105 protein-coding genes and 3 tRNA genes (2 of these 108 running past the window's edge) are annotated in these 113,498 nt (G+C 65.8%); 66 read left to right on the top strand and 42 right to left on the bottom strand.

The window, feature by feature from the left end; genetic code table 11:
• On the bottom strand, positions 1-821 hold the 5' portion of the coding sequence (locus C0V74_RS11155) for a DUF418 domain-containing protein (protein ID WP_246844858.1). Its footprint begins 433 nt before the window's first position; 821 of the gene's 1,254 nt are visible here — the first part of the coding sequence; its start codon is at positions 819-821; its stop codon lies beyond the left edge, outside the window.
• Between the two features lie 31 nt (positions 822-852).
• Positions 853-1,974 (bottom strand): SPOR domain-containing protein, encoded by a 1,122-nt coding sequence (locus tag C0V74_RS11150; protein WP_143251809.1) that lies wholly within the window; start codon positions 1,972-1,974, stop codon positions 853-855.
• A gap of 222 nt (positions 1,975-2,196) precedes the next feature.
• On the opposite strand from C0V74_RS11150, the gene C0V74_RS11145 reads away from it, so the two are divergent.
• Genes C0V74_RS11145 through C0V74_RS11135 form a run of 3 tightly spaced genes read left to right on the top strand, consistent with a single transcriptional unit; the run spans position 2,197 to position 4,905 of the window.
• Entirely contained in the window at positions 2,197-2,913 is a 717-nt protein-coding gene (locus C0V74_RS11145; RefSeq protein ID WP_131621892.1) for a ParA family protein, read from the top strand.
• A 31-nt stretch (positions 2,914-2,944) separates the two neighbouring features.
• Positions 2,945-3,490: a hypothetical protein gene (locus C0V74_RS11140; RefSeq protein WP_143251808.1), complete on the top strand. Its 546-nt coding sequence runs from the start codon at positions 2,945-2,947 to the stop codon at positions 3,488-3,490.
• A 23-nt stretch (positions 3,491-3,513) separates the two neighbouring features.
• On the top strand, positions 3,514-4,905 hold the full coding sequence (locus tag C0V74_RS11135; RefSeq protein WP_143251807.1) for an SPOR domain-containing protein: 1,392 nt from the start codon (positions 3,514-3,516) through the stop codon (positions 4,903-4,905).
• Between the two features lie 59 nt (positions 4,906-4,964).
• On the opposite strand, the gene C0V74_RS11130 is transcribed toward C0V74_RS11135, so the two are convergent.
• Entirely contained in the window at positions 4,965-6,185 is a 1,221-nt protein-coding gene (locus tag C0V74_RS11130) for a dihydroorotase (protein ID WP_143251806.1), read from the bottom strand.
• A complete protein-coding gene (locus tag C0V74_RS11125) occupies positions 6,182-7,219 on the bottom strand; it encodes an aspartate carbamoyltransferase catalytic subunit (RefSeq protein ID WP_210413480.1) in 1,038 nt (345 codons plus the stop codon). Before C0V74_RS11125 ends, C0V74_RS11130 begins: the two co-directional genes overlap by 4 nt.
• Positions 7,220-7,321: 102 nt before the next feature.
• On the opposite strand from C0V74_RS11125, the gene sppA reads away from it, so the two are divergent.
• From sppA to C0V74_RS11105, 4 genes are all read left to right on the top strand, one after another.
• Entirely contained in the window at positions 7,322-9,199 is a 1,878-nt protein-coding gene (gene sppA / locus C0V74_RS11120) for a signal peptide peptidase SppA (protein ID WP_143251805.1), read from the top strand.
• A gap of 78 nt (positions 9,200-9,277) precedes the next feature.
• Positions 9,278-9,352: transfer RNA gene (locus C0V74_RS11115), tRNA-Val, on the top strand.
• 127 nt (positions 9,353-9,479) lie between these two features.
• Positions 9,480-10,397 carry a methyltransferase gene (locus tag C0V74_RS11110; RefSeq protein WP_143251804.1) on the top strand — a complete coding sequence of 306 codons (918 nt, stop codon included), beginning with the start codon at positions 9,480-9,482 and terminating at the stop codon, positions 10,395-10,397.
• A gap of 42 nt (positions 10,398-10,439) precedes the next feature.
• On the top strand, positions 10,440-11,348 hold the full coding sequence (locus tag C0V74_RS11105; RefSeq protein ID WP_143251803.1) for an arginine deiminase family protein: 909 nt from the start codon (positions 10,440-10,442) through the stop codon (positions 11,346-11,348).
• Here the strand turns inward: C0V74_RS11105 and C0V74_RS11100 are convergent.
• Positions 11,345-12,649 carry a sulfotransferase gene (locus C0V74_RS11100; RefSeq protein WP_246844855.1) on the bottom strand — a complete coding sequence of 435 codons (1,305 nt, stop codon included), beginning with the start codon at positions 12,647-12,649 and terminating at the stop codon, positions 11,345-11,347. The genes C0V74_RS11105 and C0V74_RS11100 overlap by 4 nt on opposite strands.
• A gap of 101 nt (positions 12,650-12,750) precedes the next feature.
• Between C0V74_RS11100 and serS the strand changes: the two genes are divergently transcribed.
• The 3 genes from serS to C0V74_RS11085 are packed head-to-tail and all read left to right on the top strand — an operon-like array spanning position 12,751 to position 15,837.
• On the top strand, positions 12,751-14,025 hold the full coding sequence (gene serS, locus C0V74_RS11095) for a serine--tRNA ligase (RefSeq protein ID WP_143251801.1): 1,275 nt from the start codon (positions 12,751-12,753) through the stop codon (positions 14,023-14,025).
• Positions 14,022-14,783 carry a 5'/3'-nucleotidase SurE gene (gene surE, locus C0V74_RS11090; RefSeq protein ID WP_131621967.1) on the top strand — a complete coding sequence of 254 codons (762 nt, stop codon included), beginning with the start codon at positions 14,022-14,024 and terminating at the stop codon, positions 14,781-14,783. The genes serS and surE overlap by 4 nt, the downstream gene beginning before the upstream one ends.
• 13 nt (positions 14,784-14,796) lie before the next feature.
• Positions 14,797-15,837 carry a potassium channel family protein gene (locus tag C0V74_RS11085; RefSeq protein ID WP_143252281.1) on the top strand — a complete coding sequence of 347 codons (1,041 nt, stop codon included), beginning with the start codon at positions 14,797-14,799 and terminating at the stop codon, positions 15,835-15,837.
• Here the strand turns inward: C0V74_RS11085 and C0V74_RS11080 are convergent.
• The gene (locus C0V74_RS11080) at positions 15,822-16,220 is read right to left on the bottom strand and encodes a DUF1761 domain-containing protein (protein WP_210413412.1); all 399 of its coding nucleotides are present in this window, start codon (positions 16,218-16,220) and stop codon (positions 15,822-15,824) included. The two genes, C0V74_RS11085 and C0V74_RS11080, sit on opposite strands and share 16 nt — an antisense overlap.
• 75 nt (positions 16,221-16,295) lie before the next feature.
• Between C0V74_RS11080 and rimO the strand changes: the two genes are divergently transcribed.
• Positions 16,296-17,684 (top strand): 30S ribosomal protein S12 methylthiotransferase RimO, encoded by a 1,389-nt coding sequence (rimO, locus tag C0V74_RS11075; protein ID WP_143251800.1) that lies wholly within the window; start codon positions 16,296-16,298, stop codon positions 17,682-17,684.
• Here the strand turns inward: rimO and C0V74_RS11070 are convergent.
• A complete protein-coding gene (locus C0V74_RS11070; protein ID WP_143251799.1) occupies positions 17,681-18,256 on the bottom strand; it encodes an alpha-ketoglutarate-dependent dioxygenase AlkB in 576 nt (191 codons plus the stop codon). The genes rimO and C0V74_RS11070 overlap by 4 nt on opposite strands.
• Before the next feature lie 38 nt (positions 18,257-18,294).
• Positions 18,295-19,494, bottom strand: a complete 1,200-nt coding sequence (locus C0V74_RS11065; RefSeq protein ID WP_131621871.1) for an LL-diaminopimelate aminotransferase — start codon at positions 19,492-19,494, stop codon at positions 18,295-18,297.
• Positions 19,495-19,589: 95 nt separating this feature from the next.
• Here C0V74_RS11065 and phaC point away from each other — a divergent pair, with 95 nt between their 5' ends.
• From phaC to C0V74_RS11035, 6 genes are all read left to right on the top strand, one after another.
• Positions 19,590-21,443: a class I poly(R)-hydroxyalkanoic acid synthase gene (gene phaC / locus C0V74_RS11060; protein WP_143251798.1), complete on the top strand. Its 1,854-nt coding sequence runs from the start codon at positions 19,590-19,592 to the stop codon at positions 21,441-21,443.
• Positions 21,444-21,550: 107 nt separating this feature from the next.
• A complete protein-coding gene (locus C0V74_RS11055) occupies positions 21,551-22,315 on the top strand; it encodes a phasin family protein (protein ID WP_143251797.1) in 765 nt (254 codons plus the stop codon).
• 140 nt (positions 22,316-22,455) lie between these two features.
• On the top strand, positions 22,456-22,821 hold the full coding sequence (clpS, locus tag C0V74_RS11050) for an ATP-dependent Clp protease adapter ClpS (RefSeq protein ID WP_246844853.1): 366 nt from the start codon (positions 22,456-22,458) through the stop codon (positions 22,819-22,821).
• Between the two features lie 110 nt (positions 22,822-22,931).
• Positions 22,932-24,164 carry an LptF/LptG family permease gene (locus C0V74_RS11045; protein ID WP_246844851.1) on the top strand — a complete coding sequence of 411 codons (1,233 nt, stop codon included), beginning with the start codon at positions 22,932-22,934 and terminating at the stop codon, positions 24,162-24,164.
• Positions 24,165-24,170: 6 nt separating this feature from the next.
• A complete protein-coding gene (lptG, locus tag C0V74_RS11040; RefSeq protein WP_143251795.1) occupies positions 24,171-25,268 on the top strand; it encodes an LPS export ABC transporter permease LptG in 1,098 nt (365 codons plus the stop codon).
• Positions 25,269-25,334: 66 nt separating this feature from the next.
• On the top strand, positions 25,335-25,622 hold the full coding sequence (locus tag C0V74_RS11035) for a hypothetical protein (RefSeq protein ID WP_207912154.1): 288 nt from the start codon (positions 25,335-25,337) through the stop codon (positions 25,620-25,622).
• A gap of 118 nt (positions 25,623-25,740) precedes the next feature.
• On the opposite strand, the gene C0V74_RS11030 is transcribed toward C0V74_RS11035, so the two are convergent.
• Entirely contained in the window at positions 25,741-26,865 is a 1,125-nt protein-coding gene (locus C0V74_RS11030) for a fatty acid desaturase (protein ID WP_143251794.1), read from the bottom strand.
• A gap of 108 nt (positions 26,866-26,973) precedes the next feature.
• Here C0V74_RS11030 and C0V74_RS11025 point away from each other — a divergent pair, with 108 nt between their 5' ends.
• The 3 genes from C0V74_RS11025 (at position 26,974) to C0V74_RS11015 (ending at position 29,917) form a co-directional block, all read left to right on the top strand.
• On the top strand, positions 26,974-28,128 hold the full coding sequence (locus C0V74_RS11025; protein WP_143251793.1) for a GNAT family N-acetyltransferase: 1,155 nt from the start codon (positions 26,974-26,976) through the stop codon (positions 28,126-28,128).
• 141 nt (positions 28,129-28,269) lie between these two features.
• Entirely contained in the window at positions 28,270-28,701 is a 432-nt protein-coding gene (locus tag C0V74_RS11020; RefSeq protein ID WP_207912153.1) for a response regulator, read from the top strand.
• 418 nt (positions 28,702-29,119) lie between these two features.
• Positions 29,120-29,917 (top strand): response regulator, encoded by a 798-nt coding sequence (locus C0V74_RS11015; protein WP_143251792.1) that lies wholly within the window; start codon positions 29,120-29,122, stop codon positions 29,915-29,917.
• An 82-nt stretch (positions 29,918-29,999) separates the two neighbouring features.
• Here C0V74_RS11015 and C0V74_RS11010 read toward each other — a convergent pair whose 3' ends face one another.
• On the bottom strand, positions 30,000-31,679 hold the full coding sequence (locus C0V74_RS11010; RefSeq protein WP_246844848.1) for a CHASE domain-containing protein: 1,680 nt from the start codon (positions 31,677-31,679) through the stop codon (positions 30,000-30,002).
• A gap of 119 nt (positions 31,680-31,798) precedes the next feature.
• On the opposite strand from C0V74_RS11010, the gene C0V74_RS11005 reads away from it, so the two are divergent.
• The 3 genes from C0V74_RS11005 (at position 31,799) to C0V74_RS10995 (ending at position 33,962) form a co-directional block, all read left to right on the top strand.
• Positions 31,799-32,056, top strand: a complete 258-nt coding sequence (locus C0V74_RS11005; RefSeq protein WP_143251791.1) for a NepR family anti-sigma factor — start codon at positions 31,799-31,801, stop codon at positions 32,054-32,056.
• Positions 32,056-32,667: a sigma-70 family RNA polymerase sigma factor gene (locus tag C0V74_RS11000; RefSeq protein ID WP_131621851.1), complete on the top strand. Its 612-nt coding sequence runs from the start codon at positions 32,056-32,058 to the stop codon at positions 32,665-32,667. Before C0V74_RS11005 ends, C0V74_RS11000 begins: the two co-directional genes overlap by 1 nt.
• Positions 32,668-32,735: 68 nt before the next feature.
• On the top strand, positions 32,736-33,962 hold the full coding sequence (locus C0V74_RS10995) for an AI-2E family transporter (protein ID WP_246844846.1): 1,227 nt from the start codon (positions 32,736-32,738) through the stop codon (positions 33,960-33,962).
• Between the two features lie 59 nt (positions 33,963-34,021).
• Here C0V74_RS10995 and C0V74_RS10990 read toward each other — a convergent pair whose 3' ends face one another.
• Both C0V74_RS10990 and C0V74_RS10985 read right to left on the bottom strand, forming a co-directional pair.
• Positions 34,022-34,633 carry a superoxide dismutase gene (locus C0V74_RS10990; RefSeq protein ID WP_143251790.1) on the bottom strand — a complete coding sequence of 204 codons (612 nt, stop codon included), beginning with the start codon at positions 34,631-34,633 and terminating at the stop codon, positions 34,022-34,024.
• Positions 34,634-34,699: 66 nt separating this feature from the next.
• A complete protein-coding gene (locus C0V74_RS10985) occupies positions 34,700-35,992 on the bottom strand; it encodes a cation:dicarboxylase symporter family transporter (protein WP_143251789.1) in 1,293 nt (430 codons plus the stop codon).
• Between the two features lie 102 nt (positions 35,993-36,094).
• On the opposite strand from C0V74_RS10985, the gene glmM reads away from it, so the two are divergent.
• From glmM to thiD, 3 genes are read left to right on the top strand one after another with little or no spacing between them, the layout of a single operon-like run.
• Positions 36,095-37,432 carry a phosphoglucosamine mutase gene (gene glmM, locus C0V74_RS10980; RefSeq protein ID WP_143251788.1) on the top strand — a complete coding sequence of 446 codons (1,338 nt, stop codon included), beginning with the start codon at positions 36,095-36,097 and terminating at the stop codon, positions 37,430-37,432.
• Complete coding sequence (locus tag C0V74_RS10975; RefSeq protein WP_143251787.1) at positions 37,432-37,656, top strand: DUF1272 domain-containing protein; 225 nt, start codon at positions 37,432-37,434, stop codon at positions 37,654-37,656. Before glmM ends, C0V74_RS10975 begins: the two co-directional genes overlap by 1 nt.
• Positions 37,653-38,450: a bifunctional hydroxymethylpyrimidine kinase/phosphomethylpyrimidine kinase gene (gene thiD / locus C0V74_RS10970; RefSeq protein WP_143251786.1), complete on the top strand. Its 798-nt coding sequence runs from the start codon at positions 37,653-37,655 to the stop codon at positions 38,448-38,450. Before C0V74_RS10975 ends, thiD begins: the two co-directional genes overlap by 4 nt.
• Before the next feature lie 20 nt (positions 38,451-38,470).
• On the opposite strand, the gene C0V74_RS10965 is transcribed toward thiD, so the two are convergent.
• The 3 genes from C0V74_RS10965 to C0V74_RS10955 form a co-directional block, all read right to left on the bottom strand.
• Positions 38,471-39,343, bottom strand: coding sequence for an LOG family protein (locus tag C0V74_RS10965; protein WP_131621839.1), 873 nt, complete (start codon positions 39,341-39,343; stop codon positions 38,471-38,473).
• A gap of 43 nt (positions 39,344-39,386) precedes the next feature.
• Positions 39,387-39,926 (bottom strand): pseudouridine synthase, encoded by a 540-nt coding sequence (locus tag C0V74_RS10960; protein WP_143251785.1) that lies wholly within the window; start codon positions 39,924-39,926, stop codon positions 39,387-39,389.
• A gap of 65 nt (positions 39,927-39,991) precedes the next feature.
• Positions 39,992-40,065 (bottom strand) — tRNA-Gln (locus tag C0V74_RS10955).
• Between the two features lie 191 nt (positions 40,066-40,256).
• Between C0V74_RS10955 and C0V74_RS10950 the strand changes: the two genes are divergently transcribed.
• Genes C0V74_RS10950 through C0V74_RS10940 form a run of 3 tightly spaced genes read left to right on the top strand, consistent with a single transcriptional unit; the run spans position 40,257 to position 42,379 of the window.
• Positions 40,257-41,414 (top strand): Ppx/GppA phosphatase family protein, encoded by a 1,158-nt coding sequence (locus C0V74_RS10950; RefSeq protein ID WP_143251784.1) that lies wholly within the window; start codon positions 40,257-40,259, stop codon positions 41,412-41,414.
• Entirely contained in the window at positions 41,411-42,082 is a 672-nt protein-coding gene (locus C0V74_RS10945; RefSeq protein ID WP_143251783.1) for an RlmE family RNA methyltransferase, read from the top strand. The genes C0V74_RS10950 and C0V74_RS10945 overlap by 4 nt, the downstream gene beginning before the upstream one ends.
• Before the next feature lie 30 nt (positions 42,083-42,112).
• Entirely contained in the window at positions 42,113-42,379 is a 267-nt protein-coding gene (locus tag C0V74_RS10940; RefSeq protein ID WP_282595947.1) for a DUF6479 family protein, read from the top strand.
• A gap of 31 nt (positions 42,380-42,410) precedes the next feature.
• On the opposite strand, the gene C0V74_RS10935 is transcribed toward C0V74_RS10940, so the two are convergent.
• Entirely contained in the window at positions 42,411-43,106 is a 696-nt protein-coding gene (locus C0V74_RS10935) for a c-type cytochrome (RefSeq protein ID WP_131621831.1), read from the bottom strand.
• Between the two features lie 140 nt (positions 43,107-43,246).
• Between C0V74_RS10935 and C0V74_RS10930 the strand changes: the two genes are divergently transcribed.
• The 7 genes from C0V74_RS10930 to C0V74_RS10900 are packed head-to-tail and all read left to right on the top strand — an operon-like array spanning position 43,247 to position 50,338.
• The gene (locus C0V74_RS10930; RefSeq protein WP_131621957.1) at positions 43,247-44,164 is read left to right on the top strand and encodes a prephenate dehydratase; all 918 of its coding nucleotides are present in this window, start codon (positions 43,247-43,249) and stop codon (positions 44,162-44,164) included.
• A 35-nt stretch (positions 44,165-44,199) separates the two neighbouring features.
• The gene (locus C0V74_RS10925; RefSeq protein ID WP_246844845.1) at positions 44,200-44,862 is read left to right on the top strand and encodes a hypothetical protein; all 663 of its coding nucleotides are present in this window, start codon (positions 44,200-44,202) and stop codon (positions 44,860-44,862) included.
• Complete coding sequence (locus C0V74_RS10920; RefSeq protein ID WP_143251781.1) at positions 44,859-46,127, top strand: DUF4350 domain-containing protein; 1,269 nt, start codon at positions 44,859-44,861, stop codon at positions 46,125-46,127. Before C0V74_RS10925 ends, C0V74_RS10920 begins: the two co-directional genes overlap by 4 nt.
• On the top strand, positions 46,124-47,086 hold the full coding sequence (locus C0V74_RS10915; RefSeq protein ID WP_246844843.1) for a MoxR family ATPase: 963 nt from the start codon (positions 46,124-46,126) through the stop codon (positions 47,084-47,086). The genes C0V74_RS10920 and C0V74_RS10915 overlap by 4 nt, the downstream gene beginning before the upstream one ends.
• Before the next feature lie 2 nt (positions 47,087-47,088).
• Positions 47,089-48,399, top strand: a complete 1,311-nt coding sequence (locus tag C0V74_RS10910) for a DUF58 domain-containing protein (RefSeq protein WP_143251780.1) — start codon at positions 47,089-47,091, stop codon at positions 48,397-48,399.
• Positions 48,396-49,424: a stage II sporulation protein M gene (locus tag C0V74_RS10905; protein WP_143251779.1), complete on the top strand. Its 1,029-nt coding sequence runs from the start codon at positions 48,396-48,398 to the stop codon at positions 49,422-49,424. Before C0V74_RS10910 ends, C0V74_RS10905 begins: the two co-directional genes overlap by 4 nt.
• Positions 49,421-50,338, top strand: coding sequence for an RDD family protein (locus tag C0V74_RS10900; RefSeq protein WP_143251778.1), 918 nt, complete (start codon positions 49,421-49,423; stop codon positions 50,336-50,338). Before C0V74_RS10905 ends, C0V74_RS10900 begins: the two co-directional genes overlap by 4 nt.
• Positions 50,339-50,368: 30 nt before the next feature.
• On the opposite strand, the gene C0V74_RS10895 is transcribed toward C0V74_RS10900, so the two are convergent.
• Positions 50,369-50,818 carry a hypothetical protein gene (locus C0V74_RS10895; RefSeq protein ID WP_143251777.1) on the bottom strand — a complete coding sequence of 150 codons (450 nt, stop codon included), beginning with the start codon at positions 50,816-50,818 and terminating at the stop codon, positions 50,369-50,371.
• Positions 50,819-51,055: 237 nt separating this feature from the next.
• Here C0V74_RS10895 and C0V74_RS10890 point away from each other — a divergent pair, with 237 nt between their 5' ends.
• A complete protein-coding gene (locus C0V74_RS10890; RefSeq protein ID WP_143251776.1) occupies positions 51,056-51,565 on the top strand; it encodes a GNAT family N-acetyltransferase in 510 nt (169 codons plus the stop codon).
• Positions 51,566-51,596: 31 nt separating this feature from the next.
• Here the strand turns inward: C0V74_RS10890 and C0V74_RS10885 are convergent, their stop codons facing one another.
• Positions 51,597-52,682, bottom strand: coding sequence for a zinc transporter ZntB (locus tag C0V74_RS10885; RefSeq protein WP_349236009.1), 1,086 nt, complete (start codon positions 52,680-52,682; stop codon positions 51,597-51,599).
• Between the two features lie 52 nt (positions 52,683-52,734).
• On the opposite strand from C0V74_RS10885, the gene ispG reads away from it, so the two are divergent.
• Positions 52,735-53,868, top strand: coding sequence for a flavodoxin-dependent (E)-4-hydroxy-3-methylbut-2-enyl-diphosphate synthase (gene ispG, locus C0V74_RS10880; protein WP_143251775.1), 1,134 nt, complete (start codon positions 52,735-52,737; stop codon positions 53,866-53,868).
• Between the two features lie 36 nt (positions 53,869-53,904).
• A complete protein-coding gene (locus C0V74_RS10875; protein ID WP_349236008.1) occupies positions 53,905-54,624 on the top strand; it encodes a murein L,D-transpeptidase catalytic domain-containing protein in 720 nt (239 codons plus the stop codon).
• 112 nt (positions 54,625-54,736) lie between these two features.
• On the opposite strand, the gene C0V74_RS10870 is transcribed toward C0V74_RS10875, so the two are convergent.
• Complete coding sequence (locus tag C0V74_RS10870) at positions 54,737-55,966, bottom strand: L,D-transpeptidase family protein (RefSeq protein WP_246845009.1); 1,230 nt, start codon at positions 55,964-55,966, stop codon at positions 54,737-54,739.
• A 338-nt stretch (positions 55,967-56,304) separates the two neighbouring features.
• On the opposite strand from C0V74_RS10870, the gene C0V74_RS10865 reads away from it, so the two are divergent.
• From C0V74_RS10865 to C0V74_RS13035, 3 genes are all read left to right on the top strand, one after another.
• Entirely contained in the window at positions 56,305-57,198 is an 894-nt protein-coding gene (locus tag C0V74_RS10865) for a DMT family transporter (protein ID WP_143251774.1), read from the top strand.
• 121 nt (positions 57,199-57,319) lie between these two features.
• On the top strand, positions 57,320-59,995 hold the full coding sequence (gene acnA / locus C0V74_RS10860; protein WP_143251773.1) for an aconitate hydratase AcnA: 2,676 nt from the start codon (positions 57,320-57,322) through the stop codon (positions 59,993-59,995).
• Between the two features lie 102 nt (positions 59,996-60,097).
• A complete protein-coding gene (locus C0V74_RS13035) occupies positions 60,098-60,769 on the top strand; it encodes a hypothetical protein (RefSeq protein WP_210413410.1) in 672 nt (223 codons plus the stop codon).
• Between the two features lie 522 nt (positions 60,770-61,291).
• On the opposite strand, the gene ruvB is transcribed toward C0V74_RS13035, so the two are convergent.
• Genes ruvB through ruvA form a run of 3 tightly spaced genes read right to left on the bottom strand, consistent with a single transcriptional unit; the run spans position 61,292 to position 63,344 of the window.
• Positions 61,292-62,338 carry a Holliday junction branch migration DNA helicase RuvB gene (ruvB, locus tag C0V74_RS10850; protein ID WP_143251772.1) on the bottom strand — a complete coding sequence of 349 codons (1,047 nt, stop codon included), beginning with the start codon at positions 62,336-62,338 and terminating at the stop codon, positions 61,292-61,294.
• The gene (locus C0V74_RS10845) at positions 62,335-62,751 is read right to left on the bottom strand and encodes a DoxX family protein (protein ID WP_143251771.1); all 417 of its coding nucleotides are present in this window, start codon (positions 62,749-62,751) and stop codon (positions 62,335-62,337) included. Before C0V74_RS10845 ends, ruvB begins: the two co-directional genes overlap by 4 nt.
• Positions 62,748-63,344 (bottom strand): Holliday junction branch migration protein RuvA, encoded by a 597-nt coding sequence (ruvA, locus tag C0V74_RS10840; protein ID WP_143251770.1) that lies wholly within the window; start codon positions 63,342-63,344, stop codon positions 62,748-62,750. Before ruvA ends, C0V74_RS10845 begins: the two co-directional genes overlap by 4 nt.
• A gap of 271 nt (positions 63,345-63,615) precedes the next feature.
• Between ruvA and aroC the strand changes: the two genes are divergently transcribed.
• Complete coding sequence (gene aroC / locus C0V74_RS10835) at positions 63,616-64,683, top strand: chorismate synthase (protein WP_143251769.1); 1,068 nt, start codon at positions 63,616-63,618, stop codon at positions 64,681-64,683.
• A 27-nt stretch (positions 64,684-64,710) separates the two neighbouring features.
• On the opposite strand, the gene C0V74_RS10830 is transcribed toward aroC, so the two are convergent.
• Positions 64,711-65,130, bottom strand: a complete 420-nt coding sequence (locus tag C0V74_RS10830; protein WP_143251768.1) for a PilZ domain-containing protein — start codon at positions 65,128-65,130, stop codon at positions 64,711-64,713.
• 53 nt (positions 65,131-65,183) lie between these two features.
• Positions 65,184-65,519 carry a PilZ domain-containing protein gene (locus tag C0V74_RS10825; protein ID WP_168194203.1) on the bottom strand — a complete coding sequence of 112 codons (336 nt, stop codon included), beginning with the start codon at positions 65,517-65,519 and terminating at the stop codon, positions 65,184-65,186.
• Positions 65,520-65,766: 247 nt separating this feature from the next.
• On the opposite strand from C0V74_RS10825, the gene ahpC reads away from it, so the two are divergent.
• The 3 genes from ahpC to katG all read left to right on the top strand — a co-directional run bounded on the left by ahpC (position 65,767) and on the right by katG (position 70,404).
• Positions 65,767-66,333 (top strand): alkyl hydroperoxide reductase subunit C, encoded by a 567-nt coding sequence (gene ahpC, locus C0V74_RS10820; RefSeq protein WP_131621803.1) that lies wholly within the window; start codon positions 65,767-65,769, stop codon positions 66,331-66,333.
• A gap of 153 nt (positions 66,334-66,486) precedes the next feature.
• Positions 66,487-68,067, top strand: a complete 1,581-nt coding sequence (gene ahpF / locus C0V74_RS10815; RefSeq protein WP_143251767.1) for an alkyl hydroperoxide reductase subunit F — start codon at positions 66,487-66,489, stop codon at positions 68,065-68,067.
• Positions 68,068-68,187: 120 nt separating this feature from the next.
• Positions 68,188-70,404 carry a catalase/peroxidase HPI gene (katG, locus tag C0V74_RS10810; RefSeq protein WP_143251766.1) on the top strand — a complete coding sequence of 739 codons (2,217 nt, stop codon included), beginning with the start codon at positions 68,188-68,190 and terminating at the stop codon, positions 70,402-70,404.
• 83 nt (positions 70,405-70,487) lie between these two features.
• On the opposite strand, the gene C0V74_RS10805 is transcribed toward katG, so the two are convergent.
• The 3 genes from C0V74_RS10805 to C0V74_RS10795 are packed head-to-tail and all read right to left on the bottom strand — an operon-like array spanning position 70,488 to position 72,891.
• Complete coding sequence (locus C0V74_RS10805) at positions 70,488-71,042, bottom strand: Smr/MutS family protein (RefSeq protein ID WP_143251765.1); 555 nt, start codon at positions 71,040-71,042, stop codon at positions 70,488-70,490.
• Positions 71,039-72,214 carry a murein transglycosylase A gene (locus C0V74_RS10800; protein ID WP_143251764.1) on the bottom strand — a complete coding sequence of 392 codons (1,176 nt, stop codon included), beginning with the start codon at positions 72,212-72,214 and terminating at the stop codon, positions 71,039-71,041. The genes C0V74_RS10805 and C0V74_RS10800 overlap by 4 nt, the downstream gene beginning before the upstream one ends.
• Before the next feature lie 23 nt (positions 72,215-72,237).
• Complete coding sequence (locus C0V74_RS10795; RefSeq protein ID WP_143251763.1) at positions 72,238-72,891, bottom strand: Tim44/TimA family putative adaptor protein; 654 nt, start codon at positions 72,889-72,891, stop codon at positions 72,238-72,240.
• Between the two features lie 215 nt (positions 72,892-73,106).
• Here C0V74_RS10795 and secB point away from each other — a divergent pair, with 215 nt between their 5' ends.
• The 4 genes from secB to C0V74_RS10775 all read left to right on the top strand — a co-directional run bounded on the left by secB (position 73,107) and on the right by C0V74_RS10775 (position 77,148).
• Positions 73,107-73,643 (top strand): protein-export chaperone SecB, encoded by a 537-nt coding sequence (gene secB, locus C0V74_RS10790; RefSeq protein ID WP_143251762.1) that lies wholly within the window; start codon positions 73,107-73,109, stop codon positions 73,641-73,643.
• A gap of 47 nt (positions 73,644-73,690) precedes the next feature.
• Positions 73,691-75,286 carry a murein biosynthesis integral membrane protein MurJ gene (gene murJ, locus C0V74_RS10785; RefSeq protein ID WP_143251761.1) on the top strand — a complete coding sequence of 532 codons (1,596 nt, stop codon included), beginning with the start codon at positions 73,691-73,693 and terminating at the stop codon, positions 75,284-75,286.
• Positions 75,287-75,289: 3 nt separating this feature from the next.
• Positions 75,290-76,291 carry a tryptophan--tRNA ligase gene (gene trpS, locus C0V74_RS10780; protein ID WP_143251760.1) on the top strand — a complete coding sequence of 334 codons (1,002 nt, stop codon included), beginning with the start codon at positions 75,290-75,292 and terminating at the stop codon, positions 76,289-76,291.
• A 155-nt stretch (positions 76,292-76,446) separates the two neighbouring features.
• Positions 76,447-77,148 carry a DUF4136 domain-containing protein gene (locus C0V74_RS10775; protein WP_143251759.1) on the top strand — a complete coding sequence of 234 codons (702 nt, stop codon included), beginning with the start codon at positions 76,447-76,449 and terminating at the stop codon, positions 77,146-77,148.
• A 73-nt stretch (positions 77,149-77,221) separates the two neighbouring features.
• On the opposite strand, the gene C0V74_RS10770 is transcribed toward C0V74_RS10775, so the two are convergent.
• From C0V74_RS10770 to C0V74_RS10760, 3 genes are all read right to left on the bottom strand, one after another.
• Positions 77,222-77,776: a GNAT family N-acetyltransferase gene (locus tag C0V74_RS10770; RefSeq protein WP_143251758.1), complete on the bottom strand. Its 555-nt coding sequence runs from the start codon at positions 77,774-77,776 to the stop codon at positions 77,222-77,224.
• Entirely contained in the window at positions 77,763-78,941 is a 1,179-nt protein-coding gene (locus C0V74_RS10765) for an aromatic amino acid transaminase (protein ID WP_143251757.1), read from the bottom strand. The genes C0V74_RS10770 and C0V74_RS10765 overlap by 14 nt, the downstream gene beginning before the upstream one ends.
• Positions 78,942-79,030: 89 nt before the next feature.
• Complete coding sequence (locus tag C0V74_RS10760) at positions 79,031-79,843, bottom strand: DUF1134 domain-containing protein (protein ID WP_143251756.1); 813 nt, start codon at positions 79,841-79,843, stop codon at positions 79,031-79,033.
• A gap of 184 nt (positions 79,844-80,027) precedes the next feature.
• Here C0V74_RS10760 and C0V74_RS10755 point away from each other — a divergent pair.
• The 3 genes from C0V74_RS10755 (at position 80,028) to C0V74_RS10745 (ending at position 82,139) form a co-directional block, all read left to right on the top strand.
• Positions 80,028-80,120, top strand: a tRNA-Ser gene (locus C0V74_RS10755).
• 816 nt (positions 80,121-80,936) lie between these two features.
• Positions 80,937-81,170, top strand: coding sequence for a hypothetical protein (locus C0V74_RS10750; RefSeq protein WP_143251755.1), 234 nt, complete (start codon positions 80,937-80,939; stop codon positions 81,168-81,170).
• A gap of 303 nt (positions 81,171-81,473) precedes the next feature.
• The gene (locus C0V74_RS10745; RefSeq protein WP_143251754.1) at positions 81,474-82,139 is read left to right on the top strand and encodes a hypothetical protein; all 666 of its coding nucleotides are present in this window, start codon (positions 81,474-81,476) and stop codon (positions 82,137-82,139) included.
• Between the two features lie 98 nt (positions 82,140-82,237).
• On the opposite strand, the gene C0V74_RS10740 is transcribed toward C0V74_RS10745, so the two are convergent.
• The 7 genes from C0V74_RS10740 to C0V74_RS10710 all read right to left on the bottom strand — a co-directional run bounded on the left by C0V74_RS10740 (position 82,238) and on the right by C0V74_RS10710 (position 90,028).
• Positions 82,238-83,551, bottom strand: a complete 1,314-nt coding sequence (locus tag C0V74_RS10740) for a DNA-processing protein DprA (protein ID WP_246844842.1) — start codon at positions 83,549-83,551, stop codon at positions 82,238-82,240.
• Positions 83,551-85,629, bottom strand: a complete 2,079-nt coding sequence (locus C0V74_RS10735; protein ID WP_143251752.1) for a RecQ family ATP-dependent DNA helicase — start codon at positions 85,627-85,629, stop codon at positions 83,551-83,553. Before C0V74_RS10735 ends, C0V74_RS10740 begins: the two co-directional genes overlap by 1 nt.
• A 165-nt stretch (positions 85,630-85,794) precedes the next feature.
• Positions 85,795-86,283, bottom strand: a complete 489-nt coding sequence (locus C0V74_RS10730; protein WP_143251751.1) for a hypothetical protein — start codon at positions 86,281-86,283, stop codon at positions 85,795-85,797.
• A gap of 99 nt (positions 86,284-86,382) precedes the next feature.
• Positions 86,383-86,841 carry a hypothetical protein gene (locus C0V74_RS10725; RefSeq protein WP_143251750.1) on the bottom strand — a complete coding sequence of 153 codons (459 nt, stop codon included), beginning with the start codon at positions 86,839-86,841 and terminating at the stop codon, positions 86,383-86,385.
• Between the two features lie 131 nt (positions 86,842-86,972).
• Complete coding sequence (locus tag C0V74_RS10720; protein WP_143251749.1) at positions 86,973-87,644, bottom strand: hypothetical protein; 672 nt, start codon at positions 87,642-87,644, stop codon at positions 86,973-86,975.
• A 217-nt stretch (positions 87,645-87,861) separates the two neighbouring features.
• Positions 87,862-88,509 carry a hypothetical protein gene (locus C0V74_RS10715; protein ID WP_210413407.1) on the bottom strand — a complete coding sequence of 216 codons (648 nt, stop codon included), beginning with the start codon at positions 88,507-88,509 and terminating at the stop codon, positions 87,862-87,864.
• Between the two features lie 262 nt (positions 88,510-88,771).
• Complete coding sequence (locus C0V74_RS10710; protein WP_143252273.1) at positions 88,772-90,028, bottom strand: site-specific integrase; 1,257 nt, start codon at positions 90,026-90,028, stop codon at positions 88,772-88,774.
• A gap of 399 nt (positions 90,029-90,427) precedes the next feature.
• Here C0V74_RS10710 and C0V74_RS10705 point away from each other — a divergent pair, with 399 nt between their 5' ends.
• Complete coding sequence (locus C0V74_RS10705; protein ID WP_143251748.1) at positions 90,428-91,525, top strand: acyl-CoA dehydrogenase family protein; 1,098 nt, start codon at positions 90,428-90,430, stop codon at positions 91,523-91,525.
• 10 nt (positions 91,526-91,535) lie between these two features.
• On the top strand, positions 91,536-92,741 hold the full coding sequence (locus tag C0V74_RS10700; protein ID WP_143251747.1) for an acyl-CoA dehydrogenase family protein: 1,206 nt from the start codon (positions 91,536-91,538) through the stop codon (positions 92,739-92,741).
• A gap of 39 nt (positions 92,742-92,780) precedes the next feature.
• Here C0V74_RS10700 and C0V74_RS10695 read toward each other — a convergent pair whose 3' ends face one another.
• Both C0V74_RS10695 and C0V74_RS10690 read right to left on the bottom strand, forming a co-directional pair.
• Positions 92,781-94,343: an MDR family MFS transporter gene (locus C0V74_RS10695; protein ID WP_143251746.1), complete on the bottom strand. Its 1,563-nt coding sequence runs from the start codon at positions 94,341-94,343 to the stop codon at positions 92,781-92,783.
• Between the two features lie 101 nt (positions 94,344-94,444).
• On the bottom strand, positions 94,445-96,217 hold the full coding sequence (locus C0V74_RS10690; RefSeq protein ID WP_131621775.1) for a DEAD/DEAH box helicase: 1,773 nt from the start codon (positions 96,215-96,217) through the stop codon (positions 94,445-94,447).
• A gap of 170 nt (positions 96,218-96,387) precedes the next feature.
• On the opposite strand from C0V74_RS10690, the gene cysD reads away from it, so the two are divergent.
• The 5 genes from cysD (at position 96,388) to C0V74_RS10665 (ending at position 103,934) form a co-directional block, all read left to right on the top strand.
• Positions 96,388-97,293 carry a sulfate adenylyltransferase subunit CysD gene (cysD, locus tag C0V74_RS10685; RefSeq protein ID WP_143251745.1) on the top strand — a complete coding sequence of 302 codons (906 nt, stop codon included), beginning with the start codon at positions 96,388-96,390 and terminating at the stop codon, positions 97,291-97,293.
• A gap of 2 nt (positions 97,294-97,295) precedes the next feature.
• Complete coding sequence (gene cysN / locus C0V74_RS10680; RefSeq protein WP_143251744.1) at positions 97,296-99,206, top strand: sulfate adenylyltransferase subunit CysN; 1,911 nt, start codon at positions 97,296-97,298, stop codon at positions 99,204-99,206.
• Positions 99,203-99,934 (top strand): 3'(2'),5'-bisphosphate nucleotidase CysQ, encoded by a 732-nt coding sequence (locus tag C0V74_RS10675; RefSeq protein ID WP_143251743.1) that lies wholly within the window; start codon positions 99,203-99,205, stop codon positions 99,932-99,934. Before cysN ends, C0V74_RS10675 begins: the two co-directional genes overlap by 4 nt.
• A gap of 47 nt (positions 99,935-99,981) precedes the next feature.
• On the top strand, positions 99,982-102,015 hold the full coding sequence (locus C0V74_RS10670) for a TonB-dependent receptor (RefSeq protein WP_143251742.1): 2,034 nt from the start codon (positions 99,982-99,984) through the stop codon (positions 102,013-102,015).
• A gap of 134 nt (positions 102,016-102,149) precedes the next feature.
• On the top strand, positions 102,150-103,934 hold the full coding sequence (locus C0V74_RS10665) for an alpha/beta hydrolase (RefSeq protein WP_143251741.1): 1,785 nt from the start codon (positions 102,150-102,152) through the stop codon (positions 103,932-103,934).
• A gap of 172 nt (positions 103,935-104,106) precedes the next feature.
• On the opposite strand, the gene C0V74_RS10660 is transcribed toward C0V74_RS10665, so the two are convergent.
• Complete coding sequence (locus C0V74_RS10660) at positions 104,107-104,973, bottom strand: TIR domain-containing protein (protein WP_143251740.1); 867 nt, start codon at positions 104,971-104,973, stop codon at positions 104,107-104,109.
• Entirely contained in the window at positions 104,970-105,425 is a 456-nt protein-coding gene (locus tag C0V74_RS12940; RefSeq protein ID WP_168194202.1) for a hypothetical protein, read from the bottom strand. The genes C0V74_RS10660 and C0V74_RS12940 overlap by 4 nt, the downstream gene beginning before the upstream one ends.
• Positions 105,426-105,554: 129 nt before the next feature.
• On the opposite strand from C0V74_RS12940, the gene C0V74_RS10655 reads away from it, so the two are divergent.
• Entirely contained in the window at positions 105,555-106,757 is a 1,203-nt protein-coding gene (locus C0V74_RS10655; protein ID WP_168194201.1) for a toll/interleukin-1 receptor domain-containing protein, read from the top strand.
• Between the two features lie 51 nt (positions 106,758-106,808).
• Positions 106,809-107,540, top strand: a complete 732-nt coding sequence (locus C0V74_RS10650; protein WP_143251738.1) for a hypothetical protein — start codon at positions 106,809-106,811, stop codon at positions 107,538-107,540.
• A 76-nt stretch (positions 107,541-107,616) separates the two neighbouring features.
• On the opposite strand, the gene C0V74_RS10645 is transcribed toward C0V74_RS10650, so the two are convergent.
• Positions 107,617-108,294, bottom strand: coding sequence for a recombinase family protein (locus tag C0V74_RS10645; RefSeq protein WP_143251737.1), 678 nt, complete (start codon positions 108,292-108,294; stop codon positions 107,617-107,619).
• A 186-nt stretch (positions 108,295-108,480) separates the two neighbouring features.
• Here C0V74_RS10645 and C0V74_RS10640 point away from each other — a divergent pair, with 186 nt between their 5' ends.
• From C0V74_RS10640 to C0V74_RS10625, 4 genes are all read left to right on the top strand, one after another.
• Positions 108,481-108,999: a hypothetical protein gene (locus C0V74_RS10640; protein ID WP_143251736.1), complete on the top strand. Its 519-nt coding sequence runs from the start codon at positions 108,481-108,483 to the stop codon at positions 108,997-108,999.
• Between the two features lie 201 nt (positions 109,000-109,200).
• On the top strand, positions 109,201-111,279 hold the full coding sequence (locus C0V74_RS10635) for a DEAD/DEAH box helicase family protein (protein ID WP_210413406.1): 2,079 nt from the start codon (positions 109,201-109,203) through the stop codon (positions 111,277-111,279).
• Positions 111,280-111,299: 20 nt separating this feature from the next.
• Positions 111,300-112,922: an N-6 DNA methylase gene (locus C0V74_RS10630; RefSeq protein ID WP_143251734.1), complete on the top strand. Its 1,623-nt coding sequence runs from the start codon at positions 111,300-111,302 to the stop codon at positions 112,920-112,922.
• Positions 112,919-113,498, top strand: partial view of a restriction endonuclease subunit S gene (locus tag C0V74_RS10625; protein WP_143251733.1) — the 5' end (the start) only. The gene runs 605 nt beyond the window's last position; only the first 580 of its 1,185 coding nucleotides appear in the window; its start codon is at positions 112,919-112,921; its stop codon lies off the right edge, out of view. The genes C0V74_RS10630 and C0V74_RS10625 overlap by 4 nt, the downstream gene beginning before the upstream one ends.

The following is a 113,498-nucleotide window of genomic DNA, read 5'->3' as shown; positions in this document are numbered from 1 at the left end:
AGCCCCCACCAGCCCCACCGGGCCTGGGTGCGCCGGTCGATCCTCCCGTCAAACAGCCCGGTCCGATAAAGAGACATGCCGACCAGCATCAATGGCACCGTTTCGAGCGCGGTGTGCGTGAACTGGTCGATCCAGTTCCACCGGTGATCGCCCCACGCGTGGGCGACGTAGTCGGCATACGAGCCGCGGGTGTTGATCGCGATCTCGCGCAAGGCGTCGGCGCGTTCACCGTCGAGCATGGCGGCCGCATCGCGCGCCAGCGGCGCATACTGCGGGTTCGCACCCAACGACTTCTCGCTGGCAGCCCACATCAGCCCATATTGCAGCGAGTTCAGCACCGCGCCGAACAAGTACATGGTCAGGCCCGCCGCTAGTTGGTGGACCGCTGGCAAGCGTAAGACGAGCAGCGCGATCAACCCGCATAGAGCATAAAGGGTCAGGATGTCGCCGCGCCACAGCAGGTAATAATGCGCCAGCCCGAAGACCAGCAGCCAGCCGAGCCGCCGCACCTGCACCCAGGACGAGCCCGTACGCACCGTCACCCGGTCGGCGAACAGCACCAGCCCCGCCCCGAACAATAGCGTGAACAATCCGCGCATCTTGCCGTCGACGAAGACGAACTGAGCAACCCATAGCCAATCGGACACCGGGCCGTGCGCGGTCACAAAACCGCCGGGCCACATGTAGGCCATGTAAGGTTGCCCAAAGGCGACGATGTTGGCGGCCAGGATGCCCATGACCGCGATGCCGCGAATGAAATCGAGGCTTACCAGTCGCTCGCCGGTCGCCGTCGGCAGGGCGGAAGGATCGGCGGCGCTCACCGCGCGCCCGTAGGCTGGTCGCGGCCCCGGCTCAACGGGTGACGATGCAGCCCTGCCCCGCCGCCTTGAGCGCGTTGCACGCACCTTGCGCGTCGCCCTGCGTCGCCCACCCGGCTGCAAGAAGCCGGGTCAACCGTCCGGATCGCATAGTGACCTTGCTCTTGCCGGAAAGCACCGACCTGCCCGTCAACTGCGACCACAGCCGGTCGGCGTTGCCGGCCACTGCAAAGGCACCGAGCTGAACCTTCCACGGTCCGCTCGTGTCAGGCGCTTCGGCGCGAGCGGGCGAAGCGGCGCGCGCCGCTTGCACCTGCGCGCGCTCGCGCACCGGCGGCGCAGCGGCAACCTGGGCCCGCGCCGGCCTGGCAAAGTCCGCTCCGGCATCAGCCGGACTTTCGGTGCCGGTCGCGCGCATGGCTTCGGCCACCGCGGCTTCGGCAGAAGCCACGGACAGCGGAGCCGGCGCGCCAGCAATCGGCTGAGATCCCTGCACCGCGGCGGTGCGCACCGGCGTCTGCACTACGCCATCGAAGCCCTGCCCCAGATCCGCCGCGGACAACTGCGCAGTGCGGATGGCATCTGCCTGCGCGCGCATCTGCGCCGCCAGCGACTGCGCTTGCTGGCGCTGCGCCAACGGCACGAATTCGTCCATCTGCTGGATCGCGGGCCGCGCTTGCGGCAGGTCAGCCGCGTTCGCCAGCGTTAGCAGCGCGTAAGCCCGCACCCAGTCTCGCACTACCAGGTCGCCGTTGAAATAGGCGATCCCCAGCAGGTACTGCGCACGCGGATCGCCGCGTTCGGCAGCGGCGGTGACATACGGCAAAGCCTGCTCGCGGCGGCCGTCCTGGAACAGCAGCAGGCCATAGTTGTCGGCCGCCTTGAGATGCCCTTTCGCCGCCGCGCGTGCATACAGGCTCTCGGCTTCGGCAATGTTTTCGGGCACCCCGCGCCCAAGCCGATACGCCTGGGCGAGGTTGAATAACGCATCCGCATCGCCCTTGGCGGCGGGTCCCTTCCATTCCGCGATCGCGCGCGCGAAGTCTCCCGAAGCCCACGCGTCCACGCCCGCCTTCACGTCCGCGTGCGCCGGGATCGAGGCTAACGCGAGCCCCGCCGCGAGCATCGTGATGGCGATGGAGTGCGTCAGGCGCATGGTGATCGAGCTCTTCCCCTGTCGCCCGATGAACGGGCTGATGACCAGCGTGACATAGTGAACCAGCCGTTAGCAAAGGGTTTCTGTGGAGGGCACTTTCGGGCGCCCAGCAGTGGCACCGCCGACGGGAGGATTAACGTTAAATTAGGGGTATGCTGCGATCTCCTCTGGCGAAGGGTGCATGGGTGCACTTTGGCAACGGGTTTTTCAGGGGGACCAGCCTTGCGGGTACTGGCATTGGCTTCGCAGAAGGGTGGATCGGGCAAGACAACCTTGTCCGGGCACATGGCCGTACAGGCGCAGCGCGCCGGCGCCGGGCCGGTGGTGCTGATCGACATCGATCCGCAAGGATCGCTGGCCGACTGGTGGAACGAGCGGGAGGCCGAATATCCGGCTTTCGCCCAGACGACAGTGGCGCGACTCGCCAGCGATCTCCAGGTGCTGCGCCAGCAGGGCTTCAAACTGGCGGTGATCGATACTCCGCCGGCGATCACGATGGCGATCCAGTCGGTCATCGGTGTGGCCGAACTGATCGTCGTTCCCACCCGCCCCAGCCCGCACGATCTGCGCGCCGTCGGCGCCACGGTCGATTTGTGCGAACGGGCCGGCAAGCCGCTGATCTTCGTAGTCAACGCCGCGACGCCCAAGGCCAAGATCACGTCCGAAGCCGCCGTCGCGCTAAGCCAGCACGGAACCGTCGCGCCGATCACGCTGCACCACCGCACTGACTTCGCCGCCTCGATGATCGACGGCCGCACGGTGATGGAAGTCGACCCCGAAGGCCGCTCGGCCGCCGAGGTCGCCGCGCTTTGGAACTATGTATCCGACCGGCTGGAGAAGAACTTCCGCCGCACTGTGTTCGCCGCGCCCAACGCGGTGTCCGCCGCGCCCAGCGCATATCGTCCCCAGGGTGGCTTCGGCCGCCGGGTGGCGCAGTAAGCGCAGGCACGAGAGAAAGGCCGAATCGCAGATGGCCGAAGTCACCTTCGCCTCGCTCAGCCCGTCGCTGCTCGCTCGCAAGGGCGGCGCGAAGCCGGCCATGCGTCCGCAGCATGCGGCGCTCGCCGCGATGACGGCAGCCGAACCCATGACGGCACCTGCGCCCGACCAGCTCGAGGATCTCGGCTGGAACGACATGGGCGAGCACGAGCCTGCCGTCGCGACCGGCGCGGAGGTGTATCAGCTCACCCCGATGCCGCGCATGGTCGAAGAAACGGACACCGAGGCTCCGCTGCCGGCCGTGGTTCGCCAGCAGGAACAGCTCGCCGAGCGTCTCGATGCACCGGCACCGGACATGGCCCCCGCGCCGGCACCGACCAAACGGCGTTCGGTGCAACAGCGGACCGGCCGGGCCGCGTTTACGCTGCGTCTCGATCCGCACCGCCATCTGAAGCTGCGGCTTGCCACCACCATCAAGGGCGTGAGCGCACAGGCGCTGGTGACCGACGCGCTCGACGCGCTGCTCGCTGACATGCCCGAACTCGATACGCTCGCCGCGCAAGTTCAGCGGCGCTGAACGCGACCACAGGGGAAGATACCATGATCACCCGCACGAACCGCACCTCTCGCATGCTGGCGCTGGCCGCCGGTACAGCGCTCGCTTCCACCGCGCTGGCAGGCTGCGCCACCAATGTCGCGCCGCGTGCCGACTTGTCGGCGAGCAAGGCAGAGGTCGCCATGACGCGGGGCGACAGCGGCTCGGCGATCACTAATGCGGAAGCCGCCGTGCTGGCCGACCCGCGCAACGCAAGCTATCGCACGATGCTGGGCGCGGCGTACATGGATGCGGGCCGCTTCCTGGCCGCGCGCACCAGCTTCGACGACGCGATGACGCTGGGTGATACCAGCCCGCGCACAGTGTTGGGCTTCGCGCTGGCGTCGGTGGCGGCGGGCGACCGGGCAGCCGCGTTGCGCGTCCTCAGCGATTATGGCGACGATATCGCCGCGGCGGACCTGGGCCTGGCGCTCGCCCTCGCCGGTGAACCGCAGCAGGGTGCGTTCGTGCTGTCGAATGCCCTGCGCAGCGGAGACAACACGCCCAAGGTGCGCCAGAACCTGGCCTATGCGCTCGCCCTGGGCGGCGATTGGGCCGGCGCCCGGATCATGGCGGCAGAAGATGTGCCCGCCGACCAACTCGGCGCGCGACTTACCCAGTGGGCGGCGCTTTCGACGCCCGACCAGTCGACCAACCGCGTGGCGGCCCTGCTGGGCACGCGGGCGGTGGCTGACGCCGGCCAGCCGGTGCAACTGGCGCTCGCCAATCACCCGAGCCACGGCCAGCTGGTGGCCGAGGCAGCAGCCGTCGCCGCCCCGGTGACCGAACCCGCGCCAGCGCAGGAAGTCGCCTTTGCCGGTGGCGAATTGCCGCCAGTCGGCAGCTATGCACCAGCCGCCCAGCCTGCCCCGGTGGCGATGCAGGTGGCAGTGGCTGCTCCTGCGCCCGCGCCTACACCCGTGCCCTCGGCAGACTTCGACACCGCGTTCGCCGCGCAAGCGCCCAGTGGCGCGACACCTGCACAGATGATCGCTTCCGCTGCGGAATTTGTCGCCCAGCCGGTGATCCAGCAGGCTCCGACCCGCGTCGCTTCGGCCAAGCCGGTCCGCAAAGCCGCGAACCGGACCGTCGCCGCCAGTCAGTCCGGCGACCATCTCGTGCAGCTCGGCTCCTTCTCTTCCGAAGCCAGTGCCCAGCGCGCATGGGCCATTTACGCCAAGCGGTTCCCGCAGCTCTCCGCCTTCGACATGGTGATCACTAAGGCGGTGGTGCGCGGTAAGACCTACTACCGGGTCAGCGCCGGCGGCCTCCAGCGGGCTCAGGCAAGCTCTGTCTGCTCGACGGTGCGCGGCAAGGGCGAACAGTGCATCGCCTGGGCCGAGGGCCGGCCGCTGCCGGGCGCGGTCAATACCGGGGTGCGCATGGCGCGCCGCTAACCCGTTTCACAAGCCACCGAGCGAAGGCCTCTCCCGCACCCGCGGGAGGGGCCTTTTCTTTAGAGAGCCAAGCCACCCTTGTAGAGCGCCACCACCCGCCCCTGGGTCGGTTGGCGATCGAATGGGGTATTGCCAGCGGTCGCTGCCATTTCGCGGCTGTCGATCACCCATGGCCGTTCGGGATCGATCAGCGCCACGTCCGCCTCGAATCCTTCGCGCAGTTCGCCTGCCTCGACGCCCAACAGGCGAGCCGGGGCGCCCGCGAGAAGATCGAACGCGCGGGCCAAGTCGATGACTCCGTCCCTCACCAGCGTAAGCGTCATGGCGAGCAGCGTTTCGGCCCCTGCCATGCCAGGAGCGGCATCGGCGAAGGGTAGACGTTTGTCTTCCGGGCCGCGTGGATCGTGCCCGCTGGCAATCACGTCGATCGTGCCGTCCGCCAGGGCTTCGCGTACCGCCAGGCGATCATCCTCGTTCCGCAGCGGCGGCGACAGCCGCGCGAATGTGCGGAAGTTCATCGTCGCCAGGTCGGACAGCACGAAGTGCGCCGAGGTGATCCCCGCGGTCACTGCAACGCCCCGCGCCTTGGCTGAGCGCACCAGCGCCAGCGCCGCGCGGGTCGTCACCTGGCGGAAGTGCACCCGCGCTCCGCTGAGTTCCGCCAGCGCGATATCGCGGGCGACGGCGAGCGCCTCCGCCTCGGCAGGCGCGCCGGGCAGGCCAAGACGGGTCGCCATCTCGCCCGCGGTGGCCGCCGCATCCCCCGCAAGGCCCGCATCCTCTGCATGGACCACCACCACCAGGTCCAGCATGGCGGCGTACTGCAGCAACCGCAGCATCACGCCTGAATCGCCGATCCACTTGCGACCCGTGGCGACCGCGCGCGCGCCGGCTTCCCGCATCAGCGCGATCTCGGCCAGTTCGTGCCCGGCCAGACCCACCGTCGCGGCTGCCAGCGGGTGGACCCACAGATCGGGCTTCCCGCTCTTGGCGATAAAGTTGACCCGCGCCGGATAGTCGAGCGGCGGGTGCTGGTCGGGCATCAACCCGGCGCGGGTGATCCCGCCGAAGCGGAAGGCGGGCTTGTCGACCGCGAACACCCCCAGATCAACCAGTCCCGGTGCGATGAGCAGCCCCTTTGCGTCGATCACTTCGTCGCCGTCACACGGCTCGTCGAACCCGGCGATGCGCCCGCTTGCGAGCCGCAGCGCGCCCTCGCGAATACCGTCGGGCAGCACCAGCCGGCCGCCAACGATCGCCAGAGGGCCCGCCTGCCTCATTCCCAGCCCGCCACTTCGCGGCGGCGCCGGGTCAGCACCTCCAGGCAAGCCATGCGGATCGCCACGCCCATTTCGACCTGCGCGGTGATGAGGGACCTGTCGAGCAAATCGGCCACCTCGCTGTCGATCTCCACCCCGCGGTTCATCGGCCCGGGGTGCATGACCAGCGCATTCGGCGCGGCGCGCGCGAGCCGCTGGTGCGTCAAGCCGTAAAGGTGGTGGTACTCGCGCGCCGAGGGGACGAACTGCCCGCTCATCCGCTCGGTCTGCAAGCGCAGCATCATCGCCACGTCCGCGCCTTCCAGTGCGCGGTCGAAGTCGGTGAAGGCAGTGACGCCCATCGCCTCGATCTGGCTCGGCAACAGGGATGGCGGCGCGCACACCCGGACGCTGGCGCCCATCGCCTGCAGGCACAAGATGTTGGACCGCGCGACACGGCTGTGAAGCAGGTCGCCGCAGATCGTGACCGTCATGCCAGTGAAGTCGTCGGCCGTTTCACCCCGCGCCCGCAAGGCATGGCGCAGCGCCAGCGCATCCAGCAAGGCTTGCGTCGGATGCTCGTGCTGCCCGTCGCCGGCGTTGAGCACCGGGCAATCGACCTTGTCGGCGATCAGCGCCGTCGCGCCGCTGCTGCCGTGGCGGATGACGATCGCATCGGGCCGCATCGCGTTCAGCGTGATCGCGGTGTCGATCAGCGTTTCGCCCTTCTTCACGCTCGATTGCGCGGCGTGCATGTTGACCACGTCGGCGCCCAGCCGCTTGCCGGCGATCTCGAAGCTCAACAGTGTGCGGGTGGAGTTCTCGAAAAAAGCGTTGATCACCGTCAGGCCGGCCAGCAAATCGCTGCGCTTGGCCGCGCTGCGATTGAGCTGCACCCACTGCTCCGCCTCATCGAGCAGATAGAGGATCTCGTGCCGCTCAAGCTGGGCGATCGCCAGCAGGTCGCGGTGCGGGAATGCACGTGCGCCCGCCGGATAGCGTCCGGGCGATGCGCCCGCTCCACCTGAAAATGCCGCCGATGTCATTGAAGCCATGCCCTTGGTCGAGCGCCATAGGCCGGTCAAGTGCATTCGGGTGGCGCTCGCCGGTGCAAGCCCCTAGATCGCCGGCAACGCTTTAACGGGAACTCCCCTTACATGTCCTTTGCCCGCAAGGTCTGGCACCTGATCGTCGCCGTCAAGGATGGCCTCAGCTTGCTGTTCCTGCTGCTGTTCTTCTTCGCGCTCTATGCGGTGCTCACTGCCCGCCCCAGCCCCGCGGCGGTGCGCGACGGGGCGCTGCTGATCGATCTCGATGGCATTATCGTGGAAGAAAAGAGCCAGCCCGACCTCGTCAGCACGCTGCTCTCGGGCCAGGTGCCCGCCGGCGAGTACGATGTGCAGGACCTGGTACACGCGCTCGACGCCGCCGCCACCGATGACCGGATCAAGGCGGTCGTGCTCGACCTGTCGCGTTTTGTCGGCGGGGGCCAGGTGCATATCGAGGACGTGGGCGCTGCGCTCGACCGGGTGCGCGCGGCGAGGAAGCCGGTGCTGACCTGGGCCGTCGCCTATACCGACAGCGGGGTCATGCTGGCGAGCCACGCCAGCGAGGTCTGGGTCGACCCGCTCGGCGGAGCGGTGATTACCGGGCCGGGCGGCAACCGCCTGTATTACGGTGAGCTGCTCCGCAACCTCGATGTCAACGCCCGGATCTACAAGGTGGGTACCTACAAGAGCGCGGTCGAACCCTACTACCTGAATGAAATGTCCGAGCCGGCGCGCGAGAATTACGCCCAGCTTTACGGGGCATTGTGGAGCGAATGGCAGGCAAACGTCGCCAAGGCGCGGCCCAAGGCGCAGGTTGCAGCGATCACCGCTGATCCGGTGGGCTGGCTGCAGTCGGCGGGATTCGATCCGGCGACCGCGGCGAAAAAGGCCGGTCTGGTGGATCAACTGGGCGACAAGGTCGCGTTCGGCCAGCGCGTCGCCCGGATCGTGGGCGAAGACAAGTGGGACGACAGCCCCGGCGCTTACGCCAGGACCGAACTCGATCCATGGCTGGCGGACAACCCGCTAGAAAAAGCGGGCGGCGCAATCGGGGTCGTCACGATCGCGGGCAACATCGTCGATGGCGAAGCGGGCCCCGGGACCGCGGGCGGCGACCGAATCGCCCAGGTGCTCGACGACGCGCTCGACGATGACCTTAAGGGCCTGGTGGTGCGGGTCGATTCCCCCGGCGGCTCGGTTATGGCGAGCGAGGCAATCCGGCGCGCCATCATGCGGCACAAGGCGAAGGGGATTCCCGTCGCCGTGTCGATGGCCAACGTCGCAGCCAGTGGCGGCTACTGGGTGTCGACCCCGGCGCAGCGCATCTTCGCCGAGCCGAGTACGATCACCGGTTCGATCGGGATTTTCGCGGTGGTGCCAACGTTCGAACGGGCCGCCGCGCGCTGGGGTCTCAACGCCGATGGAGTGAAGACGACGCCGTTGTCGGGCCAGCCCGATCTGGTGTCAGGCTTCACGCCAGAGGTCGACGCCCTACTCCAGGGCTATATCGAGAACGGTTATGGCGACTTCATCACCCGGGTTGCGCAATCGCGCAAGATGACCCGCGAACGGGTTGATGCCGTTGGCCAGGGCCGCGTGTGGGACGGCGGCACCGCGCGCCAGATCGGCCTCGTCGATCAGCACGGCGGCTTGCAGGACGCGCTGGCGTGGGTGGCCGGGCAGGCCAAGCTGGGCGATGGCGACTGGCACGCCGAATACCTGGGTGAACAGCGAGGCGTCGGCGACACGCTGCTGCGCCAGCTGTTGATCGGGGAAAGCGAGCGAAGCGCCGGCGCGAGCGACGTGTTCGGCGTCCTCACCGCGCGCCGCCAGTCGGTGCTGGCACAACTGGCCGGGGACGCCGATCGGCTGACCAGGGTACAGGGAATGCAGGCGTATTGCCTGGAGTGCGCCGGAACCGTGCAGCGGGCAGATGAGGCGGCGCTGTCTGGCTGGGTCGCCCGGTTGATCGCGCTGGTGGCTTAGGCGCTTGCCAAGCAGCCAACCGGGTGGCAAAGGCGCGCCCCTGTCCGCATCCCGACCAGGTTGGGAGTTCGCCAGGACGGGCGCGTAGCTCAGCGGTAGAGCACACCCTTCACACGGGTGGGGTCACAGGTTCAATCCCTGTCGCGCCCACCATTACGGTCGGCGGCGCCTGACCAGCGCTCGGAACCGGCGTTAAGCCAGGCGCGTTCGCTGCAGCGTGCCCTTCGATATCCATCAGACCGATCCTTCATCTCCTCGCCGGACGCAGGGAGACAAGCCGATGCTGGCGTTGCTCGAAGCGCTCAAACAGCGCGGTTACGCCTTCGTCAGCCCCACCCCGGCAACGCACCAGCGGGTGATCGCGCGGCCGCACAAGGCGCTGGCGGGCGATCTGCGCGACGTGTTCGGGTGGAGCCTGCCCTTCCGGCCCGACCTGCTTGAGCCAGAGCTCTGCCGCATCGTCATCGACGGCGGGCTGGCGGAGGTTGGCGCCAACGACCTGCTGAAGGCCACCGTTCGCGTCTCGAGCCTGGGCGACAATCTGATCGTCCATTCAGCCTATCCCACCGTGCATGAAGACGCCGTGTTCTTCGGTCCCGACAGCTACCGGTTCGCCAACCTGATCGAACAGGAACTCGGCAGATTGGACAGCCAGCGCGTCACGACGGCGCTCGACATCGGGACCGGCGCCGGCGTGGGCGCGATCGTCATCCGCCAGGGGTGCCCGTCCGCGCGCGTGCTCGCCACCGACGTGAATCCCAAGGCGCTGCGGTTTGCCGCGGTGAACGCCCAGGCCGCCGGAGCGCAAATCGAGTTCATCGAAACGAGCGGCATTCCGCACCCCGACCTTCCGATCGATCTCGCGGTCGCCAACCCACCCTATATCATCGACGGTGCGAGCCGCGCCTATCGTGACGGTGGGGATTTGCACGGAGCGCAAGTGGCGATGGACATGGTTGCCGATACGCTACCCCGGCTGTCGGCGCGCGGGACCATGATCCTCTATACCGGCTCGGCGATCATCGACGGGGCTGACGGCCTCAAGACCCAGCTGCAGGGACTGGCCGCTGCTCACCAGCGAGCGCTCAATTACCGCACCCTCGATCCGGACGTGTTTGGGGAGGAACTGGCAAACCCATCTTACCGCGATGTCGAGCGCATCGAACTGGTGGCGGCGGTTTTTCTTGGCGCGAACTGACGGGCCGGCGGAACGAAAATCCGTTTAAAAGGCTGTCGTTGCATGAAATTGGAATTGGAAGCCGGCCGCCTGTTCGCGCGCCGCACGCACGAAAACCCCTCCCTTGAAGTGTCCGGTGAAACCGACGCGTTGCAACGCGTTCTGGTGTGCGCGCCCAATCACCTGAAGCCGGTGCCGTGCTGTTCGGTGACCAAGGAGAGCATCCGCGACGGTTTTGAATCCGACACGCATGTTGCGCTTGCCCAGCATCGCGGCTTGCGCGAGATTCTGGCAGCCAATGGCGCCGCCGTGGACCTGCTTCCCCCGCGCCCGGGGATGCCGGACCTGTGCTTCACGCGGGATGTAGGCGTGAGCACTCCCTGGGGTCTGGTGGCGCTTAACCCTGCGCTGAAGCATCGCGCGGTCGAAGTGGCTCACTTCAAGGCGTGGGCCGAAACCTACACCCAGTCGCGTGTCGAGCAGGTCACCGTCGGTTCGATCGAAGGGGGCGATGTCTGTGTCGCGCGTCCGGGACTTCTGATCGTCGGGGTATCGGGCAACCGGACCGATGACGAGGGCGCGGAAGCCTTCGCCGCGCGTTTCCGGCACGAGGGGTGGGAAGTCCTGCTCTACCGGTTCGACGAGCATTTCCTCCACCTCGATACGATCTTTTCGATGCTGAATCCCACGACGGCGCTCGGCTGCACCGAGGTGCTGGACGACGCATTTCTCGAAACCGTCGCCCGGCGCGGCATCAAGGTCCTGCCGGTCACGTACAAGGAATCGCGGCTGCTCGGTTGCAATGTCGTGTCGATCGACGGGCAGCGGATCATCGCCGGAGCCGGCACTCCGCGGGTGAGCGCGATGATGCGCGACGCCGGGTTCACGGTGACGGAGACCAATCTCGACCAGTTCACCGCCTGCGGCGGCGGGGTCCACTGTCTGACGATGCCGCTGCTGCGGGGATCCTAGCGTCCGAACAGCCGGCGCGGCGGAGGGACGGCGCCTTCCATCGGAACATCTAACCGCCGCACGTAGTCCTCCAACCGTTCGAGCACTTCGTTCTCGCCGAGGCCGAATTGCGACAGGCTGTATCGATGAGGGCGGCGCTTCAGCGCGCGGCTGCGTTCGACGTAGCGCTCCATCCCCGTCACCGCGCTGTCCATTTCCAGCCCGAGAAAGCGATAGACCCGCGCCATGGCTCCGCGCCAATCGCGGTCCATCTCGTCGTACTGGACATCGATCATCCGCTCGGCCGGGATCGCCCGGCGCGCTTCCATCATGCGGTCGACCATCAGCCCGGTCTTGCGCAACCATTCGCGGCCGACGGTGCGCGGATCTGCGTGATCGGAATAGATAATCGTCTGGTTCCACGCGAGCGACGCCGCGCTGCCGACGACCGCGCGCGGATCGCGATGGGTGAAGATCAGTCGAGCGTCCGGGAACACCTTCAGCAGTGCCGGCAAGTCGAGCATGTGCTGGGGGGTCTTGAGGATCCAGGGGCGCAGGCTGCTTTCCTGCTGTGACCAGCCGACGAGGCGGAGCAGATTGGCGAGGTGGCGATAGGCTGGCGTCGCGTCCTCGCCCTCGCACCAGCGTCCATAGCTCGGCACGGTCCACTGCGCTTCATGCTTCATCCCGTACATGCTGGCGACCAGCAGGCCGAGCTCCTCTTCCGGTTCGAAGGGTCCGGTCGGGTGAATCGACAGCGTGCGCGGATTGGCAAGGCGCGCGACTTTCATGATCCGGCTGGCGAGCTTAGGGCGGAAGTCCGCCTTGCGCCCCGCCATCACCTCTTCGAACCCTAAACGCGGGACCGGGCTGATCGTCTCGAAGCTGCGCAGATGGGCGAACCGGCGGTCGGCGGCGAGCAAGCGGTGGAGGCGGGTGGTGCCTGACCGCATAGGGCCGACGATCACCACCGGGTGCGGGATTGGGCGGGCGAGTATTTCCGGATGCCGCTCGAACCACGTTTGCGCCAGCAGGCGATCGCGCAGCACGTGGTGAAACTGCTGGCGGGCGGCCCAGTCCCCAGCGGCGTTGAGGCGCGCTTCCCCATGAATCGAGTCCAGCAAGGCATCCAGCGGCCGTTCGAACCACGGATCGCCGAAATCTTCGTGGCCGACGTCCTCGACAGCGCGCGCCAGCATCTCGCTCTTGTTCAGACCGGCCGGCGCAACCAGTCCCGCGCGGCGTCCGGCGCGCAGGGTGCCGTCGAGTATGTCGATGAACTTCGTCCGCCGCGGCGGCTGGACGGTCTTTTGCTGGCTCAAGTCAGGTCCCTGTCGCCACCCTGGCGTGGCTGTTCTACCGCCGCGAAGGCCGCTGGTTCCCGCATTGCGCGGGGTCCGGCGCTGGGGCATAGGCCGCGCCCATGCATGATATCCGCCTGATCCGCGAGGACCCGCAAGCATTCGATGACGCACTCGCGCGGCGCGGTTTCACGGCTTCGGCGCAAGAGGTTCTCGCGTTCGACGAGCGGCGGCGCGCGGCCGCGACGAAGGCGCAGGATCTGCTCGCAAGGCGCAATGAAGCGTCGAAGGCGATCGGGGCCGCGATGGGCCGCGGCGACAACGATGGGGCCGAAGCCCTCAAGGCCGAAGTCGCGGCGATCAAGACCGAGCTCCCTGCGCTGGAGGACGAGGAACGGGCCGCCGGCACTGCGCAGGACAACCTGCTGGCCAGCATTCCCAACCTGCCCGCCGAGGACGTGCCGGAAGGGGAAGACGAGGCGGGCAACGTCGAGGTCGCTTGCTGGGGCAGCCCGCGCAATTTCGCGTTTCAGCCACAGGAACATGCCGATTTCGGCCCGGCTCTGGGTCTCGATTTCGAAACCGGCGCGGCCATCGCGGGCGCGCGCTTCACGTTCCTCAAGGGCCAGATGGCGCGGCTGCAACGGGCGCTCGCGCAGTTCATGCTCGACGCACAAACGATGCAACATGGCTTTATCGAGTGCGCCACGCCGCTGCTGGTGCGCGAAGAGGCGATGTTCGGCACCGGCCAGCTGCCCAAATTTGCCGAGGACTCGTTCGCCACAACCGATGGCCGCTGGCTGATCCCGACCAGCGAGGTCAGCCTGACCAATTCGGTGCGCGAGCAAATCATCGACCTGCCTCAGCCGCTGCGACTCACCGCGCTGACCCCCTGCTTCCGTTCCGAGGCGGGATCGGCGGGGCGCGACACCCGGGGCTACATCCGCCAGCACCAGTTCGACAAGGTGGAGCTGGTCTCGATCTGCCGGCCGGATGATGCCGAGGGCGAACACCAGCACATGCTGCGGTCGGCGCAGACGATCCTGGAACGGCTCGAGCTGCCGTACCGCACGATGCTGTTGTGCGCCGGGGACATGGGTTTCGGAGCGAAAAGGACCTACGACCTCGAAGTGTGGCTGCCGGGCCAAAGCGCCTACCGCGAGATCAGCTCGATCAGCTGGTGCGGCGATTTCCAGGCGCGGCGGATGAACGCGCGCTATCGGGCGGAGAACGGCAAGCCGGCATTCGTCCACACGCTCAACGGCAGCGGTCTCGCGGTTGGGCGCACGCTGGTGGCGGTGCTGGAAAACTACCAGCAGGAGGACGGATCGGTGATCGTGCCCGAAGCGCTGAAGCCATGGGCCGGCGGGCTCGAGCGGCTGGTGCCGACGGCATGAAAATCCTCCTCACCAACGACGACGGCATCTACGCCCCCGGTCTGGCGGTGCTGGAGGAAATCGCGCGCCAGTTCACCGACGACATCTGGATCTGCGCCCCGGCCGAGGAGCAATCGGGCGCGGGCCACTCCCTCACCCTCAGCCGCCCGGTCCGGATGCGCCAGCACGAGGAGCGGCGCTTCTCGGTCAGCGGCACCCCGACCGACGCCGTAACGATGGGCCTGCGCAAGGTGATGGACGGCGTCCCGGACGTGATCCTGTCAGGCGTCAATCGCGGCGCCAACCTGGCCGACGACATTACCTATTCGGGGACCGTTTCCGCAGCCATCGAAGGTGCGCTGGCGGGTATCCGCTCGATCGCGCTCAGCCAGGTCTATGCCGGCGAAGGCATGGGCGATGCGGTGCCGTTCGATGCGGCGCTGGCGTGGGGTGCCAAGGTGCTGGGGCCGCTGCTCGACGTGCCCCTGCCCCGGCGCACGCTGGTCAACGTCAACTTCCCCGCCCTCCCCGCCGACGAGATCAAGGGCATTCGGGCGGTCCGGCAGGGCTTCCACGACTATTCGCGCGGCACGGTGGTCGAAAGCCGCGATCCGCGCGGATATCCCTATTACTGGTTCGGTCTGGAAGCGATCGAGCACACATTGGATCACGGCACCGATCTGGAGGCGATCTCCGACGGGTATGTGTCGGTGACCCCGCTTCAGCTCGACCTGACGCACCACGCCTCGCTGGGCGATCTGGGTGAGCGGTTCGCTTGATGGGGCCGCCGCCATGGTAAGGCCCAAGCGGGTTCAGCCCGGGTTCCATCCGCTGCGCCGCAAGGTGGGGCTGCCCATCTGGGCCGACGCGTTCATCCGCCTGGCGCTGGCGATCGGGCTGATCGCGCTGGTGGTCGCGATCCACTGGTTCGACCGCGATGGGCTGATCGACCACCATGACGGGCACATCAGCCTGCTCGACGTGGTCTATTTCACGATGATCTCGATCACCACCACCGGGTTCGGCGACATCGCCCCGGTGAGCGACAAGGCGCGGCTGATCGAGGCGGTGATTGTCACCCCGATCCGGATCGCGGTGCTGTTCATCTTCGTGGGCGCCGCCTACGATTTCGTCATCAAGCGCGGTTGGGAGAAGTGGCGCATGAAGCGCATTCAGGAACGTCTGACCGATCACGTAGTGGTTATCGGCTTCGGCATCTCGGGTTCGGAAGCCGTGCGCGAACTGATCGAGCGGGGCACCGATCCCAGCTGCATCGTGGTCCTCGATTCCAGCGAGGAGCGGCTGCACGAGGCGGAAGAGCTTGGCTGCAACGTCATGGCGGCCGATGCGTCGCGCGACGAAAACCTGATGGCGGTGCGGGTGGCCGAGGCGCGCACCGTGCTGGTGTCCGCCGGGCGCGACGACAGCTCGATCCTGATCGTGCTCACCGTGCGTCACCTTGCCCCCAAGGTGCCGATCAGCGTGGTTGTCCGGGCGGAAGACAACGAACTGCTGGCCCGGCAGGCGGGCGCGGACAACGTGATCAATCCGGTGCGCTTTACCGGGCTGTTGCTGGCCGGCAGCGCGCAAGGGAGCCACGTCGCCGATTACATGGCCGACCTCGCCTCGGTCGGCGGCCGCGTCCAGCTGGTCGAGCGTCCGGTGAAGCCGGAGGAGATCGGCCGCAGCCTCGACGACCTGACGAACGGTGCGCGGGGTCTGCGTATCTATCGCGGAGAGCAGGAACTGGGCTTTTGGGAGGCGTGCACGCTGCAGGCCGGCGACGTCATCGTCGAGATCCGGCCCACGATCAGCGCTCAGCCCAGCAAGTAGAACACCAACCCCATCGCGAGGTAGGCCGCCAGCCAATAGCCGGCGTGAATGATCGTCACGCGAACGGGCACCCGGGTCAGGCCGAAACTGGTCAGTAGCGCGGGGATAACGAAGGCGAGCGCCAGTCCGCCGCTCATCATGAAATACAGCCATGGCTTGGCGGCGAGCGTGTCGGCGCCAACCCGCGCGAACATATGGCCCAGCATCGCCGCGGTGATGACGAGCAGTAGATCGGTGAACAGCATGGCTTTTACAGCCAGGGGCTTAGGCGCCAGGGATCGGCGGGCGCCGCCACGCCCGAACAGCGGACCGAACCAGACCAGCGCGAGGCCGCCTGCGACCAGCACGGCCACCACCACAGCGATCCAGTTGACGGGGCCCACGCGCGATCCTCTTATATTTGTTAGTTCCGCAAGCTGTAGCGTAAAGCCGCCAACAGGTGTAGGGGCGCGCCCGTCATGGCATCTTCCGCAACCGCGATCCCCGACCAGAAGAAGGTCGGGATGGTCAGCCTCGGCTGTCCCAAGAACCTCGTCGACAGCGAGCGTATCCTGACGACCCTGCGTGCTGATGGCTATGCCATGAGCGCTGATTATGCGGGGGCCGACGTGGTGCTGGTGAACACCTGCGGGTTCCTCGATTCGGCCAAGGAGGAAAGCCTGGAGGCAATCGGCGAAGCGATCGCGGAAAACGGCCGCGTGATCGTTACCGGTTGCATGGGCGAGGAGGCGGAGGCGATCCGCGCGCGGTTCCCCCAGGTGCTCGCGGTCACTGGCGCGCATCAGTACGAAACGGTCATCGACGCGGTGCGCGAGGCGGCGCCGGCGAGCCAGGGCCCATACGTGGACCTGATCCCGCAGGCGTTCGCCGACGACGGCGGGATCAAGCTGACCCCGCGCCACTACAGCTACCTGAAGATTTCCGAAGGCTGCAATCACTCCTGCGCGTTCTGCATCATTCCCTCGCTGCGCGGAAAACTCGCCAGCCGGCGGATCGACGCGGTGCTGCGCGAGGCGGAGAAGCTGGTCGCCGCCGGCACCCGCGAACTGCTGGTGATCAGCCAGGACACCTCGGCGTACGGAGTCGACACCCGCCACGAAACCCGCACCTGGAAGGGGCGCGAGGTACGCGCGCACATGACCGACCTCGCGCGGGAACTGGGGCAGTTGCGCACACCGGAAGGCGCCACGCCGTGGGTGCGGCTGCATTACGTGTACCCCTACCCCCACGTCGACCAGGTCATTCCGCCGATGGCGGAAGGGTTGCTGACGCCCTACCTCGACATCCCGTTCCAGCACGCCGCGCCCAAGGTGCTGCGTGCGATGAAGCGCCCGGCGAACGAGGCGCGCGTGCTCGAGCGGATCAAGTCATGGCGCGCGATCGCGCCCGACCTCACCATCCGCTCGAGCTTCGTGGTCGGCTTTCCCGGCGAGACCGAGGAAGACTTCCGCTACCTGCTCGACTGGCTCGAGGAAGCACAACTTGACCGGGTGGGCGGTTTCCGGTTCGAACCCGTCGCCGGGGCGCAGGCGAACGCCCTGCCCGATCACGTGCCCGACGAGGTGAAGGAAGAACGCTACGCCCGGCTGATGGAAGTCACCGAGCGGATCAGCGCCGCCAAGCTCGCCGCCAAGGTCGGCCGCACGCTGCCGGTGATCATCGACGAGGTCGGCGAGCCGGACGAGGACGGCGATATCGGTGCCACCGCCCGCAGCCAGGCCGACGCGCCGGAGATCGACGGGCAGGTGTTCCTGCGCAACGTCTCGCCGAACCTCAAACCCGGCGACTTCGCCGACGCCAGGATCGAGGATGCCGACGCGCACGACCTGTACGGCGTGGCGTTCTAGCGCATCGTCCGGAGGGTTACGCTGCGGCGGGTGGCATCAGTCGGCGCGATCGAGTGCTCCCACTGCTCGCGCACCGCGCCGCTCAACAGATAGAGCGAGCGCGGAGGAAGCGGCACACCGACCCGTTCGAACCCGCCGCCCGGCAATCGCCGGCGCAGGCGCAGCGTGACCGGCGCCCCCAGCGAAAGTCCGATCACCTCGCCATACTGCGGACGGTCGCGGTGCCAGCCGATCCCGGCGCCAGGGTCGTAGCGAATGAGAAGTCCCTGCACGAACTGCCGGGGATCGCGCGCGACCTGCGGCGCGAGCTCGTCGCGCAGCGCCACCAGCCAGTCCGGCAGCGGCGGCGCGTCGCTTGGACGGGCGCGCTGGTAATCGTAGGCCGAGCCGTAATTCACCGTCAGGCGCTTCCCCTCCCACTGGCCGAACTGGAACGGGGCCAGGGGCGCAGCGTCGATCAGCGCGGAGATTTCAGCTTCGCGTGGGGGCGTGATCGCGTCGTGCACCTGCACCAGCCCCGGCACGGCGGGGGGCGCTGGCGCATCGCTGAACAAGGCAAGCTGATCGGTCACGCTCCCGATGTGGGGAGCGCCCCGCCCGTGCCAAGCCGTCAGGCGGCGCTGGCGTTCACCCCCATCGACTGGAACCAGCGGCGCACGTTGCGCGCGGCCTGACGCAGGCGCTGCTCGTTCTCGACCAGCGCGATGCGCACGAACCCCTCGCCGTCCTCGCCGTAGCCCACGCCGGGCGCGACCGCGACTTGCGCCTGGGTGAGCATCTGCTTCGAAAACTCCAGGCTGCCCATGTGCGCCAGTGCCGGTGGCAGCGGTGCCCAGGCGAACATGCTGGCGGCGGGCGGCGGGATGTCCCATCCGGCGCGCCCGAACACCTCGACCAGCACGTCGCGCCGCTTGTGATACAGCGCGCGGTTCTTCTCGACTATGTCCTGCGGGCCGTTGAGCGCCGCGCAGGCGGCCGCCTGGATCGGGGTGAACGCGCCGTAATCGAGGTAGCTTTTCACCCGCGTCATCGCCGCGATCAGCTGCTGGTTGCCGACCGCGAAGCCGATCCGCCAGCCGGCCATCGAATACGTCTTGCTGAGCGAGGTGAACTCGACCGCGATGTCCTTCGCGCCCGGCACCTGCAGGATCGAGACGGTCGGCTTGCCGTCATAATAAAGCTCGGAATAGGCGAGGTCGGAGATGACCCACACCCGGTTCTCCTTCGCCCACGCCACCAGCCGCTCATAGAACGCCAGGTCCACCGTCTCGGCCGTGGGGTTGGAGGGATAGTTCACCACCAGGATGCTTGGCCGCGGCACAGTGAAGGCCATCGCCTTTTCCAGGCTGCGAAAATAATCCTCGTCCGGCGTAGTCGGCACGCTGCGGATGGTGGCCCCGGCGATGATGAACCCGAAGGTGTGGATCGGGTAGCTGGGATTGGGCGCCAGCACGACATCGCCCGGCGCGGTGATCGCGGTGGCGAGGCTGGCGAGCCCCTCCTTCGAACCCATCGTGACGACGACCTCGGTTTCCGGATCGAGGTCCACCCCGAAACGGCGGCCATAATAGTTCGCCTGCGCACGGCGCAGACCGGGGATGCCCTTGGATTGCGAATAGCCGTGGGCATCGGGCTTTTGCGCGACCTCAACCAGCTTTTCGATGACGTGCGGCGGGGGCGGCAGATCGGGGTTCCCCATGCCCAGGTCGATGATGTCCTTGCCGCTCGCGCGGGCGGCCGCGCGCATCCCATTGACTTCGGCGATCACGTAGGGCGGCAGGCGCTTCATGCGGTAGAATTCGTCGGTCATCGGTCCCAATCGCTGGAGCGGGGTGCGCACCCGCGCGTTTGGCTGTAAGCGAATATCGACGCTGGTGAAACAACTAGCGCACCCGGAGAGCATCAATGGCCGACGACGACCGCAGCCCCGATCCGTTCACCGCGCTGTGGAACAGCCAGGGCGACGCGATGCGCCAGGTGTGGGGTGGGCTCATGCCCGGTGGTACGCCGCAGGTGATGACCGACTGGGCCGAGATCGGCGCGTGGTCGGATACTGCGCGCAAGCTGCAGGCGATGTGGCTGGAGTTCGTGTCCGCCAAAGCCAGCGCGGCGGGCGATCCGGCCCATGCGTTCGACCCGATGCAGTTCATGGTGATGAGCCAGGGGTGGCAAGCCGCTGCGCAGCAGGGCCTGGCCGCCACGCAGAGCATGGCCGAAGAAGGCATGAAGCTGTGGCAGACCGTCGCCGCCGGTGCGATGAGCGCCGGCGCGGCCGAGCCTGAACTGCCGCGCGCTGACAAGCGCTTTGCCGATCCGGCGTGGCGCAACCATCCCGCGTTCGCGCTGCTTCATCAGACCTACCTGATGGTCGCCGAGACCATGACCAAGGCGGCCGAGCAGGCGCCGGGCATCGACGCCGAAAAGAAGGAGCAGTTGACCTTCGCCACCAAGGCGCTCGTCGAGGCGATGAGCCCGGACAACTTCCTCGCCACCAACCCCGTCGTCCTCCAGCGCACGATCGAGAGCAAGGGCGAGAACCTGGTAAAGGGGATGCGGCACCTGATCCAGGATCTGGAGCGTGGCCAGCTCACGCATACCGATCCCGATGCGTTCAAGCTGGGCGAGAATATCGCCGTCACTCCGGGGAAGGTGGTGCACGAGGGGTCGTTGTATCAGCTGATCCAGTACTCCCCATCGACCGATCAGGTGCTCGAAACCCCGCTGGTGATCTTCCCGCCGTGGATCAACCGGTTCTACATCCTCGATCTGACGCCGAAGAAAAGCTTCATCAAGTGGGCGGTAGATCAGGGACTGAGCGTATTCATCGTCAGCTGGAAGTCGGCCGACGCGAGCATGAAGGACGTCGTGTGGGACGACTACATCCGCGCCCAGATGGAGGCGATCGACATTGTCCGTGAACGGCTGGCCGTGCCCGCCATCCATGCCATCGGGTACTGCGTATCAGGGACCACGCTCGCGGCGGTGCTCGCGATCCAGGCGCGGCGGGGCGAGGCCGGAAAGGTCGCATCGGCCACCTTCTTCACCGCGCAGGTCGATTTCGAGAAGGCGGGCGAGCTCAAGCATTTCATCGACGATGGCCAGCTCGAGATGATCGGCAACATCGCCAAGGACGGCTATCTCGACGGGCGATACATGGCCGCGACATTCAACCTGCTGCGCGGGCGCGACCTGATCTGGAACTACGTGGTCAACAACTACCTGCTGGGCGAGGATTACCCGGCGTTCGACCTGCTGCACTGGAACGGCGACGTCACCAACCTGCCCGCCAAATGGCACGGTGATTATCTGCGCGACCTCTATCGCGGCAACAAGCTGGTGGTGCCCGATGCGCTGGAAGCAGATGGCACCCCGATCGATCTGACCCGGATCGAAACCCCGATCTATATTCAGGCGGGGCGCGAGGACCACATCGCTCCGGCTGAAAGCGTCTGGCGGATGACCCGCCATGTGCGCGGCGACACCACGTTCGTGCTGGCCGGGTCCGGCCACATCGCGGGCGTCGTCAACCATCCTGACGCGGGCAAGTACCAGTACTGGACCGGCGACAGCGCTGCCGCCTCGCTGGATGATTTCGTCGCGGGCGCGACGGAGCACAAGGGCAGCTGGTGGCCGCACTGGCGCGCCTGGATCGAAAACCGCGGCGGCACGATGGTGCCCGCCGAGGGCAAGCGCGTACCCGGCGCGGCGGGAGACACGGTGGTCGAGGATGCCCCCGGTCGCTATGTGATGACCCGATAACCAGCTGACCGACTCCGGCAGCAGACGCAAATGCTGCACCGCACAAAAATCCTTGACTTCGCTCTTCTACTGCTTATTTGTGCAGTGCAACATAGGAGCGAAATCCGATGGCCGATGCCGCCGATGACCAGGGTCAGAACGTCAAAGCCGTAGCTGCGGAAGCGCCGAAGCCTGACGCGAAAATCGACGTCTCCCCGACTGACACGTCCAAGATCGCCCTCGCGGTTGCGGGCATGAAGACTTCGCCGGCCAAGGCTACCGGAAAGTCAGGGCGCAAGTTCAGCGCCGCGAAGGCCGCTCGCAAGAGCGACGCCCCCGTCACTTCCACGCCCGACCGTGCCGAACAGGCCGCGCCGGCCGGGCAAGACACTATCGCCGCTCCCCAGCGTGCGATCCCCACCATCTCGCAATTGAAGGACAAGATCATGGAAACCACCACCACCCAGACGACAGAGTTCACCCAGGGCATCAAGAACACCGCCGCCCAGGCGCAGGAGCGTGCCAAGGCCGCTTACGACCGGCTGCAGACCTATGCCGGCGAGATGACCGAGTTCACCAAGGGCAACGTCGAAGCGCTCGTGGAATCGGGCAAGATCGTGGGCACCGGCGTGCAGGACATGGCGCGCGATGAGATCGAAGCCGCCAAGGGCGCTTTCGAAACCCTGACCGCCGACCTCAAGGCGATGGCCGCGGTCAAGAGCCCGACCGAGCTGTTCAAGCTGCAGGGCGAGATCGCCCGCCGCAACTTCGACGCCGCGGTCGCGCGCGCTTCCAGGAACGCCGAAGTTTCGGTCAAGCTGGTCAACGACGCGTTCGCGCCGATCTCGACCCGCATGAGCGTGGCCGCCGAGCGGATGAACGTGGCCGCGTAAGCATTGCTTCAGGCGAACAATCAGCGGGCCGGACGGTGAGAGCCGTCCGGCCCGTTTTTCGTGTCCGCGGTCGCTTGCGCAGCCCTAACTCGCGCTCGCCATCTTGCAGCCAGCCCGTTCGATACGATATTGCGCGCCTGATGACCGATCGCTTCCCCCCCTGCGCCAGCCCTACCCGCTCCGCCGGGCGGGACGAGGACGAGGGCACAGACGACCAGATCGGTATCGCCACCAAGACCCGTGCCAAGCCCAAGAAGCCCAGCCAGTACAAAGTGCTGATGCTCAATGACGACTACACTCCGATGGAGTTCGTGGTGATCGTGCTGAAGCGGTTTTTCCGGATGGACATGGAACAGGCTACCCGGGTGATGCTGCATGTCCACCAGCGGGGCGTCGGCGTGTGCGGCGTGTTTCCCTATGAAGTCGCCGAAACGAAGGTGAACCAGGTGATGGACTTCGCGCGCCAGAACCAGCATCCCCTCCAATGCACGCTGGAGAAAGCCTGAAACTGACATCCTGCGCGCGGTGCAGGCGCGTTGACACACCCTGACGGGGCATGACCGGCGGCGGATTTGCCGCTAACACGCGCCACCAGCCAAGAAGACCGCACCCGCCCTTGTTCAATTTCCTGCCCGCTCTTGACCGCTACATCCTACGGCTGACGATCATCCCGATGCTGGGCGTGTTCGCGCTCGCCGCGTCGCTGCTGGTGCTCGACAAGATGCTGCGTTTGCTCGATTTCGTGGCCGTCCAGGGTGGCCCGGTCGACGTCGTGTTCAAGATGCTGGCGACGATGATGCCCGAATACGCATCGCTGGCGATCCCGCTGGGCCTGCTGCTGGGAATCCTGTTCGCGTTCCGCAAGCTCGCCATCTCCAGCGAACTGGACATCATGCGCGCGGTCGGGCTTGGCTATACCCGGCTGCTGCGCGTGCCCTACGCCATCGCCGCAGTGCTGATCGCGGTGAACATCGCGCTGGTGTTCTATGTCCAGCCGGTCAGCCGGTACTGGTACGAACGGCTCGACTACGAATTGCGCTCGGGCGCGCTGGGCGCGTCGATCAAGGTGGGAGAATTCACCACCCTGAAGGACCGCATGGCGCTCAGGATCGAGCGGAGCGAGGACGACGGGCGCCGGCTGATCGGCATCTTCGCGCGCGTTTCCAGCACCAAGGGCGACGTACTGTCGATCTCCGCCAAGGAAGGCTCTTTCCTCGCCACAATCGACAGTCCCGACACGATCATCCTGCGTCTGACAGATGGGGTGATCGTGCAGGACATGGGCGGCCGGTCGACCCCGCGGGTGCTCAGCTTCACCCGGCACGACCTGCCGATCGACCTGCCCACAGTGGCCAAGTTCCGCAGCCGCGGCGATGCCGAGCGCGAGTATATCCTGCCCGAATTGCTGCGGATCGGCTGGGGAGAACGGCAGACCACCGAAGAACAGCGTGACGGCAGCCGGGCGAGCTTCAACTTCCGCCTGGTGGAAGTGGTGATGATGCTGCTGATGCCGCTGCTGGCGGTGGCGCTGGCGGTCCCGCCCAAGCGATCGAGCAGCGCGCTGGGGGTGTTCGTGGCGATCGTGATGGTCGTCTCCTATCACAAGATCAATCAGTACGCAGAGGACGTGGCCACGCTGGGCCGGTTCGATCCCACGCTGGCGCTGTGGTTGCCCTTTGCCCTGTTCGCAGCCTTGATCCTGTGGATGTACTGGCGGGTCGCCTATGTCCCGGGCGGGCAGGCGATCGGCGCCCTGGAGGCTGCGTTCTCCAAGCTCGGCAAACGATTGCGCGCGCTGTTCCGCCGCCGCGGGCGAACGCTGCCGCTGGTCGCGGCGCCGGCCGAGTAGATCCCGATGCAGCTCGATTTCTTTCCCTCGCGCACGTTGACGCTTTACCTCGCAAAGCTGTTTGTGGTGCGCATCCTGGCGGTGCTGGTGATGCTGGTGCTGGTGCTGCTGATGCTCGACCTGCTGTCGAGCACCGGCAAGATCCTGGCCGTGCCGGGCAACGGGCAAGCGGAAATCTGGACCTACGCCACCTTGCGCGCGCCGCAGTTGGTGGCGCGGTTCCTGCCGTATTCGGTTCTGCTGGCGACCATCATCACCCTGGTGGGCCTCAACCAGAACAGCGAAGTCATCTCGATGAAGGCCGCGGGGCTGTCGGCGCACCAGATCCTCGCGCCGCTGTTGCTCACCGCACTGATCGTGGGCGTCGGCAGCTTCGCGTTCAACGAACGCGTGGTGACCCGCGCCAACGCGACCCTGAAGGCATGGGATGCCAACGAGTTTCGCAAAGTGCCGCTGGATTCGGGCACCAGAACCAATCTCTACCTCACCGACGGGACCAATATCCTGACGGCCGCCAGCGTCAGTGGCACGGGCGCCGGCACCGAATTGACCGGAGTCACCTGGTATCGCCGTTCTCCAACCGGGGCGATCGCCGATCAGGTGCGTGCCGCGCGGGCGGTGTACGCCAACCCCGGGTGGCGACTGGAGAACGCGGAGCGCTTCGATGTCGCGGGCGCGCGCAGCGAAGCGGTCTCAAGCGAGGTCGTCGCTTCGCAGATCACGCCGGAGCAGGTCGCGCTCGGTAGTGTCGATGCCGACGCGCAGTCGTTCTGGCAGCTCCGCCAGTCGATCGCCGACTACGAAGCCGCCGGCCGCCGCACGGCCGAACTGAAGGCCAAGTGGTGGCACAAGCTTGCCGGCCCCCTGTCATCGGTCCTGATGCCGCTGCTTGGCGCGGTGGCCGCGTTCGGGCTGGCCCGGTCGGGTCAGGTACTGGTCCGGGCAGCGATCGGGATGGCGTTGGGCTTTGCGTACTTCGTGGTGGACAACGCCGCGCTCGCGATGGGCAATTTCGGCGGGTATCCCCCCTTGCTCGCGGCGTGGGCGCCTTTCGTCCTGTTCGCGCTGATCGGCGAGACCGTTCTGATCCGGACTGAAGAATAGCAATTGCGGCGGAACTTTGGCGGCGCTATCCGGTTGACCGGGAACTATCCCGAGGAGTCCGACCCCATGAAGAAGTTTGCATTTCCCCTGATCGCCGCTCTCGCCCTGACCGCCTGCGGCGGCGACGCTGAAACCGACACCGTCGCAACCGATGCCGCCGCCGACACCACGATGACGGAGCCGATGGCTGCCGACACCGCGATGGCGACCGACCCGATGGCGACCGACACCGCCATGGCGACCGACCCGATGGCAACCGACACGACTGCCGCTCCGGCTGCTGGCGCTTCGGTTGACGCTGGTGCGACGATGGGTGCCGGCGCAACGCCGACCGCAACCGCGACCGCGCAGTAATCGCTTAAGCGATCGTCACGCCCGACCCTTTGTGGCCGGCGTACAAAAGGGGCCGTCTCTCAGGAGGCGGCCCCTTTCTTGTATCCGTCTCAGGTCGAGTGTGTGTCCGGGGGCGCGCTCAGCTTGCCTGGACGGTGTCACCTGCCGGCTCGGCCTGCTGCGGGCGGCCACGCATGGTGCTCGATGCGATCCGCCCGATCAGCGGCGCCATGCCACGATAGTGCGCCTTGCCATAAGTAACGCTGGCCGCTTCGTGCGCGGTCAATCTCCGGTGCGCTTCGCCAAGCGAGTGGTACGGCAACGACGGCAGCAAGTGGTGCAGAGCGTGGAACCGCAAACCCACCGGCGCCCACAAGGCAGCGATCCATCCCGGCGGGGGAACGTTCGCGGTGTCGAGGTACTGAGCAGTCACACTCATCGCCTCACCCTCGTTTTCCCACAAGTGCGCCACCAAGGTCCGCAACTGGTTGAGCACCGCCACGGCTGAGAAGATGGCCAGCGCCACCACCAGGGGTTGCCAGCCGATCACAAAGACGCTGGCGATCAGCGCCATGCCCCATAGCGCGGCACCCGCTTCCAGCCATGCGAACCGGCGACGATTCTGCGGGTCGGCCGGGCGGCGGCGGAATTCGGGGTTGATGGCCAAAGTGGAAAAGCGCGCCCAGTTCGCCCGCCGCAGGGCGGGAATGAACAGGCCAAGCGGCGCGAGCACGCCGAAGCGCAGCACCAGTCCGATGGGCGCGAGCAACGCGATCAGCACGAACAGAGGCAGGCTCCACGGCTTCATCAGCGCCAGCGGCAGGTATTCCGGGTCATCGCGGGTGCCATAGCGCTTGCGCGAATGATGGATCGTGTGCCCGTCCTCGTACATGAACGACGGGGTGAGCATCGGGATGCCGACCAGCAGGTTCCAGGTCGTCCGAAATCCGGGCAGCGCATTGCGATGCAAGTGAGTGAGTTCATGGATGAACAGCAACGCGCGGTACAACGCCAGCGTCGAGATCACGCCCAGCGCGATGGTCTGCCATAATGCGGGGGCCAGGATCGCGCCGGCCAGCGCGGCGTACCCCACAGCGGCTGAAAGCAGCATGTCGGACCAGTAGATGTGCGGCTTGGCGGTGCTGATGTCGCGGGTCAGTTCGGCTGCCGCGCGCAGCAGCGCCTTGTCGTCTTCCGTGCGCGCACCGGAGTAAGCCGGGGGACCAGCGGATTGAACAGGTGAGGAAGCAGTCGAGGCGGTCATTTCTGGCTTTTCCGATCAAGTCCCGCAGCCTATCCGGCGCGGCCGACCCACGCGGGGTCCATAACCGCTTCGCGCGTTATGCGAAATGAACGAGGTCGGGAGGATCCCATGCGCAAGATAGAGTTCACCCCCGTCGCCAGCAAGCGCGACCGGCGCGAATTCGTCGATCTCAGTTATCGCCTGAACGGCTCCGACCCCAACTGGGTTGCGCCGCTGCGGATGGAAGCGATCGAGCTTGTCACCCCGGGCAAGAACCCGTTCTTCGAACATGCGACGGTCCACCAGGTCATCGCCCGCGACGGCGGCCGGGTTGTGGGACGGATTTCCGCGCACATCGATCACCTCGCGGTGGCGCAGCCGCCGGAACAGGGCATGGGGCCCGGCACCGGCAACTGGGGCCTGCTTGAAGCCGAGGACGAGGACGTTGCCCACGCGCTGATCCGTCATGCCGAAGACTGGTTGCGCGATCAGGGCATGACCCGCGTGCTCGCCCCCCTGAGCATGTCGGTCTGGGAGGAGCCGGGCCAGCTGGTGCGCGGCCATGACCATCCTCCCACCGTGATGATGGGACACCAGCCGGCCCGCTATGCCCAGTGGATCGAAAGCAGCGGTGGCTATTCCCCGACCAAGCGCCTGCTCACCTATGAAATCGACATCACCAACGACTTTCCCCCGCTGATCCAGCGGATCGTAGCGGCGGGCGAGAAGAATACACGCATCCGCATCCGCAAGGTGGACAAGTCGCGGTTCGACGAGGAAGCGCGGCTGATCCTGGAAATCCTCAACGATGCGTGGTCGGATAACTGGGGTTTCGTGCCCTTTACCGAGGCGGAGATCGCCTACGCGGGCAAGAAATTCCGGCCGATCGTGTTTGAGGACCTGATCATGATCGCCGAGTACGATGGCGAGCCGGTCGCTTTCATGATGACCTTGCCCGACCTCAACGAAGCGCTCGCCCCCCTGAAGGGTCGCCTGTTCCCGTTCGGCTGGGCCAAGCTGTTGCTCTGGCTGCGAAAACCGCGGATGCGCACGATGCGGGTTCCGCTGATGGGCGTTCGCAAGCGCCTGCAAGCGTCGCGCACGGCCAGCCAGCTGGCCTTCATGATGATCGAGACTATCCGGCATGAGGCCATCCGGCGGTACGGCGCCACCCGGGGCGAATTCGGCTGGATCCTGGAAGACAACCAGGGAATGGTCGCGATCGCCGATGCCATCAACGGCCACGAAAACCGTGCGTACGTGATCTACGAGAAAGCACTCTGACGCCGGGCGTGGCAAACGCGACACGGTGCGGCGCAATCGGGGCACAGTGAAGCGCGAACGGGGAACGGCCGCGCGTTCCTTGCCGTTTGGCTTTACGGATGGTCGGGCCGCCGCGCCCGGTCCGAGCGTGAGGGATTTGAAGTGGCCAGACGTCCGGCACGAACGAGCAAGAACCTCCCGCTGGGCGTTGTCCTGCTGGTGGAAGACGATCCATTGATCGCGATGGCGATCGAACAGGCCCTGCTCGATGGCGGCGCTACCGAGGTCAAGATGTGCAGCACGACAGCGGAGGCGCTGGCGGTTCTGCGCGATACGCGGCCCGATGGGATGGTGCTCGATGTCCATCTCGCTGACCGGGACGATGGCTGGGCGTTGGCCGAACTGGTCAACTCGGTCGGTCCCAAGCCGCCACGGATCGTCTTTTCGACCGGCGCACCGCAGGACATCCCGCCCGAGATCGCAGAACTGGGCCCGGTGCTTGCCAAGCCGTACGATCACAACGACCTGATCGCGGCGCTCCGCCAACCGCCTCGCCCCGGCCTGCTGGGCCGGCTCAAGCAAGCGCTCGCTTAGCGGACGGCGCGCGCGCGGAAATCCTTTCGGTGCATGGCAGCCGAGCCATTTCGTGCGCAGAAAATCTTAAAAAAAAGGCCTTCGCTCTCTTGGAGAGCGAAGGCCCTTCGGGATCGTATCACCAGCCGCTTGGACGGGAGGGGGGGTCTCGGCGGTGACAAGGATAAAATGATCCACCCGTTTGGGCGTTCCCAAGGACCCGAAAAAAATCGTCGACCGCTGATTTTTTATCACATGCGTTTGAAATGCTTGATTAATATGCCCGGCTGACGGGGATATGTGGGTCAGAACGACCGCCGCAATTGAGTCCGCATGGAGACTCTCCCACCGGCACCGGCGACTTCGCTTGCCAAACTTTCAGCGGAACAATAGCAGCGCCGTTCCGTTTACGCGCGAGACTTTTACGGGAAGGGAATGCATGTCGCTCGGGGATCAAGTCGCCGCCAATCTGCCGTATCTGCGCCGTTACGCGCGGGCTCTAACTGGTTCACAACATACCGGCGACGCATTCGTGCGCGCCACGCTTGAGGCTGCGCTGGCCGACGACGCGCTGAAAAATTCGCTCTCGGGTGGCCGCGTGCCGCTCTACAAGGCGTTCAACAAGGTCTGGTCCAGCGCTTACCTGGAAGTAGGCAGCGACGATGAAGCCGCGAGCTCAAACCATGAGCATGCGGCGCAGGACCGCTTGCGCACGATCACGCCGCTCAATCGCCAGGCACTGCTGCTGACGACGCTGGAGGATTTCTCGATTCCCGAAGCGGCCGAAGTGATGGACATGAGCGCCGCCGACGTGGAATCGATGGTCAAGGAAGCGGTCCAGGAAATCGATCGCGAGTCCTCGACCAGCGTCCTGATCATCGAGGACGAGCCGCTGATCTCGATGCAGCTCGAAGACCTCGTCCGGTCACTCGGACACGAGATCTGCGGCACCGCGGCGACCCGCACCCAAGCGCAGGAAGTCGTGGCAGAGCGCACTCCGGGCCTCGTGCTCGCCGATATCCAGCTGGCGGATGGATCCTCCGGCCTGGACGCGGTGGACGACATCCTGGCGATCGACAGCGTCCCGGTGATTTTCATCACGGCATATCCTGAGCGGCTGCTGACCGGCGACCGGCCGGAACCGACGTACCTGGTGACCAAGCCGTTCCAGGAATCGACGGTACGCGCGGCCATCAGCCAGGCGTTGTTCTTCGGATCGAGCCGCCCGTTCGGCTGAGCTACCACTTCCAGAAGAAACATGATGAGCGGCCGGGCGACTGGCCGCTCATTTCGTATCGGCCGCTCACCTCGCTCAGCGCTTACTTCGCCTTGGCGGCAGCTTCCGATCGGCGGCGGGCGCGGATCTCGAACTCGCTGCGTACCCGGACAGGTACGTACAGGGTGCACGACACGCCGCCGGGGTTGAAGGACAGCTCCACCGGGTGCCGCAGTTCATGCGCCACGATCTTCTCGATCAGGTCGGTGCCGAAGCCGCGCGGACGATCCTGCGGCACGGGCGGACCCCCGGTTTCGACCCACCGCACGCTGACGAGGTCAGGACGGTCGAGCGCCCAGGTGATCCGCACGTTGCCAGCGGCGGTCGACAGCGCGCCGTACTTGGCCGCGTTGGTGGCCAACTCGTGCACCGCGAGCCCGAGCGAGAGCGCGTCGTTCGGCGCCAGTTCCACATGGGGGCCGCCGATCTCCAGCGACCCTTCCGCCCGGGCATAGGGGGTCAGCTCGGCTTCGATGACCGACCCGATGGGAGTTGTCCCCCAGTCCGATTGCGTCAGCAGGTCGTGGGTGGCTGACAGCGCGCGGATGCGCCCGTCCAGCCCTTCGGCAAATTCATCCAGGCTATGCGCGCGCCGCCGTGTCAGGCTGACGATCGACAGCACGTTAGCGAGCGTGTTCTTCACCCGATGGTTGAGTTCGCGCGTCAGCGTGTCGCGGATCGAGTTTTGCTCCGCCAGCCATTCAAGCGAGGCCTGGTCCTCGACCGCTTGCTGGGTGAGCAGACGCGCGACGACCATCAACAAGCTGGCGACCAGCAGGCCGAACAGCAGGGTCAGCATCGACAGCATCGACAGCGATGCGCCGCGGGTCGATTCGATCGCCAAGGTCATCGGCCGGTTTGCGACCATGACCCGCTCCGTCATCGTGCGACCGGTGCGTTCGTCGGGCGCGATCTCGGCCAGCAGGTTCCCCGGATCGGCGTCGCCATCATAGAGCCGGATGCCCATGTCATTGCGCGTCTCGAGCTGCAGCGCAGAGGTCAGGAAATCGCGCGCATTGAACGGACTGTACAGAAAGCCCTTGAGCCGCCGCGCTTCCGATACCTGATCGAACACGGGCATGTATATCAGGAAGCCGGTCGAACGGCGGCCGTCCTCTTCCTGCACCAGCACCACCGGCCCGCTGGCAGTAGGCCGCACTGCTCGCTCGGCCTCCTCCATCGCCGCACGGCGGATTGGATCGGAATACATGTCGAAGCCCAGCGCCCGCCGGTTTCGCTCGGTATCCGGGAGCAGATATGTGATCGGCGTCATCTGCCCGAGCCGCCCGTCCGGGCGCGGATACACCGGTCGGGCGCCGGGCCTCTCCGTCTCCATCCGCGCCTGGTACGTAGCAAGCTGCGCCGGCGAGATCGCTTCCGCCCAGCCGATGCCTTCGGCGCCGCGATAATCCGCGTCGAGCCGCAGTTCGCTGACAAACCGCCGGAACAGGCTGGGCGGCACGGTCTTGACCGTGCCGAATAATGCAGCGCCCGCGCGGAGATAAGCCGAGGACGTGTTGCCGCGCCGTTCGATCGCCGAGGCGATCGCCTTGGCAGTCTCGCTCAGCCGGGCTTCCTCGCGCCGGTACTCACCGCGCTCGATGGCAAACACGCTCAACGCCGTGATCGCCGCGATCAGCAGGAAGATCGCCAGCGGGGTCGCGCGCGGATAGGAAACCAGCCAGCGCCGGGTGCGCCGGGAATGGATATCGGACTCTTCCAAAAAGCTTACCCGGCCCCCAACTAACACACCTGTGAATACTGGCTGCACCGCGGCCATCGTGGAGGGAACCAAGCCACGCAAGCTTCGTTCCCTGCCCATGGGTCCGAAACTCGGTGTGTGTGAACGCGCGCGCCGTGATTTCGTGTTGGTCGAATGGGATGGGGCTGGAATTGGACAATAAAGCGAAAAGCGACGCGCGCCGGGCGAGCGGCAACCCCGCGAGCAAGGATGGCAAGACCGTGAAGCAGCAAACACCAGGCAAGACCGACAAGCCGGGTTGGGCCTCGGGCCTCCGCCAACTGTATGATTCGGTTGTCGATGAACCCTTGCCCGACCAGTTCAGCGAACTGCTGGCCCAGCTGGACCGCAAGAACTGATGTCCGACGAGCAGCGGACGGTCTCGCAAAAGGCCGACTTCAAGCGCGAACTGACCGGCGTCGTGCCGCACCTGCGGGCGTTCGCTCGCGGCTTGTGCGGCCGTCCTGACATGGCAGATGACCTGGTGCAGGAAACCCTGCTCAAGGCCTGGGCCGCGCAGGAACGCTTCGAACCCGGCACCTCCATGCGCGCCTGGACATTCGTGATCCTGCGCAACGCGTACCTGACCGACATGCGCCGGAACCGGTTCAGGGGCGACTATGATGAAACGGTGGCCGAACGGATCCTGACGGCCCCGGCCGGGCAGGAGGAGCCGATCCACCTGTCGGACATGCGCCGGGCGCTGCTTACCCTGCCGCCTGAACGGCGCGAGGCGCTGCTGCTGGTCGGCGCGGGCGGCTTTTCCTACGAGGAAGCGGCGCAAATCTGCGGCTGCGCCGTCGGCACGATCAAGAGCCGCGTGGGTCGCGCCCGGGCCGCGCTGACCGCGATGCTGGACGAGGGAGACATTCCCCAGCGTGCGATCGCCGACGTCAACGCGCACCGCGCCATCCTCGAGGAACTCGACGAGGTCGCCGCCGGCAACGGCGTGAGCGAGCCGACGCGCTGATGTCCGCTTGATCGCCGCTGATCGCAGGGGCAGGATCGCGGACACCATTCGCAGCAGATGAGGCGGGCATGACCAAGGCACCGACTCCTCCCGTGGCCGGCGGGGGCGAAGATGCGCCCTCGTCCGAGCACGTCGAGGTCTCACCGGCCGTGCGCGCAATGCGTACCGCGCGAATGACCTTTGCGGCGCAGGAATTGCGGCTGATTTCCGCGCTGGTGCTGATCCTTGGATTGGGACTGTTTCTCGCGCTTCCGTTCGTGCTGTCGATCGGGTCGGTGGTCTTCCTGCCGCTGGTCACGGCGTTGATCCTGACCATCGTGCTGGCACCGCTGGCTGACAAGCTGGCGGAATGGGGCCTGCCCAATGTTCTGGCCTCGCTCACCGCGCTGCTCGTGCTGCTGGCGGGGATAGTCCTTGCCGGCCTGCTGATCCTGCAGCCCGCACTGGCACTGTTCGACACCCTGCCCAAGATTATCGACCAGATCGGCCAGCGGTTCAGCGAACTGCGCGCTCAGTTCTCATGGCTTGCCGCCGCCAACGACCGGCTGGCCGAATTGACAGGCCAATCGGGCAACGAAGTGGTGGTCGCCACGCCGTCGGTGCTGGAACAGTTCGCTTATGCGACTCCCAGCGTGGTGCTGGAAACGCTGCTCACCTTGTTGATGACCTTTTTCCTGGTGGAGGCGCGGGTGCGGATGCGGCGCCGGCTGATGCTGGAGCGCGCCGATCTGGGCGCCAGCCTGAAAGCCGCGCGGATCGTGCGCGACGTGCAAGACCGGGTCGCGGCCTACATCCTGACCGTCACCTGGATCAACGGCTGCGTCGGCGTGATCGTGGGCCTTGGCGCCTGGGCATTCGGCCTCGACGCGCCGGTCATGTGGGGCGGCCTCGCGGCGCTACTTAACTTCCTGCCATACATCGGCCCTCTCATGATGACCGCGCTTCTCGCCCTGTACGGGGTGGGCACCGCAGACACGGCATGGGTGGGGGTCATCCCGGCGGCGGCATATCTGTCGCTTCATGCGGTGGAATCGAACGCCTTCACCCCGTCGATCCTGGGCGCGCGGTTCACCATGAACCCCGTACTGATCCTGATCGCGCTCAGCTATTTCTCGTGGATCTGGGGCGTGTTCGGGGCGCTGCTCTCGGTGCCGATCCTGCTGACGCTGACCGCCTTTTTTGACCATGTCGGCCGGCCGAACCTGGTCGGCTTCATCTTTGGCGAGCCGCTGTTCATCGAGCGCGATCCGGAAGCCGAGCCCAGGGCAGAAGGATCGCCTGCCGTCGCTGAATAGCAAAACGGCCCGCTGCGCCGAACGCAGCGAGCCGCTCTCATTGCGTCAGCGTTGTCAGCCTAGCAGGGATACTTCCAGGTGGTGCCACGGTTGAGGTTCTCGGCCGCGAACGCCCAGTTCAGCTTACCGCCGACGACTTCTTCCAGATACTTCGGCCGCAGGTTCTGGTGGTCGAGGTAATAGGCGTGTTCCCACAGGTCGATGACCAGCAGTGGGTTGGCGTCCTGATCGGCAAACGTGTCGCCATCGTGCGTTTCGCCGATCTCCAGCTTGCCGCCACGCTCGATCAGCCACACCCAGCCGTTGGAGAAGTGGCCGACGCCGCGCTCCTTCAACTGCGTTTCCAGCGCTTCGGTCGAGCCGAAGGCGCTGTCGATCATGCTCTGCAGTTCCTCCGAGGGCTGACCGGACGAAGGCGTCAGCGAGTGCCAGTAGAACCCGTGATTCCAGCTCTGCGCGGAATTGTTGAACAGACCCTGGTTCTGGCCCCGCGCGCTCTTGATCACATTCTCGAGCGCGGCGTTCTCCAGATCGGTCCCGGCGATCGCGGCGTTGGTCTTGTCGATGTACGCCTTGTGATGTTTGCCGTGGTGGAAGCTCAGCGTTTCGGCGCTGATCGCGGGGTCGAGCGCGGTGGGTTCATAAGGCAGCGGGGTGACTTCAAAGGCCATGGATGTCTCCTGTGGAGGGCTGGCGTGAATGACAAGGGGGTTCGTTACACCAATGCGCGGCGCGCGCTAGGGTTGCAACGCGTCTGAGGGATCGGCTGCCGGCTGGTGCCGATCGACCGCCGTGGTGACCGCCACGTCCATTGTCACGTTGGCGATGGTGCGCATGATGTCCGGCATCATTTCTACCGCCACCAGCAACGCGAGCGGCCCGATCGGAACCCCCATCGCCAAGGCGATCGGGCCGATGGAGATGACGAAGCTGATCGTGCCCGGCAGGCTGACCGATCCGATCGCGATCACGATCGCCACGGCGACACCGGCAATCATCGCCATCGGGGTCAGGTCCACGCCGGCAAGGTGCGCCACGTACATCGCCACCGCGATGTTCATCGCCGGGCTGGTGGCGCGCAGGATCGCGACGCTCAGCGGCAGAACGAATTCGGCGGTCTCCTCGCGCACCTTCAGCCGTTCGGCGCTGTCGAGCATCGCCGGCAGACTGGCGAGCGAACTCTGGGTCGACAGCGCGACCGCCTGCGCGGGGATCATCGCGCGGCCGAACCGCAGCGGCGAAATACCTCCGGCCAGCCACGCCAGCAAGTAGCCGCCAACCAGCAGTGTCGTGCCGACCGCCGTGACCACTAGGATATAGTGCGCCAGGGTCGCGAATGCCGCGCCGCCGCTGGCCGCGCCGACCCCCAGCGCAAGGGCGAACACACCCACAGGGGCAACCCACAGCACCGCGCCGATGATCAGCAGCATCGTGTTGGCGAGCGCGCGGAATACCCCCAGCAACAACTCGCGTTGTTCGTCCGGCAAGCGCACCACGGCGAGCGCGAAGGCGACGAAGAACAGGGTAAGCGGCAACATCGCAGTTTCCGCCGCAGCGGCGACGATGTTCGGCGCGACCAGCGATTCGATGAATGCGCCGATCCCCGGCACTTCCTGCGCCTCGCCCCCTGCGGACAGCACCCCGGCGGCGGCGGCGGGCGGCGGAAACAGGCGCAGCAGCACCGGCGTCAGCAGCACGCCTATGACGCCGGAGGTCACCAGCACCGCGATCACCCAGCCAAGCATCCGCCGCGCGGCCGCTCCCGCCCGGGCGGCCTGGGCCATTTGCGCGATGCCGATCACCAGCAGCGCGGCGACCAGCGGCACGATCGTCACCTGCAACGCACGCAGCCAGAGCGATCCGACCGGACCGGCGAACGCCAGCACCGGCTCCGCCACCTCGGTTCGCGCCAGCAGCACGCCGGCCCCAAGTCCCGCGATCAACCCTGCCAGCGTCCACCCGGCGGGGATGCTCACGGTAATCAACTGGCGGCGCGTGGCGGCGGGTTGTGCGGTGTTGGTCCGATCCATCGCGGCGGACAGTAGCGCCTTCGCCCGCACAGGCTAGTGACATCGCGCGCGGTGGGCGGCAAAGCGGCGGACTGCAGATCAAAGCCAGAGCAAGGGACGCATATGGCACGCAAATTTTTCGGCACCGACGGCATTCGCGGGCGCACCAATGCAGGTGTGATCACCGCTGCCGTCGCGATGAAGGTGGGCCAGGCCGCCGGCCACCATTTCCTGCGTGGCGACCACCGCCACCGGGTGGTGATTGGCAAAGACACCCGCCTGTCGGGCTACATGATGGAAAGCGCGCTGGTCGCCGGCTTCACAAGCGTGGGCATGGACGTGATCATGACCGGCCCCCTGCCCACCCCCGCGATCGCCTTGCTAACGCGCGAGATGCGCGCCGATCTGGGCGTCATGATCAGCGCCAGCCACAATCCGTTCGAGGATAACGGCATCAAGCTGTTCGGACCCGATGGTTTCAAGTTGTCCGATGCCGACGAGCTGGCGATCGAGGCGCTGCTGGAGGCAGAGCCGGTGCTGGCCGAAGCCGAGCTGATCGGCCGCGCCCGCCGGATTGAGGATGCGCGTGGCCGCTACATTCACGCGGTCAAGCAATCAGTCGCCAGCGACTTGCGGTTCGACGGCCTCAAGGTCGTGGTCGATTGCGCCCACGGCGCGGCCTACCAGGTGGCGCCGAGCGCGATCTGGGAACTGGGCGCGGAGGTCGTGACGATCGGCGTCGCTCCTAACGGCACGAACATCAACCGCGACGTCGGCTCCACCTCTCTCGCGGCCCTGCAGGCCAGGGTGGTCGAAGAAGGCGCGGACATCGGCATCGCCCTCGACGGCGACGCTGACCGGCTGATCGTCGTCGATGAAAAGGGGCAGGCGGTCGACGGTGACCAGCTGATGGCCGTGATTGCCCTCAGGATGCGCGAAAAGGACGCGCTACGCGGCGGCGGCGTAGTGGCGACAGTGATGTCGAACCTGGGACTGGAGCGGTTTCTTGCGGGAGAGGGTCTGACACTGGAGCGCACCCAAGTGGGCGACCGTCATGTGCTGGAGCGGATGCGCGCGGGCGGATTCAACGTTGGCGGCGAGCAGTCGGGACACATGATCCTGCTCGATTATGCGACCACCGGCGACGGCACCGTCGCCGCGCTGCGGGTGCTCGCCAGCCTCGTGCGATCGGGTAAGCGGGCGAGCGAGCTGCTGCATCAATTCGAGCCGGTGCCCCAGCTGCTCAAGAACGTCCGCTATTCCGGCGGCAAACCGCTGGACGATGCGCGGGTCAAGGCGGTGATCGCCGACGCAAACGGCGAACTGACCGGCAAGGGCCGACTGGTGATCCGTCCCTCCGGCACCGAGCCGCTGATCCGGGTCATGGCCGAAGGCGACGACGCCGCGCAGGTCGAGCGGGTGGTCGATGCGATCTGCGATGCGGTGCGCGAGGCCGCCTGATGCTGGAGATGCGGCCCGACTGCGAACGCTGCGGCGCGGATCTTCCGGCTGAACATCCCGGCGCGTTCATCTGCAGCTTCGAATGTACTTTCTGCGCGGAATGCGCCGAGGCGCTGGACGATCGTTGTCCCAACTGCAGCGGCGAACTGATGGACCGCCCCGCCCGGGCCAAGGCGCTCCACGCGAAGTTTCCGCCGAGCAGCGAGCGGAAATTCCAGTCGTGAGCGCCCCGCCCCGGGTGCTGGCGATCGCCGGGTCCGACAGCTCAGGGGGCGCGGGCATCCAGGCCGACCTCAAGACGATCGCCATGCTCGGCGGCTATGGCATGACTGCAATCACCGCGATCACCGCGCAGAACACCCGCGGGGTGCAAGCCGTGGTGCCCCTGTCGGCGGAACTGGTCGAAGCGCAGATCGAATCCTGCCTGTCCGACATCGGCGCCGATGCGATCAAGATCGGAATGCTCGGTTCGCCGGCCATCGCCCACGTGGTCGCCCGGCTGCTGAAGAGCTTCAGCGGCAGTATCGTGTTCGATCCGGTGATGGTCGCCACCAGCGGCGGGGTGCTGGCCGACGACGACACGATCGCCGCATTCGCCCCGCTGATGGACATCGCCACGCTGGTTACGCCCAACCTGCCGGAACTGACCGCGCTAACCGGAATGCCCGTTGGCACCCACGAGTCGGTTGCCGCCGCGGCCCATATGCTGGTCGAACAGCACAGCTGCGCCGTGCTGGCGAAGGGCGGGCACGCCGAAGGCGACCGGGTGCTCGATATGCTGGTGCTGGCGGACGGGGACTTCGCCAACTTCGATGATCCCCGCATCGAAACGCGCCACACGCACGGCACCGGCTGCACCCTGTCGTCCGCGGTGGCGACGCTGCTCGCGCACGGGCAGCCGCTGACCAACGCGGTGCGACTGGCGCGCCGGTTTGTACGTGCGGCAATCGAGCACGCGCCCGGCTTCGGCGACGGCTCAGGTCCGCTTGGTCACCAGGCCGTGCGCACCCCTACCTGAGGCGCGCACCAGCCGGGCGCTCAATCCTTGATGTCGTAGAACGCTGCGATGTGGCCCCAGGCCTCGTCGGCGGTTTCACACCAGCGAAACAGATCGAGGTCGGCGCGGGAGATCGTCCCTTCCTCGGCGAACGCGTCCCAGTCGATCACCCGGGTCCAGAAATCCTTGCCGAACAACAGGATCGGCATCGGCTTCATCTTGCCGGTCTGGATCAGGGTCAGCAGCTCGAAGAACTCGTCGAACGTGCCGAACCCGCCGGGGAACACCGCCACCGCCCGCGCGCGGAGCAGGAAGTGCATCTTGCGCAGCGCGAAATAGTGAAACTGGAACGACAGGTGCGGGGTGACATATTCGTTGGGCGCCTGCTCGTGCGGCAGGACGATATTGAGCCCGATCGATTCGGCACCGGCATCGTTCGCGCCCTTGTTGGCAGCTTCCATGATCGAGGGGCCGCCGCCAGAGCAGATGACGAACTGGCGCTCGCCATTCTCGACGATCGCTCGCTCGCTAACCATCCGTGCAAGCTTGTACGCCTCGTCATAGTACTTGGCCTTGGCCGCCAGCCGCTCGGCCACCACGCGGTTTTCGGGCGAGGCGTTCTCGACCAGCATAGCGGCGTGATCGGGTGATGGAATGCGGGCGGAGCCGTACATCACGAGGGTCGATCCAACCCCCGCCTCGTCGAGCAGCATTTCGGGCTTCAGCAACTCCAGTTGGAAGCGCACCGGACGCAGTTCCTCGCGCAGCAGGAATTCGACATCGCGAAATGCCAGCCGGTATGCGGGGTCACGGGTCTGTGGTGTGTCGGGGCTGGCCTTGTCGGAGAAGGCAGCTTCCTGCTCGGCGGGGTAAAACTTGCGTTCGGTGAGATCGCGTTCTTCTTTTTCGGTCATTGGCGCGCCGATAGGCGGCAAGCCGGCGCGCGGCAATAACCGCTTACACCAATCGCCATTCGCCGGGTGCGAGACCGGCGAGGTCCCACTCGCCGATCCGCCAGCGCACCAGCCTCAAGGTCGGCAGACCGACCGCAGCGGTCATCCGCCGTACCTGGCGATTGCGTCCCTCGCTGATGGAAAGGCGCAGCCACGCGTCAGGTACGCTCTTGCGAAACCGGACCGGCGGATCGCGCGGCCACAGGGCGGGCGGCTCGATCAACTCGGCGCGCGCAGGACGGGTCGGCCCATCGGTGAGCACTACGCCGCGCCGCAGTTGGCCCAGCGCCGCGTCGTCCGGCGTGCCTTCCACCTGCACCAGATAAGTCTTTTCCAGCTTGAACCGCGGATCGGCAATGCGCGCTTGCAACCGGCCGTCGTCGGTCAGCAACAGCAGCCCCTCGCTGTCGCGGTCGAGCCGGCCGGCTGGATAGACTCCGGGCGGATCGATGAAGTCCGACAGCGTGGCGCGCGTGGTTTCGCTGCCGCGGTCGGTGAACTGCGACAGGACATTCATCGGCTTGTTGAATGCAATCAGCGACATCGACAAAGTGCTGGCAAAGCAAGGGAGGAGCCGCGGGCTTGCATGATCAGCCGAACCTGAAAAGCTGGATGCCCCGCAAGGATTCGAACCTTGATTGACGGAGTCAGAGTCCGCTCTCTTACCATTAGAGGACGGGGCACCGGCGCGGGTGGCGGCCAGGGGCCGGTCCGCGAGGAGGCGCACTTAGGTTCGTCCGCGACCAAGGTCAAGCGCGCTGGAGCGACTGTGTCCCGGCGAGCTTGCCGACTGGCACGCAGCCCGCTAGCATTGTCGCCAGGTCCCCGCGCGGCGCGCCCGATGCGTCTGGCGGGAGGAACAGAAAGCATTGAAATGGCGGATGTCTCTCCGCCGGACAAAGTCAGGAGCGCCAGGAACAGGACGCGCAGCAACGGGGGCAAACCGTCCGGCAAAGTAGCCGATTTCCGCTACAAGCGCCCCTCGCCGTCCGATCCCAGCGCACATCGCGGCACCGCCTTGCGCACCGGCGCGCCGGCCACCGGCGAACCCCGTCGGCAGGCCTATGCCGCGCTCGATCTGGGCACCAACAACTGCCGGCTGCTGATTGCGCGCCCTTCCGGCGAAAACTTCACGGTGATCGACGCGTTCAGCCGAGTCGTGCGGCTGGGCGAGGGACTCGCGCACAGCGGCCGCCTGAGCGACGAGGCGATGGACCGGGCGCTCGCGGCGCTCCACGTCTGCGCCGACAAGTTGCGGCGCCGCAACGTGTCGCTGGCCCGCTCGGTTGCCACCGAAGCCTGCCGGCGCGCCGCCAATGGGGCGGACTTCATTGATCGCGTGCGCGAGGAAACCGGCATCGCGCTCGACATCATCTCGGCGCAGGAGGAAGCCCGACTCGCGGTCCTGGGCTGTCATATCCTGCTGGAACAGGGCCACGGGCCGGCGGTGATCTTCGACATCGGCGGCGGGTCAACCGAACTGGTGCTGATCGAGCCGGGCGAACGCGTGCCGCGGATCATAGACTGGGCCAGCGTGCCGTGGGGCGTGGTCTCGCTGACCGACACCGTCGGCCGCGCAGAAGACGACGCCGCCACCCGGCTCGGCCGCTATCGGCAGATGCGGATGCTGGTGTCGGATAGCTTTGCACCGTTCGCCGAGCGCATCGCCGACGCTTCGCGGGCGGAGGATATCCGCCTGCTGGGCACCAGCGGAACCGTAACGACACTCGCCAGCCTGCATCTCGAGCTGCCGCAGTACGATCGCCGCGCGGTCGACGGGCTGATCGTGCCGGCGCAAGCGATGCGCGCCATCAGCGAGCGGCTGTCGGTGATGGATCTTGATGAGCGGCAGACCCTCCCGTGCATCGGGCCGGACCGCGCGGACCTGGTCGTCGCGGGCTGCGCGATCCTGGAATCGATCCTCGACATCTGGCCGGCAGAACGGCTGGGCGTGGCCGATCGGGGGATTCGCGAAGGCATCCTGCGCAGCCTGATGGCCGGCACCCCCGCCCCGCCCAGGCCTGCGGCATGACCCGCGGCGGCGGCGATACGACCAAGCGGGTCAAGACCGCGCGCGGACGCACCGCGTCGTCCAATCGCTGGCTGTCGCGCCAGCTCAACGACCCGTACGTCCAGCAGGCCAAGGCCGAGGGGTATCGCAGCCGCGCGGCATACAAGCTGATCGAACTCGACGAGAAATTCGGCGTATTGAAGGGCGTTCACCGGGTGATCGACCTCGGCATCGCGCCGGGCGGGTGGAGCCAGGTGGTGCGCAAGCTGCGTCCCAAGGCAAGCGTGGTCGGCATCGATCTGCTGGAGACCGACCCGATCGAGGGCGTCACGCTGCTGCAGATGGACTTCATGTCCGACGATGCGCCCGCGAAGCTGGCCGAAGCGCTTGGCGGCAAGGCAGATCTCGTGCTGTCCGACATGGCCGCCAACACGGTCGGTCACAAGCAAACCGATCACCTGCGGACGATGGGCCTGGTCGAAGCGGCCGCGTGGTTCGCCGTGGAACACCTCGAACCCGGCGGTGCGTTCGTCGCGAAGGTGTTCGCCGGCGGGACCGACGCGGAGATCCTGGCGCTGCTGAAAAAGCATTTCCGCACGGTCAAGCACGCCAAGCCGCCCGCCAGCCGGAAGGGGTCGAGCGAGTGGTACGTGATCGCACAGGGCTTCAAGGGCGATCCGCTTACCTGACGGTGCGCCCAACGCCCGAGTTCGCCCAAACTGGACTATTCGCGTCAATCGGCGCACGCACACGCCTTCGATGTATGCCGCTGCGCCCTTCTCGTGACGACGCACGTCATCCTGGTCATCGCAGTGACCGCGTTGCTGATTGCGGCGCTTATCTGGATCGAGAGCATGCGCCGCCACACCAGCGCGACCAAGGCCGCCGAGCGCAAGCGGCGCCGGGCGAACGAGCGGCGGCAGCGGCAGGACGCGCGCGAATCGGAGGAACACCCCCCGCATCCGGGCCGCAAGCATAGGCGCTAGTCAGGTTGCGCTGACCGGCGGGAATACCGGCTTAGTTCTCGCCCTTGTTCGTGTTCAGCGGCCCGTCGGTCACCGGGGCCGCGACCGCGCCGGCTGCATCCATGCCAGGCTTTTCGGCCGGCCCGGCAGTGGCGGAAGGATCGCCGGCGGCGGCAGCTTCTGCCGCATCGCCGGCAGGCGCTGCCGCTTCCGGAGTCGGCAAAGCGGGTCCGCCACCCTGCTGCTTCAGATAAAGGATGATGTTCGCTCGGTCCTGCCCGTTCGACAGGCCAGCAAAGCTCATCTTGGTGCCAGGCGCGAACGCCTTCGGGCTGGCGAGCCACGCGTCCATGTTCTCGTACGACCATTCGCCGCCGTGACCCGACAACGCGCTAGAATACGCATACCCCGCTGCGTGCTTGCCGATCGGCGTGCCCATGACCCCGTAGAGGTTAGGTCCCTGCTTCACGGCGCCGCCCTGATCGAAGGTATGGCAAGTGCCGCAGCGGCCCTGCGCCGCCTTCTCACCCGCAGCGACATCGCCTGAAGCGAGCAGCACCGCCAGACCCGGCCCTGCGTCCGCGCCGCCTTCACCTTCCTCGACCACGCCCTCGATGGGATAGCCCATCTGTTCGGGGCGGTGCGGCTTGTCGGCGGTGAAGTATTTCGCGCTGACGCTCGACAGACCAAGCGCGACGATGCCTGAAAACAGGACCCAGCCGGCGGCGGTATTGAAGCGGTCTTGCATGGGGTGCGTGATCCGGAAGAAAGGCGGAAGGAAAATGGTTGCGCCGCGCTCTAGTCAGGGCGCCGCGCGCGCGCAAGTGCCCGCGCATCTGGTCGTGCGGCTTGCCCGGCGATTGCCGCGCCGTTAGGCGCAAGCGCCAGATGGACAGCTTTCAATCCTCGTTCCCCGCACCCGCCCGATCGCTGGTGAAGGCGATGCAGTCCGCCGCCGCCGCGGACCCGGCGCGCGCGGTCGCTTTTGCCGGGGCACCGGGGGCCAATTCGCATCGCGCCGCCACCGAGATGGCACCCGGCTGCCTGCCGTTGCCGTGCTTCAGCTTCGAAGACGCGATCGACGCGGTAAAAGCCGGACGCGCCGGCAGCGCAGCCATCCCGGTCGAGAACAGCCAGCATGGGCGGGTAGCCGACATCCACTTTCTGCTCCCGGAAAGCGGCCTGCACATCGTGGCTGAGCACTTCCTGCGCATCAACCACGCGCTGATGGCGCTGGCCGGCGCGGACGGGACCATGGGCCCGTTCGAGGCGGCCTACAGCCATCCTCAAGCGCTCGGCCAGTCGCGCCGGTTCCTGCGCGAGCGGGGCATCGTGCCGTTGAGCTATGCCGACACCGCCGGCGCCGCGGCGCATGTGTCGGAGCGGGGGGAGCCGGGCCTCGCGGCGATCGCTCCGCCGCTCGCCGCCGAGCTCTACGGCCTGCAAATTGCGGAACATGATGTCGAGGACGCGGCCGACAACACCACCCGCTTCCTGATGCTGGCACGGCAGCCGCTCGCTGCTGCGACGGTCAGGGGGCCGGCGATCACCACGTTCGTGTTCGAGGTAAAGAACGTGCCGGCGGCGTTGTACAAGGCGATGGGCGGGTTCGCGACCAACGGCGTGAACATGACGAAACTGGAAAGTTACCAGGCCGGCGCGAGCTTTTCCGCGACGATGTTCTATGCCGACATCATCGGCGCGCCGGGCGAACCGGCGGTCGACCGGGCGCTCGACGAGCTCGCCTTTCATTGCAAGGAACTGCGCATCCTCGGGACCTATCGCCAGGAACGCGTGCGCGGTTAGTTGCGCCTGCGGGTGCGCCGTGTCACCACCGGTCGGTGACGACTGGCAGCATCGGGGGAACGGGGCAGATCGGCGATCCTGCCAAGGCATGGGACGCGGTGCGCGCCGACGATTCGATCCAGTTCGCGCCGGTACAGATTCCCCAGGAAGCTCCGCCCGAACCGGGCTGGCTCGATGCGCTGTTCGGATGGTTGGGAGACGTGCTGGCGCCCGTCGGCCGTGCGCTGGGCTTAAGCTGGCCGATATTCAAATGGGTGCTTCTTGCCATCGCGATCGCCGCACTTGCCCTGTTGCTGTGGCGGATGCTGTCTCCCGCGCTTCACTGGCGCCCCAGACAGCAACAGGCGTCGGAGGACGGCGGCTGGATTCCCGCGGCAGGCGATGCGCTCGCGCTACTGGAGGATGCCGACGCGCTCGCCGCGCAAGGCCGCTTCGATGAGGCGACGCACCTACTGCTGAAGCGCAGCGTCGGCCAGATCGCCGCTGCCCGTCCCGACCTCGTCGAACCCGCGACCACCGCACGCGAGCTGGCCGCCCTGCCCGCGTTACCTGACGGCGCGCGCACCGCGTTCGGCACGATCGCCGGGCGGGTGGAGCGCAGCCTGTTTGCCTTGCGCGCGCTCGGGGCCGAAGATTGGCACGCGGCCCGCGCCGCGTATGCCGAGTTCGCTCTTGCCCGGCTGCCGGCGCGCGCATGAGCGGGTCGTTCAGCCCGCGCGCAGTGCTGGGCGCGGTGCTGTTCGGCACGGCGACTTTCATCGCGCTGCTGTACTTCATCGGACAGGGCGATACCGGACCGGGCGGGGGAAGTGGCAGCGGCCACGCGCGGAGCCAGGGACTCGATGGCTATGCCGGGCTTGCCGCAATGCTGCAGAAGCAGGGCTATGACGTCACCCTGTCGCGCAGTCCGGGCAAGCTCACCGGCGAATCGCTGCTGGTGCTTACTCCCACCCAGTGGAGCGATCCCGACGACATTGCCGAGATCATCGAGCGGCGGCGCTATTCGGGCTCGACTCTGCTGATTCTGCCGAAGTGGAACAGCGTCACCGTCCCCGCCTCGCTGACGAATACCAAGCAGGGGTGGGTCCAAATGCTCGGCGCAGGCCGGCCGCGCTGGACCGATGAACTGACTGACCCGCAACAAATGACCGTCAGACTTGCCCGGCTGCCCGGCGGCACTGACTGGCAGGGCATGGACCTTGCCGGCCAATTGCCCGATCGCGATCAGGTGTTGGGGCTGGAGGAAGGCGCCTGGACCAGCCTGGTGCGCGACTCGGGTGGCCGCGATTTAGTGGCCTATGCCGACGACCACGGCTGCTATCCGGTGCTCGACGCCGCGGCCCGCGCCCCGGCTCCGGATGCGGAGTGCGATAGCGATAAGTGGAGCCTGGTGGTCGCGTTCGAGCCGGACCTGTTCAACAACTATGGGCTGGCTGATCGCAACCGCGCCTTGCTAGCGGCCAAGGTGATCGAGGCGGCGCGCGAGGGGCAGGACGTTCCGGTGGTGTTCGATCTCACGCTTAACGGGTTCGGGGCGAACAAGAACCTGCTCACGCTCGCCTTCCAACCGCCTTTTCTTGCCGCGACGCTGTCCCTGTTGCTGGCATTGCTGGTGGTGGGATGGCGCGCGTTCGGCCGCTTCGGCGCGCCGGTGGCGGAGGATCGGGCGATCGCTTTCGGCAAGACGCGCCTCGCCGCCAACGCCGCAGGCTTCATCCGCCGCAGCGGACGGCTGCATCTGCTGGGCGCACCGTTCGCCGATCTCGTCGCCCGCAGGCTCGCCGCGTCGTTTGGCCTGCGTAGCGCCGACCCGGCCGCAATCGACGCCGCCCTGGCACGCCGCGCGCCGGACGGTCCCAGCTTCAGCGAGCTGGCCGACCGCTTGCGCGCCGCGCGCGGACCATCGCAGACGCTGCGCGCGGCGCACGCCCTCAAGTCGCTCGAAAGGATCAACGCCCGATGACCATGACCCTCGACGAGATGCGCGACCTGGCCGCCGCCATCCGCGGCGAAGTCGCCAAGGCCGTGGTCGGGCAGGAACAGATCGTCGAGCATTTGCTGGTCGCGCTGCTCGCGGAAGGCCACGTCCTGCTGGAGGGTCCGCCGGGCACCGCCAAGACGTTCCTCGCCCAGTGCTTTGCCGCCGCGCTGGGCCTGGATTTCGGGCGCATCCAGTTTACCCCCGACCTGCTGCCGGGCGATATCCTCGGCTCCAACCTGTTCAACTTCCAGACCAGCCAGTTCACCCTGACCCGCGGGCCCATCTTCTGCGACCTGCTGCTGGCGGACGAAATCAACCGCACCCCGCCCAAGACCCAGGCCGCGCTGCTCGAAGCGATGCAGGAGCGGCGGGTGACGCTCGACGGCGAGACTCACGCCCTGCCAGAGCGATTCATGGTGATCGCAACGCAGAATCCGATTGAGAGCCAGGGCGTCTATCCCTTGCCCGAGGCGCAGCTCGATCGCTTCCTGTTCAAGCTGCTGGTGGCTTATCCCGCTCCGCAAGAGGAAGCTGCGATCGTCAGCCGCTTCGCCCAGCGGCTCGGCCCGCCGCGTCCGGCCGAGTTCGGGGTCGGTCCGGTGACCGACGCCGCCCGGCTCACCGGTGCCTCCGCCGCCCTCGATCAGGTGACAGTCGCCGGGGATATCGTCGATTATGTGGTGCGGCTGGTGCGCGCGACGCGTGAAACGAGCGATCTCGCCACCGGCGCTTCACCGCGCGCTGCGGTTCAGCTCGCCAAGGCAGCTCGCGCCCGCGCGGCGCTGGAAGGGCGCGACTATGTGCTTCCCGACGACGTCAAGGCACTCGCCGCTTCGGTCCTGCGGCACCGCTTGACACTCAGTCCCGCCGCCGAGATCGAAGGCCGACAGGTCGAGCAGCTCGTCGGAGAACTGGTCGAGCAGACCGAGGCGCCGCGCTAGCGATGATCGTCCCCGCCCCCCGTGCCGCGCTGTTCGCCATGCTGGCCGCGCCGGTCGCGCTGGTGATCGCCGCTTCCGCGCCCGGCGCGTGGGTCGTGGCACCTTTGGCGGGGGTGATGCTGGTCGCGCTGGTACTGATCGATGCAATGCTCGCGGGCGGGTTGGCGGAGTGGCGGGTCACGGTGCCCGAAGATGCCGAGATCGGGGAGCCGGTGACGCTGACGGTGATGGCCGACATCGGCGATGGCCGCGCGCGCGGAGTGGATGCGGCGCTTGCAGTCGATCCCCGACTCGCGCGATCGGGTCAGGCCAATGTCGCGCTGACGCCGCGCGACGGCGCGTGGCAGGGGGAAGCGGTGCTCGTCCCCAACCGCCGGGGCACCGCCGCCCTCTCTCATCTCTGGCTGCGCTGGAGCGGCCCGCTGGGCCTCGGCGCCCGGCAGTTTTCCGTGCCGCTCGAGCGCCAGTTGCGGATCTGGCCCGACCTGTCGCCAATCCGCAGCCCCACCCTGCAGCACTTCCTCCGCAATACGGAGGTCGGCCTCATCGCGCGGCGCATCCGCGGAGAGGGCACCCAGTTCGAAGCGCTCTCGGAATATCAACCCGGCATGGACCGGCGGCGGATCGACTGGAAGACCAGCAGCCGCCACACCCGCCTGTTCGCCCGCGAGAACGAGGCCGAGCGCAACAACCAGATCGTGTTCGCGTTCGATTGCGGCCAGTCGATGTGCGAGCCGGTCGATGGCCTGCCGCGGATCGACCGGGCGGTGACCGCTGCGCTGAGCGCGGCCTATGTGGCGCTCAAGGGCGGCGACCGGGTGGCGCTGTTCGGCTTTGCCCGCCGGCCGCTGGTGCTTACGCCGTTCCACGGCGACACCCGCGCGTTTCACTACCTGAAAAGCGCGGCCGCCGGGCTGGACTATCATGCGGAGGAACCGAATTTTACCCTGGCGCTGGCCACTCTGTCCCAGCGGCTCCAGCGGCGCAGCTTGGTGGTGCTGTTCTCCGACTTCACCGATCCCACCAGTGCCGAACTGATGATCGAAAGTCTCGGGCGGCTGGTGGAGCGACACTTGGTCCTGTTTGTCACCATCGAGGACAGCGAACTGGCCGAGCTGCAGGCGGCGGAGCCCGACAGCCTGGATGCGCTGGCCACCGCCGTTACGGCCGACACCCTGGCCCGCCAGCGCGCGCTGGTTCTGCAGCGGCTGCGCCAGCGCGGGATCGACGTCATCGAAGCGCCGTGGAACGCGATCGGCTACCGGTTGATCGACCGTTACCTGGACGTCAAACGCGAGGGAGCCATCGGATGAGCGACCTTGCCCCCGATGCGATCGAAGCCGCGATCCTGCGTTCCGACCGGTTCCGCCTGAGCCGCGAGGACGACTGGCGGCGGCTGGAGCAGATTGTCCGGCGGATGGAAACGGGCCGCCTGCGCAAGCTCAGCGACGAAGACGTGCTCGCCTTGCCCGCGCTCTACCGTACGGCGGCATCCAGCCTGGCGGTGGCGCGCGAGACGTCGCTCGATGCCGCGACCATCGCCTGGCTCGAAAGCCTCGTCCGCCGGGCGTGGTTCCAGGTCTATGGCCCGCGTCAGGGCTTCGCACGGTGGCTCGCCGGGTTCCTTGGCGGCGGACTCAGCCGGGCGGTGCGTGCGATCTGGCCCGATATCCTGATCGCGCTGGCGGTGATGATCGCCGGGGCCGTCGCCGGCTGGCTGCTCGTCGCGCAGGATCAGGAATGGTACTGGAGCCTCGTCCCCAGCCAGTTCACCGACACCCGCGTGCCGGGCGCCAGCCGAGAGGTGCTGCTGCAGGCTTTGGGCACCGAGAGCAGCGCAGCGGGCCTGTCCGGTTTTGCCGCTTACCTGTTCCAGAACAACGCCAGCGTTTCGATCCTGGCCTTCGCGCTGGGCTTTGCGTTCGGCATTCCCACCTTGCTGATCCTGCTGAAGGAGATGGCCACCCTTGGCGCGATGCTGTGGCTGTTTGCCGGGCAAGGCTTGACGCTCGAATTCGCCGCGTGGCTGTCGGTCCACGGCTCGACCGAACTGTTCGCCATCCTCCTGGCTGGCGCGGCCGGCATCCACGTCGGCCGGTCGATGGCCTTCCCCGGGAAGCGCGCGCTGCTGCCTGCGACCGCCGCCGCCGGCCGGCGGGCAGCGACAGTGATGGCGGGCGTGGTGCTGATGCTGGTGGTAGCGGCGGTGCTGGAAGCATTCGCCCGCGAGTTGGTCGGGCAGACGTGGGACCGGCTGCTGATCGGCGGCGCGATGCTGCTGTTCTGGCTCGCCTACTTCTTCGCCTTTGGCCGATCGGCCAGCGCAGCTGACGCATGACCGGCGCCGTCATTCCGTACGACACGAAGCGCCGGCGCGAGGTGATCACCCCGGAAGGCATCGCCCTGACGTTCGTGGTCGCCAGCCGTGCCGCCCGATTTGGCGCATTCATTCTCGATTACCTGATCCTCACGTTCGGCGCGGTCGCGCTCACGTTCCTGATCGCGTGGGTCGCGGGCGGGCTCCGCGCGCTGGATGGCGCGGCGACCAGCGGAGCGGGCGAATTCCTGGGCGTTTCGTGGACACTCGCGTGGTTCCTTGCGTGGAACGGCTACTTCATCGCCTTCGAGCTTGGCCCCCGCGGCGCTACGCCGGGCAAGCGCGCCGCCGGCATCCGCGTGGCCGCCCGCGCTGCGCCCGGTGAAGGTGCGGCGCGGCTGACCGCCGAGGCGGTGATCGCGCGCAATCTGCTGCGCGACATCGAGTTCTTCATGCCGGTGATCCTGTTGATGTCTGCGCCGACCGGCCAGACGGGCGCAGCCGGCGTCGCTGGAGCGCTGTGGTTCCTCGGCTTCATGCTGTTCCCGTTCTTCAACCGGGATGCGCTGCGCGCCGGTGACGTCGTGGCAGGGACCTGGGTGGTCGAAGCACCGCGCCCAAAGCTGCCTCAGGCGCTCTCGACCGCGGTGGGAGCAAGGGGGACCAGCGAGGTCACCGGCGCGCGCTATCGTTTCGGCGACGACGATCTGGCGGTCTATGGAGAGCACGAACTGCAGACGCTGGAACGGGTCTTGCGCGACGGCAACCCGGCCGCGCTGGCTTCGGTTCACGCGGCGATCTGCCGCAAGATCGGCTGGCACCCCGGTGCCGGGGACGAGCGCGCCTTTCTGGAAGCCTACTACGCCCAGCTTCGCTCCCGGCTGGAAGGCGGGATGCGCTTTGGCCGGCGCAAGGCGGACAAGTTCAGCAACTGACCCTGTCCGCCCCGCGCGCGGTCAAGGGGGTCAGCGGTTCCACTTCATCTGGCGGAACAGCATCGATCCCATCTGTTTGCGATACGTTGCGCGTTTGCCCGATTCGGCCTGCATCTGCGCCTCGGTGCTCTTCATGTGTTCAAGGAACAGCTTGTTGCGGCGCATGCCTTCGGCGGCATCGGCAAAGGCGGGAAACCACGTGACGAGGTAGATGTCGGCTTCGCCATCCCGGGCATTGCTGTTCGCCCAGATCTGGTAGTCGCTGATCCACCCTTGTTGCTTGGCGTAGTCCTGCGACTTGCGCCAACTTTGCGCCAGGTAATTGGCGTATTCGAGATCGTGACCGTCATCGATCTTGATCATGCCCATTTCGACGTAATCGGCAGGATCGACCGGGTAAGCCGACTGGGCAACGGCGGCGTGCGGTACCGCCAGCGCAAGCGCCAGCGCGCTCAGCGCGGTCATGGAAAACTTGGTCATATGCTCGAGACTCCCAATGCGCGGCCGGCGCACGATTGCGCCTCCGCCATTGCTCTGGAGTCGGGCGACCTCATTCCCCCTGTGGGCCGGCCCCTCGGCAGGTGGAAGCTACGCTTCTGACGCCGCTTGTCGAGTCCCGTGGCACCGGGCCAACCGGGTCCGGGCGACCGTGCGGAAACGCTCGCAAGCATTCGTGGCGGCTGGCGGGATTCGTGCGCACGCCCTAGGTGACCAGCGATGCGTCTACGATCCGCAACCGCCGCCGACGTCGATGAGCTCGTGGCGTTCTCGCGCCAGTCCTTCACCCGGGCCTTTGGTCACCTGTACGCGGCCGAGGACCTGGCGGCGTTTCTCGATGAATATCGTTCTCCCGACCGCTTCTCGGCGATCATCGCCGATCCCGACAAGGTGCTCACTGTCGCTGATCAGGACCAGCGCATCGCCGGCTATTCGACGGTGGAGTTCGGCGCGCGGTTCGATGCGCGGCCCGATCCCCACCCGCGCAGCCCGTGCATCCTTGGCCAGCTCTATTGCGAACCCGGCCACGGCATTGGCAGCGCGCTGCTGCACCGCGCGATCGACCAGGCCCGGCAACGACATTGCGACGCGATGCAGTTGTCGGTCTACAGCGAGAACTTCGGCGCGCAGCGGTTCTACCAACGGTTCGGGTTCCGGCACGTGGCCGACATCGACTTCTGGGTCGGCCAGCACCGCGACGACGAGTTCCTCTACGAACTGCCTCTCTAGCAACCCGGTATCCTGCTTCGGCGAACTGCCGTTACAGCCACCTCCAGCGCCGGAACAGCCATATGGTCACGACGGCGAACACCAGGCACAGTCCGGTAACGAACCAGAAACCGCGCGGATGGCCCGGTATCTCGGCCCACGGCATCCCGCCGACGTTGATCCCGAACAGGCCGACCAGAAAGCTGAGCGGCAGGAACACCGTGGCGACCAGAGTGAGCCGCCGGTTGGTCTTTTCGGAGCGGGCGAGGGCCCGGCTCCTGAGCTCGTCCATCAGCACTACCGCGCTTTCCTTGCTGACGTCGATATCGTCAAGGAAGCGGCGCAGCAGCGCGATCGTCTCGCCGATCTCGCGCCGGTCGTGCTCTTCGAACCAGGCGGGCGCATCGTGGCGGATCGCCTCCAGCGCCACGTGCTGTGGCCCCATGTGGCGTTGCAGAGCGAGGCAGTTTCGGCGGATGACAGCGATCTTGCGCAGGCGTGCCTCGCTGTCGCTGTCGTCGTCGCCGTGTTCTTCCAGCCGGTCGATCTCGTCGTTCATGTCGACGATTGCGCGATTCATCCGATGGACCAGGTTTTCGGTGAGCGCGGTCACCAGCCCGCCGGCATCCAGCGGCCCCTTGCCGGCATCGACGTCCGCCAGAACGTCGCGTGGGGTCTGCGATGGATTGCGCCGCAGGGTGATTACCCGCCGGCCGTCGCTCCACATCTGGAGCGAAACCATGTCTTCGGGGTCCGCGCCGGGATTGAAATTGATGCCTCGCAACGTAGCGACGAGCGCGTCCCCCTCGCGGAATGCCCGCGGCCGGGTGTCGTCGCTGGTCAGCAGTTCGGCGATCGGCTCGGCAATGAGCAACTCACTTTGCAGCCAGTCGCCCATCCCCTCGCTCACGCGGTCGAGGTGCAGCCACAGCACTTCGCCCGGCACGGAGGACTGCCACCCCTGCGCCTCGTCCCACCGGATCGGCCGACCGCTGCCTTGCCCATCGAGCACCCGGCCGAACAGCAGGGGTCCGCTCTCATCGCTGTGGTCAGTCGGATCGCGGGTCGTCTTCACCATGCGGATGCCATGCCGCAACTGCATTCGATTGTCATCGAAGGTGTCATGGGGCGCTGTCATTGCTCCTTCATCGAGCGGCCTCTATATGCACGGCGGCAAGGAGCACCAGATTTTGTCCTCGATCCGTCCATGGCGCGACATCGTCCGCCGTCAGTCCCGCCAGATCATGGTCGGCAACGTTCCGGTCGGCGGCGATGCGCCGATCAGCGTGCAGACGATGACCAACACGCCCACGGAGGATGTCGGGGCGACGATCGACCAAATCCGCCGGTGTGAGGATGCGGGCGCGGACATCATCCGCGTGTCCTGCCCGACGCCTGATAGCACCGCGAACTTCGATCAGATCACCCGTGCGGCCAAGGTGCCGATCGTCGCCGACATTCACTTTCACTACAAGCGCGCGCTGGAAGCGGCCGACAAAGGCGCGGCGTGCCTCAGGATCAATCCCGGCAACATTGGCTCCAGCGAGCGGGTTGCCGAAGTGGTCCGCGCCGCCAAGGCGAACGGCTGTGCGATCCGGATCGGGGTCAACGCCGGATCGCTCGAGCCGGACCTGCTGGAAAAATACGGCGAGCCTTGCCCCGAAGCGCTGGTGGAAAGCGCGCTCGACCATATCAAGCTGTTGCAGGACCACGACTTTCACGAATTCAAGGTGGCGGTTAAGGCAAGCGACGTTTTTCTTGCCGTGTCAGCCTACATGGGGCTGGCCGAAGCAGTCGATTGCCCGCTGCACCTCGGCATCACCGAAGCAGGCGGGCTGATCGGCGGCACCGTCAAGTCCAGCATCGGCATCGGCAACCTGCTGTGGGCGGGCATCGGCGACACGATCCGCGTCAGCCTGTCCGCTGAACCGGAACAGGAAGTGCGGGTCGGCTTCGAAATTCTCAAGAGCCTGGGCCTGCGCACCAGGGGCGTGCGGATCGTGTCGTGCCCATCGTGTTCGCGGCAGGGCTTCGACGTCATCCGCACGGTCGAAGCGCTGGAGAAGCGGCTTGAGCACATCAAGACGCCGATGAGCCTGTCAGTGCTCGGCTGCGTGGTCAACGGACCCGGGGAAGCGCGCGAAACCGACATCGGCATCACCGGCGGCGGCGCGGGCAAGCATATGGTGTACCTGTCGGGCGTCACCGATCACCACGTGCAGTCCGAGACAATGATCGAACACATCGTCAGTTTGGTGGAAGCGAAGGCGGCCGAGATCGAGGCGGAGATGAGCGACGCGGGAATGGCGGAGGCTGCCGAGTGAGGTTCAGCGCTCCGTTAGAATTGCTGCGCTAGTCCTTTGCCCATGAATCGGCGCGACCTCCTCAAGGGAACTCTAGCCGCTGGTGCGGCGCTCACGGCATTGCCGGTGCGCGCGCAGGTGCCCGCCGTGCCCACCTCGTTGGGCCCGCGTGACCGCCGCCTGTTTGCCATTGCACAAGAGCAACTCGCTAAGCACGGCGCCGGCCTGTGGGCTCGCGATGTGGTCGGAGTGGCCGATTTCGGGCTACGCTCGTCCGACCCGCGCTTCCACTTCGTCGATCTGGAGCGCGGCGTGGTCGACAGTTACCACGTGGCACATGGCATGGGTTCCGATCCGGAGCATGACGGCTGGCTCGACTATTTCTCCAACGTCCACGAATCGTGGTGCACCAGCCGCGGCGCGTACATGACCTTCGGGTGGTACACCGGGAAGTACGGCACCTCGATCCGGCTGGAAGGACGCGATCCGACCAATTCCAACGCGCTTGACCGCGCGATCGTGATGCACCGGGCAAGCTATGCGGAGCCGTCGCACCTGGCGCAGTATGGCAAGCTTGGCCGGTCGAACGGCTGCTTCGCCATGAGCGATGCCAATTTCAAACTGGCCCTGCTGCGGTTGGGCGGCGGGCGGCTGCTCTACGCCGACAAGCTGGGGCTTGGCCCGGGCGGCGAGACCGTCACCCAACCGCCCCGGGACCTGCAACTGCTGGTCCCCGAAGGCACCCCTCAGCCGCCGTTGGTGCCGGGCGGGTTCTAAGGTTCCAGCTCCGGCCCCGCCGCCCTGGACCTGATCCCGGTCCGCGCGCTCATCTCCCACCCGACCGGATGCCGTCGCCCGGCTCATCACCGAACGACGGCACTGCCAGTGTTCAGGTCGTCTGCAGATCGTCCACGATCTCGACCGCTTCCTCGCTCGTCGCGCGGGCGCGGTTCGCCTGGCGGGGCGCGTCGAGGCTCGCGAGGACCGGGGCGTCACGGCCGTAGATGTCGTTGAATTGACGCAGCTTGCCGGTAATGTCGCGGCCCATCGTGAAATAGGTGATGTAGACCGGCATCGTCTTCTGCACCGGCACCCGGGTGTACTTGCCGCTGGTGCTGATCGCCACCGCCTCGTCCGCCGCCGCCTTGCGGGTTTCGGGCGTGGTGGCGAGATTGCCCAGGATAGCCAGCGTGATCGCCAGTTCCTGCGCCCGCTCGGTGCGGATGCAGCCGTGGCTCAATGCGCGGTTCTCCTGGTTGAACAGGTTGCGGTTGGGCGTGTCGTGCAGGAAGATCGCGTGCGGGTTCGGCATGTCGACCTTCATCAGGCCGAGCGAATTGTTCGCGCCCGGCTGCTGGACGACAGTGACGAACCCGGTCTTGGGGTCGCGTGTGCCCTTGTAGCCGGCGGCTTTCGCCCAGCCCGGATTGCCGAGCACCTTCGCGCCCAGCCCCTCGCCCTTCACGATCGACTGCGGGACGGTCCAGGTCGGGTTGAAGATCACCCCTTCGACCGTCTCGGCGAGCTGCGGCGTGGCGGTGCGGCCCGGCTTGCCGACGATCGTACGGTAGGTGCTGATGATCTTGTCGTTCACCGTCAGGCGCAACTGATATTCGGGCACGTTGGTGATCAGGTACTGACTACCCAAATCCTTCGCCAACCACCGCCAGCGGTCCATGTTGGCCCGGATCAGCTTGCGTTGCGCAGGCGCGGCGGTCGCGAGTTCAGCCTTCAGCGCGGCATAATCGGGGTGCTCGGGATTGAGCGAAGCCAGCGTCGCCGCGACGGAATGGCTCCGCAGCGCCTGCGCCATCACATCAGCGGTGCGGTAGCGATCGGGATCGGGATCGACCACGAACCACTGCTTGCGCGCCTCCATCGGCGTGCGTCCGTCGCGCAGATCCTCGACCAACCAGGCAAAGCTACGGCTGGCCGCCTGATCGAGCGCCCCGCCCGGTCCGCGGGCGATCGCCGCCTGCAATTCGGCAAGCTGATAGTCCTTGGGATCGAGCCCTTCAGCACCGATGCCCGCGATCACCGCGGCAAGCGCCTGCGCATCGGCCACGTTCCAAGGCTGCACGTCCGGCGCAACCGATTGCACGGTCTCGAACGCCTTCATGCGCGAAGAAGTCACTTCGTCCGAACCGGCCGGGACCTGTGCGGCGGTTACGGTCGGCGGTTCGGGCGGAAGGATGTTCTCCGGTGCCTTGGGCCCGGGTTGGCCGGGGGCCGCAATGGCGGCTGCCGGGATTGCCGCCAGCGCCGCGCCGATCATCCACTTGCCCATCGAACCCTTGCTCACTCGTATGCCCCTTGATCTGGTGCGCAACTCCACCGAGCCGCCATGTCGCGCTGCCGCTTTAGCGCAGCCGCCCCGCCTCCTTCAACGCGCGCGGCTGAAGCTCGGCTGAATCCCGCTTGACCGGTGGCACGATTGCCACGAGGCGCACTCGCGCCATGCCACGCGCCGATCACCCCTTGCTGCCCGTGCTGGTGGTGTTCGCCGCAATCGGGCTCTTGAGCTGGATGGACGCGTGGATGAAAAGCGCCAGCCTGGCGGTCGGAGCCTATAGCGCGCTGCTGCTGCGGGCGCCGATCGGTTTCGCGATCGCCGCGCCGGCGTGGCTGGCGAGTGGGGGCCGCTGGCCCGCGCGGACGATCCTCAAGATCCACCTGATCCGCGGGGCCGTGGTTGCAGCGATGGCGTTTCTGTTTTTCTTCGCCCTCACCGTCCTGCCCCTGGCGCAGACGATCGCCATCAGCTTCATCGCCCCGCTGATCGCCCTGTTCCTGGCAAGCTGGCTGCTGGGCGAGACGGTCGGGCGCCGGGCCATCATCGGGGCGCTGCTGGGATTGGTCGGGGTGATGGTCATCCTCGCTGGCAAGTTGTGGCGCGAGGCCATGGGAGACGGGGCACCGCTGGGGATCGCCGCGGTCCTCGCATCGGCTGTGCTCTACGCATGGAACCTGGTCCTCCAGCGGCAGCAGGCGCTGGTGGCGAAACCGCTGGAGGTCGCCGCGTTCCAGAACGGGGTGACGTTCCTGGTGCTGATCGGCTTTGCCCCGTTCTTTCTCCGGTTGCCGGAGCAAGCGGCGTGGATCGACATCGGCGTGAGCGCGGTGTTGTCGGTGTCAGGCGCGCTGCTGTTCACCTGGGGCTATGCCCGCGCCGAAACCCAGCGCCTCGCGCCGCTTGAATACAGCGGTTTCCTGTGGGCGGCGTTGTTCGGCTGGCTGTTCTTCCGTGAACCGGTGTCGGGGGCGACCTTTGCCGGTGCGCTGCTGATCGTCGCTGGATGCTGGGTCGCCACGCGCGGCGCATCGTCCAAGCCTGAGCAGGTGGTGGTTTAGCCGCCGGGCCTGCTTGCGCCGACCCAAGCATTTTCCTGCCCGCCCCCACCTTGACCTCCAGCCGTCATGCGCGCAGGTGCGCGCGCATCCACCAAGCCCAGATCAAGGACTGTTTCGCACGATGACTCAGGTCGGCAAGGACTCGCTCTCCACCCGCAGCACGCTGACCGTCGGCGGCAAGGACTATGCGTTCTACTCGCTCAAGAAGGCGAGCGAGACGATCGGCGATGTCAGCCGGCTGCCGTTCAGCATGAAGGTGCTGCTGGAAAACCTGCTCCGCTTCGAGGATGCCGGTTTCACCGTGTCGATCGGCCATATCCAGGCGCTGGCCGACTGGCTCAAGCTGCCGCAGACCGGGGGCGAAATCCAGTATCGCCCTGCGCGCGTGCTGCTGCAGGATTTTACCGGCGTGCCGTGCGTGGTCGATCTCGCCGCAATGCGCGATGCGATCGCCAAGCTTGGCGGTGACACCAAGAAGATCAACCCACTGGTCCCGGTCCATCTGGTGATCGACCACTCGGTGATGGTCGACGAATTCGGCACGCCCAAGGCGTTCGAAAAGAACATGGAGCTTGAATACGCCCGCAACGCGGAACGCTACGACTTCCTCAAGTGGGGTGCCAAGAGCCTCGACAACTTCAAGGCCGTCCCTCCGGGCACGGGCATCTGTCATCAGGTAAACCTGGAGAACATCGCCCAGTGCGTGTGGACTTCGGAAGACCAGAATGGGCAGATGGTCGCCTATCCCGACACCTGCGTCGGCACCGACAGCCACACGACGATGGTCAACGGCCTGGGCGTGTTGGGCTGGGGCGTCGGCGGTATCGAGGCCGAGGCGGCGATGCTGGGCCAGCCGGTCTCGATGCTGATCCCCGAGGTAGTCGGCTTCCGCATGACGGGTCAGCTGGCCGAGGGCGTGACCGCGACGGACCTGGTGCTCACCTGCACGCAGATGTTGCGCGCCAAGGGCGTGGTCGGCCGGTTCGTCGAATACTTCGGGTCGGGCCTATCGTCGCTCAGCCTCGCCGACCGCGCGACGCTGGCCAACATGGCGCCCGAATACGGCGCCACCTGCGGCTTCTTCGGGATCGACGACAAGACGCTCGACTACCTGCGCCTGACCGGCCGCGCCGAGGAGCAGATCGCGCTGGTCGAAGCGTATGCCCGCGAGCAGGGGTTGTGGATCGATCCGACGGCCGAGGAGCCGATCTTCACCGACACGCTGGAGCTTGACCTCGGCACGGTGGTGCCCAGCCTCGCCGGGCCCAAGCGTCCGCAAGACAAGGTCGCGCTGCCCGATGTCGACGATCTGTTCAATGAACAGCTCAAGGACATCTACGGAAAGTCCAGGCCCAATCGGTGCGCGGTCGATGGCGCCGGACACGACGTGGGCGATGGCGATGTGGTCATCGCCGCGATCACCAGTTGCACCAACACCTCCAATCCCGACGTGCTGATCGCGGCCGGCCTGGTCGCGAAGAAGGCCAACGAGCGCGGCCTGAAGCCCAAGCCGTGGGTCAAGACCAGCCTCGCCCCGGGCAGCCAGGTGGTCACTGACTACCTCATCAAGGCGGGCCTGCAGGATCACCTCAATGCGCTCGGCTTTGACCTGGTCGGCTATGGTTGCACCACCTGCATCGGCAACTCTGGTCCGTTGGCCGAGCCGATCAGCAATGCGATCAACAAGAACGATCTCGTCGCCGCCAGCGTCCTGTCGGGCAACCGCAACTTCGAAGGCCGCGTGTCGCCCGATGTGCGCGCCAACTTCCTCGCCTCGCCGCCGCTGGTGGTCGCCTATGCGCTCAAGGGAACGGTGACCGAGGACATGATCGACTCCCCGATCGGCCAGGGCAGCGACGGCGTCGACGTGTTCCTCAAGGATATCTGGCCAAGCAACGCCGAAATCGCCGAACTGCGCGCCGGCGCGATCGATCGCGGCATGTTCGAAGCGCGCTATGCCGACGTCTACAAGGGCGATGCGCACTGGCAGGCGATCGACGTAACCGGATCGGATACCTACGCGTGGCGCGCTGGCTCGACCTATGTTGCCAACCCGCCGTACTTCGAAGGCATGGAGATGACCCCGGCGCCGGTGATGGATGTCATCGAGGCGAAACCGCTGGCGATCCTGGGCGATTCGGTCACCACCGATCACATCTCGCCCGCCGGATCGATCAAGGCCGACAGCCCGGCGGGATCGTATCTGCAGGAGCATCAGGTCGCAAAGGCGGACTTCAACTCCTACGGTAGCCGCCGCGGAAACCACGAAGTGATGATGCGCGGCACCTTTGCCAACATCCGCATCAAGAACGAGATGGTCCCGGGCGTCGAGGGCGGCATGACCCGCTATGGCGGCGAGACGATGGCGATCTACGACGCCGCGATGAAGCACAAGGCGGACGGCACTCCTCTGGTGGTGATCGCGGGCAAGGAATACGGCACCGGGTCGAGCCGCGACTGGGCTGCCAAGGGCACCAACCTGCTCGGCGTGCGGGCGGTGATCGTCGAAAGCTTCGAACGCATCCACCGCTCCAACCTGGTCGGAATGGGCGTGCTTCCGCTGCAGTTCAAGGATGGCGCAACCCGCCAGAGCCTGGGGCTGACCGGAGACGACCGCTTCACCATTCGCGGGCTGGCCGAGATCAAGCCCCAGCAGGATGTCGAGGTCGAGGTGACCAGGGCGGACGGTACGAAGATGACCTTCACCGCCAAGTGCCGGATCGATACCGCCAACGAGCTCGAGTATTTCAATAACGGCGGCATCCTGCACTACGTGCTGCGCAAGCTCGCCGCCTGACCGCCCAGCGCGCGCTAAGCAAAAGGGGCGGCTCCCTCGCGGGGGCCGCCCCTTCTCGTTAGGGCGGAGCGCTTCGAGGCTCAGTCCGCCTTGGGAGCTTTCTTGCGGCGGGCCAGGACGGCGGCCGCGGCGGCGCCAAACAGCACCATCATCGGCGGCGCGGGCACCGGCGTACCGCTCGTCCCCGAGCTGGACGATGAGGTCGAGCTGGAGGTGGACGACGAGGTGGAGGAACTGGTCGAACTGCTGGTCGAGCTGGATGTCGACGACGAGCTCGAAGTGCTGCTGGTGATGTTGCCCGAGCTCGACGTGCTGGTCGACACGTTCCCCGAGGAGCTGGAGGTCGAGGTCACGTTTCCTGAACTCGAGGTCGAGGTCACATTGCCTGAGCTGGAGGTCGAGGTCACGTTCCCCGAACTGGTCGACGTGGTGCTCGTGATCCCCCCGGTCGAAGTCGAAGTGGAGCTGCCGCCGCTGGATGTCGAGGTGGAGCTGCCGCCGGTGGAGGTCGAGGTCGAACCGCCGTTGTTCGAATTGTCGATGTCGATGACGATACCGCCCGACGAGCTCGAGCTGCCCGAGGTCGAACCGGTCGTGGTGGAGCTGACGACCACGCTGCCGCCGCTCGATCCGCCGCCGCCAAAGAACCCGCCGAAGAAGCCGCCCCCGCCGCCGAAGCCACCGCTGCCGCCGACCACGGTCACTCCGCCGCTGCCGCCGCTGACCGGCGGCATCGGTGCAGGCAGAGGCACCGCCGCCAGGGCAATCTGGTAAGCGGGCGCGCAGTCGGCGCCAGCGATCGGCGCGGCCGGCATCGGGGTATAGCCTCCCGCGATCGGCCCGGCGGGTACGCACTCGACAACCTCGCGCCGGACGATGTGGCGCTGGCGAGTGACCGGGCGCGGCGTGTTCCGCTTGGCGACGTGGCGCGGCTTGGCGTGACGCACGGCCTTGTGCTTGATCTGCTTGGTCTGCTTGACGCTGGTCGGATGAGCCTTCGGCTTCTCCGCCATGTGGACCGCTCCGCCTGCCAGTAGCACGGTGCCCGCCGCGGTCGCGGACAGTTTCGCCAGGGCCATCTTTACCGACATGAGCTTGTCTCTCGTTTACCTCAGCGGGCCGGTCCGGGTCGGCGTGTCCGACGGGGATGCGTCCCTGTGTCATGAGCAAACGTCACGCGCCCGGAACGGACAATTGCGTTAATCATCATAATGGCCCGACTAACGCGCTTTTCGGGTGCCGCAGGGTGCGCACGGCGGCTTCCGTCCCAAAGTGACACCGCTTGGGGTGGCGCGCTTAACCTTTTGGCGTTGCGGCGCCTTCGTCGAACAGCCCGGTCTGGGAGCCGGCAGGCGGCCGCAGGTCGAGATGCGTCCAGCCGGCATCGTTGAGGCAGCGGCCCCGTGCGGTGCGCGCGACCAGCCCCAGCTGGATCAGATAGGGCTCCACCACCTCTTCCACGGTGTCGCGCGGCTCGGCGAGCCCGGCGGCCAGCGTTTCGACCCCCACCGGCCCCCCTTTGTAGATGTCCGCGATCATGCGAAGATAGCGCCGGTCCATCGCATCCAGGCCGAGCCGATCGATCTCCAGCCGGGTCAGCGCCTGGTCCGCGATCGCCGCCGTCACCGTTACGTCCCCTGCCACGTGCGCGAAATCCCGCACCCGTCGCAGCAGCCGTCCGGACACCCGCGGCGTGCCCCGGCTGCGGCGGGCGATCTCGCGCGCACCGCCGGGATCGAGCGCCAGCCCCAGGAGCCGCGCGCCCCGCGTCACGACCCGTTCCAGTTCCTCCACCGTGTAGAAATTCAATCGCACCGGGATACCGAACCGGTCGCGCAGCGGCGTCGTCAGCAGTCCCTGCCGCGTGGTGGCGCCGATCAGCGTGAACGGCGGCAGATCGATCCGGACCGACCGCGCCGACGGACCTTCGCCAATGATCAGGTCGAGTGCGCGGTCCTCCATCGCCGGGTAGAGCACTTCTTCCACCACCGGATTGAGGCGGTGGATTTCGTCGATGAACAGGACGTCGTTCGCTTCGAGATTGGTCAGCAGCGCTGCCAGATCGCCGGCCTTGCCGATGACCGGGCCGCTGGTGGCGCGAAACCCCACGCCCAGTTCCTTGGCGACGATCTGCGCCAGCGTCGTCTTGCCGAGGCCCGGGGGGCCGAAGAACAGCACATGATCAAGCGCCTCGCCCCGCCCGCGCGCGGCATCGACGAACACGCGCAGGTTCTCCCGCGCCGCTTCTTGCCCGACGAATTCGCCAAGCGACTTCGGGCGCAGCGCGGCGTCGGGGTCGTCGGGCAACCGGGCAGGTGCGGTGAGGCGCTCTTCGTCGGTCAACGGCGCTTCCCGAACAAGCCATCGAGCCCGAACCTGCCGGAGCCTGCCGCAGCGAAATGCAGCCCCAGGAACACCAGCACGATCGCCGGCCACCATCCGCGAAACGCCTCGTCCCAGTGCACCGTCAGCACCGCAACCACGAAGTTGGCGGCGATCAGCAGGCCCGCCACACGGGTCAGCAACCCCGCGACCAGCAGGATGCCGCATCCGAACTGGATCGCGACCGACAACGGCGCCAGCAGCGCCGGGGCCGGAAACCCGAACTGGCCGAGGAACTCGACGAATTCGGTCATCCGCGCGGCGCTGCTTACGTTGTCCCACGTTTCGTGAATCAGGAACGCCCCCGTCAGCGCGCGCAAAGCGAACAGCGTCAGGTCGCTGTACCGGGCCAGGTTGTTGAGCTTCAGGTTCATCCCGCGGCCTTTCGCAATGCCACGCGGATTAGGTCACCTTCGCCCGCCCCGTCGCCCAGCTCGTCGATCGCGCGCGCCACGGCGGCAGCGGCGACGGCGGGCTTGAAGCCGAGGTTCTGCAACGCGCTGACCGCGTCCGCACTCGCCCCGCCCTTGGGCAGCGTGGCGACGCTGCCGGGCGCGGTGGGGAGCGCGCCTGCCTTGTCGGCCAGTTCGTTGACGATGCGGCTGGCGAGCTTGGGACCGACGCCCTGCGCCCGCGCGATGGTAGCGGCGTCTCCCGCCGAGCAGGCGCGTTGCACGTCCTCCGTGCTCAATGCCGAGAGGATCGCCAGCGCCACCTTGCTGCCAACCCCTTGCACCTGGGTCAGCAGGCGGAACCAGTCGCGCTCCCCCGCGGTGGCGAAGCCGAGCAGGCGCATATCGTTCTCGCTTACCTGCAGATCGGTGAACAGCGTGCAGCCCTCCCCCGGCTCGCCCAGCGCGGCGAGCGTCTTGCTGGAACAGTGGACCAGGTAGCCCACGCCCGCGACGTCGATCACCGCCCAGTCGGCGCCGGTTTCATCAAGCAGGCCCTTAAGCTTGGCAATCATGCTTTGTTCTTGGCCGACGCGCGGCCGTTTGACCAGCGCCGCGCGCGTATCGTCCACCGCGCCCGTCGGCGATCTGTCACACGTGTCACACTGTTCAGGCGAAGAAAATCCGGATCGGGCGAAGCCATGAACTGCCGGACAGGTGCGGCATTGCGTAAGGCCATGGCCACGTTCTGGCAGATCGCGCGGATGTAGGAAAATGTGGGCAGGCCCTAGCAAAGCGCGTCCCGCCCGCGCTCGACACCGGCGGCAGGTGGGTTATGCAGCGGTCATGAGCTGGAACACTTTCGGGCGCGTGCTGCGGATGACGACCTGGGGGGAGAGCCACGGGCCGGCGCTGGGCGCGCTCCTCGATGGCTGTCCGCCCGGCCTGTCGCTGAGCGAGGACGACATCCAGCCGTTCCTCGATGCGCGCCGGCCGGGGCAAAACAAGTTCACCACGCAGCGGCAGGAGCCGGACGCGGTGCGCATCCTGTCGGGCACCTTCGAGGGCCGGACCACCGGCACTCCGATCAGCCTGATGATCGAGAACGTCGACCAGCGGTCGAAGGATTATTCGGACGTCGCCAATGCCTATCGTCCGGGCCACGCCGACTACGCCTATGACGCCAAGTACGGCTTGCGCGACTATCGCGGCGGCGGGCGCTCCTCGGCGCGCGAGACCGCCGCGCGGGTCGCGGCGGGCGCGATCGCGCGGCTGGTCATCCCCGAAGTGCGGATCGAAGCCTATGTGGTCGAGATCGGCGGCGACCCGATCGATCGCGGCGCCTTCGACGCGGCGCAGATCGGCGCCAACCCGTTCTGGTCGCCCGACGCCGCCGCAGCCGAGCGGTGGGCCGGGCTAGTCGACCGGGCCCGCCTCGCCGGATCGTCGCTGGGCGCAGTGGTCGAATGTGTCGCGTACGGTCTCCCCGCCGGCTGGGGCGCTCCGATCTATGCCAAGCTGGACGCCGATCTGGCCGCCGCGATGATGGGCATCAACGCGGTCAAGGCAGTCGAGATCGGCGACGGGTTCGCCGCTGCGCGACTGACGGGCGAGCAAAATGCGGACCCGATGCGGCCGAGCGAGAACGGCCCCCAGTTCGCGGCCAACCACGCGGGCGGCATCGCCGGCGGCATCTCCACCGGCCAGCCGGTGGTCGTGCGGGTCGCATTCAAGCCGACCAGCTCGATCCTGACCCCGGTAGAGACGATCGACCGGGACGGAAACGCAGCCGAAATCGCGACCCGCGGCCGGCACGATCCATGCGTGGGTATCCGCGGCACCCCGGTGGTGGCGGCGATGATGGCACTCGTTCTGGCTGACCACAAGTTGCTGCACCGCGCCCAGTGCGGCTGATCGGCGGCCTTGCGCCGGTCGTGGGGGTTATTTTGCGGCCGGGGGCTGGTCGCCAGGCGGTCCCGCATGGGTCGATTTCCAGCCCATGACCCGGCGCACCCAGTGGTGCAACCCTCCGCCGGGGGCGCTGTACACGGTGTCAGTCTTCTCTTCAGGGGTCGGCGGACCGTCCATGATACCCAGGTCGATCGCTTGCCGGTCCGACAGCCGGCGGTGGAACCGAACGCCAACTTCGGCGCCGTGCGACCAGGTCACCGTGCCGCTGATCTGCAGCGCGTTGGTCAACGTGACGTGCACCGTCGATCCGAGCAGCACATGCCCTTGCGACAGGGCGAGGCGGCAACCGGACTGCGACACGTCGAGGATCCGGGCGGAATGCGGCGAGGCGGGCACGCGGCAGACCACCGACAGGTTGACCGTGCGGCGCGGACTGGCTCGGCGCTCCATAGGTTCAGCGCCCCTCCAAGGTATCAGGCACGGAAGACTCGTCCGCGCGCGGATCAGGCATGGTCCGGTTCCTCTTCGACCGGGGGATGCAAACGCACCAGATGGTCGGCGACCGCCGGATGCAACGCGTGTTGAAACTCCAGCCCCGCGCTCTGCCCGTTGGCCCAGGCGGCCACCGAGCCCAGCGTTTCCAGGCCGTTGATCTTGAGTCCGTACGAAACGCCCGGCGCCAGCGGGTGGCCGCTGGCGGTCAGCGCGCATCCCCCTTCGGACAGATCGTAGAGGACGACCGCGTGGCGGGCGCCCTGGCTCGTCCGGATCACGGCCTTGATGGTGGTGTCATAGCGGAGCGCACGGCGGCGATCGGCAAGGGAGGTCGTGTTGGGCATCATGGCTCACTGTGGCTGCCGGGATGCGACCCCTTTTTTTCTTTCGTGGTCCGGTTTGATTAACATCAGGTTGCGAAATGCGACGTATTTACAGGTTACCCGCGGGGCTCATCGTTTGACGGCAGTCCGTATCGGGTGATCGAGTTTCCCGATCTTCGCAATCGCAACAATCGCCTTGGTTGCACTGCAACACACCTTATCTCCCGTCGTGGAATTTCAAGCACATCCAAGCAGGAGACAACACGTAATGGGTATCGTCGGCAGCCAACTTCAGCCGTTTACCGCAACCGCGTTCAAGGCGGGCCAGGAATTTTACCAGGTCACCGACGGCGACGTCGCCGGCAAGTGGGCGGTGTTCTTCTTCTATCCCGCGGACTTCACGTTCGTCTGCCCGACCGAGCTGGAAGACCTGGGCGAGCATTACGCGATGCTCCAGAAGCTCGGCGTCGAAGTGTTCGCCGTCAGCACCGACACGCACTTCAGCCACAAGGCCTGGCACGACAGCAGCGACAAGATCGGCAAGCTGACCTTCCCGTTCCTGGGCGACCAGAACCACGTCCTGTCGAACAACTTCGGCGTGCTGCGTGAAGGCCAGGGTTTGGCTGACCGCGCGACGTTCGTGGTCGACCCCGATGGTGTGATCCAGCTGGTCGAGATCACCAGCGAAGGCGTCGGCCGCAACGCCAACGAGCTGGTCCGCAAGATCCGCGCCGCCCAGTATGTCCGCAACAACCCCGGCCAGGTGTGCCCGGCCGCGTGGGAAGAGGGTGAAGCGACCCTCGCCCCCAGCCTAGACCTTGTCGGCAAGCTGTAACGACACCCCTTCCCGCGGGCGCGCTTCCTCCCCCTTTCGGAGCGCTGCCTGCGGTTCAAGAGCCCGAGTCCAAGCTCGGGCCGCTGGAAGGCCCGGGGCAACCCTCGAAGCACGCCCCGGGCCTTTTGCCCTCTTCCAGATACAGGACCATTCATGCTCGACACCGCGATGCAGACCCAGCTCAAGACTTACCTCGCCAACCTGCGCGAGCCGATCGAGCTCGTCGCCTCGCTGGATGACGGGCCCAAGTCCGCCCAGACCCGCGAACTGCTGACCGAGATCGCCGCGCTGCACGACGATGTCAGCGCCAGTTTCGACGGTGACGACGCGCGCCGGCCCAGCTTCCTTATTCGCCGGGCGAGCGATCCGGCGAAGTGGGTCCGCTTTGCCGGGCTGCCGATGGGGCACGAATTCACCTCGCTGGTGCTCGCGCTGCTGTGGGCAGGCGGGCATCCGCCCAAGGTCGCGCCAGAGCTGCTGGAACAGGTGCGCAACCTGGAGGGCGATTTCGCCTTCGAGATGTATTTCTCGCTGTCGTGCCACAACTGCCCCGACGTGGTGCAGGCGCTGACGCTGATGGCGTTCGAGAACCCGCGCGTGACCGCCACGCTGATCGAAGGCGGCGCGTATCAGGCCGAGGTCGAGGAGCGGGGCGTGCTCGCCGTCCCGGCGACCTTCCTGAACGGCGAGCCGTTCTGGAACGGCAAGCTGGAACTGGCCGAGATCGTTGCCCGGCTCGATACCGGCGCGGCCGCTGCGGCGGCGGAAAAGCTGTCCGCCAGGCCCCCGTTCGAGGTGCTCGTGATCGGCGGCGGCCCCGCCGGGGTCGCATCCGCGATCTATACGGCGCGCAAGGGCTTCTCCACCGGCATCGCCGCGGAGCGGTTCGGCGGCCAGCTCAATGACACGCTCGGGATCGAGAACCTGCCCGGCACGGCTTACACCGAAGGGCCCAGGCTCGCCGGTGAGCTCAAGGCGCAGGTCGATGCGAATGCGGTGGAGCTGATCAACCTGTCGGAGGCCGAGCGGCTTGAGCCGGCGGCGGACAGCGGCGGCTTGCACACCGTGCACTTCGCAGGCGGCGGCCGGCTGCAGGCGCGCAGCCTGATCCTGGCCACCGGCGCCCGCTGGCGCAATCTCGGCGTCCCGGGCGAGGCGGAGTACCGCAACAAGGGTGTCGCCTATTGCCCGCACTGCGATGGCCCGCTGTTCAAGGGCAAGCGGATCGCGGTGATCGGTGGCGGCAATTCGGGCGTGGAGGCGGCGATCGACCTCGCCAAGATCGTCGGGCACGTCACGCTGATCGAATTCGACAGCCAGCTGCGCGCCGACGCGGTCTTGCAGGCCAAGCTGCAGAGCATGGGCAACGTCGATATCCTGACCAGCGCGCAGACCACCGAGGTGCTGGGCGATGGCACCCGGGTGTCGGGTCTGAAGTGGAAGAACCGTTCCACCGGCGAAGAACAGCAGATCGCGCTCGAAGGCGTGTTCGTGCAGATCGGTCTGGTCCCCAACACCGAGTGGCTGAAGGACAGCGGCCTGAAGCTTTCGCAGCACGGGGAGATCGTCACCGACGAGGAAGGCCGCACCTCCCTCCCTGGGATTTTCGCCGCTGGCGACGCGACCACCGTGCCGTACAAGCAGATCGTGGTGGCGATGGGCGAAGGCTCCAAGGCCGCGCTGTCAGCGTTCGATTACCTGATCCGGAACGAGCCGCTCGCCCAGGCGGCCTAGGCCGTCGGTTTATCGGGTGTATCACTCAATAAGTCCCAATTAATCGATTGGACGGTTGATCCCGTCCACGGCATCCTCTTCTTCTAACGTGCGCGAAGCACCACGAGAGGAGAGACCAACATGGACGCCAAGACCGGATCGATCGAGGGCGGCTGCCCGATGGGACAGGGCGATGGCGGGGTGCGCGCCCTGCTCGGGCGCACCAACAAGGATTGGTGGCCGGAAATGCTGGCGACCGAGATCCTCAATCCCAACGGGCCATCGAACCCGATGGGCGAGGACTTCGATTATGCCGAGGCGTTCAACGCGCTCGACTATGACGCGCTGAAGGCGGACCTTACCGCGCTGATGACCGACAGTCAGCCGTGGTGGCCGGCGGATTACGGGCATTACGGCCCGTTCTTCATCCGCATGGCGTGGCATGCGGCGGGCACGTACCGCACCGCTGACGGGCGCGGCGGCGCGAACAGCGGACAGCAGCGCTTCGCTCCGCTCGATTCCTGGCCCGACAACGGCAACCTCGACAAGGCGCGCCGCCTGCTTTGGCCGATCAAGCAGAAGTACGGCAAGCACATCAGCTGGGCCGACCTGTTCATCCTGGCCGGCAATGTCGCCATCGAGAGCATGGGCGGGCCGACCTTCGGCTTCGGCGGCGGGCGGGCTGACGTGTTCGAGCCCGAACGCGACATCTACTGGGGCAGCGAAGACAAGTGGGTCAATGAAGGCGTCCAGACCCGCATCAGTCCCGAACACGGGATGCACGAGCTGGAAGGCCCGCTCGCCGCGATCCAGATGGGCCTGATCTACGTCAATCCCGAAGGACCGGGCGGCAATCCCGATCCGCTGCAGTCCGCGCGCGACATCAAGGAAACCTTCGGCCGGATGGCGATGAACCACGAGGAGACCGTGGCGCTGACCGCCGGCGGGCACACCTTCGGCAAGGCGCACGGCAACGGCGATCCCTCGACGCTGGGCCACGCCCCCGCGGGCGGCGACCTTGTCGCGCAAGGGTTCGGCTGGGTTTCGGGCGAGGAGCACGGCGGCATCGGTGAGCACACCGTGACCAGCGGCATCGAGGGATCGTGGGTCAACACCCCCACCGAATGGAGCGAGAATTACTTCCGCCTCCTGCTGGATTACGAATACGAACTGGTGCGCTCGCCCGCGGGCGCGCAGCAATGGCAGCCCATGAACCAGCGTGAAGAGGACATGGCGCCGGCCGCGTGGGACCCGAACATCAAGGTTCCCACCATGATGACCACTGCCGACATGGCGCTCCGCGAAGACCCGGAGCTGCGCGCCATTAGCGAGAAGTTCAGGGCCGATCACGCGGCCTTCAAGGACGCCTGGGCGCGCGCGTGGTTCAAACTGACTCACCGCGACATGGGACCCAAGATTCGTTACCTCGGGCCCGAAGTACCGTCCGAGGACCTGATCTGGCAGGACCCCGTCCCCGCCGGCACCGTTCCGTCCGATGCCGACGTTCAGGCGGTGAAGGCGAAAATCCGCGACAGCGGGTTGACCGTCAGCCAGCTGATCAAGACCGCCTGGGCCTCCGCCTCCACCTATCGCAAGTCCGATCACCGTGGCGGTGCCAACGGGGCGCGCATCCGCTTCGCCCCGCAAAAGGACTGGGATGTCAACGAACCCGAGATGCTCACCAAGGTGCTGGGCACGCTCGACGGGTTGCGCGGCTCGATGTCGCTGGCAGACGCGATCGTGCTTGGCGGCGTGGTGGCGCTCGAAATGGCGATGGAGGGGACCGGCGTCAGCGTGCCGGTGCCGTTCACCGGCGGCCGCGGCGACGCCACGGAAGAGCAAACCGATGGCGACAGCTTCGCGGTGATGGAGCCTGAGGCCGACGCCTTCCGCAACTACGTCGGCAAGAAGAAGCTGAGCGTGAAGACCGAGGAGATGATGCTCGACCGCGCATCGCTGCTCGGCCTGTCGGTGCCCGAAATGGTGGTGCTGATCGGCGGCCTGCGCGTGCTCGGCGCGAACCACGGCGAACGCGGCCACGGCCACTTCACCAAGCGTTCGGGCAAGCTCACCAACGATTTCTTCGTCAACCTCTACGACATGACCAATGTGTGGAGCGAACACGAAGGATCGAACGGCGAGGAATACGTCGCCACCGATCGCAAGGAAGGCGGCGAGAAGTGGCATGCCACCCGCGCCGACCTGATCTTCGGCTCGAACTCCGAACTGCGCGCGGTTGGCGAAGTCTACGCGGAAAACGGGCACGAGGAGAAGTTCGTGCGCGATTTCGTAAAGGCCTGGACCAAGGTGATGGACGCCGACCGGTTCGACATCCGGTGCGCGAAATACCACCGCTGATCGGCGGCTAAACGTACTAGTGAGCCCCCGGCAGCGATGCCGGGGGCTTTTTTCGTATCAGGCGACCGACCCGCGCCGGGAGCTCATCGCCCTTTCTTGAGCACCAGGTACAGCGCGCCCTCGCCCCCGTGACGGATATGCGCGCCGCGGATCGATGCGATCGCGGGCGCGTGCGAACTGGCGGCAAGCCAATCGAGCACCTTGGCGCGAATGGCGCCGCGACGAACGCCCCGGTCCGCTGCTTCGACCGGGCGCGGCTTGCCGGTGATCAGCAGCACCACCCGGGCGCCCATGGCGCGGGCCTGTGCCACCCCGTCGATCAAGCGTCCATGCGCGGAATCGAGCGTGTGCCCATGAAGATCGAGCGTGTAGTCGGGACTGAGTGTGCCGCGGGCCAGCTTGCGATCCCAGGTCGCGTCCAGATGGCCCGATGGCGCCGGCGGCGCAGGCGGCGGGACGGGCGCGGGCGGGCGTGACGCCGGTCTGGCAGCGGGAGGCGAGGCCGCCGGCGCTGCGGCGGCCACCGCCGTTGCGGCATCCCCGCTAACCGGCTTGCGGGGAGCGAGGGGCTTCACGGTCGAGGCGACCTGCGCCCACGCAGCGGCCTCCTCCGCCGTGAGGCCGCGCGGGGGTTTCACCGCGACGTAAGCCGGGCGACCGTCCCCTTGGGCAGCAGGATCAGCGCCCTGCCGCGCGCGCTCATCCCGCCGGCGATTGTGCGCGCGTCGCCGCCTGCGCCCCAGAACGTGTCGAACCGGTTGGCGCCCTTGATCGCGCCGCCGGTGTCCTGCGCGATCCACAGGCCGTTCGCCTCGGGCCGATCCATCTGTAGCCAGACCGGCGCGCCGAGCGGCACATAGGCGGGATCGGCGGCGACCGAGCTTTCACGCCGCACCGGCACCCCGAGCGCGCCCAGCGGGCCATCGCCCTTCAGTTCCTGGAAGAAGATCCAGCTCTTGTTCTCGTTCATCAGCGCCGCCCCTTCGGCGGGGTGTGCGCGCAAATAACTCATGATGCCCTGCATCGAGGTCGCGTACGGCGTGCCGGGGCCGATCAGCCCCCGCTCGCGCATCACCGCGCCGAGGCCGACATACTCTCGGCCGTTCTGCCCGGCATAACCGATGCGCATGACCGATCCGTCGGGCGCCACCAGCCGGCCCGACCCCTGGATCTGCAGGAAGAAGAATTCGATCGGATCACGCGCCCAGGCGATCTCCAGCCCGCGATTGGCGAGCGCGCCCGCGACGATCTCCGCGCGCTCGTAATAGGGCACGAACTTGCCCGAGGCGTCCATCCGTCCCAGCGGCGCGCGGCCGGTCCGTTCGCTCGGCGCAATGTCGTCCGGCCAGCCGCGCACCAGTTCGGGCGGCATGGCGTAGACGGGCACGTCATAGCCCGGCAGGCGCACGCGGCTGCCGGCGATGTCAGGTTCGTAATAGCCGGTGGCGAACGCCTCGCCCGCGCCCACCTGCGCGGTTTCGAAATACCGTTCGAAGAATGCGCCGGCGTCCCCCTGCCCCCAGCCGCTGACGGCGGTGCAAGCCGGTTCCCACTGCGATCCGGTGGTGAGGCCGCTGGCATCGGTGCGCGCCAGCAGCTTGGGGCAGCTTTCGCGGAAGCTGGCGAGCGCGCCCGCTGCGTCGGCCGACCGCATACCCAGCGATGCGATGGACGGACCGGCGCGCAGCCCCGCGCTGATCGCGCTGCTGGGCGCTGGCAAAGGCGGAGTGTCGACCGGAGGCGGCACCATGCGGCAGCCGGCCACCGCAATCGTCAGCAGCGCGGCGACTGCCGCCAGCTTTCCGCGCATGCCCGCTCCTTCGTTAAAAGCTCTCAGCCCTCGTCGGTCTCGTCGACCAACCAGTGCGGATCGGCTTCCCTGACGTCGCGCTTGAACGTCCACAGGTCGCGCGTCTCGATCGCGTCGTCGAGCGAACCGGCAACCACTTGCCCGTCCTTGTCGCGGGTCACGGCGGCGATGTCAGCGACGAAGCGGACGGTTACCCGCGCGGTCTTGCCGACCAGTTCAGCCATATCGATCTTGGCATCTTCGATTCGGACCAGCCGGTTGTCCAGCGTCTCACCGGCAGCCTCCCGGGCGGTGATCGCCGCGTCGAAACCGTCATAGACGTCGTCGTCGCACAGCTGCTTCAGCGTGTCGCGGTCACCCTGCCAGAATGCTTCCAGCACCATGCCGTATGCACCCTTCGCCCCGTCGAGAAACGTGCCAAGGTCGAATGTCCGGTCGGCCGCAGCGATGTCGCGCACCCCGGCCTCGACCGCCGGCAGCGCGCCTTCGATCGCGGCCGGACGGAACGGCTGGGCCGAACGCAGCTGCGGCGCGGTGGGGCGCGCCTGCGTATCGACGGCATCGAAGCGGGTGGGCACGGGCTCTTCCTCGTGCTCAGCGCGTCGCCCCAGCACCGAATAGAGGCGCAAACCAAGGAACGCGGCAATCATCGCTAGGATGACGATCTGGATTATCACGGACGAACTCGTCTTTCGCTTGCTCGGGCAGGACGCCAACACCCGTCTGCCGCGTGGGATCTGAACGTGCCCTAGATAGGACGCGATGGCAAACGAACAACGCATGAAGTCGCCAATCGGGTGCGCCGTTGCGATGCTCTGCCGCCGGTGCTAGGCGCGCCAGAGATCGAGCCGGGGCAGGTCCCGCGCTCACCGCTGCAGGATACCCGCATATCATGGCCGACGAAGGCGACGTGCTGACCGATCTCAACCTCGACAACGATGCCGCCGGCAACGGCGCGGACACCCAGCCGGTGGCGGGCGTCATCTCGCAGTACGTCAAGGATTTGTCGGTCGAAAACCCCAACGCGCCAGCGTGTTTCCAGTGGCAGGGCGCGCCCGCCATCGACCTGCAGTTCAATATCGGTGCCGAACGGGTGAACGATGAAGTTCACGAGGTCGAACTGAAGATCAAGGTTACCGCCAAGACCGACGAAGGCGATCTGTACCTGATCGAACTCGCCTATTGCGGCCTCATCGGGCTGCGCAACCTGCCCGAGGACCACGCCCACGCGTTTCTCTATGCCGAGGCGCCGCGCATCCTGTTCCCGTTCGCCCGCCGGGTGATCGCCGACGCGACCCGCGACCTGGGCTTCCAGCCGCTGATGGTCGATCCGGTCGATTTCAACGGCCTTTACATGCAGCAACTCCAGCGCCGGGCTGAGGAAGAAGCGGCCGCAGGGGGCATTCAGCCGCCCGTCGGCCAGGCCTGACCCGAATCGCCCGCCCCGGCGGCTGAACCTCAGTTGACCGGACCCGCATGACCAGCCTCGTCCGCAGCGTCGGCACGATCGGCGGCCTGACCGCGATCAGCCGCGTGTTCGGCTTCGTGCGCGACATGCTGCTCGCTCGCGTGCTGGGCGCCGGGCTGGCGGCGGATGCGTGGCAGCTGGCCTTCACCCTGCCCAACACCTTCCGGCGGCTGTTCGCGGAAGGCGCGTTCAGCGTGGCGTTCGTGCCGATGTATTCGCGCACGCTGCACGGGGACGGCGGGGAAGAAGGCGCGGACCGGTTCGCTGGTGACGTGCTGAGCGTGTTCGTCTGGGTGCTGCTGGCGTTCTCCGCCGTCTGCATGATCGTGATGCCGGGGATCGTCTGGCTGCTCGCCCGCGAATACGGCGAGGTGCCGGGCAAGTTCGAGCTGTCGGTCGAACTCAGCCGGATGACCTTTCCCTACCTGGCGCTGGTCAGCCTGGTCGCGATGCTGTCGGGCGTGCTCAATGCGCGCAGCCGCTTCGGTCCGGGTGCCTTTGCGCCGGTGTTCCTCAACATCGTGATGATCGGCGGTATCCTGGTCGGCTGGTACCTGCGCGGCGATGACGGCAGCGACTCCGTGGTTGCCTGGGCGCTGGCGATCTCGCTGTCGCTGTCGGGCGTGGTCCAGCTCGCTTACATGAGCTGGTCGGCCAGGCGCGCGGGGGTGCGGCTGGCGATCCGGCGCCCGCGCTTCACGCCGGAAGTCAAGCGGCTGGGGATGCTGATCCTGCCGGCCACCTTTGGCGCGGGCATCTACCAGATCAGCCAGCTGGTCGACACGTTCTTCGCCACTTCGCTGCCGCAGGGTTCACTGACGCTGCTGAAGCTGGCCGACCGGCTGAACCAGATGCCGCTGGGCATCTTCGGCATCGCGCTCGGCACCGCGATCCTGCCGATGCTGGCGCGGCACATCCAGCAGGACAACAAGGCGGAAGCGCAACGCCTGCAGGGGAATGCGGTGGAGATCGGGACGCTGCTGACCCTGCCCGCCGCGGTCGCGCTGGCGATCTGCGCCCCGGCGTTCGTCACCGCGTTCTTCGTCGGCGGCAAGATGACCCTGGCCGACGGCGCGGTGATGGCCAATATCGTGGTGGCGCTGGTCTGCGGTTTGCCCGCCTATGTGCTGGTCAAGGTGTTCCAGCCGGCGTTCTTCAGCCGCGAAGATACCCGCACCCCGGTGCTGGTCGCCGCGGGGGCGCTGACGGTGAACATCGCGCTCAATTTCTATGTCGTGCCGCGTTACGGCATCGTCGGCCTCGCCGCTGCGACGGCGGTGACCGCCACGCTCAACGTGCTGACGCTGTACGCCGTGCTGCAGATGCGCGGGTGGTTCCGATTGACGGGCAAGCTGGCAGGCAAGATCGCGCGCCAGCTGCTGGCGACGGCGGTCATGGCTGCGTTTCTGTGGTGGCTAATGCCGCTGCTTGGCGATCGCTACGGCGGCAGCGTGGTGGAGCGCGTCTGGTCGCTCGCGGTGCTGGTTGCCGGCGGCGGCACGGTGTTCTTCGCCGCCGCATTCGTGCTCGGCGCGCTCGACAAGGACCTGCTCGCCCAGCTACGGCGCCGGCGGCCCGCACAACCGGTCGATCTTTCGGAATAATCCATGCGTGTCGTCTCCGGCATCCAGCCCACCGGCAACCTTCATCTCGGCAACTACCTGGGCGCGATCCGCAACTGGGTGCGGATGCAGGACGAACTTCCGCAAGGCAGCCAGGCGCTGTTCTTCCTGGCTGACCTGCACGCGATCAGCATGGCCCACGATCCGGCCGAACTGAAGCGCGCGACGCTGGAGATGGCGGCGGCGCTGGTTGCCTGCGGGATCGACCCCGCCCGCTCGATCCTGTTCAACCAGGCGCAGGTGCCCGCGCATGCGGAGCTCCAATGGCTGCTCAACGGTACCGCCCGCATGGGTTGGCTCAACCGGATGACGCAGTGGAAGGACAAGGCGGGCAAGAACCGCGAGGGCCAGTCGGTCGCGCTGTTCGCTTATCCGGTGCTTCAGGCCGCCGACGTGCTGCTCTACCAGGCGACTCACGTGCCGGTGGGTGAGGACCAGAAGCAGCATCTGGAACTGGCCCGCGACATCGCACAAAAATTCAACAACGATTTCGGCGAGACTTTCACCGCCCCCGACCCGATCATCCCGCCCGGCGCGGCCCGGATCATGAGCCTGCGCGACGGCGGCGCCAAGATGAGCAAGTCCGATCCATCCGACATGAGCCGGATCAACCTGGTCGATGATGCCGATCTGGTCATGCAGAAGGTCAGGAAAGCGAAAACCGACGCCGAGCCGCTGCCATCGGAGGCGGCAGGATTGGAAGGGCGGACCGAAGCCCTCAACCTGGTGACGATCTATAGCGCGCTCTCGGGCGAAAGCACCGGGCAGGTACTGGCTCGCTTCGGCGGACAGGGGTTCGGCGCGTTCAAGCCGGCGCTGGGAGAACTGCTGGTGGAAACGCTGACGCCGATCTCCGCCCGCTTCCGCGAACTGCTGGACGACCGGGAGGAACTGGATGCGATCCTGGCCCGCGGCAGCGCAAAGGCCCGTGAGATCGGCCGCCCGACGCTCGATGCCGCGTACGCTGCACTCGGCCTGGTGCGGTAGCCGTCACCACGACTGGCCTGCTTTTTGCTAAGCCGCCCGTTCAATCTCGGTTCACCGCACCTACTTTACACCCTGCCGCATTGATGACAGCTTGCGCCTGAGGTGGTGGGCCTTGGATAGCTGCGCGTTTGCATCAGGAAAAAGGGGTTCGCACCATGTCCATTCTGACCAATTGGGGTCGCAAGCTGAAGATGATCGCCGTGCCGCTGGCACTCGGCGCACTGGCGGCTTGTGCGACCCCGTTCAACGCCAACGTGCAGCGTTTCCAAAGTGCGCTGCCCGCTCCGCAGGGCCAGACCTTCACCGTCGTGGCCGACGACCCGGCGCTGGCTGGCGGCCTCGAATTCTCGCAGTACGCCCATCAGGTCGCCGACCGGATGGCCGCGCTCGGCTATACGCCGGTGAACGATGTGCAGAGCGCCGACCTGCTGGTCCGCTTCGACTATGGTGTCGATCGCGGCCGTGAGCGCGTGCGCCGGACCGGCTTCGTCGATCCGTTCTATAGTCCCTGGTACGGCTATAGCCGCTTCGGGTATCGCGGCTTCTACCGGCCGGGCTACTACGGCCGCGGCTATTTCGCCCGTCCGTGGAGCTATGGCTTCCACGATCCGTTCTTCGACAACGGGCTGGACGTCTACACCGTCTACACCAGCGGCATCGACTTGAAGATCGACCGCCGCGCCACCGGCGAGCGTCTGTTCGAAGGCAAGGCCGAAGCGGTCTCCACCTCCAACCGCCTGCCGTATCTGGTGCCGAACCTGGTGCAGGCGCTGTTCACCGACTTCCCCGGCCGCAGCGGCGAAACCGTGCGCATCTCGGTGGCGCCGGAGAACCAGGCGGCCCAGCGCCGGCGCTGAACCGGACGACCTCCGACAGACTTTGAGCACGAAGGGCGGGCCGCAGCGATGCGGTCCGCCTTTTTCATTTGCGCTAGGCCAGCGGACCTGCAGCGAAGGCCGCGCGGTCAATCTCGTAGATCACATGCCGCGCGGGGCCGGCCGGCAGCTGGGTGATGTCGATCCGATCGGTCAGTCGGCCGCCGATCTTCTCCATCGCGCCGCGCGACCGCCGGTTGCCCTCGCCCACGCGGAACACCGCGCGTTCCACGCTGGCCAGCGCATGCGCCAGCATCAGCCGCTTCAGTTCGGCGTTGCAGGCACCGCCCCAGTGCGACCGGGCGAGGAAGGTCCAGCCGATCTCCACCGAGCCGCCATCCACCGGATCGAGGTTCTGGAAGCGTGAGGAGCCGATCACCGCGCCGCTTGCCCGGTCGATCACCACCAGCGCGCCGCCCTGCGCCAGCGCGTCTTCGAAATACGCGCGAAACACCGGTTCCTGCCACCGGTCGCTCGCCGGATGTTGCTCCCAGATCAGCGGATCGGCGGCGACAGCATAGAGCGCATCCCAATCGTCGGCGCGCAGCGGCCGCAGCAGCAGCCGCTCGCCGGTCAAGGTCGGCTGGCGGTCGAGCTCAGCCGGCGACATCGGCGAGCGCACCGATGAACTTGTCGAGGTTGCCTTGCGTCAGGCCCGCGATGTTGATCCGCCCCGATCCGGCCATGTAGATGGCGTGGTCGCTCCGCAGCCGCGCGATCCGGTCCTTGTCCAGCGGCAGCATCGAGAACAATCCGTTCTGGCTGCCAAGTGCCGTCAGGTCGAGCGTGCCGACCCGGCCCGCCGCCGCCAACCGGTCGCGCACCTGGCGCATGCGGCGGCGCATGGTGCCGAGTTCGTCCAGCCACTGGGCGGTCAGCGCCTCGTCCTCCAGCACCAGCCGCACCGCCGCAGCGCCATGGTCGGGCGGCATCGACCAGTTCGCCCGGGCGAGCGCGGCGGCGTTTGACATGATTGCCGGCAGCTGGCTGCCATCCTGCGCGACGGCGTAGAACGCGCCCACGCGGTCGCGGTAAAGGCCAAAGTTCTTGTCGCAGCTGTAGGCGACGAGCGCTTCGGGCACGGCAGCCAGAACGGCGCGCAGCCCGTGCGCGTCTTTCTCCATCCCAAAGCCGAGCCCCTGATACGCAAGATCGATGATCGGCAGCGCCTTGCTCGCGGCCAGTGCCGCGGCGATTTCGTGCCACTGGTCGGGCGTGTAATCGATCCCGGTCGGATTGTGGCAGCAACCGTGAAGCAGCACCGCATCGCCCGCGCGCGCGTCGCGGATCACTTGCAGAACGGCATCGGCGTTGGCTGTGCCATCGGCACACGCATGATCGAATGGCGCCATTTCGAGCGGAAGGTCGGCCAAAATCTGCGCGTGGTTGGGCCAGCTCGGCACGCCCAGATGGACGCGGGTGATGCCAGCAGCCTTGGCCAGCGCGACCGCGATCCGCACCGCGCCGGTGCCGCCGGGGGTCTGGATCCCCTGCACCCGCCCGCCCATCGAGGGATCGTCCTTGCCGAAGACATAGGGCATCAGGCCCTCGACAAACCCCATGTCGCCTTCCGGTCCGAGGTAGGACTTGGACGCCTGGCTCGTGACCAGCCGCCGCTCGGCCTCCTTGATGGCGGCGAATACCGGCGTCTCGCCCTCGTCGGTGCGGTACACGCCCACGCCGAGGTCGATCTTGTCCCCGCGCGGATCGGCCGCATAGAGCTTGATCAGCGCGAGCAGCGCGTCGGGGGCGGCGGGGTTGAGGCGTTCCAGCATGGCGCGCCGGTTTACCGCAAGCGAAAGGGGCCGCAACCGGTAACCGGCCACGACCCCCTGCAAGGCGGCGCTAAAAAATGTTTAGCGCGTCAAAACGGCAGCCAGCGCTGCTTCTTGGAAAACTTCATGTAGCCGGCGTTGATGCCAAGGCGCAGCCCGGCGCCGACGCGGATGGGGATGAGCACCGTGTTGCCCTTGCGCATGTACGACGCGTTGAGGCCACCGATCACGTACGCCGCGCCCTCGCCCGCCGGATAGCGCTCGAACAGTTCCTCGGTGTCGTAGAGGTTGTAGACCAGCACGAAGGTGTTGCCTGCGTTGGCGCCCGCGTCGAACCCGATCGAGGGCCCCGTCCAGTACACCGGCCGCTGGCCTTCCACCTTATGGTAAAGCGTGCCCGAACCGTAGCGCGCACCGACCACGAACGCGCCGCCGGCTTCGCGTCCGACGATGTAGGCGTTGGGCTCGCCCTGCTTGGCGAGCAGGTCCTCGATCATCCGCGCGACACCTTCGGCGCCCTTGCCGAACACGCCTTCGGCCGCGCCGATCAGATCGTCTTTCTTATACGTATCTCCCTGCGCCGCCGCGACCGCAGGCTGCCCTGCGGCCTGACTCGCGGCAACCGAGGGATCGCCGCTGGTGACCACCGGATCGGCCCAGTCCGCCGCCGTTTCGGCAGGCACGCCGTCCGGCGGCGTCGCGGTATAGGTCGTAGAGCCGTCATAAGGCGCGGGCTCACCCGGGTTTTCGCCCGGCGCCTGCTGCGGCTGGGCGAGATCGGCGTCGATCCCGCCGTTCGGATCGACCGTTTCGATCTGCGCCACGGCCGGCGACGCGGCCAGCGCCGCTGCGGTCAGCGCTGCCGTCCAGGCGCGGCGCGCGGTGCGCGAGAAAGTCCCCATGATGTCCCTCCGTCTCCCGCGTCGCGGGGTTCCAGTCGGCAAGAGAGGCGCTGGCCGGTGAAGCGGCAATGAATGCGCGGCGAGACGAATCCGTTTTGCGGCGAAACGAGTCGCCTAACCGTGCTTTCCAGCCCTTGCCGCCCCCCAACCCCCTCGCTATAGGGCCCGCTCGCCGCTGCGATCCGGAGACGTGGGTGAGTGGCTGAAACCAACGGTTTGCTAAACCGTCGTACTGGTAAATCCGGTACCGAGGGTTCGAATCCCTCCGTCTCCGCCACTCTTCATTGGAAAAGCAGCGTTTTCTCCGACGAAGCCTGATCGTGCCCATTCCGATGCCCACTTCAAGTGCGGCTTCCTGCGCACAATGGCGAACATTGCGTGTTTGAACGAGGCAAGCCGACGGATGTTGGCTCGACACGAATTGCACCCCCTTCTTCCTAGATTTTACGGATGCTCTTCCGTCGTAACAGCGCATATGCTCGGTGTTTGGAGAGACTTGCATGGCAGATGACTGGATAGGTGCTCGCGCAGCAGTGACGAAGCTTGCGCCTCATGTCGGCGGAGACGCTAGCGCGAAAGCACTCCTTGCAGACCGCCTCAAAGATCGCGCGATCGAAGTCAGTTGCTTCTACATGACAGAGTCGATTGATGTTGGCGCGATCCCATCTGTTGATATCGATTTACCGCCTGCAGTCGCACCAGCGGTTGTAGACACAGCGACGAGAGTCACGCCATTTGAGCCGCGATTCCCGCAGGTCTCTCAGACTAATTTTGGAACGTGGTATGTCCTGTTTGAGTCTCCGCGTCCGCCCCGCCGCATGATCCTTGGCGGGGCTATTCCCCGGCACAGTGCGGATTGGAAAAAAGACTCGGAGAGGTGGGACTGGGGAACAGGCAACTTCGTCTTTAGCAGTCCTGCACCTGTGCGAGGCGGGAACTTGCCTTCAGACCTCCCACTGCGCCTACGTTTCGGGACAAGGTACGTCACGAATTGTCAGCGCACGTGGTAGCTCACGTCCCGGACATCGCTGGAACCGAGGTGCGGCGAAGGTTCATATTGCGCCACGAGACCGGACTGACCTCACGACGGACAATGACCATCATCAAGTCGCACATCCGCGCTGGTTGCCCGGTAATGATGCTCATTTGGGGGTCTTACAACCATTGTACTGTGGCCGTTGGATTCACCCCATCTCGTCTGCTGCTTTTCGATAGCTCAGGGTTCAAATGGGTCTACTTTCGCAGCCTGGGCCTTCACCATGCGAGATCGAACAAGCTACACCAGATCGCCAGATGGAGCGCCATGACGATCACCTCTGCGCCATGAAATTGAAATGGAAAGGGGATTGGCCCCATTTTGCTTGCGCTGCCCCCGTACGCCAAAAATTGGAGGGAAATTTCGCCCTTCTGAGCGCCTGATGGACCATCTGATCATACCGCCCATCGCCTGCTTCCTGGCATAATTCCGAGAAAGCACTATCAGTTGCCGAGCTGCGCTAGTCCACATGCTCAATATCAGGTGCACGTATCGGCCGCGCGGGACCAGCACTTTTGCCGTAATCCACTATGATCTCGCCAAAAAAACGCCACAAGACAGGAACGAGGCTGTCACACGAATTTGTGAGGTAAAATGGCGACTTCTGCGATCGCGGCCGCTGGGAGTGCGACCGCAACGATCAGTGAGAAAACCGTAGAACTCAACCTCTCGATTGAGATCGCAAATTTTCTATTTGCCCGTCATCGCCGCCCCGCATTCGCGTGGGGCCCGACATTGCGGGAGGAAGCTCGTTGGGGGTTTGATGCGGCCTACGGTCTGCAAGGGCGCTTCATTTATATTCAGTTTAAGCGGGCTTACCCGGAAGGCGCCGGACACCTTTTTCATCTCAATCGCACCAAAGCGCGAGATCAGCACCAAAAGTTACAAGCATTGGAGCTGGCCGGAGTGGCTGTCCGTTATGCACTTCCGCGATTTACAACCATGCATCACATTGAGCGATATCGCCGACGCTTGTTGATCCCTCCGCACACGGCTTGGCTTAGACCATCGCAGATACCCGTACCGAACGCGGGCGTGGGCCACCACGACCTTCACATACACCGGCATAGACGCTGGCTAACCTCCGATCCTGTCGAGATGGATTCTGGGGATGATAACCCGTTTCTCGGCGGCCGAGCGGAAGAATTCACCGCTTTTGACGACGGCGGCGCTGAACACTGGGCTCAAATCTTTGAAAAAGTCTTTGGAGATGACCGAGACAGCACTCGAGGTGCTTCCCTCATCTTTCTTCCGCTTTAGTATGTCTCGAAAAGGGCCGTGAGGCGGGTGCTCCGCGCGGATTTTCGCTGAGTAGCGGACCCGATGCGCAGTCAAATCGAACCTGATCTCAAATAATATCAGAGCAGTTTCGAGGGGCTGATTACGTATCCGGCGGGCTTTTTGACCTTTTGAAGAAAGCCGTCACGTACCAGTCTCTCCAGCCACGCTTTGGCCAATGGTACTGGGACGCGCAGTGCCTCCGCAAGGTCAACATTCTTGATCGGTTCCCGTGCGATCTCGGCGATAATTGAGCGAGCAGCCTCAAACAGCCGTTCCGCAGGGTCTTCCGCCGGCGGAGCATCGGGCGGTGCATTCTCGTGCTCGCATTCACCGATAACAGTTGCGTCGCATGACGCAGCGTTGTGCTCGGCCCGCGTGATTGGAGCTGGCTCAGACGATCCAGGTAAGGTCTCTCGAGTGGCCAGCGGCAGCTGCCCTTCTTTTCGCTGTTCCTCGGGCATGTCGAGCAGATTGCGCAAGTCGCTTGGTATCGTCGGGTTTGGCCAAGGGATGGCGCCATTAGCCAGCAGCGCGTCCAAACCACGCTGTGGTGTCCCCGTTGACCGGACATACACCCGAACGAGCTTTAGCTTCCTGAGTTGCTCGATAGCTCCGGCCCACGTACCGCCTTTTTCGACGTCTGAACTGACCACGAGCGCAGCGTCCGCTAACGCATAAACGATCTTGTTGCGCTGCATCGCATGACCTCGGTTGAAACCGGCATTTGGATCATACGGGGACACAAGGATGAGCTGACCGTCTAGGAGCATGTCTCGGTGTTCGCGCGTCATAACTTGTCGCTCGAGGCTGTCGGTCAACACACCGCATACCCTACCCCCCGCCTCCAGCGCCCCGCGCATGGCCGCCTGGTCAATACCTCGGGCGCCCCCCGAAACGATCGGTCTATTTGCCTGAGCGGCAAGGGATCCGACGTCTATCGCATAATCAGTAAGCTCGTCATCGACGTGACGGGAGCCCACAACAGCTAGTCCACCTCGGTTGAGGTCGGCCACCTCTCCGCAGCCGTACAGCAAGGCAGGCGCTTGGCTCCGCAGCCTTGCTTTTAACCGCTTAGGATATTCGGAATCTGCCCGGCTCACGACCCAAATTGCGCGCTGCCGCCAACGGTCAACTGCCTGACCTAGCTGCAAACCGCGGCCTAACAGCTGCTGCAGACGATTGGGGTCGATAAAGGTCCGAGTTTGCTCAGCTACCCCTGCGGCGTTTGGTCCGAGCAGATCGGAAGGCTGGCATCCCAATTCATGGAGACGCTGGGCAAATGTCTTGTACTCGCCGGGGGATAGTAGCTCGGCCGCAGGCGTTCCGCGCCCGACAATGAGTGGGGCAGTCAGGAGCAAGATCGCTTTAGTGTTGGTCGAGAGCGGTGGCATCAATCGCCCTGTCCTGTTTGCGCCAGCGCTAGGGGATACACTTCCCCTGCCCCATTCAACCGCAGTAGCCAGGCCGCGACTGTCAGCGTCCAACGAGAGTCCACCATGTCATCAACGAGGAGCACAGGGCCGGCTGGGATCGCAATACCGCTCAGTCCCAGAGATCCATCGACGTTTCGCGCCTGCTGAGTGCTGTTCGCCATTGATTTCTGCTCGGGCCTCTCGTCGGTCTTTTCGAGCACCACGTGAAACGGAAGCCCGATGGCGGCGGCTAGGCGTGACGCGAAATCAGGCACGAGCTCTTGGTGTCTTAGAGATGGAATGCATGTGATCCAAGTCGGTGCGGGCTGCGGATTCCATTCCTTGATCATAGCAGCCATTGCCGCGACCAAGTCATCCGAAAAGCTGCCATCTTCATATTTGCCACGGCGTACGAGGCCGCCCCAACCTGCGTCGCCCCAGACGCACAACGCTTTCCCTGGGCTGGCGCGGAACGCTTCCGGGATCGTCCCGCCAACTGCGTAGTGTGCTAAGCCACCGACAGGCCACCGTTTGCGCGGCTCGATTGGCAGACTGGTACGCCGAAGGAAAGCGACTGCTCGATTGACCAACTCGTCGTCAAGGTCAGCGGACAGCTGTGGCAACCGCGGGGCCGGGACATTGCTGTCATCGCCATCGAGACTTTGGATAAGAAAATCCATGTGGTGACCAAACGGCAAGTCTACATAATCTTGCATCTGCTGCGCTTCCTCGCGTCGCAGGTCGGTGAGCCGCTCAGCGCGATCCCAAAAATCTTGGCTTAGCGTCGCAGCGGTCAGCTGCCACTTGGTGCCCTGCTTCGCGATCGGCGCGGGCGACTCCAACCCAAGCAGAGCGATAGTTTTTTCAATCCGCCCTCCGCTCAAATTAACCTCTCCCATCAGTTGCGGAACCGATAGGCCGTCTGGCGCGGCTGCCATCGCCTGTAGCACCAGAGAGACCTCTTCTTGGGTCGGGAAGGCGCTGCGGATGAAGTACTCGGTGATGTCCCTCTCTTCGTGACCGCTCAGCAGCACCCCGTAGGCATCATCAAGCGCACGGCCCGCGCGGCCGACCTGCTGGTAATAAGCGACTACGGATCCCGGCGTCTGGTAATGTATTACGAAAGCCAAGTCCGGCTTGTCATAGCCCATCCCCAGCGCCGTGGTCGCCACTACGGCTTTATATCGGTTTTGGAGTAGGCCCTGTTCGATCTCTTCGCGTCGGTCACCTGTCTCGCCGGTATAAGCTTCGACTGTATAACCGCACGATTTCAGCCATTCGGTAACCAGCACAGCGTCACGCACCGTCAAGGTGTATACGATGCCGCTGCCCTCCAATTCGCCAAGTTTGTCGGCGAGCCACGCCAGCCGAGCTGCTTGAGTCGGGAGGCGGAGCGTTTGCAGCGTGAGCGACGTCCGAGCTAACTCTCCGCGAGACACATGTATGTCGGGGCCGAGGACTTGCGCTAAGTCCTCCATCACCCTGTTATTCGCTGTCGCCGTGGTTGCCAGGAGCCGCAAATTCGGAGGCAAATTTGCAATCACCCGTTCGAGAAGTCGGTAGTGAGGTCTGAAGTCATGACCCCAGTCAGAGATACAGTGCGCCTCATCAACCACGATAAGTGACGTCACGGCCGAGAGGGGGGCGAGCACTTGGGCTTGAAAGCGCTCATTGGCCAGCCGCTCAGGCGAAATAAGTAAGATGTCCACATCGCCGTTGCGCACACGCTGTTCTACGGCCGCCCAATCGTCAGCGTTATCACTGTTGATGGTCGCGGCACGGACACCCATGCGGTGGGCCGCAGCAATTTGGTTGCGCATTAGCGAGAGCAGGGGGGAGATGAGCAATGCCGGCCCTAAGCCCTGCTCACGAAGTAGCTTAACCGCGATGAAGTAGACGAAGCTCTTGCCCCAGCCAGTCTTTTGCACAACCAGCAGGCGGCCGCGTCCTTCCACTACATGTCGGATAGCGTCCTCTTGGCCGTCACGGAACTCGGCCGTAGCCTGCCCGGACCCAAGCCTGAGCAATTGAAGCGCGCGATCAGCATCGTAGGCCATAATGCAATCCATCCATCACAAGGTCAGGCCCGCTTATGTGGCAAAAATGGGAGAAAGCACTATCAGCCGTTCTCGCGGCGGCTTGTGCCCCCGCTCCACTAGGGACCCATCGTCGGACATTCAGGCTTTCAGTGCCTCGATGAGGGGGAAATCGCGTGTACTGATCTAATCCGAGCGCTCGAAGCGCGTGGAATCTGGGCCGCAACGGTGGAGTTCCATCTGATAGCCGTATTCGCCTTCACGGCCGTAGCAGATGTTTGCGTCGGCTAGTTGAGCCGCAACTGGTCCATCGCGCTCGTCACATGCTGTCATGGTTTGTGGATCGTCTCCAGAGCCTCCACGGCACCTGCCGTTCAGATCTTGCCACGTTTCAATCAGCTTCTTCTCTTCGCTAGAGAAAGCGTCAGCGGGTTTTGCAGCCGCCTCGGATTCAGCAGACACGGATGGAGCGGTCTCATGCAACCTTATTGCCTCAGAGCTTTCAACCGGAAGCTCGGTTTCGGCACTTGCCGTTTCCGTCTCGATATCGGGCAAGGTCGTGTCAACGACCTGGGGTTTGTCATCACAGGCCGATACAAAAGCAAAACATAAGGCTGCGGCTAAGAGCGGCCTTCCATTGCTCATCGTCAATTTACCACCGCTGTTTTCTGCCAAATTTTTGTCCGATAATCTTGCTGACCCAAGCCCAACATAGTGCAGTACTGCTGCACTGGTACCATCAGCCCTAACCTAGCACTCGGTTCGGATCAGCCGCTACCTTAACTCAGCCAATTCCCGTTCGGTGATGAGTTGAAGCTCATCGTTGTGGCCTAAATCGGAACTTCGGAACAACAACCTCGAACCACGGCATTCCAAGATCGCGTTAGATTTTTGATCCGGGAAATCTGGAAATGAAAGTGCCACCTTCATAGTTTGTGCGGATACCGAAGTTACCGCCGCATTTGCAGGTGAGGGGCCGCCCTCCCAATAGATGAACTTTGGCGCTCCGCCCCCCTGCATGATTGCGACAACCCCGGAGCCATCGCCACTTTCCTCGGAGAAGCCGACATTAGAGTAGGCCCCCGTGCAGGCGAATTTGGCGCTGTCCTTATCGTCGCTGGCCCGCAGCGCCTCCTCTTTCTTAGCCATCGCAGGAGCACGTTGCTCATCCACGGGAGCATCCTGCGTAGCACCGCCATTAGATTGATCGTCTTCGGGAATCGTGGTGTCCACCACGTCAGGCCTTCGCTCACACCCCGGTAAGAGGCTTAGAACCAAGCCAGCCCAAATGAGTCGGCGAACTCCGGTTGCCTTCAGATGGGAACAAGGAGCTAAAGAATGTAACATCCAAGTGATCTCAAGCTTCATCGCTCATTCTCTGTTTGCTGAACGGAAACCATCCGAACCAGGCGCAGGTTTCGCTCAATTTTTACAAACAGGAAGACGAATATGGTGAGAACGAATCCAAGAAACGCTGACCCAGCTAATGCTGCTGATTTCCAATATTGGCTGGTCGCCTCTGCCACTTCGCTACCTCGCCGATCTAGGTCAGATTGAAAATTCCTGTGATGCCAATCTATTAACTGCAGAACTCTAGTTTCCGAGAGCGGTTGGCCAGCACTTATCTTTAGTTCCTCGCTGAGCAACTTCACACCTTCCGCGTACAGTGCGCCGTCGGCCCCAAACTCATCTGCCCCGTGTTGAAGGGCTTCAACAAACTCATCTTCTTTGATCTTGGATCGATTTCCGAGGTACGCTTTGAAATTCGCTGCCGCCGTGCGAACATCGGGTAATGCAGCAATCTCCATGGTGCTGGTGTTGGAGGATGCTCCAGTAGACGCCAACGGCTTTTGCTGTTCGATGAACTCAGCCAAGTTGCCCCCCGAAGCTTCTGCACTGGTGACGCCGGTCGACCGCACCAACGAAAGAATGGCCAGAGCAAGCGCACCGAGCGCGACGATTAGCGAAAGGCTCGCTACCACTAAGATGACCATTCGCAGGAGCGACAAGTAGCCGCTTTCTAATTTCTCCAGCATTTCAGCTCCCCACTGCTGCAGGGACTCAAGCTACACGACTGATGACCCAGGACAATCTCGAACTTAGAGCGACGAGAACGCCGCAGGGCAGCCGGAACCCCGAGAGGCTCGCGCGACACAATGTCCTAAGTTACCCGTCGATAGGAGCAATCCGCTCTGGGTCAATTCGCACGAACGAGAGGCGTAGCGCGCAACGTGCAGGAGGCGAGGACGAGAGCTAACGCACCAGCAAATCCACGTACTCATCGTCGGGGTCCAAAACGTCGGTGCAACAAGCTCGGATGAGCTTAAGCTTCGCTGGGCCTACCCCCTTGATTGCGAGCAGTTTTGCATCCGGAGCCGCACCAATGGCCCTCGGTGTCGTCAGCCTGGCGGTGCGCAGCTGCACCACTGTGTCATGCACTAGGCTTTCGATCGTAAGAAGGAAGGGAGGTAATAGCTTGTCGGCAACCTTCTCTTTGCCGCCAAGCGGGCCCACAAAGGCCAGCCAGCGGGTCTTCATCAACTCAATTTCCAGCTTCCGGCGGCGAGCCGTGGCGGATTCGTCGGTTTCGACAAGCTGGCGTACGGCAATAAGGAACTGCAAAAATTCGCCGCCGTCAGCTGGTATCTGCCCCACCTCCGATGCCATCGTACCGCCTGGGAGCTCCGGTAGATCGAAGCCGAGCTCCGCCCATGACTTGGGCACAGGGATCCAGATTCCCTCCCACTGCTCGCGCGCGATGACCGGTGGTTCGCTGAAGCCAACATGCTTCTCCCCGTGCCGCAACAGAACTCGCAGGGGAGTCCGCAGCTGCATGGTCGCGCAGAACGTATAGCCAGCCAGGATGTCCGTATCATCTCTGGCATCGAAATGCTGAAGCATGTCATGCCGCTGCTCGATCTGTTTGACCCCCGTTGACCCTCCCACCCGCTCGATCTGGACCTCAGGCCCAGGTGGAGTTCGACTTTGGCTTAACCTCAGTAGAGCGGCGGCAAGTTGACGTAATATCGACATCCATACTCCCCCTTGCCGCTCAAACATCGCCGGGACGAAGCTCTAAGTCATTCAGGTCGATCGTCAGCCTTGAGCAAGATCGACTTCATGGCTCATCCATCATCTGGTGATTACAACGTGGGCCCCTAGCCTATCCCGTCGTAGCGCTGCGCGGTTCTACCTGTAGCGACGACCCGTCCTGCGGGTGCTCATCTATGTTGCCGAGATAGCGGGCCCAGCGCTCCATCAGGCCCCGACGGCGTTCGATCGCCGTTCCCCTGCGGTAGGCCCGCTCAGACTTGTCCCCGATGGCGTGTGCGAGTGCCTGCTCAATTAGTTCACGCGGGAAGTCAGTCGCATCTCCCGCCCAATCCCGGAACGTTGATCGAAAACCATGAGCCGTGATGTCACTGCGGCCCATACGCCGAAGGAGCATTGCCATCGCCATGTTTGAGCGAGCCACCCCGCGGACGTGAAAGACCTTAGTATCGGGTGCTGGCCGATCAGGCCGGAGTGGCTCAAGTAGTTCGATCGCGCGACCTGATAGCGGAACGACGTGTTCCACGCCCGCCTTCATGCGCGTAGCGGGCACCACCCATAGCTCGTTGTCGAGATCGACCTCATCCCACGTGGCCCCGAGCGTTTCTCCGGATCGAGCTGCGGTCAGGATTGTGAACTCAAGCGCGCGCGCCACCGGCGCTTCTCGCTTACGAAGCTCGACCATGAACCCCGGAGCTTCGCGCCAGGGAAGCGCGCTGTGGTGGCCTCTCGTTAGCTTGCCCTGCCTAGGCAGGAGCACATCGAGATGGCCCCGCCATTGGGCCGGGTTCGCAGCATCAACTGGCCGCAAGCCCCGAGCTTTGGCGGCAGCAAGGATCTTTTCAATTCGCCCGCGGACACGGCTAGCGGTCTCCTGCTTGGACATCCAGATTGGCTGCAACGCGGCTAAGACATCGTCGGTCCCAATGTCCCGGATTGGCTTGGCGCTAAGGCTAGCGGCGTGATCGCGCAGGCTGCTTCGCCATTGCTGCCGATGGACCGGGTTTTTCCAACCAGCCTCCACGGACGCGATGTAGCTTTCCGCGAACGCGCCGAAGGTCAGCAGCTCAGCCGTAGGGGCGGACTCTTCCACGGCGATGACAAGGCGCGGGTCTCTCCCAATAGCTACCTCTTCGCGCATTTCTGACGCGATCCTCCGAGCGGTTGCCAGGGAGACGGATGCTTCGGCCCCTAAGCCGATTTCAGCCCGCTTCCCGCCGGTTGCTGTCATGAAAACCCAGGACCGACCACCGGCGGGGGTGATCCGAAGGTACAGCCCGCCTCCGTCAGCGTGGCGACCGGTTTCCTTTAGCGCTGCAACCTGGCGAACCGTCAGCCGGTTAAGAGCTCGGGCCACTACGATCTCCATGAGGATCAAGTGACTGTTGTGCCCACTTTCGTGCCCACTTACAACATGCCTTTGGGCGAACCGCAACGGTCTAGGACGAACATGTCCTCTGATGTATTCCTGCAAGATCAGCCGCTTGCAGCGTCCGCCACGGATCGTGAGAAGCCGCTGGAGGTTAATTCTGGCGGACTCCGTCTCCGCCACCTCGACCTTCAATCCAAATTGACCCCGCCATAACATGCGGCGCTCGGTCGCCGTGCGCGGTGGGCCCGGTAGTGGGTGCTCCGGTCCTTCCGGTGCTGGCAATCCCGCGGCGCCAGATCGCGAACCGCGATCCCGGCGACTGAAAGATTGACGCGCCCGGTAGAATGGCGAACTTGTGCTGCGCACGAGGCCGCGCGAGCGGGTCGGGAGAAGAGCATGAACTTCCAGTTTTCCGAAGATGCCGAAGCGCTTCGCCGCGAGGCGCGCAAGTTTCTCGCGGCGCAATCGGCCCCCGCCCAGGCGCGTGCCGTAATGAATAGCGAGGGCGGCATCGATCGGGAGCTATGGCGCAAGATCACCGATCTTGGCTGGACCGGCTTGCGCATTCCCGAAACGCATGGCGGGCTGGGCCTGTCGGTGCTCGAACTGTGCGTCCTCGCTGAGGAGGTCGGGCGCGCGCTTGCTCCGGTGCCGTTCACATCGTCGGTTCTGCTCGCAACCGAGGCTTTGCTGACGTGCGGCACGCCGGCGCAGCAGGCGATCTGGCTGCCCCGGCTCGGTGACGGTTCCGCAACCGGCGCGGTCGCGCTGGCCGAGGGAGTGCTTCCGGCAGGAGCGCAATCGCGGATCACGGTCCGGGACAATACCTTGTCCGGGGTCAAGCGGCCCGTCCCCGATGCGATGCTGGCCGACTTCCTGATCGTGGCCGCGCAGGATGGCTTGCATCTGGTCGAGCGCGGCGCGTCCGGGCTTGTGGTCGAGCCGCTCGAAACCGTCGACCTCGTGCGCAGGTCGGCGACCGTGACGCTCGACAATACTCCGGCCGAGCCCCTTCAAGGCAGCCGCGAGGGGCTGGAGAAGTTCCTGCAATCGGCAGCCGTGCTGCTCGCTTTCGAAGGACTTGGCGGCGCAGAGGCGGCAATGGAAATGGCGATCGGCTATGCGCGCGAACGCATGGCGTTCGGCCGTCCGATCGCCGGCTATCAGGCGGTAAAGCACCGGCTGGCGGACATGTACATCAAGAACCAGCTTGCCCGCAGTCACGCTTATTACGGCGCCTGGGCGCTTTCGACCGGCGCGCCCGAATTGCCCCAGGCCGCCGCCGCAGCGCGGGTGGCGGCGCTGGACGCATACGGCTTCGCTGCTGAAGAGAACGTGCAGCTGCACGGCGGCATCGGTTACACATGGGAAAGCGATTGCCAGTTCCACTACCGCCGCGCGCGGCTGCTTTCGGGCATGCTGGGCAGCAAGGCGCACTGGGAGGACGCGCTGGTGCGCAGCCTGGAACAGCGCAACACGATGATCGCGGCCTAGGGAGGGCAAGATGGACTTCAAGGATACCCCCGAAGAAGCCGCCTATCGGGCGAAAGTGCGCGCGTGGCTGTCCGCCAACTCCGACGCGCTGGGCCAGCCGTGGAGCGTCGCCGCCGCGAAAGCCTGGCAGAAGCGCAAGTATGATGCAGGCTATGTCGGCATCACCTGGCCCACGGCGGTCGGCGGACAGGCGCGCCCGGCGATGGAGCAGATCATCTTCAACCAGGAAGAGGCGAAGCACGACGCGCCGACCGGGCTATACGCCATCGGCCTTGGCATGTGCATCCCGACGGTATTCAGCCACGCGCTGAGCCCCGCGATCGTCGAACGCTACGTCCCCGTGGCGATGCGCGGCGAGGAGGTGTGGTGCCAGTTGTTCTCGGAACCGTCCGCCGGCAGCGACCTCGCCGCAATCCGCACCCGCGCCGAGCGTGACGGGGATGGCTGGGTCATCAACGGGCAGAAGGTGTGGACCTCGAACGCGCATCTGTCCGACTTCGGCATCATCATCACCCGCACCGACCCCACCGTGCCCAAGCACAAGGGGCTGACGATGTTCATCGTCGACCTGAAGGATCCCGGGGTCGAGGTCCGGCCGATCAAGCAGATGAGCGGGTCGAGCGACTTCAACGAGGTGTTCTTCACCGACGTGCGCATCCCCGACAGCCACCGGCTGGGCGAAGTGGGCGAAGGCTGGAAGGTCAGCCTGACAACATTGATGCACGAGCGCCTGGCGGTCGGCGGCAAGCCCTCCAGCGCGCCAGGGGTGCAGGAGATGATCGCGCTGGCAAAGGCGATCGACATGGGAGAGGGCAGCGCGCTCGAGCAGCGCCACGTCCGCGAACGGATCGCGCGCGCCTACATCGCTGACCAGGGCATCGCGCTTACGCGCATGCGCACGCTGAGCGCGCTGTCCAGCAGCCGCACGCCGGGACCGGAGAGTTCGATTTCCAAGGTCGTGGTGGCGCAGACGATGCAGGAGATGGGCCGCTTCGCGATGGACCTGGCCGAAAGCGCCGGCATCGTCAGCGGCGGGGATGACGTGGCGGAATTGACGCGGTTCCAGGGCAGCTATTTCGGGGCGGCGGGCCTGCGCATCGCGGGCGGCACCGACGAGATCCTGAAGAACATCATCGCCGAGCGCGTGCTCGGGCTGCCGGGAGACATCCGGGTCGACAAGGACGTGCCGTTCAACCAGATCGGGCGGCCTGATTAGCCTCGGCGTGTCGCTAAAGCCGGGCTTGCCGGGTCTTGGTCAGTGAGCGGCGGCGGGGCGTGAGCGGCGCATGACGAAGGCCAGCGGAACCGCCGCGAGCGCGAGCCAGGTCATCAGGTAGAAATCGTCGATATAGGCGACCATCGCGGCCTGGCGGTTCACCTCGTTGTCGAGCATCCGCATGATCCCGTCCGCGCCGCCCTGGAAGCGGTCGAGGGTCGCCAGGTCCATCGCCGCGAGGCTGGCGCTGGTGACGTGGCTGCCGATTTCCTCGTGCCCGCGCTGGATGTTGGCCGCCAGCAGGATCGTCGTCACCGAGATGCCGACCGACGCGCCGACCGAGCGCGCGAGGTTGAGCAGGCTCGACCCGTCAGTCCGCAGCCTGCCCGGCAAAGTCGCGAAGGCGATGATGTTGAGCGGGATGAACACCAGTCCCATCCCCAGACCCTGGATCAGCCCCGAAGTGACGAAGTGCCGGACGTCGGTCGCCAGTGACCAGTGGGCCATCTGCCACTGGGAAAAGGATACGATCAGGAACCCCGCCGCGACCACGAAGCGCGCGTCGGCTCCGCGCCGGATCAACATCCCGGCCAGCTGCATCGAGATCAGCACGCCGATCCCGCGCGGCATCAACACCAGCCCGGTGTCGATCACGCTGTAACCGAACAGGTGCTGCAGCATCGGCGGCATCAGCGCCATGTTGGCGAACAGCACGACGCCGATCGCGATCATGAAACTGAGCGCGAGGATGAAGTTCCGGTCAGCGAACAGCGCCCGGTCGAACAGCGGCTGCCGCGCGGTCGCGAGGTGGATCACGACCAGCCACGCCCCGCTGAGCGCCAGTCCGGCATAGAGCCAGATTTCGCCCGCATCGAACCAGTCGAGCTGGTTGCCCCGGTCCAGCAGCAACTGCAGCGATGCCAGCGCCAGGCCGAGCATGGCAAAACCGAACAGGTCAAACCGTCGCGCTGAACCTTCGCGGTGCGGCAGTTCGGCGAGCAGGATCGCGAGCGCCAGGATGCCGAACGGCAGATTGACATAGAACACCCACCGCCAGCTGGCGCTTTCCGTCAGCCAGCCGCCCAGGATGGGACCCAGGATCGGACCGATCATGATCCCCATGCCCCAGATCGCCATCACCTGCGGATGCCGGCTGGGACGCGCGGTATCGAGCATGAAGCTTTGGCTGAGCGGCGGGATGAACGCGCCGCACACCCCCTGCAGGGCCCGGAACAGGACCATTTCCTCCAGGCTCTGCGCCATGCCGCACAGCATGGACGCGACGATGAAGCCGACCACCGAGAAGATGAACAGGCGGCGGCCGCCGATCTTGTCCGCCAGCCAGCCGGTGATCGGCATCGCCACCGCGCTGGCGATGATATAGCTCGTCAGCACCCATGTGACCGTGTCGGCCGTCGCGCCCAGGCTGCTTTGCATGTGGGGGATGGCGACGTTGGCGATCGTGGTGTCGAGGATCTGCAGCAGCGAGGCCGCCATGATCCCCACCAGCAGCAGTGGCTGGTTGCCGGCATGGAGGCGCGGCTGGTCGGCCGCGTCCACCGCCGGAACTGCGTTTGCGCCGGAGCTGGCGGCGGTGGTCAAGGGTTCGCGACTCCTCCGCCGGTTACGGGTGCCCGCACATGCGTGTGCGCCGAGCTACCAGTTTGAACGCGAAACGCAAAAAGCTTCGCGCAGACGCGCGGTTACGGTTTTGGCTTGCCGGTCTTGTGCGGCTTCTTCGACCAGGGCTTCTTGTCCCCCCGCGGGGCAGGCTTGTCTCCTCGCGGGGCGTAATTTCCCCCTCGCGGCGCGGGACCGCGCCCCGCGCCGCGTGGTCCCGGCTGGCGCTGCTGATGTGCCGCCTCCCGCGGGGTGTCGGGCGATGGCTCGATCATGACCTCGCCGTCGTCATCGGGATTGGCGGTGCGCGCCACCGCGGCGGCGAACTTGCCGGCAATCGCACGCGGGATCTGGAAGTGCGTGATGTTCGCCCCGATGCGGATGGCGCCGATCTCGTTGCGGGTGATGTGGCCGCGGCGGCACAGCAGCGGCAGGATCCAGCGCGGATCGGCGTTCTGACGGCGGCCGATGTTCATCCGGAACCAGATGGTGTCCTCGAACCCTTCGCGGTGGCGCTGCTGCCGGTCCGCTTCGCGGCCTTCGGGGGTGTTTTCCGCCAGTTCCTCGGGCTGCGGCATCGCGGCGCGATGGGCGCGGACGAGCGCGGCGGCGATCTCTTCCGGGCTGCGCTCGGCCAGCAGGCGCGCCGCGAGCTCGCGGTCCTCCTCGTCGACCTGGACCGGCTCCAGCAGCGCGGTCAGCAGGCGTTCGCGATCGTTCTGGCGGATGGCTTCCGCGCTCGGCGCGCTGATCCAGTCGGCCTGGATCTTGGCCCCGCGCAACATCGATTCGACGCGCCGGCGGCGGGGGTACGGCACGATGATGACCGCGGTGCCCTTCTTGCCCGCGCGGCCCGTGCGGCCCGACCGGTGCTGCAGGGTTTCCGCATCGCGCGGCACCTCGACATGGACGACCAGGCTCAGCGTCGGCAGGTCGATCCCGCGCGCGGCGACGTCGGTGGCGACGCAGACCCGGGCGCGGCGGTCGCGCAGCGCCTGAAGCGCGTGGTTTCGCTCGCTCTGCGAATGTTCGCCCGACAGCGCGACGACCGCGAAACCGCGCTCCTGCAGGGTCGCGTGCAGGTGGCGCACGTTTTCGCGCGTGGCGCAGAACAGCATCGCCGTCTCCGCCTCATGGAAACGCAGCAGGTTGACCACCGCGTGTTCGATCTCTGCCGGGCTGACGGTGACCGCCTGATAGGTGATGTCGCCATGGCCGCGATCGTCACCGACGGTCGAGATGCGCAACGCGTCGCTCTGGTACCGCTGCGCCAGCTTGACGATCGGGGTCGGCATGGTGGCGGAGAACAGCAGCGTCCGCCGCTGTTCCGGCGCGGCATCGAGGATTTCTTCCAGGTCCTCGCGAAAGCCCATGTCGAGCATCTCGTCCGCTTCGTCGAGCACCACGGCCTTGAGCGCGCCGAGGTTGAGCGCCCCGCGTTCCAGGTGATCGCGCAGGCGGCCCGGCGTGCCGACCACGATCTGGGGTCCATCGCGCAGCGCCCGGCGTTCCTTGGACGGGTCCATCCCGCCGACGCAGGCGGCGATCCGCACCCCGGACTTGCCGTAGAGCCAGACCAGTTCGCGCCCGACCTGGAGCGCCAGTTCGCGCGTCGGAGCGATCACCAGCGCGAGCGGCTGGTCGGACATCCGCGCCGCCCCATCCGGCTCCAGCAGTTCACCCGCCAGCGCCAGCCCGAAAGCGACGGTCTTGCCCGAACCGGTCTGCGCGGAGACCACCAGATCGCGGCCTTCGGCTTGCGGTTCCAGGACGGCAGCTTGCACGGCGGTGGGTTCGGCATAGCCGCGCGCGACCAGGGCTTCGGCAAGTGCCGACGGAAGTTGGGGAAAGGGCATGGGGCCTTACATAGGCGCACATGCGCCCGCGCGACACCCCTGCGCAGCGCGGCGCGGATGATTTGTTCGCCATCGGCCGACAACGGCGCGGGCGCGGACCCCAACCCAGCTTTCACCCCCGTTATCATTGTTGTCTTGCCCGTTGCCCCGCCCTCCCCAAGTGGAGCGCCATGACCGTATCCCTCACTCACCTGCAGCGCCTCGAGGCGGAGGCAATCCATATCATGCGGGAGGTCGTGGCCGAGGCCGAGCGCCCGGTGATGATGTATTCGGTGGGCAAGGACAGTGCCGTGATGCTGCACCTGGCGCGCAAGGCGTTCTACCCTGCGCCGCCGCCGTTCCCGCTGCTTCACGTCGATACCACCTGGAAATTCAGGGACATGTACGCCCTGCGCGACCGCATGGCGCGGGATTCGGGTATGGAACTGCTGGTGTGGCAGAACCCCGAGGCGCGCGAGCGCGGCATCAACCCGTTCGATCACGGCCCCCTGCACACCGACATGTGGAAGACCGAAGGCCTGAAGCAGGCGCTGGACCATTATGGCTTCGACGCGGCGTTCGGCGGAGCGCGGCGCGACGAGGAGAAAAGCCGCGCCAAGGAACGCGTGTTCTCGTTCCGCACCGCCAGCCACGGCTGGGACCCCAAGAACCAGCGGCCCGAGCTGTGGAACCTCTACAACGCGCGGCGGAACAAGGGCGAGAGCATCCGCGTGTTCCCGATCTCCAACTGGACCGAGCTCGACATCTGGCAGTACATCCAGCTGGAAGGCATCGAGATCGTGCCGCTGTATCTCGCCGCGCCGCGCCCCACGGTGGAGCGCGACGGCATGTTGCTGATGGTCGACGACGACCGCTTCCCCTTGCGCGACGGTGAGACGCCGGTGATGCGCTCGGTCCGCTTCCGCACATTGGGCTGCTATCCGCTCACCGGCGCGGTCGAAAGCGAGGCGGCGACCTTGAGCGAGGTGATCCAGGAAACGCTGCTCACCACTACGTCCGAACGGCAGGGCCGCGCGATTGACAAGGATGCCGGCGGCGCGGGCATGGAAGTCAAGAAGCAGCAGGGATACTTCTGACCATGAGCGAGCCGATCTACCAGACCGACGCGCTGATCGCCGAAGACATCGACGCGTACCTCGCGCAGCACCAGCACAAGACGATGCTGCGCTTCATCACCTGCGGCAGCGTCGACGACGGCAAGTCCACCCTGATCGGGCGGCTGCTGTACGACAGCAAGATGATCTTCGAAGACCAGCTCGCGGCGCTGGAAAGCGACAGCAAGCGGGTCGGCACGCAAGGGCAGGAGATCGACTTCGCGCTGCTGGTCGACGGTCTCGCCGCCGAGCGCGAACAGGGCATCACGATCGACGTCGCCTATCGCTTTTTCTCGACCGAGAAGCGCAAGTTCATCGTCGCCGATTGCCCGGGGCACGAACAGTACACTCGCAACATGGTCACCGGGGCGAGCACGGCGGACCCGGCCGTCATCCTGGTCGACGCGCGCAAGGGCGTCCTCGTCCAGACGCGGCGGCACAGCTACCTTGTCCACCTGCTCGGCATCCGCAACGTGGTGCTGGCGGTCAACAAGATGGATCTCGTCGACTACGACCAGGCGACCTTCGATGCGATCGTGGCTGAATACCGCGAGTTCGCCAGCAGCATCGGCATCGAGGCGTTCACCGCGATCCCGATCTCCGGGTTTCGGGGCGATAACATCACGGCAGCCCCTAGCGACAACACGCCCTGGTACGATGGGCCAAGCCTCGTCTCGCATCTTGAGAGCGTCGAGGTCTTGGGCGGCGTAGACAGCGGAAAGCCGTTCCGGATGCCAGTGCAGTGGGTCAACCGCCCCAACCTCGATTTCCGTGGCTTTGCCGGCCTGATCGCGACCGGTACCGTGCGACCGGGCGATGCGGTGCGCGTGCTGCCATCGGGCAAGACGACCACCATCGCGCGCATCGTTTCGCTGGATGGCGATCTGGCGCAGGCAGTCGCCGGCCAGTCGGTCACGCTGACGTTCGCCGACGAGATCGACTGCAGCCGCGGCGACGTGATCGCGGTCGCGGACAACCCGCCGCAGGTGGCTGACCAGTTCGAAGCCACGGTGGTGTGGATGGCCGACGACGCGATGCTGCCCGGCCGTTCCTACTGGCTGAAGCTCGCGACCCAGACGGTGTCGGCCACCATCGCCGAGCCGAAGTACGAAATCGACGTCAACAGCCTGGAACACCTCGCCGCCAAGACGCTCGAACTCAATCAGATCGGGGTGGCCGAGCTGACCACCGACAAGCCGGTGGTGTTCGAACCCTATGCCGACAACCGCACGCTGGGCGGGTTCATCCTGATCGACAAGATCACCAACGCCACCGTCGCGGCCGGGATGCTGCACTTCAGCCTGCGCCGCAGCCAGAACGTCCACTGGCAGCCGACCGACATCAGCCGGCAGCACCACGCGGCGCTCAAGAATCAGACGCCCAAGGTCCTGTGGTTCACCGGCCTGTCGGGTTCGGGCAAGTCGACCATCGCCAACGAGGTGGAAAAGCGGCTCGCGGTGATGAACCGGCATACCTTCCTGCTCGACGGGGACAACGTGCGCCACGGGCTCAACAAGGACCTGGGCTTTACCGAGGCCGACCGGATCGAGAACATCCGCCGGGTCGGCGAGGTGGCGCGGTTGATGGCGGATGCGGGACTGATCGTCCTCACCGCGTTCATCAGCCCCTTCCGGGCCGAGCGCGACATGGTCCGCGCGATGCTGCCCGAAGGCGAATTCATCGAGATCTTCGTCGACACCCCGCTGGAGGTTGCCGAGGCGCGCGACGTGAAGGGTCTCTACAAGAAGGCGCGCAGCGGCGAGCTCAAGAACTTCACCGGCATCGACAGTCCGTACGAACCGCCCGAGCAACCGGACATCGTGGTCAACACGGTCGAGATGACGCCCGAAGCAGCCGCGCAGCATATCATCGACCAGTTGATGCCGCTCAAATGAACGACCACGAGCTCGCCGCCCATCTCGCCGGAGAGGCGGGGCGCATCCTTCTGGCCGTTCGCGACAGCCGCCGGAATTATGGCAGGGACCTGGGCCGGGCGGGCGATGCCGAGGCGAACGCGCTGCTGGTCGCCGCCCTGCGCGAGCTCAGGCCCGATGACGGGCTGCTGTCGGAGGAGGAAAAGGACAGCGCTGCGCGTCTCGGCAAGGAGCGCACCTGGATCGTCGATCCGCTCGACGGCACTCGCGAATATAGTGAGGAACGCGACGACTGGGCGGTGCACGTCGCGCTGGCGATTGGCGGCCGGCCGGCCATCGGCGCGGTCGCGCTGCCGGCCCTGGGCCAGGTACTGCGCACCGACCGCCCCGCTCCCCTCCCCCCCGCCGCCGCGCCCTTGCGCATGGTTGTCAGCCGGACCCGCCCCGCGCGCGAGGCGGAGTTGGTGGCGCAAGCGCTCGGTGCCGACCTCGTGCCGATGGGCAGCGCGGGCGCCAAGGCGATGGCCGTGGTGCGCGGCGAAGCGGAAATCTACCTCCACACCGGCGGCCAGTACGAATGGGACAGCTGCGCACCGGTCGCCGTGGCGCTTGCCCACGGGTTCCACGCGTCGCGGATCGACGGCAGCGCGATGGTATATAACCAGGCGGACGTCTCCATGCCCGATCTGCTGATCTGCCGCCCCGAGCTGGCGGCGCGCGTGCTGGAGATCGTCGCCGGCCTTGGCTGATCAAGGCGCTATGCCTCCGCGCCCCGCGCCTCTAGGGCCAGAGGTGCATGAAGCCCGTGGTTTACCTCGCATCCGCGCTCGCCGCGTCGTTCGCCGCGAATCCCGCAGCGGCGCAGTCCGACCCGGCGGCACCTGCCCCCCCGGTGGAAGGGCCGGGGATCGTCGTCACCGGTGCCGGGCTGCCGGACACGCCGGCGACCCCGGCCTACGGGACCGTGGTGCTCGACCGCGAGACGCTCGTGTCCACGGGGTCGGGCCGCATCGAGGACGCGCTGTCGTCGGTCGCCGGTTTTCAGCAATTCCGCAGATCGGATAGCCGCTCGGCCAATCCCAGCGCGCAAGGGGTGACGCTGCGCGCGCTCGGCGGCAACGCCTCCAGCCGCGCGCAAGTGCTGCTGGACGGGGTGCCGATGGCGGACCCGTTCTTCGGTTACATTCCTTTCAGCGCCATCGCGCCCGAACGGCTGTCGAGCGCCCGCGTCACTCGCGGCGGCGGATCGGGCCCCTTCGGCGCGGGCGCGCTGGCGGGCACGATCGAGCTGACCAGCGCCGACGCAGCGACGCTGGGGCTGATGAGCGGCCAGGCATCGGTCAACGACCGGGGCGAAACCGAGACCAGCGCGACGGTCGCCCCCCGGCTGGGCGCCGGCTTTGTCGCGTTGTCGGGCCGGTGGGATCGCGGGCAAGGCTTCTGGACGACCCCGCGCGACCAGCGCGTGCCGGCCAGTGTGCGGGCAGCGTTCGATGCCTGGTCGATCCAGGCGCGCACGGTCGCGCCCCTCAGCGTTTCGATCGAGCTTCAGGCGCGCGTGCTGGTGTACGAGGACGACCGCACGCTTCGGTTCGCGGGCGCGGACACCTCGATGGAAGGGCAGGACGCTTCGCTGCGGCTGGTCGGCCGGGGCGCGTGGCAATTCGATCTGCTGGGCTATGTCCAGGCGCGCAACTTCACCAACGTGGTGGTGAGCTCCACCGCGTTCGTGCCCACCCTGGACCAGCGAAACACGCCCGCGACCGGCATCGGGGGCAAGTTCGAGCTGCGCCCACCGACGGGCGAGAACCATGTCCTGCGGCTGGGGGTCGATTACCGCCGGTCGAGCGGGGAATTGTTCGAGGATGCGTTCAGCACCGTCACCGGAGCGGTAACGCAGCGGCGTAACGCGGGTGGGGTTACCGCGGACCTGGGTCTGTTCGCCGAAAACGACCTCACGATCGGCCCCGTGACGCTGACCGCCGGCGCGCGGGCGGATCGTTATGCGATCACGCGCGGGTTCTTCAGGGCGCGCGCGGCCGGCGGCGCGGTGGTGACCGACACCGCCTTTCCCGACCGGTCCGGCTGGGAAACCTCGTTCCGCGGCGGTGCGCTGGCCCGGCTCGGCGGCGGGGTGCGGCTGCGCGCCGCGGCCTACACCGGCCTGCGGCTGCCGACGCTGAACGAACTCTACCGCCCGTTCACCGTGTTCCCGGTGGTCACTCAGGCCAACGCGAACTTACGCAACGAGCGGCTGATCGGATTCGAAGCGGGCATCGATTACGCGCCGGCACCCGCCGTCGACCTGTCGCTGACCGCGTTCGACAACCGGGTGAAGCACGCCGTCGCCAACGTCACGCTCGGTCCCAACCTCCGCCAGCGGCAGAACATCGATGCGATCCGCGCGCGCGGAATCGAAGCGTCGGCGCGCGCCGAGGTGGGCAATTTCGATGTGACCGGCTCGCTCGCCTGGACCGAAGCGGAAGCGCGCGGCTCCGGCCCGGCGGCGGCGCTCGACCGGCTGCGGCCGGCGCAAACCCCGCGCTGGACGGCCAGCGCGACCGTCGCGTGGCGGCCGTCCGCCGACGCGCGCGTGGCGCTGACGCTGCGCCATGTCGGTGATCAGTTCGAAGACGATCTGGAAACCAATGTCCTGCCTGCAGCGACCACCCTCGATCTTTTCGCGCAAGTTCCTCTGTCGCAGCGCTTTTCGGTAGTGGTGCGGGGGGAGAACCTGACCGATCGACCGGTGATCACGCGCAACCAGGCAGGCTCGATCGACCTCGGCGCCCCGCGCACGCTATGGGCCGGAGTGGCGCTGGACCTGTAGCACCCGGAGACGGTCCGGCTGGACCTCTGCGAGACCCTTGCCGCCAGCCGAAATCCTGCGCACTATCGCCTCACACCGCCAACAGGGGAGCAGGCGTGTCGGGCGAGGATCGATTCGCACCAGTCTTTCAGCGCATGATCGATCAGCCCGACGCATCACTCGATGCATTGCGGCAGGACGCGGCTTCGTTCGAGCGCGCCGCGCTGGAGGAAGAGGACGGCCGCCACTATCCCCAGGCCGCCATCCCCTATCGCGGGTTCCTTGGCTTCCTGCTGTTCGATGCCGCGGGCAAGGCCGTTCCGCTCGATCAGCCGGAATGGGTTCCTTCCGTCGCGACTTTCGACACCCTGTTGGACCGGATCGAGGGGCAAGCGTCCCACGGCCGGCTGTTCTCGTTCCACGATGACGGCGGGCACCTCCTGTTCGGCCTGTGGGCGCCGACCGAAGAAGCCGCCGGCTGGAACCTGCCGCCATCGGTGCGCCACGCGATCGGCCGCATCGGCAAGGGCCAGGTAGCGCTGCTGGCGGGCGGAACGGCCGAGCCGATCTCCATCGCGGCGGCGGGGTTCGGGCTCAGCCCGCAACAGCAGCGGGTGGTCACGTCGGTCATCCGCACCGGCAGCATCCGCGCGGCAGCGGCGGAGCTGGGCATCGCCTATGTCACTGCGCGCGAAGCGATGACCGGCGCCGCCCGGCGCATGTCGATGCAGAACACCCCCGCAGTGATCCGCGCGATCGTCGAGGCGGCATTCGGCATCCAGCCGGGGGACATCGACCGCGCGAACATCATCAGCGACATGCTGGGGGTCACGCACCGCCAGGCGCGCGTCGCGCTGATGATCTCGCTCGGCGCTTCGCGCGAGGCGGCGGCGCAGGCGATCGGCACCAGCGCGGCGGTCATCAAGAAGGAGTTGGAGGCGCTCTACCTCAATTTCGGCCTGCAGAGCGCCGGGGAACTGGCGCGCCTGATGGCCGAGGTGCAGGCGCTGCGCCTGTTCGCCCGATCGGTGGAGGCGGCGCCGGGGTTCCTCGACCCGGCGATCGAACCGTCGCGCTTCACGGTGCGCCCCAACGGGCTCGAGACGATCGCGTGGAGCGACTACGGCCCGGCGTCGGGCAAGCCGGTCCTGATCGTGCACAGCAACTGGTCGTGCCGCGCGGTACCGCGGCCGCTGATGACCGAACTGCAGCGCCGCGGCTGGCGGCCGATCGCGATTGACCGGGCGGGCTACGGCGCGACGCACCTCGGCCGCGCCACGGTCGACGATCCCTTCAGCCAGGCGGTGGCGGACACGCTGCAGGTGCTGGACGCCTGCCGCATCGACGAGGTGCCGATCATCGCGCGGTGCGGGGCGCAGTTCGTCCACGTGCTGAAGTCACGCGCGCCCGACCGGGTCGGGCCGGTGGTGCTGGTGTCGCCCACTCCCGAAGCCAGCGAGAACGGCCAGCGGGTGGGCGTGGTCGGCGCGATCAAGGAAGCGTTCGCGCGCCGGCCCGCGCTGATCGAATTCTTCTTCCGCATAATCTGCTCGCAGCTCAACCTGGCGCGGGTCGAGCAACTGACCCGCGCCATCGTCCGCGGGTGCGAGACCGACGAGAAATTGTGCGACGACCCGCAATTCATCCGCGACCGGTTCCGCGCGCTCCGGCCATTCGCCACCGGCAACTTCATCGGCGGAGTGATGGAGGAACACATCATTTCGCGGCGGACATGGGATTTCGCGCCGCTGGAGGTGACCGACTGGGTGATCCTGCAGGGCGACCAGGATACCCACAACAGCACCGCCGAAGTCGAAAGCTATTGGCGGCGGATCCTGCCGCGCACGCCGATGGTGCCGGTCGAGGGCGGCGGGCGCTTCATGACCTCCAGCCACGCGCCGCTGGTCGCTGACCAGCTGGAAGGGCTATGCGCCCGCTAGCTGGCGGAACACCGGCTGGTGCGGCGCGGCAATTCGGATCAGGATGTGGCGGAGAGGGTGGGACTACCGCCCAGGTGCCATTAAACACTGATTTTCAACGGCATTTATTCAACCGCTGAAAGGCGTTTGTACCTCGGCGTTGTACCTCGGACAAGCACTTTGAGCAGTCCGACTAGGATCGCCCGGCGTCATGAGCTGCGAGCTGCGCCCATTCAGCGAGCTGATTATAGCCGTCATCGTCGCAGTAATCATACGCACGCGCACCAGACGATAACGGCCGAAGGTAGTTCACGGCTGGCTTGGCAAGCCATCGCGGCCATCTGACCGGGGCCTTATGCAATCCGAACAGCTCCCACTGCCCATTGACCAACTCACAGATGTTGGCCCGGCCATCCGGGCGAAGCTCCAGCCCCATGAAGTCGAGAGGATTAGGGCCGGGAAGCGCCTTGCCGAACTGCGGGTCCTTCACATTGTGAATGTGCACGGTGAACAGCCCGTTGCCGCAGACCAGGCTGCGCGCGATCTCGTAGCGCACCCACGGCCGCTGCCAGGTGTAGGTTCCTGCGAGAACGCAGGTAACCGAGCTGCCTGCCATGCCTTCGCGAATAAGCCGCCTAAGCGACTCCTCGCCTTCCCGCTTCGAACTCTCCCAAAGGCTCTTGTCGTGGAAGTTCGCCGTCGGGAGCTTTCGACCGGGCCGAAACCGATAGGAGTTCCGCACGATGACCGAGCGGCGAATGTCGCCCTCGAAGTAAAACGAGAAGAACACCTTGCGGCGCACCTGGGGAACCGTTGGCAGCGGCGCGGCCGTGACGGGCGGCGGGAGGCCGAAGAGCAAGCCAGACAAACCGCTGGGCGCCGGGCTGGGCGTTTGAGGGTTGAATAAGGCGCCGAGGCTGAGCCGAGCCGGCGGGGGCGGCGGGGGTGGCGTGGTAGCCTGAAGCGCCTTCAGGATGTCGCTCAGGAAGTTATCGGTGGAGCTAGGCGGGGGTGGCCCGCCAAATAGGCCACGATAGGGCCGGTCGCGGTCGTTGCTCATTCACCCACCCCCTGCCAGAGCAGCCAACCCGCCACGGCGAGCTGGACGACGTAGAAAGGCCAGACGGAAACACTGCGGGCCGCCGGCAGGAGGCTAATCGAGTCCGGCGCGATGCGGAGGTCTCTCGCCTCGCTGAGCGGCGCACTTGCCACACGGTCGTAGGTCGCTCGAAAGCCCTTTTCCATGGCCAGATAATACGTGTCGAGGGCGCCCAAGAGGAGGACCGCTCCTACAGCGATCCACAGGGGCGTGTCGGTAGACTTGTCGAACGCCAAAGCGAGGCTCGCGGCGGCGATGGTCACCGCGAAGTTCTTCACGCTGGACGAATACCCGGCCATTCTGCCGATGACGCCCTGAAGCATGTTGAGGTGGCCCAGGCGGAACTGGACCAGCGCGTCCTCCCCGAGCGGCTCGCCCGGTGTCCCTTGGGGGTCTCCAGTGGTTGCGCTCAACAGCACCTCCCTGAAATCACGCGGCGCATCTTGTCACCGTGCGCCATTAATCCAATATGGGAACACACGGGGAACGCTTCAAGAGGGGAGGCCCGCTTGGCAATCGAGTTTCGCAGAGGGGGACGGAAGGTGTCGAGCAAGGGCTTTTTCGACGGGCTTCTGGAGGACGCGGTCGACGCGGCCTTGGATAATCTCGCCGAGGAAATCCACTCCAAGGCCGCGTCCATCGTGGACCCGGAAACGGGGAAGCATGCGCCGGTCTTTGTTCGCAAGGTCGGGCAACAGCTGCGCGTGGAAACTAGCGGCTCGCAGGCGTTCGCGCGTGAGCTGGAAAAGAGGCTCGGCTTGGAGGTCGGGGAAGTGAACCAGCGGGTTGCCAGCGACAAGAAACGGCTCGTCTATCTCGCCCATGCGACCGAAGACAAAGCCCTCGCGGGGCCGATTGCCGAGGGGCTGATGTCTCGGGGCATCGACGTCTGGTATGACCAATGGGAAATCGGCTTGGGCGACAGCGTCCGGCGCAAGATGGAAGAGGGCCTGGGCAACTGCACTCACTTCGTCGCCCTGTTGACCGACACGTCGCTTAAGAAGCCCTGGGTCAACGAGGAACTGGACGCGGGCCTTCTCGCGGCCGTGGAGGGAACTTCGCGCTTCGTGGCGCTGCGCAGTGAAATTGAGCTGGCGGAGCTGCCCCCGCTCCTAAAGAACCGCCTCGCCCCGGAACTAGTCCTGACCGACGAGGGCTTGGATGCCCTCGCAGCGCAGATTTACGGGGTGACCGAAAAGCCCGCCCTCGGCCCGGCTCCCCGCTACGTCAAATCCCGGCCGGAAGGCTCCTCGACCTGGTCGGCCGCCGCTCTTACCCTCGCCGAGCATTTCGTCAGGGACAGCCGCACCGGGCACAAGATGGACCCCCAGGCCACCTACGAGCAACTTCAGGAGGCCACGGGTCTGCCCGAAGCCGATGTGCGGTTGGGCGCCCTCGATTTGCTGGACGCGGGGATGCTGGAGAAGTCGGGATCGATAGGGAGCAACCGCGTCTGGCCGCTGGCCGATCTATTCAGCACGTTCGATGGAATGTTCCTCGAAACCGACCCCGAAGAGGACGCAAAGACCCTCGCCGCGTACCTCGTTAACACCGGCAAAGACCTCGTTGCGTCCGAAGAGGTTGGCAAAGCGCTGGAGTGGAGTGCGCGTCGGTTCAACCCGGCCGCGAACTGGCTGATCTCCGCGCGGATCGTGAAGGCCTACGATGCGATGGGCGGAAGTGCTTACCGCCCCTTCCGGCTCAACTGCGGGGACCAGCTGCTACGATTCGCCAGAAATCTCTAGCTATGACCAGACCCCCTTGCCTATCGCTAGGGATGCATAACAAGGCACAGCATGGCAGCTGACCCAACCTACAATCTCACAGCTCTCGCGGATCGCTTGGGTGTCGAAGGTCGCTTGCCCGCCTTGGCCGGGAAGATCAGGCGCGCGAGGGAGCTGCATTCGCTCCACACCGACCTGGTGATGGCTCTTGAAAGCGTTGCCGCTCTGGACAACCTACTGTTGGCTCCGACTGACCTGTCTGATCACGGCAAAATGATCACAGAGTCAGCGCTGCTGAACAATGCCATCTTGCTCTATGCACGCGCAACGAAGACGGCCTCAGACGAGCGTAAGGGCTTCGATCCAAGGCCTCGCTTCGACGAGCGCCAAAAGGCGATCCACAGAGAACTGTGCGATTTGCGCGACGCGGCGATAGCTCATTTCGGGAGCGGCGGTGTCTATAGCGGCGAGTGGCAGGCGGAGCTTTCCATCCTGCAGTTCCGAGGAGAGGACGCCAAGGTGGCCGTGGTCACTCGCCGCCAGACAGTCGATAAGGGCTTGGTAAAGCGTGTAAGGGCGCAAATCGAGGCAGCACTTCCGCATTTTCGCGACGCATATCTCGGCTCCCTAGATGAGCTAACTGATGCACTCCAACTGGAGGCCGACACTAACGCTGATTTTTCGGATGAGATTGGACAACACCCCTTAAACCTCGCGTTGTTCATGAAATCAGAGCAAGCCGCCGATGAAGCCCGCAGGTCCTTCGATAGCGAACACGCGAGGGGAGCGGTTGCTCATTCTTGAATGCTAGTGAGCGGTCTTCGCCAAGGCGAGAAGAGACCTACGAATAAAGCAGGGCATCGGACCCGGAAGACAAGAACTATGTCGCGAGGCGCGCCAGTAGATTGCGGACGGACGAGGGGTGCCAGCGGCCTCCCCTTGGGGTCACGATCCCCCGCTCGTTCAGCTCTTGTGCGATGGCAGGGAGGGACGTCGCGCCACTCGCCTGTATGTCAGCCACGATAGGTGCGTAATCTGCTGCACGGGAGGCTGCACCAGCCCTCACCGCCTCAAGGGCCGCACCGTTCCCCTTCCCGGCCCTTCGGAGAGCCTCGGCACCGTTGGGATTACCCAGCCGGATTCCTCGCGCCTTAGCGGCCGCAAGCGCCTCGCGAGTGCGCCTGGAGATCGCCTTTCGTTCTGCGCGGGCAATGACCGAGAGGATGCCCACAGTGGTCTCGCAGGCTTCGGGCATATCGGCCGCGACAAAGGGCGTCCCGGCTTCCTGGAGGGCCGTGAGGAACGCAGCGGAGCGAGACAATCGGTCGAGCTTGGCGATCACTAGGGTCGCCCCGGTGACCTTGGCGCGGTGCATCGCTGCTTGCAGTTCCGGCCGATCATTCCGCTTGCCGCTTTCGACTTCGGTGAACTCCGCCATGATCTCCCAGCCTCGCGAGCTGCAGAGCTTCGCCACGGCTTCCTTCTGGGCCGCCAAGCCAAGGCCGGAGCGGCCCTGTCCTTCGGTGGAGACACGGTAGTAGGCAACAACGCGGCACATATGATCATCCTTACACAACTGGCTATTGAGCGTTAGGCAGTTGTGTAAGGGCTGGTCTACCCGCGCGACCAGTGCCAGGAAAACGCTTTGACTCAGAAAGGACTCGGCTCGACTCAAACCGGCCGTTCTATGTTCCCTATTAACTCCAACCGGTTAGCCTCCGCTGATCAATCAGGAGGTATGGGCATGAGTTGGGGCTGGCTACTGTTACTCGGTGGGGTAGTTCTTGTGGTGGTGGGATATAGCCTGCGGCGACCGGCCATGCCGCCTGTGGCCAATGATTTCGACCTTGGGCTTCTCGGCCCCATCGCTGCCAGCGTATACCTCAATGAACTGACTTCACGGCAGCTTCAGCACGAACTGTCGCAACTCGCCTTTGTCAGTCGGACGGCTCAACAACTTTGGGGTTCGATGAGTCTGGCGGAGCGTGAAGAGCTTGGACGCAACCAGATAACACTGTGGGCCGACCCAGATTATCAGGTTCGCACGAAGGAGGCGCTCCAGGAAATGAGGGAAATCGACCCGGAGCTTTTCGATCAAGCCGGAAGAAGCGTTAGCGCACAGGAAACAATGCGTCAGACGGAGAAGCGGGGAGAGATCGATGAGTTAGTGCGCGAGGCATTGGCGCTGAAAGAAGTCGACCCAGAGGGCTTCGAGCAAATCATGGCTGCACTTCACGCGAAAGCTGCTGAAGCAGACACATAGAGGCGCACCCCACGGGGGGGATGGCGCACCTTCTCGCTGCGATATTCTGCTTCGGATTTTTTCGCTGAAACTATTGAGTTGAACCGGGATTGTCCTGGCCTCCCTCGCCCCGTAGAGTTCCTGCGGAAGATCGACGGGGGGCACTTGCCGAGCGGAACCGAAGCCTTTTCACGAGTTAAGATCGACGCGCAGCTTCGTGACGTGGGCTGGGGCGTGGACGATGGCACGTCGGTTCGCTTCGAATACACCCTCTCCGACCGGACAAGGGCTGACTACGTCATGTGTAACCGGCATGGGCATCCCATCGCCGTGCTTGAGGCCAAGCGGACCCGCAAGAGCCCTAGGGAGGGCGAAGAGCAGGCGCGGCGCTATGCCGCCTTGCTCGATGTGCCTTTCATCTACCTCAGCAATGGCGAAGAGATGTGGGGCTGGGAACCGGCCGTGGAAGCTCATCCTCGCCGGATATCGACCCTCCCCTCGCAACTCGATCTTGAGCGCATGTTGGCGCTCCGGGAGCAGCGTCGCGATCCCTTGAGCGTCGAAATCGACAAGCGCATCGCTGGCCGCGACTACCAGATGGACTGCATCAACACGGTGTGCCGCGAGATCACGGTGGGCCGCCGAAAGATGCTCGTGGAGATGGCAACGGGCACCGGAAAGACGCGAACGGCGGCGGCGCTGATCAAGCGCCTGTTCGAGGCCGGGCAAGTCAACCGGGTGCTGTTCCTGGTGGACCGCATCACCCTCGCCAAGCAGGCCGAGGATGCGTTTGCCGAACACCTGCCCGAGTTCCCGGCCTATGTCTTGCGAAACGGTCGGCGGTTCCAGGACGAGAAGCGCATCACGATATCCACGCTGCAGACTTTCATCGGCGAATACCACAAGCTCCCCTCCTCCTATTTCCAGCTGGTCGTGGTCGATGAGTGCCACCGCTCGATCTACGGGAAGTGGTCGGGGACGTTGCGGCACTTCGACGCCCTGATGGTGGGTCTTACCGCGACGCCCTGCGTTGCGACCGAGGAGGTGGTGCGCAATGCGGAGGATGGGGCCTTCATCCGCGACACGCTGCGCTTCTTCGAACTGGAGCGTCCGACGTTCCGCTACGGACTCAAGCAGGCGATCCAGGAGGGGCATCTCCTGCCCTACAAGATTTACAAGGCGAAGACGGTCAAGACGGCTGCCGATGGCGGATTCGAGGTGCGCCGCGACGAACTGGATTGGAGCGCGATGGACGCCGAAACTCGCGAGGAGTTCGAGCGGCTGTTCGCGGGCGAGGACAAGATCACTGTCGATCCCAATGCGCTGGAGCGCAAGTTCACCATCCCAGAGCGCAACCGTGCGCTCGCCCGCGAATATCGCTCGGTGGTCGAGAATGGCTTCGTCGGGACCGACGGGGTCCGGCGGTATCCGATGGAGGGCAAGGCAATCGTCTTCGCGGTGACGAAGCGCCATGCCGAAACGCTGGCGTCATTGTTTGACCAGGAGTTCGCTGACCGGAAACCAAGCTCGGACGTGCGCTACGCTGACTATGTGGTTTCAGGCAGCGGGCCCGAGGACACTGTGGATTCCTTCGCCAAGATCGACCGGTTCAAGAAGGAAAAGTTCCCGCAGATACTCGTCTCGGTGAACATGCTAGATACCGGGTTCGATGCGCCGGAGGTAGTCCATCTCGTCATGGCGCGCTTCACAAAATCGGCGATCCTATACCAACAGATGCGCGGCCGAGGCACGCGGCGCGCTGATCACATCCGAAAGGTCAACTTCACGATCTTCGATTTCGTCGGAGTCACCGATTACCATGCCGACGATGAGAACCTGCCCGAGGGCGGCGTTGTGGTCATCAAGCCCCGGCCCGACGAGGCGACGGCCAGGCGCTTACTCGTCCTCGACGTGCACGATCACATCGATCCTACCACACGGGACTGGGTGACGCTGGACGCGGACGGCAACCTAATCCCCAACGACGCGAGCACGGCACACAAGGCGGAACTGGCGCTGCGCTTCGAGAGCTGGTTGTTGGATAAGAACTTCAACTCCGACCAGTTGCGACTGCTGCGGCTGGTCGAGAGCCAGATCGATGCCAACCCCGACATGACCAGCTTCGGCATCTACCGTTTCACCCAGCCGCCATTCTCGTTCAACGGAGGTGTCCAGAGGGCACGGCAGGTGTTCGGCGGGGACGAAGGATTGCGGGCGATGCTCGTCAGTCTCAACTCAAGTGTGTTTCCGACGGGCGGCGGCGACGCAAGCGACGTGCGCCCCTCTGCCCAGCCCAACTGACCCATTTAGGTCGTGACACCATGCCGATGACCCCCGAACTGCGCGGCCGCGTGGACCAGATACGCAACTACCTTTACGGCGGCGGCTTTCCGAACCCGGTGCTCAATGCCGAGCAGCTCGCGTTCCTGTTCTTCTTCTATCTGGTGGAGGGGCTGGACGCCGACAACGAGCTTCGCGCTCAGGCGACGGGCAAGGCCCATGAATCGATGTTCGCAGGCGAGTGGAAATTACGCAATCCGCTGAACGCGCCTGCAAAGGGCCAGGAGACGATCCCAGCCGAGCGCCTGCGGTGGTCCAAGTGGAGCGTTCTGGCAGGCGAACCGCTGGTGCGCTTCGTGCGCGACGAGGTGTTCCCCTTCTATGCCGAGGTGGCGGATCGTTCGGCCATGAACTTCATGGAGGGGGCGCGGCTTTCGATCGACGAGCCCACGGTGCTGACGCAGGTGGTGAGCCTCGTCGACCAGCTCCGGCTGGAGGAGCAGGACGCGGACACCAAGGGCGACCTTTTCGAGCACGTCCTGAAGCAGATCAAGCAGGCTGGTGAGCTGGGTCAGTTCCGAACTCCGCGCCACATCATCCGCGCCATTGTGGAGATGGTCGACCCGAAGGTCGGCGAAACGATCTATGATCCGGCAGCGGGCACGGCGGGCTTCATGGTGGCCGCATACAACCACATCCGGCTTGCCAACTCCTCGGTGGCGGGCGTCCATGCGGTGGAGGTGGACGGCAAGGTGCAACAGCGCGGCTGGGGCGACCGGCTTTCGGACGCAGAGAGCGCGAAGCTCCAGAACGGCACGTTCTTCGGCAATGACGTCGACCCGGCGCAAGTGCGGTTGGCGACAATGAACCTGACGCTGCGCGGCCTGCCCAATGTTCGCATCCTGCGGCGCAATGCGCTTACGCAGACGCTGGACCGGACGCAGAAGGCCGAACTGGGGTTACCGCTCGACGGCTTCGACGTGGTGCTCGCCAACCCGCCATTCTCCGGGCGGCTAGACCGTGACCGCGTGGTGGACGAGGTGAAGGTGGGGTCATCGACCGCGACCGAACTGCTGTTTCTCAAATATATGCTGGGGCAGCTCCGAGACGGAGGTCGCTGTGGAGTGATCGTTCCCGAGGGGGTTCTCTTCGGTTCCACAGGATCGCACCAGGAACTGCGCCGGCAGCTGTTGGACAACAATCGGCTGGAGGCGGTGATGAGCCTGCCCGGAGGCGTGTTCCAACCCTACAGCGGGGTGAAGACGAGCGTGCTGCTGTTCACCAAGGGCGGCACGACAGAGCGGGTGCTATTCCTTCACGCGGACGCAGACGGGTTCAAGCTAGACGCCAACCACGACACACCCGTGGAACCCGATGATCTGCCGGTGCTCGCGGAGGCGTATCGGGTCCGAGAGGCGCTTTGGGCCGAGTGGCAGGCGCGGGACGAGGAAGCAGAGTGGACCGCCAAGTGGTGGTGGGCGGATGCCGCAACGCTGCGCGCCAACGACAACAACTTCTCTGCTTCTCGCTACCGGCCACAGAGTCGCGCGCAGGTAGAGCATCGCGATCCTCTGGTGCTGCTGGACGAGCTGAAGGCCATCGCGGAGGAGATGGGTGAGGAGATCGAGGAGCTGGCAGCTAATCTACGGGAGTCGGCCAGTTGAGCTACCCAATCGTAGCACTCCGCGAGGTTACATCGCTCATTACGAAAGGCACCACACCCAAAACCTTGGGGCGGTCGTACATGGCCAGCGGCACGCCCTTCCTCAGAGGAGAGGATGTCAGGGGGTGGGCAGTTGAACCGGAAAGAGCATCCTTGTTCATTGATCGCGAGACTAACGAGCTGCTTCGCCGCTCGGTCATACTGCCTGGCGACATTCTTATCACCATTGCCGGTACTGTAGGCCGGGTTGGGTTTGTGCCTGAGGGCTCTCAGCCCATGAACTGCAATCAGGCGGTTGCTCTGGCACGCATTGATCGGTCTCGTATTGATCCGGAGTTCGCCTGCCTTGCGCTGCAATCCCCAAGCGTCAGGACGGCCATAAAGGCGCAGGGGACGACGGCCACAATCACCAACCTCAGCCTACAACAAGTCGGCGGATTTGCGCTGCCATTGCCGCCCCTCGACGAGCAACGGCGCCTCGTGGGCCTATTGTCCGGCGCGAAGGGGCTGAAGCGGCTGGCGGAAGAAGCGCAAGCGAAGGCTATCGAGCTGATCCCGGCGCTGTTCGTCGACATGT

It is taken from the genome of Altererythrobacter sp. TH136 (assembly GCF_007065885.1).
GTDB lineage: Bacteria > Pseudomonadota > Alphaproteobacteria > Sphingomonadales > Sphingomonadaceae > Tsuneonella.
The sequence above is the reverse complement of the archived record's forward strand: the minus strand, read 5'-3'. Positions and strand labels throughout refer to the sequence as shown.

Bases quoted from the DNA above. Each gene is read 5' to 3' on its own strand.
- C0V74_RS11035 (WP_207912154.1), top strand. From the start codon at position 25,335: ATGAAGAAGTTTGCATTTCCCCTGATCGCCGCTCTCGCCCTGACCGCC.
- cysN (WP_143251744.1), top strand. From the start codon at position 97,296: ATGAGCGAGCCGATCTACCAGACCGACGCGCTGATCGCCGAAGACATC.
- C0V74_RS10740 (WP_246844842.1), bottom strand. From the start codon at position 83,551: ATGCCACCGCTCTCGACCAACACTAAAGCGATCTTGCTCCTGACTGCC.
- C0V74_RS11085 (WP_143252281.1), top strand. From the start codon at position 14,797: ATGGTAAGGCCCAAGCGGGTTCAGCCCGGGTTCCATCCGCTGCGCCGC.
- C0V74_RS11105 (WP_143251803.1), top strand. From the start codon at position 10,440: ATGAAATTGGAATTGGAAGCCGGCCGCCTGTTCGCGCGCCGCACGCAC.
- clpS (WP_246844853.1), top strand. From the start codon at position 22,456: ATGACCGATCGCTTCCCCCCCTGCGCCAGCCCTACCCGCTCCGCCGGG.
- C0V74_RS10920 (WP_143251781.1), top strand. From the start codon at position 44,859: ATGAGCGGGTCGTTCAGCCCGCGCGCAGTGCTGGGCGCGGTGCTGTTC.
- C0V74_RS11110 (WP_143251804.1), top strand. From the start codon at position 9,480: ATGCTGGCGTTGCTCGAAGCGCTCAAACAGCGCGGTTACGCCTTCGTC.
- C0V74_RS11015 (WP_143251792.1), top strand. From the start codon at position 29,120: ATGTCGCTCGGGGATCAAGTCGCCGCCAATCTGCCGTATCTGCGCCGT.
- C0V74_RS10915 (WP_246844843.1), top strand. From the start codon at position 46,124: ATGACCATGACCCTCGACGAGATGCGCGACCTGGCCGCCGCCATCCGC.
- C0V74_RS10900 (WP_143251778.1), top strand. From the start codon at position 49,421: ATGACCGGCGCCGTCATTCCGTACGACACGAAGCGCCGGCGCGAGGTG.
- C0V74_RS10930 (WP_131621957.1), top strand. From the start codon at position 43,247: ATGGACAGCTTTCAATCCTCGTTCCCCGCACCCGCCCGATCGCTGGTG.
- C0V74_RS11000 (WP_131621851.1), top strand. From the start codon at position 32,056: ATGTCCGACGAGCAGCGGACGGTCTCGCAAAAGGCCGACTTCAAGCGC.
- C0V74_RS10675 (WP_143251743.1), top strand. From the start codon at position 99,203: ATGAACGACCACGAGCTCGCCGCCCATCTCGCCGGAGAGGCGGGGCGC.
- C0V74_RS10985 (WP_143251789.1), bottom strand. From the start codon at position 35,992: ATGGATCGGACCAACACCGCACAACCCGCCGCCACGCGCCGCCAGTTG.
- C0V74_RS10670 (WP_143251742.1), top strand. From the start codon at position 99,982: ATGAAGCCCGTGGTTTACCTCGCATCCGCGCTCGCCGCGTCGTTCGCC.
- C0V74_RS10890 (WP_143251776.1), top strand. From the start codon at position 51,056: ATGCGTCTACGATCCGCAACCGCCGCCGACGTCGATGAGCTCGTGGCG.
- C0V74_RS10745 (WP_143251754.1), top strand. From the start codon at position 81,474: ATGGCGACTTCTGCGATCGCGGCCGCTGGGAGTGCGACCGCAACGATC.
- C0V74_RS11025 (WP_143251793.1), top strand. From the start codon at position 26,974: ATGCGCAAGATAGAGTTCACCCCCGTCGCCAGCAAGCGCGACCGGCGC.
- C0V74_RS10760 (WP_143251756.1), bottom strand. From the start codon at position 79,843: ATGGGGACTTTCTCGCGCACCGCGCGCCGCGCCTGGACGGCAGCGCTG.
- phaC (WP_143251798.1), top strand. From the start codon at position 19,590: ATGGCCGACGACGACCGCAGCCCCGATCCGTTCACCGCGCTGTGGAAC.
- C0V74_RS10830 (WP_143251768.1), bottom strand. From the start codon at position 65,130: ATGGAGCGCCGAGCCAGTCCGCGCCGCACGGTCAACCTGTCGGTGGTC.
- C0V74_RS11140 (WP_143251808.1), top strand. From the start codon at position 2,945: ATGGCCGAAGTCACCTTCGCCTCGCTCAGCCCGTCGCTGCTCGCTCGC.
- C0V74_RS10650 (WP_143251738.1), top strand. From the start codon at position 106,809: ATGGCAGCTGACCCAACCTACAATCTCACAGCTCTCGCGGATCGCTTG.
- C0V74_RS11030 (WP_143251794.1), bottom strand. From the start codon at position 26,865: ATGACCGCCTCGACTGCTTCCTCACCTGTTCAATCCGCTGGTCCCCCG.
- C0V74_RS10710 (WP_143252273.1), bottom strand. From the start codon at position 90,028: ATGGAGATCGTAGTGGCCCGAGCTCTTAACCGGCTGACGGTTCGCCAG.
- C0V74_RS10750 (WP_143251755.1), top strand. From the start codon at position 80,937: ATGACCATCATCAAGTCGCACATCCGCGCTGGTTGCCCGGTAATGATG.
- aroC (WP_143251769.1), top strand. From the start codon at position 63,616: ATGAGCTGGAACACTTTCGGGCGCGTGCTGCGGATGACGACCTGGGGG.
- lptG (WP_143251795.1), top strand. From the start codon at position 24,171: ATGCAGCTCGATTTCTTTCCCTCGCGCACGTTGACGCTTTACCTCGCA.
- C0V74_RS10995 (WP_246844846.1), top strand. From the start codon at position 32,736: ATGACCAAGGCACCGACTCCTCCCGTGGCCGGCGGGGGCGAAGATGCG.
- C0V74_RS11135 (WP_143251807.1), top strand. From the start codon at position 3,514: ATGATCACCCGCACGAACCGCACCTCTCGCATGCTGGCGCTGGCCGCC.
- sppA (WP_143251805.1), top strand. From the start codon at position 7,322: ATGTCCTTTGCCCGCAAGGTCTGGCACCTGATCGTCGCCGTCAAGGAT.
- C0V74_RS10975 (WP_143251787.1), top strand. From the start codon at position 37,432: ATGCTGGAGATGCGGCCCGACTGCGAACGCTGCGGCGCGGATCTTCCG.
- C0V74_RS10870 (WP_246845009.1), bottom strand. From the start codon at position 55,966: ATGAAGGCGTTCGAGACCGTGCAATCGGTTGCGCCGGACGTGCAGCCT.
- C0V74_RS10770 (WP_143251758.1), bottom strand. From the start codon at position 77,776: ATGTCGCCGGCTGAGCTCGACCGCCAGCCGACCTTGACCGGCGAGCGG.
- C0V74_RS10665 (WP_143251741.1), top strand. From the start codon at position 102,150: ATGATCGATCAGCCCGACGCATCACTCGATGCATTGCGGCAGGACGCG.
- katG (WP_143251766.1), top strand. From the start codon at position 68,188: ATGGACGCCAAGACCGGATCGATCGAGGGCGGCTGCCCGATGGGACAG.
- C0V74_RS10765 (WP_143251757.1), bottom strand. From the start codon at position 78,941: ATGCTGGAACGCCTCAACCCCGCCGCCCCCGACGCGCTGCTCGCGCTG.
- acnA (WP_143251773.1), top strand. From the start codon at position 57,320: ATGACTCAGGTCGGCAAGGACTCGCTCTCCACCCGCAGCACGCTGACC.
- C0V74_RS10965 (WP_131621839.1), bottom strand. From the start codon at position 39,343: ATGACCGAAAAAGAAGAACGCGATCTCACCGAACGCAAGTTTTACCCC.
- C0V74_RS10885 (WP_349236009.1), bottom strand. From the start codon at position 52,682: ATGACAGCGCCCCATGACACCTTCGATGACAATCGAATGCAGTTGCGG.
- C0V74_RS10640 (WP_143251736.1), top strand. From the start codon at position 108,481: ATGAGTTGGGGCTGGCTACTGTTACTCGGTGGGGTAGTTCTTGTGGTG.
- C0V74_RS10735 (WP_143251752.1), bottom strand. From the start codon at position 85,629: ATGGCCTACGATGCTGATCGCGCGCTTCAATTGCTCAGGCTTGGGTCC.
- secB (WP_143251762.1), top strand. From the start codon at position 73,107: ATGGCCGACGAAGGCGACGTGCTGACCGATCTCAACCTCGACAACGAT.
- C0V74_RS10910 (WP_143251780.1), top strand. From the start codon at position 47,089: ATGATCGTCCCCGCCCCCCGTGCCGCGCTGTTCGCCATGCTGGCCGCG.
- ahpF (WP_143251767.1), top strand. From the start codon at position 66,487: ATGCTCGACACCGCGATGCAGACCCAGCTCAAGACTTACCTCGCCAAC.
- C0V74_RS10720 (WP_143251749.1), bottom strand. From the start codon at position 87,644: ATGCTGGAGAAATTAGAAAGCGGCTACTTGTCGCTCCTGCGAATGGTC.
- trpS (WP_143251760.1), top strand. From the start codon at position 75,290: ATGCGTGTCGTCTCCGGCATCCAGCCCACCGGCAACCTTCATCTCGGC.
- C0V74_RS10950 (WP_143251784.1), top strand. From the start codon at position 40,257: ATGGCGGATGTCTCTCCGCCGGACAAAGTCAGGAGCGCCAGGAACAGG.
- C0V74_RS10645 (WP_143251737.1), bottom strand. From the start codon at position 108,294: ATGTGCCGCGTTGTTGCCTACTACCGTGTCTCCACCGAAGGACAGGGC.
- C0V74_RS10800 (WP_143251764.1), bottom strand. From the start codon at position 72,214: ATGCGCGGAAAGCTGGCGGCAGTCGCCGCGCTGCTGACGATTGCGGTG.
- C0V74_RS11130 (WP_143251806.1), bottom strand. From the start codon at position 6,185: ATGAGGCAGGCGGGCCCTCTGGCGATCGTTGGCGGCCGGCTGGTGCTG.
- C0V74_RS10960 (WP_143251785.1), bottom strand. From the start codon at position 39,926: ATGTCGCTGATTGCATTCAACAAGCCGATGAATGTCCTGTCGCAGTTC.
- C0V74_RS10690 (WP_131621775.1), bottom strand. From the start codon at position 96,217: ATGCCCTTTCCCCAACTTCCGTCGGCACTTGCCGAAGCCCTGGTCGCG.
- ahpC (WP_131621803.1), top strand. From the start codon at position 65,767: ATGGGTATCGTCGGCAGCCAACTTCAGCCGTTTACCGCAACCGCGTTC.
- serS (WP_143251801.1), top strand. From the start codon at position 12,751: ATGCATGATATCCGCCTGATCCGCGAGGACCCGCAAGCATTCGATGAC.
- cysD (WP_143251745.1), top strand. From the start codon at position 96,388: ATGACCGTATCCCTCACTCACCTGCAGCGCCTCGAGGCGGAGGCAATC.
- C0V74_RS11125 (WP_210413480.1), bottom strand. From the start codon at position 7,219: ATGGCTTCAATGACATCGGCGGCATTTTCAGGTGGAGCGGGCGCATCG.
- C0V74_RS10990 (WP_143251790.1), bottom strand. From the start codon at position 34,633: ATGGCCTTTGAAGTCACCCCGCTGCCTTATGAACCCACCGCGCTCGAC.
- C0V74_RS11150 (WP_143251809.1), bottom strand. From the start codon at position 1,974: ATGCGCCTGACGCACTCCATCGCCATCACGATGCTCGCGGCGGGGCTC.
- surE (WP_131621967.1), top strand. From the start codon at position 14,022: ATGAAAATCCTCCTCACCAACGACGACGGCATCTACGCCCCCGGTCTG.
- C0V74_RS10905 (WP_143251779.1), top strand. From the start codon at position 48,396: ATGAGCGACCTTGCCCCCGATGCGATCGAAGCCGCGATCCTGCGTTCC.
- C0V74_RS11065 (WP_131621871.1), bottom strand. From the start codon at position 19,494: ATGACCGACGAATTCTACCGCATGAAGCGCCTGCCGCCCTACGTGATC.
- C0V74_RS10775 (WP_143251759.1), top strand. From the start codon at position 76,447: ATGTCCATTCTGACCAATTGGGGTCGCAAGCTGAAGATGATCGCCGTG.
- C0V74_RS10705 (WP_143251748.1), top strand. From the start codon at position 90,428: ATGAACTTCCAGTTTTCCGAAGATGCCGAAGCGCTTCGCCGCGAGGCG.
- C0V74_RS10845 (WP_143251771.1), bottom strand. From the start codon at position 62,751: ATGAACCTGAAGCTCAACAACCTGGCCCGGTACAGCGACCTGACGCTG.
- C0V74_RS10715 (WP_210413407.1), bottom strand. From the start codon at position 88,509: ATGCTTCAGCATTTCGATGCCAGAGATGATACGGACATCCTGGCTGGC.
- ruvA (WP_143251770.1), bottom strand. From the start codon at position 63,344: ATGATTGCCAAGCTTAAGGGCCTGCTTGATGAAACCGGCGCCGACTGG.
- C0V74_RS10935 (WP_131621831.1), bottom strand. From the start codon at position 43,106: ATGCAAGACCGCTTCAATACCGCCGCCGGCTGGGTCCTGTTTTCAGGC.
- C0V74_RS10700 (WP_143251747.1), top strand. From the start codon at position 91,536: ATGGACTTCAAGGATACCCCCGAAGAAGCCGCCTATCGGGCGAAAGTG.
- murJ (WP_143251761.1), top strand. From the start codon at position 73,691: ATGACCAGCCTCGTCCGCAGCGTCGGCACGATCGGCGGCCTGACCGCG.
- C0V74_RS10895 (WP_143251777.1), bottom strand. From the start codon at position 50,818: ATGACCAAGTTTTCCATGACCGCGCTGAGCGCGCTGGCGCTTGCGCTG.
- rimO (WP_143251800.1), top strand. From the start codon at position 16,296: ATGGCATCTTCCGCAACCGCGATCCCCGACCAGAAGAAGGTCGGGATG.
- C0V74_RS10865 (WP_143251774.1), top strand. From the start codon at position 56,305: ATGCCACGCGCCGATCACCCCTTGCTGCCCGTGCTGGTGGTGTTCGCC.
- C0V74_RS11055 (WP_143251797.1), top strand. From the start codon at position 21,551: ATGGCCGATGCCGCCGATGACCAGGGTCAGAACGTCAAAGCCGTAGCT.
- C0V74_RS10630 (WP_143251734.1), top strand. From the start codon at position 111,300: ATGCCGATGACCCCCGAACTGCGCGGCCGCGTGGACCAGATACGCAAC.
- glmM (WP_143251788.1), top strand. From the start codon at position 36,095: ATGGCACGCAAATTTTTCGGCACCGACGGCATTCGCGGGCGCACCAAT.
- C0V74_RS10660 (WP_143251740.1), bottom strand. From the start codon at position 104,973: ATGAGCAACGACCGCGACCGGCCCTATCGTGGCCTATTTGGCGGGCCA.
- C0V74_RS10945 (WP_143251783.1), top strand. From the start codon at position 41,411: ATGACCCGCGGCGGCGGCGATACGACCAAGCGGGTCAAGACCGCGCGC.
- C0V74_RS10825 (WP_168194203.1), bottom strand. From the start codon at position 65,519: ATGCCCAACACGACCTCCCTTGCCGATCGCCGCCGTGCGCTCCGCTAT.